This is a genomic window from Tissierella carlieri, assembly GCF_018917285.1.
GTDB classification, from domain to species: domain Bacteria; phylum Bacillota; class Clostridia; order Tissierellales; family Tissierellaceae; genus Tissierella; species Tissierella carlieri.
Window position 1 is genome coordinate 115,344 of sequence record NZ_JAHLOH010000056.1, and the last position, 115,343, is coordinate 230,686.

Consider the following 115,343-nt stretch of genomic DNA (forward strand, 5'->3'; position numbering starts at 1 on the left):
TATTATCCATAAGCATTACCTTGTTCCATATAGGCAAAAGTTCTTCAGTTAATTTCCCACTACTTTCTGGAAGGGATTTCAGTAATATACCTTTATATCCTGAAACCAGCTGACAACTAACAGACAGAATTGTATGAGTTAGGATTAGAAAAGAGTAGGTATTAAATCTTTTAATTCTTACTTGCAATAATAATGCACCTCCTTGGATTTATTTAAATCTACTTTGTTATTTAACTTTAAAGTCAAACTACTATTTGAATACTAATCTACTCAATTAAATCATGTTCAACTATATACTGATTCTTAATTATCATATTTGGAGCAATAGTTAATACTAGAAAGGACTGAGAATTATCAATAGTTATTTTACATTTTGTCTTTCCATTAATTTGTTACTCTAAAATCATATAATTAATGCATAAAACACCCTTTTTATAGTTTGGGTAAAATCTATAACGATTCATATATAAATTTTTATTTTTTCATTTTACAATAATATCATCTAAGTCTAGTAACCTTGTGAACTACTTGTTAAGGTAGTACTCTCTGATTGCGTACCGCTATATGCTGTCACAATTGATTGTACCCTATATTCATAACCACTCGAAACATAATATGTGCTGCTGAAATTTAGTATCCTCGAATTGCTACTTTCATCCCATGTTTTAATTGTTGTCCAACTCCCGCCTCTATACTGTTGTAATTTAATTGTTGCCTTAGTACTTGTTACTTTGCTGTTTCCAGTTAAGTAAGTTTCTACTGTTGCTTTTCCACTGGAATTAATAAATATCTCTGCTTCTGCCATAGAAATATAGGTAAACATTGGAGATATTACAACTTCATCATTTAGTTCAGTTATATTTGCTAAAACAGACATAGAAAAGGAACTTACTAGTATCATTACTAACAAAAGGGTAATAAACTTTTTCTTCATGATTAAAAGCCTCCTAAATGTTATATTAGTATTTCTTCTCTTACTATATATAACGAAATTTAAGAGGCTTTTGTGGACACTATTTCTAAATTTAATTTTTACTTTTTATAATCCCTTCAATAATCTTTACAAATTCTTCAAAAGATGCTTCAGCATTGATGATATATTTAAATTCATTATCATTCCAATATGCATTATAAATATCTTTATTAAAAGAATATTTTATTATGTATTTATTTATTTCTATTTCTTTAGTTGATGTGTCTTCTGTATCAATTTTTGTTTCTCCACTTGTTATGATACTTTGTTTAAACACTATTATTTTATCATTATCCATATAATCAATTTTTCTTGTTATATCAGTTTGTATATCACTTATAATCTCAAAACCATCTGGAATATATGATGGTTGAGTAAAACTCAATCCTTCATTAGATGGTTTTTCTACTTCTATTACAATAGATGTAAACTTTTTATAAACAGTATTTATTATTTCAAAAAATCTTTCTCTGTATGCCTGTGCCGTGACAAGTAATATGCCATTTGTTAAAATAAATAAAACTAATATAGCTGCCGCAAATTTACGCAAACTAATAGGTTTTCTTTGTACTGGAGTTTTATTGTATTCTTTTATTATTTTTTTCATCTTTCTTTTATAGCTCTCTGAAAAAACATGTGGAATTATATCTTTCTCTCTCTCTTCCTCCAATTGATCTAACAATATATTAGCTTTTGGCATATACTCATTTAACAATCTATCTAAAGCCTCATCTGTTAATACTTTATTTTGCATTAAATTTTAACCTCCTGCTCAACTAATATTTCTCTTAATTTATTTCTGGCACGCATAAGTCTTTTCTTTACATTTTCTTCAGTTATGTCCAATATACTGGATATTTCCTTATATGTATACTCATCGTCATATTTTAGGGACAAGATGATATAGTAAGATTTGGGTAATTGAAGAAGATAGCTTTCAAACTCTTTTCCTTCTAATATGTCTTCTGTATTTGCAAATTCTTCAATCATCGTTCCTTCAAGTTCATCAAAGGAAAGGGTTTGCTGTTTTTTCCTTTTCCTATATACATCAATAGAAATGCTCCTAACTATATTAACGAAATATTTTCGGGTTTGTGGACACTTTTTCTTTATAACTTTTTCGAAATTTTTCAAAATGCGTATAAAGCTTTCCTGTACTACATCTTCTGCTAAGGAACAATCTTTTAATATGGCATATGCTTTTTTATACATTATTGTGCTATACTCATCATGAAGTTTCATGAATATATCTTTATTTTCTTCTGTATCAAGCATAGATAAATATATAATTAGCATAAAGAATACCACCTCTTTTCATATTGTTTTATCAATCTATCCATTGTAATAAAAATTCCTTGAAGAAAAATTTATAAAGGTTTAACATTGAATTATATCATTAGTAAAGATCATATGAGTGAAGTAAAACTTCTGTTATATAATTTGCCAGATAAAAGACTTGAATAAACTTAGACATAATTATTAAGATTTTATAGTTTCTATTTTATCACATAAATTGATACTGAATCTTTATAATATTTTAATGCTTTAAAATAAATCTATGATTTCGTATACCTTAGTTTTCACCATGTTACAATTTATGATTTTCAGGTTATTATGACTCAAAATACCATGTGTCATCTCTAAATCTCACCAAAAACAAGGGGCAAAAAACAGTATTTTTCCACTGCTTTTCCGCCCCAAAATTGCCCTTCATCTGCTACATATTGTATCAAACCCTCCTTTTTGGCCCATCAGTACAAGATGTCATCAGAATTATACTCTCAACGAGGGTTGTCTTCTTGATAGGTGCATTTTTGTAAAGCCGTATTTTCCTGGGGTTTATCAACTTGTTTATGTCCATCTATTTTACTGGTTAATCCTGTTTTAAATATGAAAGTTAACATATAAGGATCTATTGTTCCATCTTTTTTATACCCACCTATAATAACTTCCTCTACTACAGTTTTAAATACATCTCCATCAAATTCTGTTAGTGGTTCTTTGCTTTCAAATAATTTTCTAAAGGATGTGAGCCTATCTTTAATATTATTTTCTTCATCTTGAATTGCATCTAGCTCCAATCTTTCTCTTCTTAATATCTTTAGTTCTTCTCTTAACTTACTATATTTTTCTTCATAAGTAATTTTATCAACTTTATCTTCTAGGTGCAAATCTAGTAGTTTGTTAATTTTCATTTCTGTATTTCTAATTTCAGAGTCCTTTTTATTAATAAGTTTTCTATTATCTTTCGTCTTTAATCCCTGCTCTACATTTTCTAAAAATTCCTCTACTACAGTTTTATTATCAGTACAGAGGATATTAAAGGCTTTAACAAATGCATTTTCTATTATCTTTTCCTCTACTGCTTTACATTCAGGACAGCTTTTCTTTGATTTTCTAATGGCAGTAACACAGAACCAGACATCTTTTTGTTTATTTGATCCACTATGCCATCTTCTTCTAGTAATATTTCCTCCACAATAAGCACATTTCATCATACTACTAAAGGCATATTTTAGACTATATTTCTTCATTCGCCCTTGGTTAAAGTTCTTACTTCTGTTAGCTAGTATCTCCTGTGCTTTATCAAATTGTTCTCTTCATATAATGGGTTCATGGTGATTTTTAATATAATATTTTTCCTCTTCTCCGAAATTATCTAGCCTTCTTTTACTTATTGGATCTACTGTAAAGGTCTTTCCCATAAGAAGATCCCCTTTATATTTTTCGTTAGTAATAATCCCCCTAACGGAAGTGTCTACCCTCTGAGTATTACCTTTCTTTGTCATTGCACCCATTGCAGTAAGTTCCTGAGCAATTACAAAGCATCCTGTACCACTAGTATAGCGGTCAAATATATAACGAACCGTTTTGGCTTCTTCTTCATTAATATAAATCATTTTAGTTTCTTTATCATAATCATAACCCAAACATCTCTGATTTCCTACTATTTCCCCTCGTTTCATCTTCATTCTTAGACCCATCTTTGTATTGGCAGAAAGAGATTCACTTTCTTGTTGTGCTAGAGAACTTAAGATTGTAAGAAGCACTTCCCCATTCATGGTTAAGGTATTGATATTCTCTTTCTCAAAGATAATTGCCACATTATCTTCTTTTAGCATTCTTACATATTTCAAAGTGTCCATGGTATTGCGAGCAAATCTGGATATACTTTTTGTAATGATAATATCTATTAGCCCACTTCTTGCATCTGATATCATCCTTTGAAATTCATCACGATTATCAGACTGTGTACCTGAGATCCCTGAATCAGCATAAATATCTACAAATGTCCACTCTTTATTCTACTTGATAAGGTTTTTATAATTTGTAACCTGTGCATTATAGCTATTAATCTGCTCATCAGAATCAGTACTTACCCTACAGTAGGCTGCTACACGCATTTTATTAATAATATTACCTGTTGATCTATCAATTTTTTCTTTCTGTGCTTCAATTATTTGTACTTTACTCATTTTCTCACCAGCCTTTCTTTTATACAATTTTCTATTTCTTTGATATTCCTATTGAGGATTACAAGGATTATAGATAGAAGCCTTTCTATAGTCAAGCTAATTATCAATGTTTGTAAAGATTTATAACCTATGCTTGTCCTATAGAATTTATAGAACAAGCACAGAAAAATAAAATATCTTTATTCCTTTATTTCATATTTCCTTTTCAAATTATTCTTTATAGATAAATGTTCTCTTTCTGAAATTAGTTCTTCTTTAAATAGCTGATTTAACATTCCTATTTGTAGGCTATATTTTTCTATATTATTTTTTAAGAATTTATATCCAACTGGAGTAAATAGGATATTTGCTACTGTTTCAATATCACCTTCCCCTTTTATATCTCTTATAATTAACTTAAATTTATGCCAAAATTGTTTTAGTTTTTCTTTCATTGAAAACCTCCAGTCTTGTCTTTATTCTATATGTGATTTTCTTGAAATTTCTTTTGACCTCCTATATGTGACACCTAGAAATGCCTATTTAGAGGGCTTTATATTATTTACGACCACCTAAGCTGACACAAAAGTGTAAATCTGACCACCTGTTTTTAATCTTTAAACCCACGGCACTGCCGGGGGATGTGGCTGGAAGGTGGAATCTTTTGACCACCTTCCTTTATCCTGCACCAAAATCAATAGGGGGGTTCACCTAGATATTGACCTTTTAAAATTAATATTCTTATTATTAATGTCTCTAACATCAGTTACTATCAAGGTTTCAACATTCCCCTACATTGCCCCAAATTTTCCTTTACTTCTTTTCTTCGATCAATTACCTTATTATCCCTATTCAAATGCAACACAAGGGAAACTGTGGCTACACTTTCAGGGTCAACAGGGACATTAGTTTGGAGACTTAAGGGGTACTCATTTTATCGTCCCTATTTTCAGATAATTTTTCTGCTAATTCTGTAGGTGTAGATTTATGATATTCTTTATCTTCCATAAAATCAGAAAGAAGGATAACAATATCATCTAGTAGTACATCTTTATTTACAAAACTATCTGTTACTACTTGCCAAATATTATCTTCATCTCTTTCTAATTTAAATTCTCTATAATCAATATCTCTACCTACACAAGATAAAGTTGCCACTTTAATTCCTCTTGTTTCCTCTACTAATATAAAACTACTATCCACAGCACCTTGTATTCCTGTAGTACCAGAAATTCGATTGAAGGGATCTTTATCATATTCCTTTCTTAAGTGATGAATTAGTAAAATAGCTATTCCATATTCATCTGCTAACTTTTTTTAGAATAGTTAAGTCACTATAATCATTGGCATAATTATTATCTTTAGTTGTATTTCTTATCATCTGTAGAGTATCAATAATAATTAAAACTGTGTCTGGATGTTCTTTTATAAAATTTACTATCCTTTCTTCTAACTCTCCACCTAGCATTGCATTTTCAGTACAGAAGTTTACCTTATCTGTTGCTTCATCTGTAATATCAAATAGTCTATTTTGAATTCTTATTTGACTATCCTCAAAACAGAGATATAAAGTATCTCCTCGTTTTACTTTGTTTCCCCAAACCTCCTCTCCTTTAGCTACTGCTACTGATAACCATAGAGCAAGCCATGACTTTCCTACCTTTGGTGTTCCTGCCAGAATATGAAGTCCTTCTGATAATAGATTTTGAATTATAAAATTTATTGGTTTAAATGGCATGGTCATTAATGTTTCACCATCAATGGTATTAAATCTTTTTGTCATTTAAAATTCACCTCCTCACTTGTTTCCACATTTGAACTCGTTTTTTTAAGTCTGATTGGAAAAATATCTTAAAATAAAAATTATCCTTCTATCTGTTTCCACATTAAAACCGTGATTTTCAAGTCTAATTTAAAAATTATTTTAAATAAAAATATCCCTCTATATGTTTCCACATTTAGAGGGTAATTTACGAAGTCTAGTTTTAAAAATAGACACAAAAAATAACCCTGATTTTTTTATCAAGGTCATCTTAAAATTTATTCTTCAATTGTTGGTAGTTCAGCTACTATTTCATCTTCTGGTTGAGTCTTTAGTCTCCGAGTGTTATAAATTGCATATTCCTTTAATACCTTTCGTTCTATTTCCTCACGGGAAACCTTTCCTTTTCCTTCTAAGATTTCTCTTCGTCTAAACTTTAGAAACTCATTAAGGGAATTCTCCCAATCATTCATCGTCATAGGAGTTTTATCTCTAGCCATATCTTCTGCATGATCAAGAAACATAGTAACGATACGGTTAAGATCAGTTATCTCATCCTCATATAAATAGTTTTTAGATATATTTATATCCCCTTTACGGACTACAGCACCTTTAAAAGAAGTAAGTCCCATATTGTCTTTAGAACTGTCTACTCTTTCAGAAATAAGCTCTGCTGCCGTTTGCCCTGTGACGGCATAAAGTAATTTATTTTGAACAGTTGCAAAGAAATCTTTTGTACTTTCAAGAGCAGGATTATAATCAACAGACAAGCTATAAATATCCTTAATCTTTTGATAGAACCTTTTTTCTGAAGCTCTAATATCACGAATACGTTCTAAAAGTTCATCAAAATAATCGTCACCAAATTTTTTAGGGTTTTTTAATCGCTCATCATTCATTACAAATCCTTTTTGCATATATTCTTTAAGGACTTTACTTGTCCAGTTTCGAAACTGTACCCCAACATTAGAGCGAACACGATAGCCTATGGCAAGGATCATATCAAGATTGTAGAATTTTATCTTTCTTGCAACCTCGCGTCCACCTTCATTTTGAACTTGTAAGTAATAGTTACAAGTTCGATTTTCATCTAATTCTCCTTCTTTGTAAATATTCCTTATGTGCTTCGTTATATTTTGCGTTGTTGTTTGATAAAGCAAAGCTATGTTAGCCTGATTAAGCCATATGGTGTCATCTTCCAAATAAACATCTATTTTAGTTTCACCTTTTTCAGTTTGATAGATAAGGATTTCACCTTTTTGATTTATATCCAAAAATACACCTCCTATAACTTTCTCATAACTCCCATGAATTCATCTAAGGTATAAGCACCATCCAGTTTTAAATCTTTGTTATTAAATACCATAAGGTATCTATAATTATTCCCTGCTTTAGCTTCCCATAACCTCCCTATAGAAAGCTTTTGTTTGCTCTCATCATTTGCTAGATGATCACCTTTAGTTTCTACCAATACTAGATTACCATTTTTAGTCATAACCATAAAATCTGCATAATGATTTATAAAACCATTGAGACAAAATCCTTTTCTATCAATAATCCTATGCCACCATAAGGTGTTATCAAGACTTGCAATCTCTGTTATTACCTTATGTTCAAAATCATTCATATTGGTTTCAGCCTCATATAAAGACTTTGGTATAGAATCAACACTGTCAATAGGTGAAATAAACATAGGTAAGTTATAGTAGGGCTCACAAGTAATTTCACCAGTAACAAGCATGGTCTTGAATACCTTTTCCCTATACTCAAGTTGTAATTGTTCGATTTTTTCTCTTATCTTTCTTGCATATGAGGGAATAGAAGTCTCAAGAGTGGATAATTCATCTCTTGTCATATTGTCTACTATCCTATCAACATATTCCATTAAATCTATTGAAACCATACTATCGGATTTGTTAAGCTGATTATACAGCATTTCTTTACACACCTTAACTTTCTTTTCGCTTGGTAAGGCATCAAAATACTCTTTGAAATATTTACTCTCTTTTTCAGCTACTTTTTGATATTTAGGAACAGCTTCACCATCTACAGCTATATCTACTTTATACACATCATTTGATGATAGTATAAAATTAATTTGTGTATCCTTATCAGCAAGGGTAAAGCCATCATTTAAAAACTCTTTAGTAAGTAAGACTTGTTCATCAATCCCTAAAAGTGGAACTATTTCTTTATGAACAAATTGAGGAATAGGATTTATTGATTTTTCATAGCTACTAATTATCTTATATTGATTCATCATATCACCAATCTCGCCTCCAAGAAGGCCAATCTCTTCTGTTTCTCTTATTTCAGTTTCATATTCTTCATTTTGCTTCATGGCTACTTCTAACATATCGGAAATAGTATCAGATTTATCCATTTCCTTATTTTCATTGATATTTTCAAGACTTTGTCTTATTTCATCAAAGTCAATATCTAAAAATTCTTCTTTTTCTTTATTATCCTCTTCTATCTCTAGCTGTACCTTTTCTTCTATATGAAATGGTTTGTTATCCATAGGCTCAGATGTCTCACCTATTCGATAGTCTTTCTTGCTAAATCCTGCTTTATTAAGACCCTTTACAATATTTTCAAGAGTATCTCTGAAATCATTAGAACAAGTTAATGTATAGGACAAATTAAGACCAGCATTTTTATGTTTTTTGGCATAAGGTAGACGGAGTACTCTTCCAAGTATTTGTTCTACATCTACCTTTGAGGTTTTATTAGCAAGTGTTGCAAGAATATATGCAAAAGGACAGTCCCAACCTTCTTTCAGAGCATTCACCGTAATAATATACCGTATTTCACAGTCTTTGCTCATTAGATTAATACCTTTAATCTCGTTAACATTGGAAGTTTTAATTGCAATTTGTTCCCTTGGTATACCTAGACCAATTAATTCTTCCTTTAGTTTTTCAAAAGTTGCATTATCTTCCCTGCCTTTTGGCTGGGCCTGAAATAGTACAATAGGTCGAATATATTTCCCTGTTGTCTTTTCTTCTTCTATAGCTTGTTTTTCAAGATTACCACGAAGCTGAATTGCGTCTATAACGACTTCTTGTTTACTATTACGGTTATATACTACAACAGGCAATTTAACCATATTTTCTTTTTTAAGTTCTCTAGTATCTACATATGAAATAATATTGCTATTTTCCTTTGGAGTTGCAGTCAAATCAAAAACAAATGATGGATTAAGATTATTAAGCATTTCTACACTTAAATCTGACTGGGCATTATGACTTTCATCAACAACCACAACAGGTGAAAGCTGATTTAACACTTGAATAAGTGCAGTATTATCTACATCTTCAATCAAAGTTTCAGGATTTTCATAGAATGGCTCAAACTGTGCCAGTTGACTGTTTTGCTGATAAACCTTTCTTCCGTCCTTTTTATTGGATCGAATGGAGTCAAAACTTAAAACACAAATTGTAAGTTGTTCTTTAACAGAAGTAGGATTAAATCCTTGCCCATTGAGTAACTGTTCTTTTGTAAGCACTTCTACTCTACCACCAAAATCCATATCTATTCTCTGTCTATAGGGATGATCTACATCGCTTAAAGTTCGGATTGTCTGCTCTAAAATTGCATTTGATGGTACAAGCCATGCAACTACTTTTGTTTTAGATAAAGGCATCTGTTCAAAAAACGACTTCAGTGATGCACATGCTATAAAAGTTTTTCCACCTCCTGTTGGTACTTTAAAACAAACATGAGGTGTACCCGTTATGGTATCTCTATATTCAGGCATACCACCATAGCCTACTCTAACATCTTTATCATTCCAATGCTTTGTATAGGCTGTTTTTATATTATTAGTTTCATTCAATATCTTTAAATAGTTTGAAAGATCTTTTAATACTTGTTTTTGGTATTTTTTTAGTTCCATCTTATCACCTACAATCTTTTAATATCACGGGGAATTTTCTTAAACGTGATATGGTATTTTAGTAGTTCTTCTTCACTTAAAGTACAATTATCTGCATAGATAATATAGTTTTCTGCTTTTTCTTTCATTGTTTTTAAAAAATTATAGTTTAGCGTGGTTATCTTTTCTTTTTCATAGTAAAATAATAAGCAGTGTTATTATGAGTATCCAGATAATAACTGTCACGGTTTTTAGATAAAACCTCTTTAGTCTCCATAAAATAAACATATTCTCTAATTTTATCAATTGAAATATTTTCATTTAGATATTGATTTTCAAGAATCAAAGGCTCTCCTAAATCGTAAAAGCTAAAACTGCCTCCTGTACCACCTATATCGTCATATCCATTGATAACTCTTTTTACTCTTTCTGAAGTAATGCTTTCTGCATAGTCTTCCATTTCTACAAGTATAAACTTCCTATTTCCTCCATCTTCTTTGTTCATATTTAAAACAGCATGGGCAGTTGTACCTGAACCTGCGAAGGAATCTAGTATAATTGAGTTTTTATCTGTTGCTATTTGTAATATTCGTTCAATTAATCTAGGTGGCTTTGGTGTATCAAAAGGGAATGCTGAATCAAAAAATATCTTTTTTAATTCTTGACGTGCTTCTTGATTATCACCCACATCTGCCCTAAGCCATAATGTAACTGGAACTTGTCCATCTTGAACTTCACTTAAAAATCTTTTTATTGATGGAACATTATTTCCATTAACTCCAAACCAAATTCTATTGTCTTCAACTAACTTTTCAAAGTTTTCCTTTGAAGTACGCCAACACCTGCCTTGAGGTGGATTAACTATTCTGCCACTAGGTGTTTCTATTGGATAATCATAATCAGGTGAATAAGTCTTAACTGATAAATCACTTGATTTCCATGGCCCCCTTGGGTCATTATCCATATTTTTATATCGCTTATTCTGTTCATCACTTCTTGGTAATAAATTTCTATCCCAATTGATTTTATTTTTTGAATATACCATTACAAAATCATGCATATCTGAAAAATATTTCGCATCATTTTGAGGACTATATTTCTTCTGCCAAATAACATTATTAATAAAATTGTTGTATCCAAATATTTCATCACAGATTAACCTCAGATGAGCTTGTTCATTATCATCAATACTAATAAAAATAGCTCCATCATCAGCAAGAAGTCTTTGCAATAACTTTAATCTTGGATACATCATGCATAGCCATTTATCATGCCTAGATAAATCTTCACCCTCTTTTCCTACTACTTCACCCAGCCATTTTTTCATCTTTGGATCATTTACATTATCATTGTATACCCATTTTTCATTACCGGTATTATATGGTGGATCTATGTAAATACATTTTATTTTCCCTTCATATTGTGGTAAGAGTGCCTTTAATGCCTCCAAATTATCTCCACGAATAATTTTATTATCACTCTCATTATCACCATCATGTTGTCCATTTTCATCAAAGCTATATTTATGATCTAAGACTCTATATGGTACATCTAGATGATGGTTGATTACCTTTTCTTTTCCTATCCAATTTAAAGTCGGCATTGATTGTCCTCCATTATATTACAATTTCTTTTGGCCGTATTGCAGTATTATCTTTTTGTTCAGTAGTTATTTCATTTGCTGTTTTATTGCTACTTCTTTTTATAAATATCTCTTGTTGCAACATTAATTTTTCTTGCAAAAAATTATAATTAATCTCCTGTTCAGTAAAAATTTCACTCCATGTTTTTACATAAATCTTTTTTCTATTAACATTATAGGCTAAAGATCGCTCTCCATGTGATTTGGCATTTTCAATTTCTCCACTTATCTCACTATTAAACTTGTTTCCTACAAGATAAAATATCCATTCAATATTATCTCCTTTGAATCTATCTTCCTTATCAATAACATTAAAATAATCCTTAACTTGTTGTAGCTCTTTTGAACCTAAAGTTATAGCAGGGTGCTTTAACTCTACTATAATTGATTTCTTTATTTTCCCATCCAATTTTCTTTGAACAGCAAAAATATCCATTTCTCTTTGCTTGTTTTTGTCATCAATTTTTATGCTTCCTTTAGAATGTTTTTCTCCCCTTAGCACATATATAAATCTTCTCAATGCTTCTTCAAAATCAGGTTCTTCTGCAGTAACAAGATGATATTCCTCACCAAAAATCCAATAGTGTTGTTCAATTAATTTCTGTAAGTGATCACGTTCATTTGCTTTTAAGTCTTTATTTAAAACTAATTGCTTGAGGTCAGCTATAGCTTGTAGTCTATCTTTTATAAGCGTAATGGCCTTGGTAATGTGTGACATCTTAGTATACTCTAGAAGATTAGCTAGCTCATCACGTTCTTGTACTTGCATGTCTAAAACCCCTTCAATAATTTTATAAAGGCTATCAATTTCTCCTGATTGAAGAGTCATATCAAATAATCTTACCAATGTCTTCTGTTGTGGAATATTTAAGCCCGTAAAAATTTTAGGCTGTGCTGAATATATCGTTTCTATCATTTTATCAAGGCTTTCTTCCCTAAATCTATCCAATGCATTTTTGTTATCTAGCTTTGGATATGCTCCGTTCTTTTTTAAACTAGATATATATGTTTTTGTATATTCTTTTATATATGGATTCCTCATGTTTTTCAAATGTGAATCAACTTTTCTTATAATAAACTTGTATTCCTCGGAATCCTTTCCATTTATAAATGATATTTGTTCAGCGTCATCTTCAAATCTAAAATCATCAAATATTTTAGATTTGATATAGACGCTGTGAAAGAACTTATCTCCTTTATTATTTAAAGTTGTATTTTCCTTAAATTGTTCTATGTTTTTCGAATTAATGTAATAATACTTCGAATATTCTTCATGCAACTTTTTATTCCAAATACAAAAAACAACATCAAAACAGGATTGTGTTTCTTCAAAGTAATATGTTTTTTTCTGCTTATTTTCGAGAATCGAAGAATAGTTTATAGCTGTGCCATCTAAAATCAATTGATAGTTATTTTCACTATTTAACTCTAAATACCATGCGAATTCTAACATCATATACTCATAATATTCATCAAAGTCAAACTTTGGATCTTGAAAATTCATAAACTCTACAGTTGTTCCTACTGTTTCTGTTGTTACTTCTGGTTCTGTATCAATATATTCATCCAAATTTGAAGCATCCATTATAATTTTATATTTATAATTTACTCCATCATCTTCATAAATGGTAGTCCATTCTGCTCTACTTGAGAATGTGAAAAATGTGAAACGGCCAATACCATTTTCCCCACGAATGTGAGAACTGTTTTTATTAGCTCTTTTTTTAACAGTTTTATTAGATTCAAATATGTTTTTAAATTTATATTGTAGTTTTTTGCTATTAATACCATATCCATTATCTTTTACTACCAACCCACTGATTCCGTTAAATTGATTTTTAATGAAATCTACTTTAACAGTAGTAGCATTCGCATCAAAACCATTCCAAATATATTGTGATATTGCACTAAATGTATTAAATTTTTTTAGTGCTCTCTTTATACCAGTTGTTTCAACTTCTATTTTATTAACGGCCATATATTCACCCCTGACTTTTATTTCTTCGAAGTAAGTTATATACCTTTATTTGCTCTTCTGCCATCAATAGGTCTCTTAGCTTTTTTTGGTATTGCCCATACCTTTCCAAACTTTATCACGCCTTCAATACGATTGGTCTCGCAAAAAGTCTGTACTCTCCGTAAAGATATTCCCCATTCCTTAGCTTTGTCTTTTGCTGTAACATAATCCATAAGCAATCCCTTTCTTCTTTATTAAATAATCTTACTCCCATATTACATCATTATAACGAATAATACAATGTAGATTTGATAGCGAGTCAATTCACAAATAATTCTATATTTATGTAATCTTATAAATAGCTTTTTTATCAATCCTCAATTAATCTTGCTACCGCCTTATTGCACTTTTTACATTTTCCTTTAAATAAAATCCCTGCCTTATCATTATGCATAGAATAATCAACAATAGTAGTTGTCCCACATGTAGAACAAAATACATTCTCTAATAGTTTCTCCTGTATATTTTTAGGAATTTTACTCCATTTTTGTATTGCATTAATATCTATAGTCATTTGACTTACCTCCATGTATAATTATAATCTCAATCTATATCCTCTCCTATATAAGCCTTCTTAGTTTTTATAAATTTACTCCAATAAGGAGGATATTCATTACTGCCATGCTTTTTTATTTTATTGCGTTTAGGAAATCTAATTAAAATCTCCCATTGTGTACCATCACAAACATCCTTATCAATGTATTTATCTTTCCAATTAACTATCTCCAAAAAAATTAGTTCTTTTATAAATGCAAACCATTGTTCCGATGTTAGGGGTATTTCTTTAATCAAAATATCTGGTTGAAAGTTTATTTCATTTTAGGGATTCCTTAAGTCAATATACATACCCCAGGGGGTTTTTACATATCTCATCAATTGATTTTCTCGTTTTCCATCAATATAAACAAAATAGGATGTGCCAAAATACCCTCCAGCTAAGAATTCAAAAGATGTCATTTATAAGTAAAGGAAATAAATTCTTGCTACTAAAGTCTTGTCCACAAGATTTACAGTGCTTGGTTGGGCTACTATCCGAAAAACAGATCCACCTAATATGAGTTCTCCTTGTTCCGATGCTAGGTAAGCTTCATAGGTTGGCTCACCATATAAGATTCTTACTGTATCCCTGGACCCACAAGCAGGGCATTTATATCTTGACATTATCCTCACCTCTTTTGGTTTACATAAATATCTAAATCTTTATTCATATCATTATATGAGACAATTGTATATACCATTTCATCTCGACCTGTATAATAACATGCTGAAAGTTCTGTTAATCTCCCTTGTGCTAATCTCTCTTGTTTCTTGTTTTGAAGCCACGATATTTCTTTTATATCAAATTCTCCCTCATGAATGAATCCTAAATAAAACTGGCATTCCTCAAGTTCTTTATCTTTTATGTATTTTATTGACTTTTCAACATCAGAAATAAAAGGATCTATATGTACTTGTGCACCCTTATGCTTTAGCTCTATGATAGCATATATCTTTTCAATATTATCTTTAATATGTCCTTCTTCATTGTCTCCAATTTTTACAATTGCAATGTCCGCTATTACACCTTTGCTAGATAATTCTCCATCATGGAATTCGGTAAATATCCTAATATTATTATTTTCGAGCAATTCCTTTAACTTATTTCTTAGATGAAAATAGAAAGCATTTTTTAATGTGTCTTCATATAAAATATAACTCTTATCCAAATCCGCTCTTATTTCATTAACCCATGCTTCTTTTATTGCTCTATCAATAGTATATATTATTTCATTAGTATCATTTGTTCTCATTAAAACCTATCCCCTGATTCTATATTCCATCAAAAATTATCCTATTATTTACATTATACAGTTATTAAGCTTTACTTGCCATACTATTGATTTTGTTCTTATAAAAATACAAAAGCCAATCAAGATTAACCTTGCTAATCCTAATTGACTTTAACATTAATATTATTATTCAAGATATCATTACACCATCAACGGCATTAGATTTTTATTTTCTGTAAATTGCTCTTATCTCATGATTCCTATTATGACTTTGATTTCTTCATTGATGAATTTTTTATTAAAATCATTCTCATTTCTATTGAAAGTAGTATGTTTTTGATAGTGGGTAAATTCATGAATAGTTCTGTGTTTATGCTGAATCAAGCCGTTCAGCATATTATATTCTGTTTCTATATTTTCTGTATTCCTACCACGCACTCTATGTGCCTTGAGAGTACAATAATGATGTCGTAAGTATCTAGTACCTCCTTGGTGGAAGAGTATATTTCTAAAACAATTGGTTTTTTAGCCTTAATTTATTCGGGCTTTTTGTTACACCATCAGGGTTATATTACACCCCCGATATCATCTTTTCAGTAATTAAAAACGTATACGGTTAAACATTCGTACCTTATAAATTTATGACCACTTTTTAGCGGTCTATTTTAAAACTGTTTTTATATGACATTCTTCTGGCAACTGTTCAGACCCTGGAAATAGAACATCCAGAAAATCCAGTTTGGTATCCATGTTCTTTTACTCCATCTTTCAATGGATCTTGATTTTCAAAACATATTACTAATGTCTTATTTTTCTAATATAATGAATTTCCCATTAAATCATTACAAAAATTATAACTTCTAGGTAAATATATTGCATTATAATTTAAGGGAATCTAGAAATCCATGGTCCTCCCCATAACACAACTATTATCGTATTTCATTTTTATACCTGTACACATATTATCCCTCTCATTATTAATTCTTTTTATTCTTCTCTGATATTTTAATCTTTCATTATATCTTCTGCATTTCTTTAACATATTTCACCCTCAAATGATATTAGTTCATTAATGGTATTTTGATATATTAACACATGTAGTTTTTATAGCTCTTAAATTATTCCTATTATACCATAACTTCCTTTATTATTTCTCCCCTTACAAGCATTCCTTTAAGGAGTCTAATATATTGAAATTTAGAATAGATAACATTACTAATAATTTGCAGTCATTATCTTATGTATTAAAGTTAATAATACCCATAATTTGTTCAGTATCGAATAATGTATTTAAAGGTAATATATACTATTAATTGTCTAAAATTTTAATGATTCCTGAAGGTGATTTAATGAAAAAAACCAATAATTACCAAATACTATATAGGAGAAACTTTGATACAGGTCGTGTCATTATAGATATTGCTCTTGAAGATTATATTGATTTTTTTCATGAATGGGATAATTCTGCTTTTAAGAAGCGTGACATACATGCTGAGCTAGCACAATTTCTTGACTTATGTTCAGAAGATATTCCTTTGAGAAAAAAGTTGGAAATCGTCTTTTCTTTGAATACAGTTGAAATCAGTAAAGAAAAAGAAGAGCTAATCCGCACGAGTTATCGATATTACTATAATTCTTTAAAACGGTTAGAGAATAGAAAAACAAAAAGACTCGTTAGAAATTCAATCCATTTGCTTTTTATATCACTCATACTATTATCTGTATATGGGGCGTTAATCAATATTAAGGAAAACGGTATTATTTCAAGGGTTTTCCTTGAAAGTTTATTGATTGGCGGATGGGTTTTTACTTGGGAGGCCGTACACCTACTGTTCATTGATATCACTGAGCCCTTTCGAAGATCTAGTGAATTAAAGCGATTCCTCGAAGCAGATCTCAGTTTTAAATACTTAAATAAATAAATTTTTAATGGTGTATGAGTAGATAAATTAATTATGTACTCATACACCATTGTGTATAGGTCAGGACTATGACATCCAATCTGATCACTTACTATCAAATCTGTTGCTTTGCCCATGCTCACACAGAATAATAGAGTTACGATTTTAATATCAAAAAAGCCTTGTTTTATCAAGACTCTTTGTATCCTTCCTACCCCATAAGTCTTTCATTAACTTTTCAGTATCATTAAATTTGTAATAAGTTTTACTATTATCATCATTAGATACAATAATTTTTTCTGGAATCTATTAAATACTTCTCGATTGATGTTGTCAAATATTAACTTCTCATCAGGATTATACTCTCAGTCGTAGCTTGCTCCCAATCAGCCTTCACCATGCTCGACTTCTTGGACAATCATGGCATGAGACGTACCTCTACTTACAACTCGTCACTCCTTGTAAGCAGAGGTACTGTATGCTTATCTCACCTTCTATCTATCAACTTTATATAGTAGTATAAATGGTGAAAAAAGTCATTAAAAATTTGCACCTGTTGCAAAGGCCTCTGAACCCATTGGTGAAATTGTGACGTAAAGGCGTGAGACATCTTCGCCTATGTTTATAAACCTGCATACTTTCCTTCCGATCAACCTGCATTAACTCACCCACCTGCAACGAGGTTTCATTGCCATCCGTGATAACCTTGGCATTACCCTCCATGACCTGCAGGAAAATGGTTGATTCCAGGTGCGTCCCGGTAGTATTTCCCTCTTTGCAATGTTTAGAACAAAGGCAATTACATTATCACTTTTGAAAAGCATCCGCTTGGCGATTTTTCCCTGAGGCTCATGAAAATAAACTTGTTCATAGATAAATCCTCCTTTAATTTAAGCTTAAATTTTAATATGCCCCAATTGGGGCATATAATAACTAATTTCTTTTCTATAAAATGTTCAGATATCCTATAAGGAACACTTTGAATAGTGAACCTCACATGACTAAAGTCACGTGCTTCTAGCATCGCTACTAGACCTTCCTGATTCTTCGACCTGGCAACCTACTATCTCCACAGGCGTTAATTCGCATAGTTCCTACCCTACATTTTTTTACACCGCTAATTCTAAATCCTTAATTCCTTGATTTAGGATATTTATACTGGCATTTATGTCTCTATTATGCTTAGTAGAACAATTAGGGCATGTCCATGTCCTGATTGATAAGTCTTTTATATTTTTATTTATATATCCACAATTAGAACATATTTGGCTACTAGCAAAAAACCTATCTACTTTATGATATATCCTGCCGTTCCACTCAGCTTTATATTGTAATTGTCTTGTTAGTTCGTACCACGACGCATCATGTATTGATTTTGCTAGTTTATGATTTTTAACCATACCTTTTACATTTAAATCTTCACTAAAGATAAATTGGTTTTCTTTAACTATTTGTGAAGAAATCTTATGTAGTTTGTCTTTTCTGATATTGGTTATTTTTTCATGCAATTTAGCTACTTTGATTCTTTGTTTATGAAAGTTCTTACTATCTTTTTGTTTCTTGACTAATTTCCTTTGTAGTTTTGCTAATTTCTTTTCATATTTATATGTTAGTTTGTTATTTTCAAAAGTTTCTCCATTACTTGTAATAAGCAAATTTGATACACCTAAATCTAGTCCTATTGTATTACTATTCTTAGGTAATTCTTTATGTTCACGCTCTACGTTGAAGCTAACAAAATATTTACCACTTGGTACGTAACTAATTGTTGCTGACAATATTTTTCCAGTGAACTTTCTATGAAGTTTGCATTTAACCCATCTTAATTTAGGTAATTTAATTTCGTTGTTGGCAAAGTCTAATTCTATATTGTTGTTTGTAAAGTTTGTCTTGTATGATTTATAGTTGTTTCTTTTAGATTTAAACTTAGGAAATCCTTGATTGCTATTGCCTTTTTTAATTTCCTTAAAGAAATTCTTATAGGCTGAGTCTAAATCTTTTAAACTATTCTGTAAAGCAAACTTATCTGACTCTTTTAACCATTCTTTTTCTTTCTTTAATTGGGTTAATATGTCTGAACATTTATTATAGAACAACGACTTTTGTTCTGTTTTATATAATTCAATCCTTATAGCTAAAAAATAATTATAAACAAATCTACAACATCCAAAAGTCTTATTTATTTGCAATTTTTGTTCCTCTGTTGGATATATCGTATATTTATAACCTTTAATTATTTTCTTTATAGATAAATTCACCTCTTTTCTATTTTGATTTTTGACTTTTTATATATTCTTTTATTTGTTCTTCTGTATTTTCAGATACAGTAGCAACAAAGTAACTAGGATTCCATAAGTGCCCACCCCATAATTTCTTTTTTAACTCTGGAAATTCCTTAAATAACAATCTAGCACTTACACCTTTTAGAGCTTTTATAATGTTTGGGATATAGTGTTGTGGACTACAATTTATTAATAAGTGTATATGGTCTAAATCCGACTCTATTTCCTCTATGGTAAAACTATCCTACTACATAGGGCTTGCTATCTCGTTTATTATCTCTTTTAATTTATCGTCTATCTTACCTTGTAAAGTTTTATGTCTATACTTCGTACACAATACTATATGATACTTAATTGAATATACATAGCCTCTTCCATGTGTTACTTTTGACATATGATAACCTTCTTAATCCAGATTAGCATATGTAATTGAAGAAATCTAGTATATTACAGAATTAATTATGATATTCATGGTAACATATGCAGTTCGCCACTAACCCACGACTGAAGTCACGAGTGTGCGTGGCGAGTCATCAATTTTCATTTATACACATTACGCTTTATTATTTTATATTATCTCAAAAATAAACTCACAAGGTTTTTGCCCCTTGCTGTTAATCGGAGATGAAACAACTTCTTTTGTTTTCAGCTCAACACTCAGTTGTAGTTGTAAGTGACGCCTAAATGAGCCGGCACAACAAAAGCAATAAGAAAGCGGCATAGCGCGATCATCAGCATCGCCTGTGAGATCAGAAACCGTCATGCCCTTTTTTACGGCGGCGGAACAGACGCATTTGTATTTTTCATTTCCTTTGTATGAAAGAGTTCCTGTCAATAAATTGTTCCCGTTGAGAATAATTTTTTCTGAATCAAAAATGTTGTTATTCAGATGATTTACCTTTTCATCTAATGATTTACCAGTCAGGTCTTTTCCAATCTTTTTACATTGTTTTAAAAATTCCTGTCCGCCTCCACAAGCGCATGAATCTAAAATCTCATGCATCATATCGGGATCAAGCAATTTCTCCATTCGCACAATAACATCTACCAAATCTTCGTTGCCGATGATTTCTTTTATTATTTTTTCATCAACATTATTTAGCAACAACTTCTTTTTAATTCCATAAACTCTTGCCATTTTACTTTTCCCCCTTCAATTTAATTGGCACATAAATTTCAAGTTGATTTTCAATTTCTCTTGCCTTTTCATAAAGAAGTTTCACATCGGAATCTTTGCCGAAATCAGCATTTTCTACTTGCTTGATAAACTCAAGCACAATTTCTTTTAGTTCGTGTAAAAGAGAGACTTCGCCGTCTATATCGTCAACCTTTTTGCCAAGCACCTCTAATACCACATCAGAGCCATGAGTACAAAAAATACGTTGTATATCCTTAATGCTGATATTCAATTTACGCAAAATCAGTATTTGTTCCAACCGTTTTATCACTTCTTCATCATACATTCTATAAGCATAATCATCGCTACGAGTGCTGTTAATCAAGCCCATATCCTCATAGTAGCGAAGTACACGGGCTGATTTGGGTTAATACATATCTAATTTTAATTAGTTTCATTCATATATAAATCCTCCTTATCGTTGGTCTAATTATAGTATAAACTGTTACCCAACGGCAGAGTCAAAGGGTAAATAAATGTTTTTAGATAAAAATCCTGAACTGGCCCAATACTTCCGCCACATCCAACTTGCCCACACAACCCTGACAGAATCGGAAAAATATCTAAATCGTTTTGTCACAAGGAAAAGCGCTTGTCTGGACTTATTCCCGCAGAGCGATATATTTTAATTTTCAAGCAGCTTTTTTCTATCCGTTAAGACTGAAAAGCCTTTATTTCAACGTGTTTTCTTTTGCCCTTGACACCAAACACCACACACTCCACATGCCTTGAGAATACAATAAAGATGTCGTAGGGAGATAGTATCCCCTTGGTGGAATTATATATTTCTGATTACTTGCATTATTTGCTTTTATTTTTTATTGTCTTCCCTATCAATAATAATATCTGCAATAACTCTAGTAAAATCAACAGCACTTTTTTCTGTGAGAACAGGTTTACCAGTAGTGTTTTTAATTTCCTTCCGAGCATTTCCTGCAATACTTCCACCTTTTATTGCCACTCCTCTATTTTCATCAAAGTTTTTAGGTTCAGTGGTCTTTGATAATTCTGTAGTAGTTGCTTCAGCTAGCATATTTAGTACAAGCTCCAATGTAGACATATTATCTCTTAAGTTCTCCCTTTTTAATCCTTTAAGCTTCTTATATTGTCCTGTACTTAATCCTGCCCATGCTTTTGTAATTTCATCAGTATGTATTGCATATTCAATTCCTTGTTTTACACCTCAATTATTCCATTCATCAGTTAATTCTTTACGTACTTGAATGGCTTGTAATCTTTGATTTATCTATTCTTTTTTAAGATATGTTTCCAGTGCTCTGTTAATGGTAAGTTCAGGATCAATAGTCTCATCAATTCTTTCACTGCCCACCCTAGCAAGCCACATTTTAAAAGACTCTGCTTTCGGGGATGGAATTGATTGTATGATTCGCAAAAGTTCTTCTGTATCAGCAACATCCGTCATTCTTTTTTTACCATCTGATGCTGTCATTTTCAACTGTACGATTTTATCGTACAGTTCATTTCCTTCATTTTTTAACTTAATTTTCAAATCACTCCAATATCTTCTAGGCTCATTGCTATCTGTTAATATTGATATAACATCCACTATAGAAAAGTACCAAGTTTCATTTTCTAGGCGAGATTTATTCAAATCTACTTTTCGAAGTTTTAGCTCATAATTTTTGATTCCCCTATCAATTGTTGCGGATTGACCCATTAATATTGGACAAAAACTGACGAATACTTTCTTTTTCTTAGATTATCTATATTTTAATGTTTCTCGCTTCTTTTATTATACATAAATATTTATCCTCTAGCAATCTATGGAAAGATTCTATACGGGCATTTTTATTTGGGGTTTTAAATGGTATTCTACTATGTTTCTATCATATACATCTAGAAAAGAGGCTATATAAAAAAATCTATCTTCACCATGGATGTAACCATATTTAATATCTACTTCCCAAAGGGAATTAGAGTTTGTAATGTCTCTATTTTGAACTATTTTCCTTGGATACTTAGGTTTAACAATCCTTTGGAGTCTTAGCACATTTAATTCTTTACATAATCTATGTACCTTCTTTTTATTGAAGCTGCACCAAACCATGTATCATATCTCTCATAAGTATAATATACTCGCGTATGATGACCCGCGCGGATATATGATACTTATGATAAATAAACCTGATCGGCTCTGCAAATAAAAAGACATAGCAATTCGCATCGGGCTTTGCTATACTGTTTGTGAGCTATATTGTACCATTCTTTTATACGAACACGAAGGAAATAGGCGTAGTGCGGTATTATTTATATTAAACAACCTTGGCTATATTTAAGAAAGGAGGATTCTTTTGGTAGAATTAAGAACGATTAACGAAGATAATTATGAAGAGTGTTTGAATCTGAGTGCATCTGTTGCCAATGCAGACTTTGTAGACCCTGTCGCATGGTCTTTGGCTGAGGCGTGGGTGTTTTATGATGATTCGCGCCCCTTTGCAATTTATGCCGATGATCTGATGGTGGGTTATGTTTTAATGTATATTGGCGAAGAGAACCATCAAATCATAAATTTCATGATAGATAGCCGTTTTCAGAAAAGAGGCTATGGAGTGGCAGCAGCTAGGCTTTGTGTTGAATATTTGTGTAAAGAGTACAACGCAAGTAAAATTTCTTTACCAGTTGAGCCGGAAAATATAGCAGCACAAAGGTTATGGAGTAGCGTAGGATTTGAAATGACAGACGATATGGAGGACGGTTATCTTTTTATGCGGTTATACATACCAAAATATTAAGTTTGCAGTTAGGTGTCGTTCCTAATAAGCATAACACAACTCCCCCCCAAACTGCCATACCCCTTCATTATCGCCACTATCCACCCCCCTTCACAAGCAGCGAAGAAAAATGCGGAGTCGCACCAAACCATGTATCATATCTCTCATATGTATCATATACCCGCGCAGGATGACCTATATATTTTGCCACGAACATGACACATATGATACTTATGATAGATAAATTCGATCGGCTCCACAAATCTTAATCCAGCGGAAATTTCTCGCCGGTATCGTCCCCATGCGGATTTGCCTCACGCGACAGCGCATCCATCCTCGTTTCCAGCATCAGCCGATAACCCTCCATCAGCCAATTCAATATACCGCTCTTGTTCTTCCTTTGGAGCTTTATAGAAAATATATCCTATTAGGGCTGTGTAATATAGTTTTTCTGCCTTTACCCAAAAGTCTTCTCCTGCTTTTTCACCTTCTCCCTTGGTATTGGCAATTATAGTATTTACTAGCTTCAATATGTCTCTTTCGGAGTTAATATACCCAAAAGGGTTATAATGCATAGACTTTTTAAAGTTAATAGTATTTAATACTTTGATTCTATATGGCTCGTATATTCTCTTTCCTTTTTTATCTCTTTAATAAATAATTTTCCCTTTCCCATCTCGTATTTCCCTTCCATTCATCATTAATCTTTCAGTTTTCGTTAAGATAATGTTTTCTTCATAAATTGTATCTATATATGGTTTAATATCTTTTGAATTTCCCCATCTAGCTGAACCATAATCTTCTCCCTTTCTATATTTTTTTGCATTCTTTCCTTTGGAATAAACTACTAAGTATATTCCAAATACCTCTGTTATTCCAAAATCTATATCTTTATAATAAAAACTTGGAAATGGCGGTTTGAATAATTGTCCTATGTAAAGCAACATCTGATAAATAGTAATAAAGAAATTATCTGATTACAACCACCTATACATTTCTCTCAATTTGTTAAAAGTATAGTAAATAAAAATATATGGCACAAATTTTAAGAATAATTTCTTTTTATTGATTAGAGAAAATTCATATCTTATATCTTCTATTATTTTATTCATAGGCTTTTCTCCTGTTGTTTATTTTTAACCTTTTCTCCAAATTCATAGCTTGTATATTGACTTCCTAAATCACTATGAAGAATCAAACCTTCATTAGGTTTTTGAAGTTTATAGACATTATTTAAGGCCTTTATAGCTAATGTAGTATCTATATTTTTAGACATAGAGCATCCGACCATCTTCCTATAGCTGAATAAGATTAAATCAAATTAAATCTTTTCTTTAATCTTTTCGATTAACGTCTTATAAAATTTAATCTGGTAAGGTACAAACTTATTCTTTCCTACATTCTCATCAATTAAAACCTTTTCTCCATCTTTCTTTATTAGAAATCCTTTTATCTTAATTGTCTCTCTTTCATCCAGCCAAAGTTCAGCAAAATGTTTAAATTTTGTTTTGACAATTCCCGAAACTTCTTCTTCCTGAAGCGTAAAGTTATCAAAGGACTTTTCACTTTTATACAAAAATATGTTTGCTATTTCCTTATCTATAAGATCTTCGCTTACTATACAGTGGGCTATTATTCCCAAGGGTATTAATTCCTGAAAGGATATATCAATTCCAATCTCTTCCGTAATCTCTCTTACACCATCTTGAACTGTTTCATTCGCCAGTAAATGCCCAGCAACAGTAGTATCCAAAAGATTAGGATAATCCTTTTTTATATTACTACGGAGTTGCAAATAGAGATAATCCGTTTCATTTTCTTTACTAATAAACCAACAGTTAAATGTCTCGTGCCAATATCCAAATCTATGTATATCTTTACGGGTAGCAACACCTATTTGATTTCTATACTCATCAAAAATTTTTGATTGTTCATTTTCCATACTTCCTTCCCCCTAATGTAATTTCACTTTAATCGTAACATTATACCTCATCATTTTTTATGTTGTCAATCAACCTATCAAAATCTTATTGAAAAAGCTTATCCTAAATAATACTGAGGTAACTTATATACATTCAATAAAAGACACCTAACCATATTGTCAGATGTCCTTTATTAAAATTATTTAAACCTATTATCTATCTTCTACAAAATTATATTCATACTGCTTAAAATACGTTTATTCAGAAATACTTTTTCTAACATTATCAATTAGATTTTTACTTTGCGCTCTAAAAAATCCAAGATCATTCATAATAGTTACAAATTTAAATCCTTGTTTAATTCTCATTGTTGCTTCTTCTTGTGAACCTGTAACGATACCAAGGACAATATTGTGTTTTTCGCAACTTTCCAATACCCTATCTATAGCTTCTGTAAATTCAGGATTTTTCATATCTCCAAAACATCCCATATCCTGGGATAAGTCAGCTGTTCCTATAAATATACAGTCGAGACCCGGTGTTGCACATATTTCATCAATATTTTCAACACCTTTTCTTGTTTCACATTGCATTATAACATAAGTATTCTCATTACATTCTCCCTTGTTATAATCTTGGTACCATCCCCAACGAGGACCACGACCTACCCCTATGCCTCTTTTTCCAAGGGGTGCAATCTTAACATTATCTATAATATATTTTGCATGTTCTGGAGTTTCAACCATGGGAATCATTAAACCATGTACACCTACATCTAACATCCGTGCCATCATTGGTCCATCGGCTGGATCATAAACACGAACTAAAGGTGCCATTTCGTATAGTTCAGATGCTCTAATCATATCCACCATAGTTTCCATATTTGTTTGTGCGTGTTCCATATCAATTAAAATGAAATCAAAATTATTAATTCCTAGGATTTCTGCATTGGTAGGTGAACCAGATGCAACAAAGGCTCCTAGAACATATCCTTTATCTTCTAGTTTTTCCTTAACTAAGTTACGCATTTTCATAAAATAGCTCCTATCTCTTTATATAGTATATTATCTAAAGTCTGCTTATTATTAATATTGCTGAGCTAATTATAAAACCAGCTCAGCAACATTGAATTATTATTTATTTTCTTCTAAATATTTGCTATAAGATTCAATGTACTCTGGTCTTATTGGATAGAAAATATCCATTTGCATACATGGAACGGGGCTATCATACACATGAATGTAGTGTTCTACTCCCTTTGGAACAGTTACCCATGAACCAGGTGTTAATCTATATGCTACTCCATCAACATAGTAGTCACATTCTCCTTCTAAAAGTAATGCAACTTGTTCATTGTCTGGATGTGAATGTGGATTTACTTCATTTCCATTTTCAACTCTGTTAAGTGTGCAGTTAATATTGTCTGCACCCATACCAAAAACTACTCTTGTTATTCCTTCTCTTACCTCTTGCCAAGGTAAATTGTTCCAATTTCCTGATTCTACTCTTGCCATTTTCATTACCTCCATTAATTAAATGTATTTTATATTAAAAATAATGAATCTACATATCTAAAGCTTGTCGCCTGTACTACTAACTAATATCTATTTAAAAATAAAAGTCTCTATATTAATATTAAAGATTAAATAGTTTAACTGGATTAACCTTTGTCATTGTATTAATTTCTTCTTCTGTAACACCAAATTCTCTTTCTAATAGATTAATATAATTAAACATACCTTCTACTGGAGAACCATTGTTAACTTGTCCTAAATCTGTATCCATAATAATACGGTCAACGCCTACAGTATCCATAATTTTTTTAAAAACAGCATCCTCAACATTTCCAATCTTTGAACCACCAACAAAAACACATACGTTTAATTCAATATAAGCACCTAAATCTGTCCATCTCTTCATATCCTCATAGGATGCACCAACATTATAATGTGGATGATTTACTAAGATTCTCTTAACTCCTAATTCCACTGCTTTTTTAACTAAGTGGTCAACTTCCCAAAGTGTACCATGACCTGTTCCTAAAACCATATCATGTTCTGCCATATATTTTAAACATTCAATAGCAGCTGGATCCATATTTCCATTTTCATCAACGTAAGAAACTGGTTCTTCATCAATCTTTGATTTTCCACCACCTACAAATCCCTTACTTTGGTGGTCATCTATGTGTTTCTTTGTTGAAACCGTTGGGAAGTATACTATTTTTGCATCCATTTGTCTTGCAGTATCTAATGCCTTTAGGTTGAAAAGTCCTATGGAGTTATTTAAGCACATACTTCCATATACCTTACATGTTCCATTTCCTAAATGCTTTTCTACCATTTTAGTTCCAAGCATACTTGGAAAGTAATGATCCTTTACTAAAAATCCTGCATATCCTGCTGCTTCAGCTTCTTTTAGCATATCTGCTGCATCTAGCTCTCTATTAGCTATAGATGGTCCGCAGTGAACGTGCATATCAATGATTCCTTCTAAAATTTTTCTATCCATAATAAATTCCTCCTTTGATTCTAGTACTATTCGTTTATTAGAATTCTATATATACCTGTATTCGCTAATATTGCAGCGATAATTGAAATAGTAATAGCAGATAAAAGTAATGTTTTAAAGACTTTGTTTTTCTCTGAAACATCAGGCTTAAAAAGTTGGTCGTAAGCTGCTAAAATCATAGCTCCACCCATGGATAAAGGACTTATAGTAGCAGTATATCCACCATTTATAATTGCACTAATTAATTCTAATGGATGGAATACATTTCCGATACTTGCATTTACCTGAGCAACTGTAGGAATTAGTGTAGGTATAGGTCCCGCAATAGCTAAAGAGAAAAATGACATTACTGAAGACGTAAATCCTAAAATAGGTGCCGCAGTCCATCTTGTAGCGATCGATGCAAATAAGTCTGCCATTAATGTTAAGCCACCTAAAATATCAACTACATTCAGTAAACATCCGATACCAACACATAGGAATATCGCCTCCCAAGGTGTACCTGCAAAGGCTGCTTTTTCATCGGCACAGTTTGCTATAAGTAATGCTAAACTAAATACGAAGGCAGTAAGTCCTGCATGGGTTTTTAATAACATGATGCTTAATATCATACAAACAAGAACTACTAAGGTAATTTTTTGCTTAGTATTAAATGGCTTTATATCTTCAAAAACATTGTTAGTTGAAGTATTATTAAGTCCATTATCCTTGATTTTCCACCCTTTATATAATACATAAATCACTATAGATACAATGGTATGCATAATCATTCCATTAAATAATATAGGGAATGTATAATCTGGATATCCAGCATTTGAAACAATAATATTGGCAGTATTACCAAATACACCTACAGGTGTCATCATACCTGCATTTGCTCCAACGATTGCAAGGATACCAATCATAACAGGGTTATATCCCATATAAGATCCAATACTCATTGTGATTAAAGGCATAACTGTATAAACCGTCAGTCCACCTGGGTCAACTATGGTTATACACAAACACACTAAGAATACCATAAGAGGATAAAACTTTGCTAAAGATGAAATCTTTTGAAACATCTTTTTAGAAAATAATTCTAATGAACCATTACTTTGGGCAATTGAGAAAAAGAAAAACATTCCTGTTAAATTTAAAAATAGTCCTGTTGGAAAACCAGCAACAATTGCACTACCTGTAACTCCTCCAAAAAATCCTAATACCATGGCTGCTGCTAGAGAGATAATACCTATATTCTTTCCAAAAGCAACACCTAATGCTATAGCTCCCACTAATACTAATAACGAGATACCTGCCATTAAGAAAATCACTCCTTATAATTTGTTCCTCAGTTTAAACTCCTCTAAAATTAAAACTAAGTCCTTAATTTTTGCTTGCACCTGGTGCTAAAAGTTTCTTAAGCCTAAAAGAAATATCATAATTTTTCTCCTCAGCCTTACTGAGACTCTTATTTGTTGGATATAATAAAGTAACTTTATAGCTAAATTATATTGAATATTAAAAATGCTATCTATATCAAATGATACACAGTATATAAAAATCTTATTTGACGAAAAAATCTTCTGATGATATTATAGGTCTCATAAATATAAGTATTGAAATCACCTAATTATTGGTATGTTTCATAAATATACATTGCTTTAAAACTTGCATTATTCCAATTATATAATCTAATCGGGAGGTTCCAAAGATGAGATTTCCACAATATTATTTTGAAAATCATTTCAGTAAATTTGAATCACTATTACGCAGCTTGGGCGAAAAATGTAATTTAAAAAAAGGATATGAGATCACATCAATTAATCCAAACTTATATCTTTATTTTACGCTTAATGGTATTTTTAAGCTATCACTTACTCATGAGGAAGGGGCTATAAAAACCATTTGTTTTCATGGTAAGAATTCTATTCTTCCATATTCCTTATGTAGGCCCACTGATAATGAGTATAAAATCGAATCTGATGCTTTGGTTCTAACTGCCATAACAGATGTACTAGCTATTAGAATAATTCCGAGAGTATTCCATAAAGCAATGTTAGAAAATCCTGATTTTCATATGGCTATGACTGACTACTGCATTCGTCACTCTAATCTTTTTATGTTTGAATCAATTAATCTATCCTACAATACGGCCTTTATTAAAACCTGTAATTTTCTTTATATTTATACTAGCTATTTGCAGGGAAAAGGAATCAGACTTACTCAATCTGAAATAGGTGAAATTATCGGAGAAACACGATTAGAAGTAGCTCGTGTATTGAAAAAATTACGCACTATGGGTATTGTAAGTACATCTAGGAATGGTATTGAAGTTTTAGATATGGATAATTTAATTAATCTATGTTCTTACGGATGCAATTGATCTGCCTAGAAACTGGAAATAATGGTTTTATAATATTTGATGTTGATGATAAAAAAATCAGCACCTTTTTTGCATGAAAACCTGCTAATAAAAATCAAGTATTTTTTAGCAGGTTTTCAAATTTTTTATCTATTTAATTTTTGAACATACAAAATAGACTAAACCGATCTCTCTGTTTAACCCGTTTCATACTTATATCTGTTAAAGATTTAAACAGTATAGACTTCTTTTATTCTTGCATAGTAAATTCGTAAAAGTTTATTAAGGGCTGCTATTTTTGCCACCTTTAATGGCTTGCCTTCCGCTTCTTTTTTCATCATAAATTGATACACCAAATCTTCACTTGCTTTGTTACTCTTGATGCATTTCATAACTTCATAGCCTATTTTTCTAAGAATAGCTGGTCCTCGTTTTGATATTTTTCTTTGTGTTCCTTTAAAGTTTCCTGATTCATACAGTGGAGCATCAATTCCTGCATAAGCTACTAATGATTTCCGGTTTTTAAATCGTCTTACATCTCCAATTTCTGCTAAAATAATATTTAGAGTTCTATCTATTTCTCTGAGAACTCGCACAGATTCTAGTACTAACATTTTTGATCGATGCAGTGATTGTATCTTCTTTAATACTTCTATGTTGTAACTTGCTAAATTCTATATATTTAGTCATTCAAAAATGCACCATAGTGGCTACTAAGGTACATACAATATAATATTTTTCCTATATCTATTTTTATCTTTTCTTAAATTATTTATTTTCTTGGTGTAGAAACTATGTGATATTTGCAGTTCCATTTTATATTTATTAAAATTTTACTAATGTATACCATAGATATTAGCTCCTTCGATACTATTTTAAAGTTTCCAGACCGTAAACTTATTATATCAAAGGAGGATTTTTTGTTAGATCACTAAAGCTTTTTTGAACCATCTGCATAGCAAGTGGTTTTATTTTGACAAAAAATATTGAAGGGAATTTATTCCTTCAACATTAATTATAGAACTTTGATTTTTATTCTTTTCTTTTAAATTAAATTCATTGAATATAGATATTTCCTATGCTTCTAAGTAGCTATCTGAGATGTCTTCAATAAAATTTTATTATAAATTTTTCTAGTTGCCATGTCAAAAACATGAGAAATTACTATAGTAACCAATAAACATAATACTAAATATAGATAAGTATTATTAGAGATTATATTGCTTTTTTTAAATATCATCATAGGAATTCTTTGCAGGATATATATACTAAATACATGCTTACCAGTCCAATTTAATATAAAATTATTAAACGAAACTTTCATAGTAACTAAAATAATTAAACAAACAAATAGTAATGACTTTATTTGATAAATTATTACTTTATTATTAAATAAGTATGTAAATCCAAATAAAGTTAATGATATTGTTAACGATAGTAAATAACTAGTATTATTTGCTAATACTATATTTTCTATCTTCTCTCTATAAAGAGAAAACCACATCCCTGCTGCATAGCAGAAAATTGTATTATATGAGTAAGATGGCTTAAAATTACTCACAGCCAAAACATAAATACCAGAAAGAACAGTAACACAACTTATCGCCATAAAATATTTATTCCTAAATATTTTAAAAGAAATAAATGTAAATAAATAAGTTATTAATATTACAAGTATATACCAATTACTGTTGCCGACAGATGTCCAACCTATAAATGACAAAACAATAGTTTTAATATCATATTTATATCCAAGTATAAAACGTACAATTAAAAATAATAATATAGCTATATCAAAATCAAATAATACTCTTAAAATACGTTTCTTAGGAATCTCATTGACATATTTCATTTTTTTCTTTTTTATAGACTCTAATATTCCATAACCAGAATAAAAAAGAAACATAGTTACTACTAGTTGTCCTAAAAAACTACGTATTGCTAAATATGGCATATCAAAAGGACTATTCAATTCTACATACTGAACAAAATGACTTAAAAATACAAGTAAAACAAATATTCCTTTTATTGATGTAGTTTTTTCAACTGACATATAATCTAAATGATAATTATCTTTTGTTGAATATTTCATTTTATAAGCACAAATACCTAGTATAATAAATAATAAAAATATCATAAAAAAATCCTCTCATATTATTGGAACATAAGAATAAGTATTTTATCTCGTTTTCCTTTTTGCTAAATTAATTTCTTATAATTGTTTTCTATATGTAAAAATTATTTTTAATAGTTATATCACTTCTGAAGTATATAGTAATCATAGAACATTTATTACATATATTTTAAAATTTAAAAACCAAAAACTTTTTTATTTTCTTGCATATTTCTAATTCCAGTTACAACTTTAAATTTTAATTATATAACCAATCTAAAATTAATATGCTTGTTTAGTGTGAATCAGTGTAATTATAGTACCAACTAAAAAACTAGAGAACATACTATATGAATAATAAGGCATAATGGTGCCTATGTCAAGGCAGTTTTAAAAAATAGCACCAACATCTATAAAAATTAAACATATACTTTCTTCTTGAAATTATTCTCATCTTCTGCGAATGCAAAATGGTCATAAAACTGCTTAAATCTTAGGATTTCTATATAGTTTTCTTTTTTATAAATGCAATACTCTCAGTAGTCGCTTTCTTCCAATCAGCCTTCGCTATGCTTGACTTCTGCCGTAGAATGTTCCCAATCGAATTTCGTTACACTTATTCTCTTGGACATTCATGACATGAGACGTACATCTACTTACTTTGTAAGTAGTGTTACGGCTTCAATGTGCCTTGAGTAGACAAAAATGATGCCATTTGAAGCTGGTACCCCCTTGGTGTCATATTATTTTGCTAAAAAGCATTGATCTCTGGACATTCCAGTAATTCCTTTAAAATAGTTTTTCGTTTCCCAAGCTCCCGTTCCATTGTATCTGAAATAATGCAATTTTTATCTTTAAGATATATTTCTTGTAAGTTTTGATATTGAGTGCCACAATAGTAGAATTTTACTGCATCGTTTTGAGTTTGAATTAAAAAAATTTCAGCACATTTAGGACATGGAATACTTATGTTTTTGTTTGCTGAATATGAAAAGGACACTTTAGATAGATTTTGGCTGCAAATATCATCCGAAATATCTTTTTTTCTTTTTATGTAAGCCTCTTTGTCCTCGTGAAGTGTTGTAATTTGTTCAGGAGCTATTATGGATTCGAAGTTTTCAAAGCGTTCATTTAGTGCATGATAAACCAAATGTTCAATAGCAGAAAAAGCAGATATTATCGTCGCAATAAGAACCTCAGCTTCTTCATTTACTTCGTAATGTTGAATTTTATTTCTTGTATCAGCAAGATTTACTAAAGCACCATGGTATTTCAATAAGTCAATGTCGCAAATATTACGAACACGCATTAAAGCCACCCTAAGTCCTATTGTTTTAGTACCTTTTCCATTTTTATAATCGTCTATTTGCTCATATATTAAAGTTTTGTGTTCTCGTACTAAAATTTCTTTTAAAATTAATTCGCACTATGATATAACATGATAACGCAAAATTTATAGCACCTTTCATCTACATAGGTTTTTCCATTCACATAGTAATCAATAGCTTCGGACAGTGAGTCCATTGCATTTTCCAATAAATTCAATCGCATTGTATCCTTCTCTATCTAAGTCAAAAAGTTAATTTTTTAATTTAAGTATACTCCCCAAAACCATTTATTTCAATTGAGAGTTTAATGACAGGAGGTGTTATTATCGCTACCACAAGGCTCATTTCCATGCACCAAAACAAAGGAAAAACCATTGCAGCTTGCCTTGCTGACCGCACCGATTATGTGAAAAATCCCCACAAAACAAATGACGACGAACTGTTATCCTCTTATCAGTGTGACCCTCGAACAGTACAAGGCGAGTTTATGCTCTCTAAGCGGCAATATGATGATATTACAGGCAGAAAACAAGCAAGCAATGTCATTGCTTATCAGATAAGGCAAGCCTTTAAGCCGGGGGGAATAACACCCGAGCTTGCAAATAAAATCGGCTATGAATTGGGCATGAGCTTCACCAAAGGCAACCACGCTTTTATCGTTGCCACCCATATAGACAAAGCCCATATCCATAATCACATTATCTTTAATTCCACCTCTCTTGACTGTACAAAAAAGTTTCGAGATTTTCTTGGCAGTGGTCGGGCGATTGCCAAAATATCTGACCGCATTTGTCTTGAAAATGGACTGTCCATTATTGAAAATCCCAAACGCTCTAAGGAGCATTACGGCAAATGGCTTGGTGATAATAAGCCCCTTTCTCACTCCGATAAATTAAGGCAGACCATAGATGAAGCGCTTGTCCAAAAGCCGAAAACCTTTGATGAGTTTTTACAGTTCATGCAAAGTGCAGGCTATGAAATAAAAAGCGGTAAGCATTACGCTTTTAAGAGTGCAGAGCAGAAGAAATTTATCCGCTTGCGTTCTCTGGGTGCGGGATATTCAGAAGATGAAATCAAGGAAATCATTAATGACAATGTTCCAAAAAGAGAGGTTAAAAAGTCCACTGCTAAACAACCGAAAAGGCAAGAAAAATCGGTCAATCTCCTTGTGGATATACAGGCAAAATTACAACAAGGCAAGGGCAAAGACTACGAGCAGTGGGCAAAGATTTTCAACCTAAAACAGATGGCTCAGACCGTCAATTTCTTGCAGAAACACAAGCTCCTTGCCTATGCTGATTTAGAGGAAAAAGCAAAGAAATGCACCGCTACTTTTGATGAACTGAACACGCAAATTAAGACCGCCGAAAAGCGTATGGCAGAGATACAAGTGCTGAAAAAACACATCATCAACTATGCCAAAACCAAAGCTATTTACACCAATTACCGCAAGGCAGGCTATTCCAAAAAGTTTTACGAGGAACACCGTGACGAGCTTACTTTGCATAAGGCTGCAAAGACAGCTTTTGAGGAACTTGGTGTAAAAAAGCTCCCCACAATTAAAGCACTGCAAGCCGAATGTGATGAGCTGTTTTCCGAGAAAAATAAGGCTTACAGCAAGTACCATATTGCACGAAAAGAAATGCAGGATATTCTGACTGCAAAGGCAAATATCGACCGAATTTTGGGACTGGAACAGGAACAAAAGGCAAAAGAAAAATCACAGGAACAGCGGTCAGCTGAACTGTGATTTTATCAGCTCCCAAAGGGAGCGTAGCACGATGATTTATCATCGTTTGAGTGGGGATTGGGGATACTCCCCAACAAGCAAAAGCATAAGGTGGTCACCCTTATGCCCTGCTTGCCACTTTTGTTCGTAAACAATATAAAAGAAAAAGGACACTGAATCTTTCATATTCTCTTCTGATTTAACATTCTATAACATCAACGACGTATCAATTGAAATAATTAAGCCTTTGCTATGCATTTTATCAAATTAAATGTCAGTATATTTACACTACTTGGACTTACTTATGCTGTTTTCTTAAACAGATAAAAAACCACTTGACTCTGACACCATGTCAAGGCTTAAGGTTGGTTTAAAAGGAGGAATATATATGGATTTTAAGATTTATTCCAGACAAACCATTATAACCAATCCTCGGCAGTTCATAGACCAATACGAGGATTTACCAGCATCTCCAAAAGAATTGCTGAAAATAGTGCAGGGATTAATCATTCATGGTGACCAAGGGAAGTTGTATAACACTACTTTTAGCAAAAGACAGATGGATGAAGAATTGTTACGCACTGTACCACAAATGTTAGAAAAATTATTACAAATCGACCAAAGCTCCCTGTCAAAAAAAAGACCGGCAAACTTGCGTCTAATTGGGATGTGTAGAGACTACTCTCTGCTCTTCCTATCTTTTCTACGGTATAAAGGTATTCCTGCCAGACTGCGTGTTGGCTTTGCTAATTACTTTGAAAGTGAACTAATGTATGAGGATCACTGGCTTATTGAATATTACGACAGAGAAAAACAACATTGGGTGCGTGTAGACGCACAGCTTGATGACATTCAGAAAGCTCATTTTGGAGTGACTTTTGACACGGAAAATATGCCGTCAAATGTAGGATATCTGCTTGGAGGGCAAGCGTGGACGCTATGCCGTTTGGGAGAGCGCCACCCTGAAGATTTTGGCTACAATAAAAACTGGAAGGGTTGGCATTCCATCAAAGGAAATCTATTGCATGATTTCAACAGTCTACTTGGTATGGAACTTTTACCTTGGGATTTGTGGACGGAGCTTAGTACGAAAAAATATAATAATCTCAGCCGACAGGAAAAGGACCTTTTGGATGAGATGGCTATGCTTACCACAAATCCTAACATTACAGAAGAAGAACTCTTAGCATTTCAAAAACGCTTACCTGCGGAGTACATGGAGGCTATCCATTCAAAACTTAAACTGTTGGGTATTGATGGACAATGCGAAACATTGAGTCCCGATATGCTGGAGAAAAAGTTTTCTATAATTCCATCAGCAAAAAAACGAACTGTGGTTACTCCCGTTAAAGATAATAACCATCAATTGGTTTTAAAAGGTTGTCGTCAAAACAACTTAAAAAATGTAAATGTGACCATTCCAAAAGAAAAGCTAACGGTTATTACAGGTGTAAGTGGAAGCGGAAAATCTTCTCTTGCTTTTGACACAATTTATGCAGAGGGAAAACGTCGATATCTTGATAATATGTCCAATGCTGCCAAAATGCAGGAACAGATAGAAAAACCAGATTTTGATACGATACAAGGGCTCACTCCTACCATTGCTATTGAGCAGAAAAAAGGAAGTCAAAACCCACGTTCTACCGTTGGAACGCTGACAGGTATTTTGGATCATCTGCGAATGCTATATGTTGCAATCGGAATACCCCACTGCCCTTATTGCGGAGTGCCTGTTCAAAAAGAAAGCAAAAATAAAAATCGTTGCCCTGTTTGCGGCAGCCTGTTTCAAGGTCTAACAACATCGACGTTTAATGCCAACGCTCATGTAGGGGCATGCCATACCTGCAATGGGCTTGGAATTTTATATGAGGTTAACCCGGATACTATTGTGGTGAACGGCAACCTATCTGTGTTGGATGGAGCTACTTCCTACTTTGGAAAGTTGCGTGGTAAAAAACCAACTGGGAACTGGATGATTGGAGAATTATATGCAATAGCAGCCGATATGAATGTGGATTTAGATTTACCTTGGGATAAATTACCGAATGAATTTAGACAAGCAGTTCTTTACGGCACAGGGGATAAAATTTACAGCTTTAAATATAATTCTGGAGGACGTGATACAGAAATCAATCGCCCCGCAGCTGGAGCAGTAAGCCATATACAGCGATTATTCCGAGAATCCAAGTCAAATGATAATCCACAAAAAGAATATATGCATGAGATTCCCTGCCCCACCTGTCACGGAGAATTGTTGTGTTATGAAGCCCGATATACAACAATTATGGGATACCGTTTGCCTGAGCTGACAAAGATGCCCATTGACAAGCTTTGGGATTGGGTATGTAGCTTGCAAGAATTGCTTTCAAAAAGTCAGAAAAGCAAAGCCGAAGAAGTCCTGCTCGAAATTCAAAATCGAATTGTAAATCTTTTGCAAGTTGGTTTGCCATATTTAACTTTGAGTCGAACCGCTCCAACCCTTTCAGGTGGTGAATTACAGCGTGTACGGTTGTCTAGCCAGCTTGGCAGTGAACTAATTGGTCTTACCTATATCCTTGACGAGCCCTCCATCGGGTTGCACCCACGAGATCATCATCTGATGATTGACACTATCAAGCATTTACGAGATAAGGGAAATACTGTTATCGTTGTAGAGCATGATAAAGAGACAATGCTAAATGCTGATTATATCGTTGATGTCGGCCCTGGTGCAGGAACTTTTGGCGGTGAAATTGTGGCGGCAGGAACTGTGGATGAAATTATGAAAAATACATTGTCTGCTACCGGACGTTTTCTTAGCAATAGCAAAATATGTGAGCCAGAAAATACAATAAATCCTCACAAGTGGATGACTCTAAACGGATGTACTGGCAACAATCTCAAAAATATCAACGTCCGTTTTCCACTTCATTCAATGTGCTGTATTACTGGAGTAAGCGGTTCCGGGAAAAGCTCACTCATTTTTGGTGCCTTGATACCAGCACTAAACAAGGCGATTAACCATCAAAGGTGTGTCGATTCCAGCTACCTCTCCTTTGAGGGATATGAGGATATTGATGGGTTTGTCCAGATGGATCAAAGTCCAGTTGGAAAGTCCTCACGCTCAACCCCTGCAACCTATATTGGCGTTTTTGACACTATCCGCAGCTTGTTTGCAAAACAACCCAGAGCTTATGAGCTTGGTCTTAATGAAAGCCATTTCAGCTTCAACTCAAAGGATGGTGGATGCCCTGTGTGTGAAGGTCAAGGGCAAATTAAAGTCGCTTTTCAGTATATGGCAGATACTTACGTTACTTGCCCAGAATGTAAGGGCAGTCGCTATCAGGAGGGTGTTCTGGAGGTTCTGTACAAAGGGAAAAGTATTGCCGATGTCTTGCATATGGATGTATCCGAAGCAATATTTCTTTTTGAAGATGTTACAGAGATTGTACAAAAGCTGTCCCTGATGGATGAAGTGGGACTGCCTTACCTAAAACTAGGGCAAAGCACTGCTACTCTCAGCGGAGGTGAAGCACAAAGACTGAAACTTGCCAAAGAACTAAGCGGAAAGCAGAAAAAGCATATGGTCTATATATTAGATGAACCAACAACTGGGCTGCACTTTCAGGATATTGAAAAGCTGCTGCTGATTTTCCGTAAATTGGTTGACACAGGTCATTCGCTATACATTATTGAACACAACACCGAAATTATCGGAGCCTCTGATTGGGTTATTGATATTGGACCGGAGGGCGGAATCGCCGGAGGGCAGATTGTAGCCGCGGGAAGTCCGGAGGAGATTAAAAGAAATTCTGCAAGCGTTACTGGCAGATATCTGTAAGGAGGAAACGAATGAGAATGTTGAAGAAAGAAACGTGGCAGTATAAACTTGCGGCATATATAGTGAGCCAAGGAATATCCCTGCTTGGTTCATCCGTCGTATCGTTAGCAATTATCTGGTATGTTACTTTAGGAACTGGTTCTGGCAGTTTGGTTGCAGGTGTTACCATTACAACTTTTCTGCCACAAGCTTTGGTAATGCTATACGGTGGTATACTCGCCGACCGTTATCCACCTAAGCGTATTGTGATTTTAAGCGACTCAATGATAGCACTTTCTACCTTAATACTGGCAATTTTCTTTTTTAGCGGTATAGATAATGTAGGCTGGGTGTTCTTCTTTAATGCTTTACGTTCTTTTGGAACAGGCATACAACTTCCTGCTTCAAAGAGTATATTGCCACAGATTGTTCCAAAGGAACAATTGATGAGAGCAAACAGTATCAATACCGGTGTGTGGAGTGTCATTCAATTGGTATCGCCGGGGCTTGGCGGTCTTGTTATGAGCCTTATGGATATGGAGTATGTATTTCTAATTGATGTTTTAACTGCCGTAATCAGTATTATTATTTTAGCAACCATTATCATGCCATCGTGTGAAATACTGCAAAGAAATGAAAATACGCGGGAGGAGCTAGTGCAAGGTTTTCGTTACATCATGAATTCTAGGGCATTACGCAGTGCAATTCTATTATATACCGTGTTTCAGTTTCTGGTCGTTCCGGCTTCACAGCTTACGCCACTGTTAGCATCTAAAAATGTGGGCGGTGAAGTTTGGATACTCAGCGTAATAGAAACAGCGTTTTCAATCGGCGCACTGTCAGTCAGTCTTTTTATGGCATATAGAGAGCTAAAAATTCCTCACTTCAAACTCATTGGGTTGTCATCTATCGTTTTTGGAATGACGCTGCTCCTGTTGCTGCCCGCACGTGGTATTCTACTGTTTGCCGCAATGATGTTCCTAATGGGAATTGGCAGTCCTCTATATTACACACCGCTAATCACTCACATACAAGAGAATACCGAGGAATCCTATATGGGGCGCACCTTTTCCTATGTAGATTTATTGTCCTCACTGTCAACACCACTTGGCATGATGGTATTCGGCCCTTTAGCAAATATCAGTATCCTTCTACCTTTTGTAATTCCCGGTATTGCACTAATCCTATTGGGCATTTGGGTTCAAAAGAAAATGCAAGAAAAATAGGGCTTGCCCTAAGGGGCAGCCCATCTTTTCAAATCATACTTCAATTAGCGGGATTTGTATCTCTGTTAGGTATTCTTCTGGGTTATCTGTATCCTCATGGTCAATAATTGTGACCTGACGAGACGGACTTCCCATAGTATATGGGTGGTTTTTGTCAAGCCAATTTGCAAAAGAATAGTAAGCACCTGCAATATTTTCATATGGACCATAAACCATCATGCAAGCCATTTTATCAATATTTTCAAGCATACGATAGGTAAAAGCCCCTTTGTTCTTGCCTAACCGCTTTACAATAAGACATATTTCAATATCAACACCAGAGTCCAGGTGTTCATCGCCGTGATAAATTGCAACATTGTTTTGACTGCTTCTATCAAACTCAATATGCTCATGATGAACAAAATCCATAAGTTCGCTCCAAAGTGTTCCCTCATCAAAGTGGTTACTCACCTTACGTCGAAGAGATATAACTGGGTACGAGGGTATAGATTTTATTGTTACATTATAATATTGGTCAAATTTATCTGCTGCAATATGTACGATAGCAGAACGAATCTGCTCAATACGCCTTTGCTCTATTTTAATAATTTCTTCAATATCCCTAATTTTGTCATGAAGGCTTTGTGTTAGATATGAATTATTCCAATTTTGCAACAACTGCGTAGTTTCAGCTACTCCAAAATTAAGGTCTCGCAACAGTACAATTTTTTGCAGTTCCGGCACCTGATCCGCAGAGTACATCCGATAGCCAGTAACCGGGTCTATATAAGATGGTTTAAGCAGTCCTTGATTATCATAATAGCGCAGCATTCTTACAGAAACGTGCGTCAGTTTTGAAAAATCACCTATTTTTAGCATTTGTTCACCCCTTTCGTTATTAGTATACGATTTGTTTTTTTATACTTCAAGTCACAAAATATAAAATATAAGTCTTGACATTGACACGGTGTCAGGGCTTAAAGATGAATTATAAGATAAAAGGAGAATCGCCATGATTAATACACAAGATATTAGATTTGTACAAATTCCTGCAATGTCTGTTGCTTCAATTCAATGTATTAGTACGTCACCAGAAAAAGACAGTTTGAAAGCAATAATAGATTTTATGGGAGATATAAAACTAGACAACGAGATTTCATTTATGCGACATTTTGGTTATGTTCCACAGTTTGATAAGTGCGGCAATGCGGATATAGATATTTTTGAGAGGCTAATAACAGTCCCAGAAAATATAGAAATTGCAGAACCATTTGTAAAAAAGATTTTTCCTGGTGGGTTATATGCTGCCTATACAGTTCCGATAGGATTTTTTGATAGAGTATCAAAACTAAAAGATATAGTTTGTGCAATGCCAAACTATGAACTCGCTGACAATGAGCAATTTGATGTTATTGAGGAATATTTAAACCCTTGGAAATTTCCATTAAATAATATAAATCAATTTTTCACGGATACCCAAATAGACATTCTTATTAAAGTGCAAAAACTTAATAGCATTAATTAACGAGAAAATATTTGAAGATAAAAAGATGCAAAGTCAATAATCTGTATTTAATAGATATTGTTCCTCTAGCTTTAACTGCCAAAAAATATTACATTTAACACTATATTTACCAATAACAAAAATAGAAATTAATAACAGATTTAAACCAATAATAAAAACCGCCGTTTCCTTTCCCAAAAGTAATATATGGTGGATGTATTAAAGTCGCCCTTTTTTAGGTATACAGCGGTATCTTAGGAGGCGTCGCTGTGTTTGATTTTATACAAACTTTATTATCATATTACCATCCGTTAAAAAAGGCCTATCTCCATTTATAGAATTTTCTGGCTATATAGCTGAACTTACACATCATCTAATTGAATGTGAATATTGCTATGCCCGATTGAGTTTTTCTCAGTCGGGCATTTTTTCGTTTATAGAGCCTCATTGCCGTTCTCCACCACCGTCCTTTCAATTTTAGCTACCCACAAAAATTGAAAGGATGGTAAACCATGAAAACAATAAATTTAAAAAACTATTACCCATATTACACCAGAGATACATTTTTAGAAGTACCTGATGAAGTAGCAATAATATTTGAGAACTTTGCTAAGGCAGAGGCTGCCTACGAAAGAAAGAAATACCGCTATAATGCCCATTACTCACTTGACCGTGGTGATGGGATTGAACATGAAATCTTGTTTGTTTCGCTCTCTCCTTATGAGATTTACGAGCGTAAGCTCACAAGTCAACAGCTTCACGCTGCTATTGCCTCTCTGCCGGACAAGCAGGCAAAGCGGATCTGCGCTCACTACTTTATTGGTATGAGCAAGACAGCCATTGCAAATGCTGAAGGAGTAAGTGAAAAAGCTATTAGGATTTCTATTGAACGAGGATTACATAGCATTGAAAAATATCTGAAAAAATATTTGTAATCACGTTCCGAATACCGCTTGTTTTTGTCACGGTATATAGAGGGGTGCTTATCTCCTACTGTACCTTGACAATTTCATATACGATATTTTGAGTACATTACTTATGTGAGCCGAAAGGCAAAGCGACTTAACAGACATCGCCAAGACAGCAGTATAGGGAGGTGAGTTTAATACTGCCCGAGCGACAAAATGGACTGTTAGACCGAGTTTAGCACACTCGTCCGCAATGACCCACATAAGGGATAATGATACTTCGTAACGTTTCGCCCTCAATACGATTAAAACGGAGGGAGTTCCTGCAGTATGCGTGGCTTTTGAAAGGACAAGCTATGGTACTGTGGGACTATGATGGCTGTGCCAACAGCAACTCAAAATATCCCCTTTGTCGGGGTGCGTGGCAAATACGGCAAACAGGTGAATTTTATCGCACCGCATTTTTATTCAATGTAAATTTGCGGTGCGTTTATTATGCTATTTCTAATATGATGACAAACTTTTCATAAATAACAAAATTGCTTATACTTTATGTAAGCAATTCACTTGGAGGTGATTGCAAATGGAAAATATCGAAAAAGTATCGCAAAACACAGAGAAAACTACTCAGCCTAATGAAATGTATGCTAAAACTAAAGCATATCAAGATTTCATAAATGTGCTTTCACAGATTATTGAAAAGCACGGTTCAGAAGTTTTAAATGAGTTAAATCATGCTAAATGATGATGTTTTCCAATAATATTGGAGGTATGACTATGAATAGGAGTGGAAAAAAATGTGTACTTTATCCTCGTGTAAGTACCGAAATGCAGGTTGACGGCTTCAGCTTAGATGGTCAAAAAAACAGCCTAACTCGTTTTGCAGATAGAGAAGAAATGGAAATTATTGATATTTATGAAGATGCAGGTAAATCTGGCAAATCCATTGAGGGCAGACCTGCCTTTAAGCAGATGCTCAATGATATTGAATATGGCTTAGGCATTGATTATGTTTTAGTTTACAAGCTCTCTCGCTTTGGACGAAATGCCGCCGACATTCTTAATTCTTTGGAGCATATTCAATCCTTTGGTGTGAATTTGATTTGCATTGATGAGGGAATTGACTCATCACAGACAAGCGGAAAGCTCTTAATCTCTGTACTGTCTGCTGTTGCTGAAATAGAGCGTGAAAACATCATTGAGCAGACTATGAACGGACGAAAGGAAAAAGCCCGTCAAGGCGGTTGGAATGGTGGCTTTGCTCCCTATGGCTACTATCTTAAAGATAAGCAGCTTTTTATCCAAGAAGATGAAGCTGAAGCGGTACGCATTATCTTTCATAAATATGTACATGGGAATATGGGATTTTATAAAATCGCCAACTATCTTAATTTACAAGGTATTCAAAAGGTTAAACGGGATAACGGTACACTAACCCAATGGAGTACCCATTTTATCAGAATGATAATCGACAATCCTGTATACTATGGAAAAATTGCTTTCGGTAGACGCACAAGAAAAAAGGTCAAAGGCACTAAGAATGAATATCGCCAAGTCCACCAAGATGACTACATTCTCGCAGACGGTCAGCACGATGCTATCATCAGTGAGGAACTATGGACACAGGCACATGAAAAACGAGAAATAACAGGTGTAAAATCTCCCTCTAAAATTGGTCGAGATAGGGCACATTTGCTAAGTGGCATCTTAAAATGCCCTAAATGCGGCGGACCGATGTACACCAATAAACACGCATGGACAAACAAGGACGGTACATATAAAGAGATTTACTATTATGTGTGCAGCAAGGCTGTGGAGCAAGATTCTATTACCTTGGAGAACATCTACACTCTGTTGGCAAACTTCGATAAGGTATATGACAAAATTAACGATGAAGAGAAAAAATCTCTAATTTCTTCGCTAATTAAAGAAATAGAGATTTTCCCATGTGATGAATCAGAGCTACCTCTGAAGTCAATTTTATTCAATTTTCCGGTGTATAAGGATGGTGGAGATGTTTACGAATTTTTGTGGGACAAAAGTACGCACGTCTCAACGTGCCTTGAAGAGACGATTCTGATGATAAAAGAATCTAGTACCCCCTTAGTGGTAAGGTATATTTCTTAAATTCTATCAATTTAACTACATATTTTTTGACCTTTTCATTCTTCCCAACTATATTACCATTATATTTAGCTAAGAATTATCTCAATATTTGCTAATACATTCTAATATTTTTTGTATCAAAATTGTAAGCAACATAACCCTCAAATACTAATTTGAAGGCTTTGTTCATTACAATTTATATCTTCTTAAAACTTTCCCATGGGAAGTGATAGATCCTTATTTTTAACAACAATTAACTTCTTATACTGCCCTAATACGCTTGTCATATTTCGGATCTGGAGGAATTACTTTAATTTCTTTTTTCTTTGTCATTTATTAACTCTCCTTGAAAATATCTCATTAATGATTGAAATTCTTTTAAAGGAGAGTTATCTCATTAATAAGGGCAATACAAGGACTATGCCTAATTAAGAAAAGCCAAAGCTGCTAAGAATAAAACTCTCAGCATGCTGAGGACTTTAATCTTAGCAAAAAAACTATAAATGAGAATGAACCACCTTATAATATTGGTTTCCGTATCAATCTGACTTTCTAAATGATAATGAACATCTTATTAATTAATTCCGTCATTGCCACACCAATTTCTTCTGCAATAATATCTGTGAAAGCCTGCGTCGCAAAGATTTTTTTGAATGTATCTTGCATTTCTCTAATTGTTGCATCATAACTAATCGGCTTGGTATATATCTTGTCAATAGTGTTCTGAATGCGCTTGTTTCCATAGGAAAGATTGAAGGCAACCTTATCCATAACCATATAGTACTTCTCAGAGGAATTGAAATAATGCTTAAAAATCCAATGAAGTTTTTGACTCTTCTTAACCTTTGGAGATAATCCTGCAAAAATGGCAGGATTGATATCTGCAAAAGCAAACTCTGTGATTTCACGGTTTGCATCGAAAGCTTCTATCATACGGTCGATTTCGGACTCCTCAAGATTATCAACCAACGTACCTACAACCTCAGATTCATACAAAGTCGCAAAGTCAGGAATGGAATTGCACAGAACCTTATTCAGCATAGCTTTCATATTTATACTGAAATTACCGTATACATAAGCACGGGTGGTATGCCCTTGACCTCTCTGTAACTTGTTGTAGTATGTTACAACACTCCTTCCGTTAATAGTATGATTCGTTGTTATGGTATATCCATTAACAACAGCCTTATCTTCTGTTAATGTAAACTGCATTTGATTAAACACATCCGAAATTAGTGTACCATCTATTTTAAGGCTAACAGCTGGCTTCTCAGCATCAATTGCTGTTACAAAAAGTGGTGCTTTCATACCCTTTGGAAGAATACGAATCTGTGTATCACGAATAATTTCATCTATTTTTTGATATAACCCTTCTGGTTTAAACTTCACAAGTTTATTTGATTTCAGTTCTTTAAGTGCAATCTGTATTGGGTCAATGCGTTCTTCCAAATATCTAATTGACAACCATGTTGCACTGTTCTGCGGTAGCTTTTGGAGATAGCAGTCTATTGAGCTTTCCATAGAATTGATAGCTCTCTCAATATGTCTATTGTAATCATCCTGTGTTAACTCTACAGTAGTTTTCTCAGCCTTATTGATTATGTTCCCAATAATTCTGTCTGCCTTTGTGAAGATCACATTAACAGGCACATCAAGCTTTTTAGCCTTACCAATTTTCTCTCCAATCACATCACAGCATTCAGCAATCACATCATCTCTCTCCTCAAGATTCATTAGAAGAAGAATGCTGTCAGGACTACAATTCAATGCTATATCCAGTGCGTCCTTTATGGAGTTTTCGTCCATGTCCACCTGATTCAATCCCATGGTATCTCTAAGACAGAAACGAAGAGGAATATCCTCATCCGCTTTTTCTATCAATTCCGTACGTGGTCTGCATGCCAGAACTATATCTTCTACTACCAAACTATAAGGTTGGTATGGATCAAACAAATTCTGAAGAATTAAACCTCCATATGGAAGATCATCATCCTGCTCTACACTATACTCATTAATCTCCCCAAGCCCATTACCATTTCCAAACAATTGATTCAGCATATTCATAATTTCTTTACCAATTGAATTTAGCCAATCATAGTAATCATCTAGAAGTTTTGGCTCCAACTCATTCCACATATCCTCGAATACCATTCTTCTAATTGTTGACATTACAACCTTTTGTTTTTCAAATTCCTTTTTCTTAGCCTTAACTCTTTCATTGAATGATGGTGATACCTCTTCAATTTCATTTAATGCGTCGGAAACTACATTTTTGAATACTTCTAACGATAGTTTGTCAGCTATTTTTCCTAAATGATATGAAGCATCCTCTGGTTCAAGAACTTTCTGGAATACAACCTCATCCATTGAATCCAATGTATCCTCGGCACACATACCATTTGTTGTGAATTCCTTAGCAAGCATTTCTAAAATCTCTAAATGAATTGCCTTTGCCGAGAATTCTTTAGTTCTAATTCTCATTGAAAAGTATTCATCCTTTTCTATTCGTTCGTCAAAAAGGAAATTACATGGAATAATTGTTGTCTGACTCTTGTCTCCAATACCAACTACTATAAACCCTATAATGCGATGATTAACAAGTGCATAGATAAAGGTACTCTTTCCAGATGATGTTGGTCCAATGACAACAATCGTTTGAGCAGACTTGATGCGCTTTAATGCTTCTCCGGGCATTAATCTTGAAATTTCACGTTTTTTCATATGAAAAAACCTCCTTGTTGGAATATTGAGAAATGGCTTCCAACAAGGAGGTCCTGATAAAAAGCTGGCAGATATGCACAGCATTAATTCAAAATCTCATGCCGCATACAGGGAATCCTCGTGTTAAGGAATTTGTACTGGTAATGACTAAACTCAGCGTTTCCGTATTTCGCATCTTGTTAAAGCCACATCTCTAAATATATTTTAGAGAAAAAGTTACCTTTTGTCAAGAATAAGTTGCAAAATATACCAGATTACACAATAGTTATTGTTCATACTGCATCATCTAAGAATTCGTTTTATGATGTGCTGATTATAAATTCTCAAATCTTTCAATAATTAAAACTAAAACCTTCAGCCTGCAGAAGCCTTTCGTTTTAAAAGTTTCATAGATATCACAAATCAATAACTTAAACTATGAGTCGCATAATTTATTTCATGTATTTCTTTCTTGTCCACTGTTGCAGATCTATAAAATTCATATTCATTGAAGATATTCCCAATTGTAACAATTGTTGCTGGTGGTGATCCCGCTCCGCCTCTCCATAGTAAGATACGGTCCATTGACAATTAAGCGGAACCATATTTTTAATCGTATAAAAATATGCCATATCAACATCTGAAAGTGAATGGCCTAAAACAAATACTTCTTGTATACATCCTAAACTACTGAAAAAACCTTCATTTAATGATATTAACCTTTCAACATCTTTATAAGTTGTCCTGAAATATCCTTTTATAATATCCTCAGCCTCATTTTCTCTTACATCACCAACGTCCATGTTTTCCATATATTCGTCATATTCTTCTTCAGATAAATTGTCTGGTATATCATTTTTTTGAAAAAGTAATTTGTTTCCATGTCCAGCAATTAAATTTGAATTTTCTCCAGCCTTACCATGAATGTATAAAATTTGACTTCTTGAAATTCCATACACATGCTCCAAAGTATCTGTATAATTAAAACTTAAATATAATGAATTAGGTGAGAGATAAAACTTTTTTAATCTCCTATCCACATCTGTATCTATGCTATTAATCCATTTACTTAAATACCGAGGGATATCTTTTGCAAATGCCAAATCTGCATCAACAAAATATTGATATTCGTGATGATATGCATCGCTCCAATTATCCGCACCATAACTCACTAATGAATCACTATGGTTATCACGAAGTTCTTCGTAATCCAAATGACCTAATGCTTCCTCAAACTGATACCATAAATCTTCTGGTGCTATGTATTTTTCAATAGAATCAATAAAATCTTTTGAAGCATTCTCGTAAATAAAATTTTGAAAATCATAATACTGGGAATTAATATCATGAAATAAATCAAAACCATTCCCCACTATAATTAGCCGCTTATATATATCTACCCCTCCCAACATCTTCAACATAATAACTAATGATATTTTCATTTTTCTAAGCATTATACTTATATACAGAATTCTTGTTTTCTTGTTTTCCCTATACCCTATGACTTCTTGAGTCATATTTCATAACTTAGCATCTTACAGATGCAACATGATTCAATCATGTCTAAAAAGATGCATCATATTATTTCATTTTACAATATTTTTAATAAACATATCATAACCTACTTTATCATATTATGATATTAATAGATTTCAAACTTTATTTTATTCATAAAATGAGAAATAAAGTTATTTACTTTTTCTCCTGGCATCTGCCTTGTCATATCTACCCAACAACTAAACAAAAACATATTTATTGCTTGTCTCTCGCTTTTACTTTTACAGCATTGCCCCAATTTTATTATTATATCTTGAGATAATTCTCCAAATGTACTAAATTCAAACAATGATATAATCCATAATGGTAATATTTTTATCCAATTTGAATTTATATCTGTTGCATAGTTATCAAACAATTCATAAAAGTCCCTTGAAATAGTTTTTATCTTTTCTGTTTTATTGTATTTGTCATAATACACAGCTGCTCTGCATAGAGCTGCTATATCTAGTACAGAATGTACATATTTGTGGTATTTCGAATTTTCAATTAATTGTACATCTCCAACAAATTTACAATCGTCCTGATAATACAAACAATATCCCCATTTACTATAGAAATATGTAATACCAATTTTATATAAATACTCCTTATCTATATTTTTTAGAATAATCACATTCACATAAAAAAGTAACATCACTGCTACATTTATTATACTTGTTATTTTAAACCCAATTAAGAGCCTTATAAACAATATCAAGGCGCTTAGTACAAAGACATTTTTCATAATAATTTCAGCACGTTTATACCATAACCCTCTGTATCTTCCCAATAAACTTACATATTCAATTCTCTCTATGTGTATTATCTTCTTATAACATCCTAAATATCTATCAAAATATTGCTCACACATTTTTGATAATTCTATATTATCTATATTCCGTATATCAAGATTTGTTGTCCTATAAAATAAATCTTTTCTAATACTATTGAACGGTCTATTCAATGGTTTTATTTGATTATTACTGATTACTTTAAATAGAGATAATACTAAGACTGCAAAAAATACCGACAATAATATCGCTAAACACATTTTATAATGTTCAATATCTTCAATAGACTCAATATCAATAAAATAGCTGACAATACTAACAACTAATCCAATTAATAGAAGAAGTGTATGCCATTTTGTTTTTATTTTGCTGTTTTTATCTTGAATCCATGTCATTATTATAGGTAAAAAGGCTACTACAAAAACAACTTGCCAAAATTGCATAAGAGCTTGAATCACAGCATCTGACAAGATGTTGAGGAAAGAATAAGCAAATATCCCAATAACTATACAAATAATAATTTCTTTGAACTTCGACAAAAACACTTCTACTCTGCTTTTATTTGTTGCAATAGTTCTCTTCCAGACTTCATGCGATTGTTTGTTTATTTTGTTTCTAAAAGTAGGGAATGAAAGTAAAAGCAGTACACCTTCCAACCCAACCCATATCATTAGTAAATACTCTATAAAAACCCCTCCTAATATAAATTTAATAATTTTGTATTAACTTATTAGCACCATCTCATAAAGATAGAATCTTCAAACTCATAATTTATATCGACGGAAAGATGTCGTAGGGAGATTGTATCCCCTTGGTGGAAGGTGATTTTTACAATTGCAAACAACAAAATCCCCAAACATATATTAATCTTTTTAAAGTATCTTTATTCTGTAACTAGATTATATAATCTAGATTTTTTTTGTTAAATTCTCAATTGCTTTAACTAACCTTTCATTTATGTCTTCACCTATAGCCATTGGTTGAAGATTCTTATTAGGGTTTATCATTTGTTCTACTCTATATTCATTTCCCAAGACATCCTTAAATTCCAATATTAATTTGACAGAATCCTTTCCAAATGCCTGTTCCCTAAAACCGAATCCAGATATATCCATTCTAAATGGATTGTTTTTATCTATGGCTGGAATTTCTAAAGGGAAATCATCAATAAAATGATTTTTCAATGCTAATGGAAATGGATCAAATGTCAGCTTAACATCTAATGCAACTGTGTCGTTTAATGAGATAATTACTAATTCTTCTATTCTAGGTTTATTTGGATGACTTCTCATAACTCCACGTATGTTAGGTTTAGTAAATTGTCTTAAGGATCTTAATGTTTCAACTTGAAAATGAGTTGCACCATCAGAATGAGCTCCTGCACGAATATAATATTTTCTATCATATGCCATATGCGGAACTATATTGCTCTTTAAAAATCTGATGACTAAAATCACCCTATCCTCATCAATATTAGGAGTAGCGGCTTCATGTTCAATCACATATATCTCATATTCACCTAACGGCTCTGTGAGTTTAATAGCATTATCTGCCCAGTCCCTAATACTTTGTTTCCCTTTATTCATTGGAATACCACCATCGATAGTTCCATTATCACTGATACCTGTAATAAAAACTCCACCGCCAGAATTCCAAAATGAAGATGCAGCAATTGATATTTTGTTTCTTAATATGTCAAGTGGAATCTTACTCGACTTATATTCAAGTTCACTTGATTCCTCTTTTGGTAGATCTAACAGAACTTCATAATCCCATTCTATTATATTTTTATAACTGCTCATAGCATCAACTCCTTTGTTTATTCTCTATTTGAGAGTATTATTTAGCCACTTTCGTATTTCTTGTATTTTTAATGTTTTCGTATTGAAATTGTAAGCAATAAAACATCTGGATTGCTAATATTAACAAAATAGCAGAAGTAAATAATCACCCCTGCTATTAAGAAATAAAATTCACTTAATATTTATATTTTATATTGTCTTTCATCATAATAAATTTTCATTCCATCTAATAATCCTTTTAAGAATGTAACCGTCTGATCTTTAATTTCTTCTAGATCATTGAGGGTATAATCTCTTCCACACTCTGCGAATGACAAGGTTCCATGTGCTAAATCATTTCTTCTATCTTTTACAGCTTCCAATACTGCTCCACCATTGCAACTTTCTTCTGTAGTAAACCGGATGCCATGATCCTTGCATACATTGCGAATTTGCTGTGCATCTAAATTTCCACTAATATCTGCTGCTTTTCGATCTAGTTCAATAGTTTCACCTAAAATAACTGCATTGACAATTTCTAAAGCCTTATCTTTATATGAATAATAATGTGCTGATTCCTTGTATACCTGTTTAAATTTATAAGAAAACCAAATATCTTTTATTTCTTTTCTTACTGTATTATATGTAAGTCCTTCTTGTTTAAACTTATCATATATTTCAAGAATTCCTCCCATTACAGTTGATTCTACGAGATTGTAAATCATTAATAACGCATTAGCTTTAAGTATTTTTAAAAATTCATCACTAGTATATTCATGATGAATCTCAATAGAAAGCTGTAATTCCTGCAATTTTTCAAGTGCGATATAATATGTATTAATCTCTTCTATCCTTTCATCAAACATATCAAATATTGCTTGCATCTTCTCTATCCTTCAATAATTCATCACGAACAAATTCAATTCTTCCAGTAACTCTTGCAGGTGAGTTACTTGCATGTGTAGTAGTATGTTTTTTAAACTCATCTGAATCAAGCCAATCCATAGATTTAGGAACTAGATTTGGGTTTTCTCTTAACGCTAAAGCAACTCCTACTGAGATTGCCTCAAATCTTACTCTTGGTGTAGACTTCGCTTTTGCAGACTTAGCAAAACCATTAGGAAAATATTTTTTTACAAACATTAGCATATTTTCAAACTCATTCTTCATACCATCACTATCAAATTGATCTTTATTATTTTCTACATATTCATCTAAAAAGTTGTCCACTCTATGATCAAAATTTTTATAATTATTTAGAAATGCAAAAAATCTTAAAACAAGCTCTAATTCTTCATATCTTTTTCTCATAGTTTCACTTATTGGACAAAGTTCAATAAATAACGGATTTTTTGTGCATTCCATTAGATAATCTATAAATGCTCCACTGTAACTACCCCTTCTTATTTCACTTGGAGTGGCTGCTCTGCCTGTAGTATTAATTCTATTAAATATTTCTTGTCTAATATCCAAAGAGGTTTCATCTGATAAAACTATTATTCTCATACTTGTTTTATCAAATTTTTTTCTATAATATTGAGGAATATTGCTGTAGCTAAAACCTTCAAGAGTTGTTAATTTTTTCAATCCACTTAATATAAGATCATCTGACATAAATTCTTCCATCGCTTGAGTACGCTGAGCACCATCTATAATTTCACATCTACCATCTTCAGTATCCGAAAAAAACATAAATGGAATAGGTAAGCCTAATATAATTGATTCAATAAATCTATTTTTATCATCTAGTTTCCAAATATATTGCCTTTGATATTCGTCTGGAATATAGAATTCTTCTTCTCTAAATTTTTGAATCAAAAAATCAATAGTATAATCTCTTGTATTATATTCAATTTCTTTTCTCAATTCACGTATTTGATTTTCTGCCTCTTGTTTTTGTTTTTCAGTAATATTGTTCAATTTCACTACTCCCATCATTCCACCTCCATTTCTTCAATGTGCTGAAGAATACTTATTCCAACAGCCCTTCCAAGCTCAACTGGAACTGCATTTCCAATATGAATTCCAATTTGTCTATTAGTTTGTTGGTTATCAGGATCAATAAATTGGTAATATGAAGGAAATGATTGTAAAATAGCACCTTCTCTCATTGATATAGCCCTATCTTGCTCTGGATGTCCAAATCGCCCATTCCCATATCCATAAAACTGAGTCGTTATTGTTGGTGAAGGTTTATCCCATGACATTCTTCCATATACTGACTTGTATCCATTTCCAGACTTTTTTTTATGACATGGAAGTATTAACTCTTCATCCCAATCCTGCCATGTTCCCCCTGGAACAGATTGTCTTATCCGCTCTTTATTCTTTTTTGATAACCTGCTTGATCTATGTAGCAAGTCACTTCTACAAGTTTCTCCATCATTAATATGTGGTAATTTTTTAATTGCGTCCTCTACAGTTATATAACTTTTTTCATTATATAATGGAGGAATAATATTGATTTTTCCATAGATAGATGCTAACAAAACCAATCGTCTTCTCAACTGTGGTACTCCATAATCTGCACAATTAACAACACTCCACGAAACATTGTAGCCTAATTCCTCTAGCGATTTTACAAAGTCCAAAAATACCTTTTCAGTTTCTAACTGTGGCACATTTTCCATTGAAATAATTTCTGGTTGCATCTCTCTCACAATATTTGAAAAGTAATATAATAACTTCCACTTTTCGTCTTTTTTCCCATCCTTATTATATCTAAGTGAATAATTAGAAAAGGGTTGACAAGGAGCACACCCCATCAAAATTTTAATGCTGTTATTGGGATAAAGTGACTGAATAAATTGTGCTGTAACATTTTCTACCCCTTCGTTAATAAATTTTGCATTATTATTAGTTTCATAAGCAAAACGACAAGTTTCATCTATATCTATCCCAGCAGCAACATTTATACCTGCCAACTCGACTCCATGAGTTAAACCACCAATTCCACAAAATAAATCTACAGCAACACATGGCATTATTTATCACCTCTACTTTCCCAAAAATTTTCAATCTATATTTGGATTTTCTATAAACAATAAATATGTTTCTACATCTAGTGCTTCAGCAATTTTCTGAATATTATCTAATGAAATACTTCTTTTTTCACGTTCCACAGCACTAATATATGTTCTATGTAAACCGGCTTTTTCCGCAAAGGCTTCTTGTGATAAACCTCTTAGCAAACGATATTCTTTTACGTTATTTGCAAAAACTTTAATTATATCCATAATCACACACCACCTCAAACTAATTTTATATAAACGCATACAATAAGTCAACATACAATAAGTAACAAATATATTTTTTTAGATTTTTATTCCAACAATACAACCTTAGCCAATCTTAAGGTTTTGTCTTAATAGATTCCCCTTATTTTAGTAAATATAAAGGTTTCTTAAATAGATGTCCTCGTGCGCTTATTACTTATATTTAAGTGTAATATTTAATTTTTCTTCATTATTGTAACAAATGTCCACGTAATCATTAAAAATCAAAATCTTTTCAACTCTATTCCTAACAATTTCCTTAATCCATTCTTCATTCAATGTAGTAGAATCTTCACACATACTCCTCCCTTCCTCCATCCTCGTTGCACATCTCCAAACAACCTTGCCTCTTTCAGTTCTTCTCCTATAAGATGCTCCACAATATCCACATTCCAGTATGTTTCCTAATAAATATTTACTATTATACCTTCTCCCCTTAGACTCTACTGTACCGTCTTCTTTACAAACTACTCTTGATCTTTTAATCATTTCCTCCTGTACCTTATCAAAAACTTCAACAGATACAATAGCTGTATGACTATTACTTATATAGTAACTATCCATTTGTCCGGTATTCTTCACTTTCTTACCTGTCATGAAATCTTCTGTATATGTCTTTTGTAGCATAGTATCACCCTTGTATTTTTCATTCTTCAGCATTTTTTGAATGGTAGTTGTATCCCAATGTTCATTTCCTGTAACCGTCTTAATATCCATTGATTCCAAATACCCCTTTATCTGCCCAAATGATAAACCCTTTAAGTATAATTCAAATATCTTTCTAACCACTTCAGCTTGCTCAGGTACAATTACTAATTCTCCATCTACACATGTATATCCCATAAAGTTCTTATATTTAGTAAAGATTTCTCCTCTTTCAAACTTACGTTGAAATCCCCATTGGATATTTTCACTAGTATTTTTACTCTCATCTTGAGCAATCATGCTTCTTAAGGTTATTTCAAATTCCTTGTCCACTCTAATAGAGTCCAAATTTTCATTTTCAAAATGCATATTAATGCTCCTTTCTCTCAGATATCTGATGATTTTTAGAACTTCCACAGTATCTCTAGATAGTCTACTAATGGATTTTACTAAAATATAGTCAATTTTGCCTTTAGTTGCTTTCTTTAACATCTTATCAAGGCCTATTCTTCCTTTTCTTCTTAATCCACTTTTACCAACGTCATAAAATACACCCGCAAAAATCCAATCCGGATTATCTTGTATCATATTTGTGTAATATCCTATCTGCCATTGCAAGCTGTTTCTTTGAATTTTGTTTAAGATACTCACTCGGCAATATGCTGCAACTCTTAGCTTTTTATATTCCAAAGATTTAGGTGGTATAAATATTATCTTTTTCATAATTAATTCACCGACTCCTATATGAAATGTTCGTCTTATATTTTTATATTAAAAAAGGACATGAAAGCTCTCACTCTCACATCCTTAATTCTACCTCATTTACTTTGACATCTCTTATAATTTAGCCATTTTTATGTTGCAACAGGATTATGGATTCCACATGCCTTGAAGGGATAATTCTGATGCAGGAAATATATAGTCCCCCCTTGGTGTTAGATTATATTTTCAATAATTCCAACACTCAACCTTTGTTTTATATAATAGTTACATAGATTATAGCATGACAACTGTAATTTCTCGATATTTAATTTAGTAAATTAAAAGCTGCCAACAATAAAACCCTCAGTGTACTGAGGATTTTAGTCTTAGCAGATTTTCAGCTGAAACCGATGCCACTTTCTATCACAGCTTTATACTTTAAAATCTTTTTTCTTTATCCTATTAACTAGTTTTACTTTCCAAAATAAAAAAAGAAACAATCAGAATGATAAAAATGCATTTCAATTCTCTTGCTCTAATATTTCTTTTACTACAAACTATATTTTTATATTTTAAATTAATAAAGGGACAAAACATATAGTTTTGCCCCTCCCATTTTGGAATATTTGGTTACAGGCATTACCCATGCCTTCCAATGGTACTATTATTATATTCAACTATAATATATTTATTCTGTCATATCGTTCTTTCCAATCGGTTGGAAGAATCTCAAACAGATATATATCAAACTTAGATTTTTTAATAAGTCTATCAAGTTCTATACCTAACTGTTTCGAGTCCTTATCACTAAGTATTTTTTTCAAAGCATATATCCGAGAGAATAAATCAGTATTAGTAACTAGAATATCCTTTTCATCAGCTACAGGAAGAACAACCGAAGATGTTTTCCCTATAAGCTTATTATGATGGGCACAAACATTTCTTAAATTTCTAACTGCATCTAGCCATGTATCCATTTGTTTTGTTACTTCTTTACCATAATTCTTTTTAGAATATCCATATATAAGAACTGATTTTCTTAAGTCACCTCTAAGAAAAGCATATATATTTGTTATGATCCCAAGTTCAAAATATGAGAATGCTGCCCAACAGGGAATCTTTCTTTTTGAACGACTACCTCCACTTCTATAGTCTTTTAATTCTGGATATCTGTTTACTTTTTGACGCAATTCTTTTTCCTGAATCTGCAAATTCTTAAAAAAAGTAGTATCAAAAAATTTTTGATTAGACTTTCTCCTGTTTTTATCTCTATCTCCTTTTGTAGCAGTATAATTATCCTTGTCCAAATAAAAAAGCTGCATTTTCTGTCTTTAATGAAACTGCATTTGCAAGATGACTCTTAAACTGTATCTCTGCTTTCTTTGTATAATCAAAAAATATTTTACGTAATTTAACATCAAAATCATATGATTCAAACAATAAGTCCTGATTTGGCTTTGCTTTGATAACATTAGACTGTGACAATAAGTATTTTCCATACCTGCTTAATCTAAAATAACCCGTGTAAATCATTAATTTCTTCACACGAGTTTTTCTTTTAAAAGTTATATATTTTTTCATCAGTTCCGCTTGGTGATCTAAGTCAATTGGCTTATCAGTATTCATAGTAATCCCCTTAAAATAAAAAAAAGAATGGTAGACCATTCTTAATCCCGCTAATGGAATATTTGGTTACAGGCACGACCCATGCCTTCCTACGGTTAATTATATATTAACATAAAATATCTTATTCGTCAACTTTTTTAATTATTCAACAGAGATTTCGCATCAAATTTCCAGTAAAAAATTTAATTTTACTGGAATTGTATTTCTTTACACTTGTTTGAAAAATTGGTAGAGATACAGACCGATAGGTCCTAAAAATAGGTACACTTTCCCCTACCCCAAGAAATCTTAATAATCAATTTCCAGTTTTGTTTTTAAATTAGGTTTTTTCGAATATTGGATTATTCCAATTATCCTCTATAATAAATCGTTCATCTCTTATATCTTCAATAATATTTATCTGAAGCATTTTCTTCTTTCTAAAACCTCTTATACACCTAAAAAAGTATAATTGCATCAGATTAAATGCTATTACTATAAACATTAACACAGTTTCTACACCCGTAGGGCTATGAAGGAAGCAATGGTCTAAATGCCATTCTGTTTTTAGTTGATGAAATGCGTTATTTTCAATATCCCATCTTTTATGCATTATCTTATATAAAGTCTCTACTGGAGTAACTTTGTCTGTAGTTATAATCCATCCTTCTTTAAACTCTACTTTATCTTTACTATGAACTTCTTCTACAAATTTTATGAACCTTACTTTAATAGATGAATCAGACATTTCAAAACCATCTTCATCCCAAACTTTAATTATTCTATAATTATTGTTTGTTTTCTTAATGATCCACTCTCTATCTGCCTGACGGCATTTAAATAATGCTAATGCATCTTTTACAATATTAAGTCTTTCATCTTTAACCCTAACTACTGCATCCATTCCTATGGAAATGACTTCTTTGATCCAAATAGAATTACAATACAGGGCATCAGCTACTATAATGTCTGCAAAGTGATGAAACTCTTTATACAATTTTTTAATTAGCCTTTTACCACCTGTAATTTCACCTTCATCCTTATTTGATCCATCTTTTTTAGGTTCAAGCATTTCCTGTCCTAAGATAAGATGTGGGTCAGAACCTACAGTTGAACACACTACTGATCTATGAAAGTAATGAGTAACTCCATCTTTATGAACCCTGGAAAGACATTTATCACAGCACTTTTTAGTACTTTCAAAGAGCTCTACACCATCTATAGCAGCTACTTTTAATCCATCTATAGTACCATTTCTAAATACTTTATTTTTTATAGCAGTCTTTACTATATGATTATGCATATTTTTTAAACCATCTAAGTCAAAATCACTTAAGCATCGTCTAACGGTATCAATCCGTGGTATTTTAGTTTTTTTAGGCACTACTTTTTTAAATTTGCCTCTTTCAAACCAATGGTCTAACCTATTGAAACTTCTTATTTGAAGCATAAATCCAAACAACACCACAAAGCTAACTGTTGAAATTTTCACTTGAGATTTTACTCTTTTATCTTTTAAGGTATTGATTTTTTCTCCTATATCATATACCTTATTAATATAGGTGAATAATTGTTTTAAATAACTTTTGTTCATCTTATCAGCATCCTTTTTCGGTTAGTTTCTAGGCAAAACTATTATAAAAAGGATGCTTTTATTTTGCAAACTTTTTCTCTATAATTTCCAATAAAAATCGGAATTTATAATATTTGTGATTCTTATCTTCAAATTCGTATAAATCAACGGGCTATCGCCCAGAAAAATTTTCAAGTGCTAAACTTCTGATTATTCAATAAAATTATATATTAAAATTCAAACCTCTGTAATTTAATTATATCATACCTTAGAAATTCTAAGAAGTAGTTTATACCATCTAATATATAAAGACTACATTACTTGATCATTTTTTCAAATTATCCTTACTCTAACCTCATCATTGCATCATTATATTGCTCTTTATTCAAAGTCTCATCTTTATATTTTTCTATTTTCTCAACTGCCTTTTCGTAAAGTTCCATTGGAATAAGAGGTTCAACGCCATATGTTTTAAAATCTTGCTCCGATAATACTTTCTCTATTTTACCAAAATATTTATTTACTCTCTTTGGATTAAATAGTTCTACATCATATCCAACTCCATGGCTGAACTTATATTCCTCTTCTACTATGGTAAGGAGTTCCTTATCCATCGGTTTCTTTAGAAACTCTTCTAACTCACTTGATACATCCCCTTGGATATTCTCTTCATATTGCTCCAATCTTTGATTCAATTCTGCAACTAAATATCTCTTAACCATAGTAAATGTGACATGTTCTTTTGCTTCTTCATAAGAAAGTTTTCCATCTTCGTACTTATCTATGGCATCTTTTATTAAAATGTCTGGTGGATTATCATAATATTCTATAACCATTTTATATATCCATTTTACAATTGTTGCTTCAGCATCATTTACCTGAAGTTCTCCATCTCTCCAATCATATCCTCTTGGTATATTTTTCCCCATAAAATATACCCTTTACGGTTAATTTAAAATACAGATTCTCTCAATATCTCTCTAATTCAATTATATCCATACCAACACTTAGTATCAACTTTCTTTTTAAAATATTAATTTCTATCTTTAATTTAGAACCACGATTTAAAAGTAATATTACTTAATATATAATGTTATCTATTCCATTTTCATTCCTAACTGATTTGAACGGCATACATTAAGCATATCCTCTACTTTATCTGGTACATTATCAAAATCCACATGATAGTCACGTTCTAAAACTACTGTATACCAATAATCATAAGGTATATAAGTCTGATCCAAATATTTTTTATTACTAGCAGATAGATTCTCATCTCCTTGCATAATAACTCCCCTTGGAGTTAAAAAGTAAGTCCCCCAATGCTAACCAGAAGATTCTAAATCAAGTGAAAGAATTCCAAGTCCTATATGTCCAGTATCCCTTCCCCTTATTATTGCAGGAACTTCAACAAAGTCATAAGTATAACTATCAAGATAATCTGATTGATAAACATCTACAAAAATATCATGCATCTTCTTCTTTAATATATCTTTTGCATAGGTATCATCTGTCGAATTACAAGACATATCAAGTTTTTTGAAATCTACTGTTAGAAATCTACTGTTATAAGTAATTCATTTAAGTGTTCAATATACTCTTTTTGTAAATCTTTATTTTCCATAGTCTTTCCACCTTTATTTTATATTTTACTAAAGGAATTCAGAGATGCGATAACAATAAATACATTCAATAAGTTTTTATCCCTACTATACCTCATATAAGCTTTATCCCTGATTTTAGTTCCTCTATCTCTTTCTGATCCCACAACTTTTCAAATTCATCTCTTGTAAAAGCTAGAAAGTCCTTTGCCTCTACTTCACCTTGCTGAATTGGAGCAAGATATGTAATAACCCGTTTGCATAGTTCTTGATCTGGACGATTCATTATAAAACCACCGTAGATTGATTCCAATATTAATTTGATCATATATATCTGTCAAGATTACTTTATCTGCAGTATGAGCATTCTTACCATTAAAATTTGCTATATTCTCAGGTGACATATCAAATACAAATTCTTTATATCTATTATTACTTTCTGTTCTATAAACATAAGCATATCCAGGGTTTCCTTCTATCATTTCATATAGTTTATCTCGCCCCATATTTTCTGCCTTCATTACCAATATTATAAATTTGTCCCATATATCATATAGTAATAATCTAAAAAAATAAAATCCGCAGCATTTTTACTGGGATTTTATTTTTAGCAGACTATTATTATCATCAAGCTAGTAACTATTTTCTATTACCCTAGTTACTGCTCCTATATTTCTAGTCATAATAATCTACTATCTGTTCCATAACTATTCCTGATTCAAACTGTATCTTAAGTCTTTCACCTTTACTCACTTTAATGGTTTCAATTAACTTTCGTACCAAGTCCTCATCAAACTCTCTTACTTTTGGATTTACAGTCTTTAAGGTGCTATCTGCTTCTATCATTCGCTGTTCATACATCTCATCCTGTTCCTTCCCTTGTACAAGCCTTATTTTTGCCTTTTTAAGCTCATTTATCTCTTGGGATATCCTTTTGTATTCATCATCAAAATCTCTTGCCACAGCTCCTTGTTTTGCGTTTTCTTCGATTAATGACAGCATTTCTTTTTGCAGATACTCTATCTTTTCATCATATTCTGTTGCAATATTCTTTGTAGAATAGTTCCCTATGACTCTGATAATATTTTCTCTGAATGCTCCTATAAACTCTCCATTATTTTCTACTACATTATTAATAGCTGTCATTATTGTATGATGTAGTGGTTCTTCTTTAAGGGTAGGTGAGTTTTTACAAGTTGCTTTTACACCATTTTTCAGTCTGTTTTCACATCTCCATACTGCACTTTTTTGCCCATATTTTGACCAGGTTTGTCTTCGATAGGGATGTCCACATTCGGCACATACTAATATTTCTGTTAATGCATATTTAGAGCTGAATTTACTTTTCTCTTTTTTTAGTTTGTTTGCTTTCCTTGTGACTGCTGCTTTATTCAGGCTGGCACGTCTTGTTTTTTCTTCCTGTACTTTATAAAATATTTCCTTTGGTATAATGGCCTCATGGTTATCTTCAATATAGTACTGAGGTACGATCCCATTATTTTTTACTCGCTTCTTTGTCAGAAAGTCTACAGTATAGGTCTTCTGCATTAGGGCATCTCCCATATACTTTTCATTGATTAACATTCTTTCAATTACACTGGCATGCCACGTATCCTTTCCCGTTACCGTTTTAACTTTATCTGCTTCTAAGGCTCTCGTAATCTGTAGTATACTACTTCCTTCTAAATACATTCTAAAAATACGCCTTACTGTCTCTGCTTGCCCAGGCACTATGACCAGCTCACCTGTTTTTTTATCCTTGGTATATCCCATAAATTTCTTATGATTAACTGTGATGATTCCATTTTCATATCTTCTTACGATTCCCCATCTTGTGTTTTCACTTATATTTCTACTTTCTTCTTGTGCCTGACTGCTTAAAATGGTGATTAGCAACTCTCCTGAACCTTCTAAGGTATTTACACCTTCTTTTTCAAATAATATGGCAATGTTTTTTTCTTTTAGTTTTCTTATTGTTTGTAAAGCATCTACGGTATTCCTTGCAAATCTGCTGACGGACTTAGTGATTATCATATCTATTTTTCCTGCCATGCAGTCTTCTATCATGGCATTAAAATCGTCTCTTTTTTTCGTATTAGTTGCAGATATACCGTCATCTGCATAGATACCTGCCAGTTTCCAATTAGGATTACTATTTATCTTCTCTGTATAATAATCAATTTGGGCTTCATAACTGCCCTCTTGTTGTTCTAACTTTGTACTGACCCTACAGTAAGCTGCTACTCTTAGGATTTTTAATTCTGGCCGGATACCTTTATTATAAATATTCTGTGCAGGAATAATTGACACTTTCTTCTTTACTGGTACTGCCATTCTTATTCATCCTTTCTTACGTCTTCATAATCTTCCTCCATAGTAATTTCATTTATAAATTCCACTACGACTTTTCCATCCTTATGGACGATTATTTGTTTTATTATGGTCTTAAATAACTCCTCATCAAATTCCATCAGTTGTTCTTTCTCAGCAAGTGCTTGTCTCATTTTTTCTGTGCTATAGGCATAATCATCTATTTTAGTGATACTATAATAGGCTTTTGCTCTTTTAAAGATTAGTCCCGATAGCTCCTTTGAAGAAAATTGTTCTTCTTCCTCCAGCTCTTTGATTCTTTCTTCTATCTTTCTGATTTCCATAGTTATTTTTGGAGGTTCTTTTTTCTTTTCTTCATCCAAGAGCCACATTTTTGATAGGACTTTATTTGTTGCTGATATAAATATGTTTTCTATCTCTTCACCCGTTAAAAATGGATTTCTGCAACATATTTTTCTCTGATAAATATATCTTTTGCATTTCCAATTTCTACTTTCTGATGCTTTACCGACATTTTCAATATACTCCCGGTAAATTTCCCCACATTCTCCACATATTATTTTCCCGCTATATACGGCTTGATTTTTTATTTTATTTACCTGGGTAGTTTTCCCAAACCTAGTTGCAATTTCTTTTCTGCGATTCTGCACAGATTCAAAGGTTTTTTCATTTATAATCTGAGGATGTATTGTATCTCCTAAGTATTTAATATTCACCAATATTGTTCTTACAGATCCATAACTCCAGCTAATCTTGTTATTTGCATTAGGTATTCCCTTGGCTATAAGATATTCTGCTATTTTATCGGTGGATACTCCGTTCAAATAGTCCTTAAAAATCTTTTTAACTAATTCTGCTTTTTTCTTATCCAAGACTATTTTTCCATCTACCATCTTATAGCCTATTGGTACATTTCTTCGCATACACCTTCACCTCACTTTTCTACATACACTATTAACTCTAAAGTATTAATCAGTCTGAAAGCAATTTCAGGATCTTTCCCTATGAAAATTTTATCTACTGTCTCTATAAATAAGTTTTTATCGTAGTCTTCCAATATCTCTGGATTGCATCTAATAATGTCAAGTAATCGCAAAGTTCCTTCTATCTCCTTTTCAAAACCGTTATTAACTAGTAATTGGTTTCTTCTCTTCTTAGTTTCTTCAATCTCTATAGTCAGTGCATTTTGCCTTTCTATAAAAATAGCAGGGTCAATATATCCTTTCGATACTACTCGATTTAGGATTTGACCCTGCTCTGTTAATTCCATTATTTTATTATTTAATTCTGTTATTTCTTTCTCCTGCTCTTCATTAGTTCTTAGGTTCTTTAAGGACTCAAGTAGTGGATACAGGATATCTGTGTAATTAGTCACTAGTTTATTCCACATGGTTAAGAAGGCTTCCTTTATAATTTCATCTCTCGTGGCCTTTATGCTACATTTTTCTTTATCTCTTATATGCTGAGCACAGGACCACTGGACTCTTTCATTTGGCTTTCCTATACTGACTTTTTGTCTGTGGTATGTACTTCCACATTCACTGCATATAATCTTACTGCTAAAATCATATCTGTTTTGATATTTGCCACCCTCTCCTACTCCTATCTGTTTTCTTCTATATTCAAGGATTTCACCTACCATTTGTCCTTCTTCTCTTGTAATAATAGCTTCATGATTATTTTCAATAAAATACTGAGGTAGTTCCCCTTTATTTATTTTTTGTCTAAAAGGAAGTACCTCAGTGCTATATGTTTTTTGTAATAATAAATCCCCTTGATAGACGGGATTTTGTAATATATCATTTATCACACTATGTTTCCATTTTTCTGCTGTTCTAATGGTTGGTATATTATCTTGATTTAGCCCACTAGTAATTACATAAGTCCCTTTGCCATTTAAATACTCTGTGAAAATTCTTCTAATAATTTTAGCTTCATCTTCTTTAATTATCAGCTGTCCATTCTCATCATTCATATATCCATAGGCTGGGGTATTTATTTTATATGTTCCATCTTCAAACTGTTTTCTAATTCCCCACTTGGTGTTAGCTGAAGTATTTTCTGACTCAGTTTGTGCAATGGAACTTAGTATTGTAGGCATTTGTTCACTTTTTTCTGATAAGGTATTGATATGTTCCTTTTCAAAGTATACTCCTATTCCTAAAAGTCTTAATTTCCTGATTGCCTTAATACTGTCTACTGTATTTCTGGCAAATCTTGTGAATGATTTAGTAACAATCATATCAATCTTACCATCTTCACAATCTTGCATCATTCGTGAAAAGTCATCTCTTTTTTCTACTTGAGTACCACTTCTACCCTCATCAGAATAGATTCCTGCATATTCCCAGTCATCCCTTTTTCCTATATAATTTTTATAATATTCCACTTGATAATAAAAGGAATCCTGTTGCTCTATAGAATCTGTACTGACTCTTGCATAAGCACATACCCTTTTTTTAGGCTTCAATTCTAACATAACTTTCTGATGTATAGGCTCTATTTTCTTGACTTTCTTCACTTTATTTATCATGGTTTTTCCTCCTTTCTTTGATATTTACTTCTTCTTAGCAACATACACTACCACAAGATTTCCTCAATATCTAGTGTTATTACGCATATACTTCAGAGAGTTCTGGAGAAAATGTCTGACGGTTCAGTTCATCAATTTTTACATATTCATCCTCTGTTATAATCCCTCTGGAAAGCAGTATATTTAAAAGTTTCAAAGCCATCTTATATTCTACTTCCTTAATAGACTGCTCCTTTGTCATATGAATTCCCCCATTCTATGTAATTTGTATTTTAATCCTAATATCTCTTTTTAATATCACAAAAATAGGGACCACTATATTTGTAAAACAAAATATATTATCTCTTGCCTTAAATAAGTGATCCCCATTGCTTCTAATATTAAAATTATTAGATAACTAAAAGTATGTGTTGTATTTAGACACTACTATCCCCAACACAGAAAGCCTTATATAAGGCTTAAAGGGCGATTTCATAAACTGAAGTTGGTTATTCTTCATCATAGGAGTTTCACCTCCACCGGGATCTCCGCTGGCTGCCCCCATTGGGATATCTGTGGCTGGGCAGAAGTATCATTATAGGCTGATAAGATTACGGCGAACAACCTACCATGGATTGTTTTTAGGAACAGATGGGTACCGCTCTACACCTTAGAAGGCCGACTTTTATATAAAATAAATCTTTTATACAGGTGGTCTTGGCGCATCTTCCTTTGTCGCTTTTCCATCTCTGGCTTATCAGCTAATGTATTTATGAAATCGGATATTTAGTTTTCAAAGTGCAACCTGTAAAATAAAAAACAGGGAAGAGAAAAATATCCCTTCACCTGTTTCCACATTTGAAGCCTGTTTTTGAAGTCTAAATTTAAAACTTTTTTATTTTTTCTTCTAATTTCTTTTTGGCAATGTCTATACTATACTTAACTGCACGTATAGAGCAGTTTTCCATTTTTGCAATTTCTTTTAGTGAAAACCCATAATCATAATATAAAAGTAATCTTTTTCTTTGAACATCAGGTAATTCTCCTATTGCTTTCCAAAATTCAGTTTTCATTTCTTTTTCTAGTATAATTTCTTCTATACCTTTTGACTTTTCAAAGATTCTTCTGCTAAGAGTTTCATCGGTAAGCTCTGAATGTTCTAGATTTCTTTCATCAGAGCGAGTAAGATTTCTATCAATTTTATTTAATTCAAATAAAGCAGAGTAAATATCAAAGTTAATCTCTATCCTATGAAGTACATAATTTCCGTCAAAAAATGAAACATAATATTGTTCTTTATCTATACCTTCAGTCTTTTCAAGAATGTAAGCATTCATAAAGTTTACCATTCGTATTCCTCCAATTTTTTCATTTTTGTTTAATTAGAAAAAATCAGAAGATCACGGATATCTAGCAATATAAGTTTCCCAACGCTTCATACTTCCCCCTTATCTTTTGATAAATAAAAAGCCGAGAATAACAAAATCGTTATTCTCGGCTTTTTAGCTGCCATATTATTGGAAAATAGTATAAGTCGTCCCAACCACAAATCCATTTGTCTTTTTAATTCATATGAATTTGGGTTTCAAACATTTGACCCACATCAGCTCACTATTCCTCGCTGTGTTAGGGTATAAAAATAGCCCCGGCACTTTGATTAAAAATGTCGAGGTCCATGGATTATCTATTTATTTAATTATGCTATACTCTTCCATAATACATAGTATATGGTACTACTTATCTAAAGTCAGTATCAACAGATATGTATTAAGTATGCAATTAGTCTGCTAATAACTATAGACATATATTTTTTGTTTTAAGTAAAAAGCCTCTACTGGGATAATCCTTTTCATATAACAATTTTATAGTAGAGCCATAACTTTACATTGTTATTTAAATTAATAATATCCTTTGCCATTATCTTTTAGAAATATCTTTTACTTCTAAATTTCCAGATCTATTAGAAAAGTAAATAACTAAATTATCACTGTTGTAAGAAACCTCAAAAAAATATACTTTTTCTTTTATTTTTTCAACATTTTCTCCATTCAAATCCATACATCTGCAGATAAACAAAATTTAACTCCTAATTTTTGAACGTTCAAGGTGCTAATTTTATATTAATTAGAAATCGTCATTGTAATGCTAGCCATATTTTACATCAATTTAAAATTATTTTATAATACTTAACTTCTTTAATAGCATGTACACTTTCTTCACATAAATCAACGTTCTTGTATTAATTATATCAATTTTATTTCACTGTGCTGCACTTTGTAATGAACTATATATTTTAATGTCATGAACTAAGATTTTAATGCTGTAGTTACTTCTATTTATATTAATGAAGATTCTAAATATCAAAATTTTATAAAATTTAAATGGTATATAGAACAATAAAGTGCAAGTTTCCTCCCGATTCATCCTATTACATCACGGAAAAAAGCTGAGAACAAGACAATTATTCTCAGCTTTTCGAAATAATCATGTATAAAACCTTGTATACGGTCCCATTTCTAAATCTTTTTCCTAATTATTTAATCAGTTAATCTAATACCTTGCCCTTGTGGATTTCATTTCCAGATACTATACCTATCAAAAATTTATTTCTAATTAATAAGAATATCAGAAATACAGGTATTAAATATAAACATGAAGTAGCAAAAAAAGCACCTAAATTCTCATTTACTATTTGGGATAAATATATTGACAATGGATTTAAATCTGGGTTTTTAAATAGGACTAACCCTTGCTCTATTATATTCCAATATTCTGTAAATATTAACACTATCAATATAACTATAGTTGGCTTTACATTTGGTAAGACTATATATTTAAATACTTGAAAACGGGATGCTCCATTATTTTGTGCTGCTTCAATACACTCCTTTGGAAAGCCCTTTAACTGTAACCGTATGATGAATACACCTATTGGGTTAAAAATAGCAGGAAGGATTATTGCCCAATGAGTATCAACAAGCCCTAGCCAATCTGCAACAAGATAATTAGGTACTAAAAGAACTTGAAGAGGCATTAGCATTATCAGTATATACATAAAGAATAATGCTTCTTTATACTTCCATTTGCTATATTCAAAGCCATATGCTGCCAATGGTGAAATAATACACTGCCCTATTAAAATAGGCACAACGATTCGTATGGAATTTAGGTATGCTTTCAAGTAATGAGGGTTGTTAAATACATCTAGGTAGCCACTGATAGTAGCGCTGTTTGGAAAAAATCCTATATTAACAAAGTGCATATTCCCTACTGTTAAATCCATTGTATTGTACTCTATAATCTCCTTAGTATATCTACTAACAATCTCTATTTCTCCCATAAATGAATTGGAGATTGTAAAGATTAAAGGAAGTAAAAAAAGCAATACCATTATGCTTGTAAAGCTATTAGTAAAATAACTAGATGTTTTGCTATATGTATTTTTATGATTTCCTTCAAAATTTAACATATTAAAAGTATCGGAATATCGTTTTTGCAATAGAAACATTAAGGATATAAACAATCCAATGATAATAAACAGCAGATAGGATGCTGTCGTTAATTTTTGTAGGTTTAATCTAAAAAAGTGATTGTTCATATAATGCTGTAATAGATATATATTTTCATCTGGATAATTGCCAAAGAGTAAGTAAATCTCTTTGAAAATCTTAAAGGAATTAACAACCAATAATAGTATTGAGATAAATATAATTGGTGTGAGATACACTAAGGTGATTCTATAAAATCTCTGAAATCTATTTATTCCTTCTATATCTGCTATTTCATAATATTCTTTAGGAATTTGGTTAAGTCCTACATACAATATTAAACTTGTAACTCCAACATTCTTCCAGATAAATATAATAACAGCAATAGCCATAACCCAGTTGCTATTGTACCAGTTAACCATAGGGATATTTAAGGAATAAAGAATTTTATTGGCAAATCCATTTACATCAAAAATACATTTCCAAAAATATATACTAGTGCCTGATGGAATAACAAAGGGTATTATTGATATTAAAAATATAAGTTTTTTACCTTTTTTTAATTTCCTTACTTGTAATGCAAAAAATAAAGCTAAAATAAAGCACAATGGAACAGCAATAGCTATAAAAATGCTTTGATTTGTTAAACCTCTTTGAAACATGGGATTTTTTAATGTGTCTGAGAAATTTTTTAAACCTATAAACTTTTTCTCTCCCATATTATTTAATAGGGCATAATAAAAAGACAATATAAAAGGGATACCATAAAAAAATAATATCCCACATAAACTAGGTAATATATATGGTAATAGACTATCTTTTTTCATATGTTTTATTTTCATATACTTTCCCTTTCATCTATATAATTCTATTCATTCAGATAAGTAAAGACCTTGTTTTGAATAATCTTTGCTGTCTCTTCAGCTGTTGCTAAATCATAATAGTAATAGTTATCTAGTTCTTCTCTCAACAAATGTGTTAATTCAAGATTTCCAACTAATACATTTCTCTCTTGATTCCATTCATGTATTTGATTTAAAGTATCTTCAAACATTTTTTCCTTCTCTTCCTCATTTTTAAATTTCCAATTGCCTTCAAGACCTCTTTCTTCATACCACTTAACCTCGGATTCAAAACTATGTCTGAAATATGTATAAAAGTTCTCAATATTTATTGGAATATTCCCTAGAAACATGAAGGAATATTTTTCTTCATCTTCTTCACTTTCAAATGCAGGTAATTCTTTAGCAGATGCACAATATTTTAAAAACTCCCATGCAAGTTCTTTATTTTTACTATTATTAGAAATAGCATATGTTGAGAGTAAATTGCTAAATGGTGCCTTTCCCTTGCTGCTTAAAAATGGTATAGGATTTATTGTGTTTTCAAATTCAACCATCATGTTTTTCATATCTATATTACTTGTTGTAAATTTAGAAAATATGAAATCCTCTATTAAAAAATCTTCATTCCTCACTCCTACACGAGTAAAATCCCACTCCATAGTTTCTGGATGATAAACTGTATTCAGCTTTTTTGTAAACTTTAAATGCTGTAAGAATTCATCACTATCAAAACTGGCATCTCCAGTTTCAATATCAAAAAAATCAACAGATTCATAGTCGAAAAATGAACTTTTTGTAACACCAGGCATAAGATAAAATTTATCTGGTGAAGGGTGAGTTTTTTTCACTTTTTCATATATATCAAGCATTTCAGTATAGTTTATATTTTTATAGTTTTCATAGTCTAGCCCTATGTTTTCTGCTAAAGGCTTACTAATATATACCATATCATAATTAAATGATAATGGCATGGCATATAATCCGTCCTCAAATTCCATAGCTTCAAAAATATTAGTGTAATAGTCAGATTTATCAAAGTCAGGATCATTGTTCATATAGTCATATATATTGACTAGTAGCCCACTTTGAGCTTTATGGTTGATATCTAAACCACTTAAATCTATTAAATCACTGGCTGTACCACTTAATAAGTCTATAGCAATTCGATACATATATGAAACCTTATTGTCGTCTGGTCTTTCTACTATAATCTCCACGTTAGGATGCATGTCCATAAATTCCTCTGCAAATATATCGATATATCCATCAAAAACAGTAGATACAGTTAGTTTCCCACTTAATTCTTTGTTATCTTCTGTTGTTGGTAGATTATTACCTTCTAATGCTGGAAGGATATTGTCTAAATTTTCATTATTTGAACATCCCGATAACATAATTGCCACCATAAAGATTACAATGATCTTCTCAATTATTTTATATTTCAATTTAGCCATGGCTCCCTTCTTTTTATATTTATTTAAATGCTAATTTCCCTTCATCCTTTTCTAAAAGCTAGATAATTCTTAATTCTGTTTCATAATCAAATAAGTATGTCTTTTGTTTATCTATATAAAAAGAGATATAATCACCAATCTTAATATCATTATTTATATTGGTGGTTTTAACACAGCAGTTATCGCCATGTATATCAAAGTATATATAGGTATCTAAGCCCACTCTCTCTACCATTGTAACATATGCTTTAAATGTATTAAAATCCCAATCAGCACTAACTTCTATGCTCTCTGGTCTAAGACCAATCTTTATTCTTTTGTTTATATAATTATTAATTTTTAGTACATCTTGTTGAGTTTTAGGTATCTTTATGTATTTTGCACTGTCTTCATTATCTTCCCCAATAGATACTTTCAGCTGTATCTCCTCTTCATTCACCACAACGATACCATCCAATATATTCATTGACGGACTTCCTATGAATCTTGCTACAAATATATTATTGGGGTTTTCATAAACCTCTTGAGGTGTTCCAATCTGCTGTATCTTACCATCTTCCATTATTACAATTCTTGTCCCCATAGTCATAGCTTCTATTTGATCATGGGTAACATAGATAAAAGTTGCATCTAATTTACTATGAAGTTTAGATATCTCTATTCGCATTTGAGTTCTTAAGTTGGAATCTAAATTAGAAAGAGGCTCGTCCATTAGAAAGATTTTAGGTTTTCTAACTATAGCTCTACCTAATGCCACTCTTTGTTTTTGACCTCCTGATAAAGTACTCGGTTTTTTATTAAGCAGTGACTCTATTTCCAGTATCTCAGAAACTTCTTTAACCTTATTGTGAATCTCTTCCCTTGATAATTTGTTTATTTTTAATGGAAAAGATATATTTTCATATACTGTCAAATGAGGAAAAAGGGCATAGCTTTGGAACACCATTGCTATATCCCGATCCTTTGCAGCCATATGATTCATAAAAGAATCATTTATATATAGTTCCCCATCTGTAATAGTCTCAAGTCCTGCTATCATTCTTAATACTGTCGTTTTACCGCAACCAGATGGTCCAACAAGGACAATAAATTCTCCCTCTTCTATTTTAAGGTTAAAATCTTTAACAGCATGAAAACCATTGTCATAAATTTTATTAATTTGTTTTAGTTTTAAGTTTGCCATATTAAACAACACCTGTAATTATTTTTAAAATTCTAATTTTAATTGATAATTCGAGTTTTGCCTTGTATCTAGATTTAAAATTATTAAAGTTTAATACATTTACCAATCAAACATTTTTATAATTTTACTAAATATTACTTTCACATCATAAGTCGCAGTATAATCTATAATCTTGGAATCATTTGACATAGACAATTGATGCGGTACTAAATACATATCAAACAACTTTTTTTCAATATACTTTTCAAATTCTTCTACAGTAATAACCACTAATAAGACATCTATTATATTGCTGTTAATAATCAACGATATCATTTCATCAGTTGAAATATTGTACTGATTTTCCCATTCTCTTGAAAATTCTATTTTACTAATGTCATTCTTATCATCTAACAATGCACATAAATATCCTTCTTCTCTGAATAATTCCTTTAAATCATGCTGTATAGAATCCTTTAACTTACGATTAACTACTATTCCTATTATAGGTATGTCATTCATCAATGTCTCACAGGACTTTGGAATTATTTCTTTCAGAAATTCATAGTACCCCCTGCAATCAATGTGTTTTGATCTTTTTATTAATTCTTTTCTTATTTCTATCATATCCATCCCTTGCATCAAATAATGACATACCCTTGAAGCTATATACGGTACAGCAAAGCTATTTGTCATTTTTATGTTTTGATTTTCTAAGTATTGCAAGGGATGGTCAACAGGCAAAGAGGTAGTAATGTCAATTCCATCAAATGCACTATTGAAAAAATAATATTCTCCATTTTTCAATGAATATTGACTATCATATCTAACACCTAAAACATTATCTAAGGAAGCAGGATAAGTTACTTTATTAGTGTTGCTACATGACGCAACTAATATAATCCCCTTCAGATTAATAGTATCAATGATATTTCTCAGTTCAGATATATCAATCATTGACAAAATGCCCAAACTCATTGAAATTAGATGTATATCATTTCCAACACACCATTGCAAGGCAATATTAACATTTCTAACATTAATACTATCTTTTTCATTTGGTGAAATATTAATATCATAAATATTGCAGTCTGGTGCATATTTCACGAAAACACTAGCACATAATGTTCCATGCGATTCAGAATTTACAATTTTATCATTTGATTCTATAACACTATCTTCTTTGACAATATAATGAAAAAACTTATGACCTCTTTTGTAAGATATGTCATTTTCATTTATACCATCATCTATGAATGCTACCTTTAACATTCTCATATTCATCACCATTATATAATATATCCTGTTTTTATGCTACACTACTTCTGCTAAGGATGTTACCTTTACTACAGCATCTATCAGATTTGCTACCGTATGATTTTTGTACTCTTCAACTAATTCATTCAAATCAATATTGTATTCCTTCTCTAGCTCAATAAAAATATAGGCCAATTCACGACTAGACATATAAAATGGATTCATAAATATATTTGTATTTATTTGTTCTACTTCTCTACTACAAATTTTCTCTACTATTTCAATTACCTTTTTTTCTATATTTTTCTTACTATGCATATTATCTCTCCTTAAATTATATTTGAACTTTATTTTGAGACAATTGCTCCAATATATGCTCATACGTTTTTTCAACATTATAATTTCCCAATACATTGAACAAATTATAATGTATATCCTTCTGATTTTGTTCTTCTATATAATTTTCAGATGCCTTATTATTAACTGTTAAATATGTCAAATCTCCATACTTCTCTTGTGGATAAATAAGCCTTGTATTTGAAATATTATAATACTCAACGATACTATCCAATTTATACTTACACATTTGTATATCATTTTCAAAAAATCCATCAGTATAGTTATTGTTGTACAAACTTCTAATTGCTATATCTGGTTTAACAGCATTTGTTATCATATATGCAAACTTTCCAAAATCCTCAGGATGTTCTTCACTTACGGGTAAAACACCTCCAGGAACACCTATAATCATTAAGTCTGGTTTTTCATTTATTATTTTACTATATACCATATGGTTCAAAGTGATAATTATATCATCTATCCTCCCCTCTTCAAAAATGAAAGATGGTAATGGATCAAATCCAAATAAATCTGAATATTCTTTTGTCCCTAATTGTGACACAGAATATCCTTTACTTTTAAAAAAGCTTCTTAAGGATAATTGTATATCAAATTTATTACAATTTAGACCATCCCCTAGTACCATAATAACCGGTACATTAATTTGAAAGATTTCCCTAGTTTTTACTTTTAAGTTTATATTTCTATGATTATAAGGAGTAACTTGATCTGCAAATTTATATTCAATATTAGCTAATTCCTTATATAAATCTCGTGATAATAATACTCTTTTTTCTGATTTAGTAATCTCCTCAATTATTTCAATGTACCTCTCTATAGAAAAGTAATCTTTCTCAAAAGGAACATACACAATCTCACTTTCATTTAGAGACTTCTCAAAATCATCTGATAAATTATAGATAATCTTATTATCATCTAATTCAAGATGCTCTTTGATATAAATATTAGGATTAGTGTCAGTCACTAGTTGGACTTCCTCATTTTTTATTAGATTAATATTCCTCATTATTGGAGCAGTTTCTTTTCCAAACGGATATATCATGATTCTTCCCATCTTAAAACTCCTTCCTCAAAATTGTATCCATTCTCCCTTAAAAAACAAATATCTAAGAAATTTTCAATTACAGAATCTTTCAATTGATCACATCTAGATAATCTCATTTCAGGAGAAGGCCTGTCCTCTAACTTATCTGCATGTGCAGCACACTGCCCACAGAAAATAAAGCACCAACATTTCATACATTCTTCTTTTGTACAACTCCCAACATTGATTATCTCTTTAACTTTTTTGATGTTTATACCAGTATTTAAATTCCCCATATTCATTATTTTTGACTTTTCACTTATTCTTTCACATGGAAACATATTTCCCTCTACATCGACAAATAATCTATGTTTCCCTGGAACACAAGGACCTCCTGGATGATTAATCTCTGATACTTTTCCTACTTTCTTCATCATCCTATATTTTTCAGTAGCTGGACCACTCCACCTTGTGAAAAGATCTGAAGTTTTATCAAAGTTAAGCTTACCTATTAACCAAAGTATACATTTAAATGTTTCAAACCTTTCAACAGCACGATACTCATCAGGATAATAAATCTCTTCGTTACTATAAGCTGAAGAAACTGCTGTACTCATTACTCTAATATCTCTTATTAAATCATTAGTAGAAAAAAAATCTTTTATACTTTTTATATCAGCATCTGGAGAAAGAACAGAATTAATTAAGATTTTTGGAAAGTAATCTGGATGCTGGCGCTTTATGTTTTCTAAGTTTTTCATTATCACATCAAATGTACCTTTTCCATTAATAAATCTACGATTAGTATCCTGACATTCCTTATGCCCATCCAAACTAATAACTAAGCTAAAATTATTCTCTACTAAATAATTTGCTATTTCAGATGAAAGTAATGTTCCGTTCGTTGTTATAGTATAACTAAATTTCTTATCGGGATAATTTGATTTTATATATGAGATGACCTTCTTTATTAGCTCAAATTCTAATAATGGTTCCCCGCCATAAAAACCTACAGTACATTCAAAAGAATCATATGAATGTTTTACCAAATAATCAATTGCTTTTTTAGCCATTTCAAAGTCCATAATTTTATTGGAATGAGTTCTATTTTGGTAATTCCCAGAATAGACACAATAATTGCAACGCAAATTACAATTTTGTGTTATCTGCAAATATATTCGTGATAACATACTTTCTAAGTAGTATTCAACATTATCTGTATCAGGATGTTTTATTTCTTTAATATTAGATTCATTGCAAAAACCAGATTTTTGAAATGATTGTAAAATTATCTCATCCTCATTCTGTCCTTTTCCTTCTTCAATTCTACTTAATGACTCAAATTCTGATTTTTCAATTTCTAAAATAGAATTCATATTTCCATCATATACATAGTACTTATATGGAGATTTTATTGTTTTGTACATATACATATTCTCTTCCTCCCTTTAAGTTTTATATGATATTTATGAAGTAGCCTCACAAAACTCTTCATATGTAACGATACCGTCAACTGTGCCATTAGATATCTTTATAATCTTGTTCATTTCTCTTAATGTTTCTCTATTATGAGTAACTATGATTAAAATATTATGATTTGTTTTCATTTTAATTATCTTGTCAAATGTTTTTTTTGATTCTTCATCATAATTAGAAGTTGGCTCATCTAATATTAGAATATTTCCTTTCTTTAAATATGCCCTCAAAAGAGAAAGCTTTTGTTTTTCGCCTCCTGATAACTTATTACCATTAGTTCCTATCTTGACATTGCTTTCACGTCTTAAGCTCTGCAAAAAGCTTTCTATATTAAATTCTTTTAGCAAATCAATTATTTCTTGTTCACTGTAGTTGTTTTGAGGGTCTATATTTTCATATATACTTCGATTAAATAGTTTTGTATGTTGTGCAACAACTCTTACATTATCACGATAAGAGTCTATATCTATGTCTTTAAGATTAATTTCATCAATTAAAATACTGCCACTGCTGGGAGATGTGAAGCCTAATAATAAGTTGATAATTGATGTTTTCCCACTCCCATTTTCTCCCCATATTGCTACTTTCTCCCCTTTATTAATTGTAAATGAAATATTTTTCAAAATTGTCTTATTATCAACAACAAGACTAACATTTTCTACTGATATCTTCGAAGGTCTGTTAGGACAAGAAACCTTTTTGGTATCTGCTAATGTTTCTTCATCTAAGTTCAAAAATTCCATATACCGTAAATACGCTGGTATTATTTCTGCCGTTCTATATTTAACAAGAGTAATTAAACTTATTGTACTAATTAATGTTGTTGAATAAGATAAAAACGCAAAGAGTCCACCTAATGTAATCTCTCCCTTAATAACAAGTAAGGCTCCATACAGATATATCATTATGTTTACAATCAAGCCTATCGCATTGCTAATCATATTATTTATTTTATCATTATATATCGTAGTTCTTCTTGAACTTATTTCCTCATTTTGAACATCAATAAATGCATTTTTTGAATGAGTATATAAATTCCATAGCTTTATTATTTCTATATTAGCAAGCGCATCTCCAAGCCACTCATTTGACTTTTCGATTTTTATCATTAATTCTTTAAACAAAGTAGTCTTGCGTTTGGTGAAATAATTAGTAATATATATCTTTATTGGAACAGCAATTAGAAGAATAATACTTAACTTCCAACTTATAATAGATAATCCAACTAATCCGCCAACAAAGTTAAACATCCTTCCAAGTATTAAAAAAGTACTTTGGTCGACTATAGTTGTAATGGTCGATATATCAAACTTAATATTTTCAATTACCTTATAATAATTCGTATTATCATAATATGCCATCTTAAGTCTTAGCATTTTATCGAAGCATTCTTTTAAAAGATTAAATGGCACCATCTGAGTAATATAAGTTGAGTTTACCATCTCTATATATTCAAAAAGTAAATTTACAATAACAAAAAGTAGCATTACCAGAGTAATAAACCCTACTGTTTTTATGTCATTTTTTATAATTCCATCATCTATTAAAATTTGTCTTATTAACGGGGTGAATATACTTATTAGGGAAGTAAAGATAATGGAAATAATTATTATGACAATTCTCTTTCTATAAGGAGAAAATAACCTTAAAATATCTATAATTATTTTTTTATTTGGTTGTCTATTATTTGTCATCTTTTTTTACCTCTTCATATTGCATGTTTTAGTGTCCAACATCTGCAAATGCAGATGTTGGACAACCTTCTTATTACCATCTTGGAAAGTCTGTTCTTTGATAATATCTTTCAATAAACTCAACTTCTGCCATACCCTGCGGAGTATCATTTGGAGGTGTACACCCAGCTATACACTGAGTTTTACATTCCTCACAAGCAGCTTTGTAATAAGATGTAAATCTTTTATCGTCATTTCTCTTGCCTAACTTTTTCATACTTGTCCCTCCTTCCTTTTTATGACTTCATTAATATGTAGACTTTATCTACATATTAGCAAAACCCATTTGCTAATTTTTGAACGTTCAAAGTGCTAGCTTTATATTAATTAGAAATCGTCATTTCTAATACTAGCCTATCTTATTTCAATTTCAAAATTAACACTTTACAACACTAAATTTATTTAATAAGCTTGTACACGTTATATATACAAGGGCAACTATCTTGTATTAATTATAACAATTTTATTTTTCTGTGCGAGAGATTGTCATGAACTATATATTTTAATGTCACAAACTAAGATTTTCACAATAACTTTATACCTGTTCTCTCTTCTCTACTATTTCTAAGTAATCCTATATCCATATTAAATCCTTCTTTTCTTTAAAAATAGACCTCTAGATATCTTCACTTCATGATAACTAAAGGTCTATTTTGCGTATTATACAATTGTTGTAGGTTTAATTAACTTGTTTAATTATAATATCTGTAATATAAAACTATTATCTTGATTGTTAGCTTATTCTAATATTCATTTATGTCATAATTTAAACAGCTAAAGCAATTGTTGAGTGTTTTGAATTTATTATCCTCCTGAACGACTATGAATATATCTAGTAGCATATTATAAAATAATGAGTTTATTCTTGAAGACAAACATCCCTAATTATATATAAAGCATTATTACTATACAATATAGCTATTATTAACTCAAAAACTAACTTAATGTTTGTTCTCATTCAACAAACATTAATAGTGCTGTATGGAATTTGTTGCTATCATATTTAAATTCTATAACTCCATTGTATTTTTCTAAAACTGTTTTTACACTTTCTAATCCTAAACCATGATTGTTCTTATCTCTATGTGAAGTAATTATTTTACCTTTTTCTTTTATGATTGTTCCATCAAATGAATTATCTATCTTTAAAATTAATCGACCTTTTGTATATTTAATTTTGATATCTATATATCTATTTTTTTCTAACTTTTTTACTGCATTTAAGGCATTATCTAATAAGTTTCCTAGAATGATAGTTATATCAAATGAAGGAATTTTCAGTTCTTTAGGAATATTTAAATCTATATTTACAGCAATTTTCTCCTTTTCTGCTTCTTGTAATTTAAAGTTAATTATGCTGTCTATAACGGTATTTCCTGTAGATGCCAAACCTTCTTTATTATTAAACACTTCTATCACCCCCGATAAATACTCCAATAACTCTTCTTTTTTATCCTCTTCTACCAATACATATAAGGAGGTCATATGATTTTTCAAATCATGCTTTATTGTTTTTATAGATTTCAAAGATTCTCTCATTAGTTCAAGCTGCTTTTCATAATACTTATTTTGCTGCTGCATAAGTATCTTATCTTTCTCCTCTGATAATATCCTTGAAATTTCGTCATACAAGTAAAATGTTGCAAAATTAATCAATAATACAAATGCTATAGACATAAATATCGTTACAGATGCAAGTCCACGTACCATAAATGTTGTAATCAGTAAATATAATGTTCCTATTGGTATAATAAGTATGCATAACCAGTAGGTATTAGGGACAATATCTCCTTGACGAATATTTTTGTAGCTTCCTATAATCAGTACAATAAAATATGATACTATTCTTATAATAATAATTCCTAAAATTGATTCATAATCATTTCTTATTAGTAGATCTAATTTGAAATATCCTGTATATAAAACAATTATCATCTCAATGCACATTAAAGTGAGGTATATTAAAAGAGCTGTCAAAATCCTCTTTTTAAAACTACTCTTATAATTCAATGTTAGCATTAAGAAAAGTCCCAGATTTGAAATCAAGAGTATAATAGGGATCTTAACAAAAATATGTAACATAGTAATAGCTATAAAATATGTGATATAAGACCCTATTTCTATTACCTTTTTATTTGCATTTTCCTTTGCATAAAATATCCTCATAAACTTATATATTGTATAAGTCATAAAGATATTGCTAAAAATATAAATGGAATTATATATATCAATGCTCACCACTTATTCCTCCTGCTCTATACTCAACTGTATATCTTTAATTTCTTTTCTTTTCGCTTGACTTATGGGTAATATAATCTGATTTGACATAATAACTTCCTCATATCTAAAAATAGATATATGATTATAATTAACTATGTAGGATCTATGAATTTTAATAAATTGATATTTTCTAACTATCTCAAATATATTCTGCATTACCCCATAAAAAATATCTTCACCTTTTACAGTAACAATTCTTGTTTCTCTGCCAAGGCTCTCAAAATATATGATATCCTTTATTGGTACTTTATGTGATTCATTTCCTTTTTTATATGCAAATATCCCCCCTAGTTTGTCTGCTCTAGTCATAGCTAGCCTTAGATCTTCTATCACTTTATTTGGATCAATAGGTTTTGGAATAAAGTGCAAGGGCTGTACATCAAACAGCTGACGATCATAACCATCTTTACCTGAGATATAAACAATGTCCGTTTTATGATTCTGCATCGTATTTCTTATCTTCTTTCCAACTTCAAGTCCATTCATACATTCCATTTCGATATCTAAATATATTAGGTCAAAGGTATGACTCGATTCCATATATTTGTACAATTCTTCCCCTGAAGAAAATACTATAATATCTATCTCTAAACTGGTTCTTTCCGAATAATCCAATAATATATTCTCAATTTGTGAACCTATTATCTGTTCATCATCACAAATCGCTATTCTAAACATAATTCATACCCCCTTAGCAACATGATAACTTACAGTAACTATATCACATTTATGCATTCTTTGGATAAATTATAAAGAATTAAATATATAAATATTAGGCAAAAAGACCACTATCCTAACAGGTAGAGGTCTTTCATTATCTGTAATCCTACATAAAGTAAACTAGAGAACTATTAAATACTTATAATCCTTTCAATTTGGAATTACTAACACTTTACTAATCCATAATATGCAGATCAAGAATATATATTGGATAGTTTCAAAATTAACTATTGATATTTATTCCTTGATATCTTTAATTTTTCCAAGTACAAGCATAACAGAAATCAGACATATACCCATAATTATACATATCGAAATTTGTTTCTCACCTGTAAACCAAAAGAGTAAAGCAAATCCAATTAAAACGCCTAAAATAATATTTGTCCGTTTTTTAAAAATCCTCTTTTCCTCTTGATCTAAGGGCTTGTTTGCATCCTCTACTGGTGCTATTAGCAATATGATTATACATGATACTGTTGTAATAATAAAGCAGATAAAACCATTCCAAGGAATCAGCTTTATCAACCAAAGTACTGCTGTTATCATCACAACAGAAAATAAGTAACAACTGAACGGAGTACTTGCATGATATCCTCCTGCATAAACCCTAAGAATACTGTAAGCAACCATAAAGATTACACTTTGCCAAATCATATTAAAGAAAAAACCAATTATTATTATGGTTATCATATTTAAAAGCAACAATAAGCCTTGTTTAAAACCATAGGAATAAATATCTTTTTCCTCTACACTAATGATTTGCATACTTATTAATTTGTCCGTAAGTATTTCTGATAAATCCATTAAAACTTACGAAGCTTCTTAGCTCCTTCTGGCAATTCAGGTTGGTGAGCAATAAGCATACAAGTTGTATTAACGTTTAGTGATGTTACCATTAAAGCTAAGCTCGCCAATGTCATACTGAATTTTAATCCCAAACTCCTTAAGTTTCTCAAAGCTAGTCCCCCTTTCTTTTACTAATAAATTATCTGTTTACTCTTATTAAACAGTTTAATATTATCTTATAATTTGTAATGAACCAATAGTAATTTAAGTCATTTATAACTATACATGCTAACATATAACCTATTCAATTGTTCTAGATGTCTAATGATCTATTTTTATATAATTTTGGAAAGTTATCAATTATAGATTTAATGACTTCATCGTTTCCGCGGTATACAACAATACTGTTTTGGATCAATATACTATGGTTAGAATCATCTATATCATTTATCTTAGATTTTGCTTTTTTTGATGTTTTATAGTGTAACAAAAAAATTTCATCACTATCTGATAAATTTGCAACATATATATCATCAGCAGACGGTAAATCTTCACTCCTTGATTTAGGAAAATTTTTTATAGTAACATCATAACCATAGGAGATGAATATAGCTTCTAATTGATTTCTATCATTCTCCCAATTTTCATTATTTTTATTATTGATATAATGAAATGATATTATTATGCTTAATAGTACTATTAAGCATAATAATATGGATAAAATAATTTTAAGCTGTTTCTTCATCTTACAAGTATCATCATTTCTCTGTTATCAATCTTTTCCATGACTTTATCACTTAAAGTATCTGTTGATACCCAAAACTCATACCATCTGGCACATTCTCTTCCTTTTGCGTTGTTATGCAAATCCATTTCAGTATGTTCAAAAGCTGTAAAGCCATTCCATGAACCCGCAGCTCTTAATTCCGCATCTGTAAAGTCCTCATGCGCATCAGCCCACATTTTTGCCTTACTTGCACTCGCAAAGTTTCTTGTCATAATAGCATTCCACATTGCATGTCGATAAGCATTTCCTTCATCGCCATCTCTCCATCTTGGGTAATAGTCGTTTGTATATTCGTCAGCTTCTTTTGCACATGATCTAACAGTAAGAGCTTGTCCAGGGTACATACCAATTAAAAATAGTTCAGTATCTGTTAATGTATCAAGTTCATCTAATATATTCCCAATAGATTCACTTATACCATATGTTGAAATTGAATCCCTAGAATCATATATTTCTTGGAATTTCAAGATTTCATCGTAAGATACATATTTTAAAACTGAGTCAGCAACATTATCTCCATACTCTTCTCTAATTGAGTCAATAATACTCAAATTTGATGTTTGACCAGATGCAAAAGCAGTATTTGGGATTATTGTGGAAATAAACATCATAAAAGCTAATGCAAGTAATCCCATTCTCTTTTTAGTTAATTTCATGAAATCTCCCACCTTTCATTTTTTTAATTTTAAATACATTGGAAGAAACTATTCATTTCTTAAATAGCTCAGTCATCTGATAACTATTTAAGTTTGTCTAATATATGCATTAGAACTTACGAAGCTTCTTAGCTCCTTCTGGTAATTTAGGTTGGTGAGCAATAAGCATACAGGTTGTATTAACATTTAATGATGTTACCATTAAAGCTAAGCTCGCCAATGTCATACCGAATTTTAACCCCAAACTCCTTAAGTTTCTCAAAGCTAGCCCCCCTTTCTTTGTTAAATAATTGTTTACCTTTATTATAACAATTTAATATTTCTATGCCATAATTTGTCATGAACTATATATTTTAATGTCATGAACTAAGATTTTTGTTAAGAAATAGATCATTAAATCCTCTTATATTATTTCTTATGATGGAAACTCATAGATTTTTTATATGATAGACTAGACTGTTTATAATGTTCTTTTTCTGATGTTAAATATATTCTTAAAGTGAGTCCTTCTTGTAGGTTCAACATGAACTCCACCTCGGTCCATAAAAAAGACAAACTACTCCCTTGGTGGGTAGCTTATCTTCTTTATTATGTTTCATTATTTTTCCAAAAAATATCTATTAAATAAATTACCTCCATTTTTCCCATACCTTTCGTCTTTGGAATGTACTTCCATATTCACTACAGATAATCTTACTGTACCTAGACACTACTATCCCCAACACACAAAGACTTACAAACAAGACTTATAGGGCGATTACATAAACTGCAACTGGTTATATTGCATCATAGAAATTTCACCTCCACCGGGATCTCCGCTGGCTGCCCCATTGGGATATCTATGGCTAGGCAGAAGTATCATTATAGGCTGATTGGGTTATGGCAAGCAATCTACCATGGATTGTTTTATGGATCAGATGGGTACCGCTCTGCACCTTAGAAGGCCGACTTTTATATTAGCAGAAATCATATCTGCGTATACAGGTGGTCTTGACGCATCTTCCATTGTCGCTTATCCATTTTTGGCTTATCAGCTAATATATTTATGTAATCGGATATTAATTTTTCAAAGTACAATCTATAAAATAAAAACAGGGAAGAGAAAAATAATATCCCTTCACCTATTTCCACACTTAAACCCTATTTTTGAAGTCAGTTTTTATAAATTTTTTATTCTTTCTCCTAATTTCTTTTTTGCATTATCAATACTATACTTGACAGCACGAATGGAATATCCCTCTAACAGCGCTATTTCTTTTAATGTAAAACCATAGTTATAATATAAAAATAATGTATATTTGAGGATTGGGATTTCTATATCCTCTTTCACCTTAGCCTTATTTATATAAAACAATTGGAGTAAAAAATTATGTACTAAAAGAAGTTAGTAAAAAGAAAAAAGACGATTAATTAATCGTCTTTTTCATGTATCTATATTCAAGTATCAAATATGTTGTAATCATTGAAAGAATAAATAATAAAGTAAATGAGCCTCTTATTACAAATGTGTAATTGAGATAAAACTCCTTATAATCCATTAATGGGTATAACCTTATTGGATTTATGGAATGATATATAAATACCAATGATAGAAAGATAGTGGATATAATTTTTAATATTAAATCTTTTTTATAGTTTTTATAATTTTGTTTCTTCGGTTCTCTATTATATTTTAAATTAAATATAATAAATGCTATTAAAATACTTAGGATTATTTTAAAAAAATATACTATAAAAATATTAAAATATTCATATAGATTTATTAAATTAGCAATTATTAAAAGTATTATAACTCCAATTATAAAAAATGATAATATTGAGATAAATACTTTTAATTTATCTTTAATTTTAATAAAATTCACCTCTTCTAATAATTATACTTTAAATTTAATTCCATAATTTTGTTTCCGCAAGAACAGTTATAGATCCTTTATTTCTACCATCAGTAACATCTGCAGTTGTAGTTGCACTAAATCTAAATCCTTTTCTATAATAACTAAAATGAGTAAAGTCATTACTTCTTGGATAACGTATACCGTCTCTATTTGTGTTATCAACATAAATTCTAAGTTCTCTATTTGATACTTCTGAATCACCAGTTGGTTTCCATCCGTAGAATACACTTTCCAGTTCATTGTCCATTCCGAAATTATCTATCCAAACTAATCCAACAAGTGCAGTAACTCCAAGTTTTGTTGCTTTATCTTCTATTTCTTTAGGTCTAGCATATGCTGTCATTGAATATACCGATTCACCATCAATTTCTCCAAGTTTTTTTACTGTATAACCTGTTTCTATTTCTGGCGTTTCTGAAGGTAATGTAGAAAAACTTCCTATTAAAGATTCTTCAGAAATAAAGTCTCCTTCGATTTTTATTTGATCTATTATTTCTTTAGGAACTTCATTATCGATAACTCCATTAATTGCATTATCTAATTCTCTGTCAATGTCTATTGATGATATTAATTCTTCTAGTTTTAAATCTTTTTCAGTCATGTTATGTTCTTGTGCTAATACATTAACACTTGGGATTAACATTAGAATTGCTAAAAAAACTGGCAATACTTTTTTGATTTTAAACATAATACCACTCCTTTTTTTAATTTTTCACTTTTATATATTGTTCTATTTTCTTTAGTCTAATTTCTTTTACAGATACTATTTGTTTTAGCTGACTTAAATCTCTAATCTCAGTCAAATTTTTTAGTATTTCACATTCGTCAATATCACAAGAAAACACTTTGTATGAAAAAGAGTATAACTATCAATGCACATTAAAATAAAGATGCATCAGATATAATAATTGGCTTCACTTTTTTTAGGAACATTCTTTGCCATTAAAGCATATTCTATTTTAGCTAATCCTCATCTTCAAAATTTGCATGCTTTAGCTGTTTGGAAGTACAATCATTATAGCTAATAATACGGATAAAACTTTAACTTATCTCATTTCTCAACACCTCCCTTTTTTTATTTAGATTTACTTCTGAAAAAACAATAATCAATAAACCAATACTATATATATACATCTTTTCCATACAACTTACCTTCCTTATTTGAAACTACTGACATAATTTTAAATTGCTTATGCTTTTTAGCATCGATAATGCTGAAAATATTAATAACTCTTATACATAAGAAGATAAAGATTCAATTGTAATGAAGAATTAAGGCATGTCCAAAAATTAAATTATTTATTTTCTTATCTTTTTATATTCAATTATATATTCTTCAAATTCTAAAATCAGCTGACTCTTGTCCTTTTTTTGAAATTTTCACTATATATCAATTCATGGTAATAGTAAAGCCTACTTATTTGATTTGACAAATAATAACCGATATTTATAACTTATAAATATCTATTAAATAATCCCCTTAACCTTGTGTTTATTATAATAATTTTATATTTCTATGCCATGATTTGTCATGAACTATATATTTTAATGTCATGAACTAAGATTTTTATTAAGAAATAGATCATTAAATCCTCTTATATTATTTCTTATGATAGAAACTCATAGATTTTTTATATGATAGACTAGACTGTTTATAATGTTCTTTTTCTGATGTTAAATATATTCTTAAAGTGAGTCCTTCTTGTAGGTTCACCATGAACCCCACCTTAGTCCATAAAAAAGATAAACTACTCCCTTGGTGGGTAGCTTATCTTTTTTATTATGTTTCATTATTTCAAAAAATATCTATTGGATGAGTTGCTTCCATTTTCCCTATACCGTGGTTCTTTAGTAAGTAGACCACACCGTATAAGATCCGCTATACCTCTCTTTACTGTACTCCTTGACATAGAGGTTTCCCTTGCAATGGTATTTATGGCTGGCCAGCATTCACCCTTTGCATCACTTCTATCTTTAAGGTACATGTATACTGTTTTTGCACGAGTTGGAAGTTCATCACCAGAGTAGGAATAAATTGTTCCAAAATAACTCAAATCTTATCCCTCCTACGTTCTTAATGTCGGCCTTCTTTTTTTATTAACTGAATCTATTTTTGATGATGGATTATGTGACATTACACCACTTTTATTTTTTTCATCTCCTGATTCTATTTCTTCAATATTATCCTCAAACTCTTGATTCTCTATATTTTCTTCTAAGGTTTCCTTGTCTGCATAGAAAACCCTTCGATATGATTTTTCCTCCATAATATATAGTTTACCAAATGTAATACCCCAATCTAAAAACAAACGGAGTACAGTCCTCATTGGATGCACTCCTGTTTTCATAATAATAAAGTTTCCCTTTGGTAAAGACTTTAACTCATCTGCTGTTAATAGTGGACGCTCCATCATCTGCAGACTCTGTGAAGGATCATTTTTACCTCTGCTGATACTTCCACTCATAACAGTCCTACTTCCAAGTGCTTTAGATAGAACTTGAGCTGTTTCAGAATTCGGTGCAAATCCTCCAAAGATAGTTACTTGACAGTTATCAGTTATAATCTCGCTACCCTCCTTTCCATAGTTTTTATCAAGCTGTGCAAAGGATTGAATAATAGGAACCAATGATATTTTTCTGGAACGACCTGCACTAAGCATCATTTCAAAGGATTCTATCTTTGGAATTGTCCCTATTTCATCTGCATAAATCATTACTCGATTTGGAAGCTTGCCTCCATTTTCATCAGCTACTGTTAACATTTCACGGTAGAATTGTTGTAAAAATAAACTTACCATAAAATACTTCGTATTGTCTTCCTCTGGAAGTATTAAAAATATAGCAGATTTTTTATTACAGAAAGTTTCCGCATCAATTGCTGTATCAAAACATAAAATCTGCTCCATCTCTGTATCTAAAAAAGCATTAAGTCTTGATAGTACTGTAGATAGAACCGACGCCATTGCTTGTTCAGCTGAGTTTAAAGCTGCACCTGCAAACCATCTTGCCTTATGCTCTGGAGGAAGTTTATCCATTAGTAACTGAAATTGACTCTTTCCTTTAACTTTACTTGGTTCCATTAAATCCTGCACCATTTTGAATACACTGATGATATGCCTAGTATCAACTAATTCACCATCTTCTTTTGTAGGGGGAAGATACTCTGCTATAAGCAAAATAACAGCAGTTAAGAGTCCTTCAGCTGCATCATAAAAGAAAGCATTTTGTCCATAGGCAGAACTATCACCTGTGGAATTTATAATAGTCTTTGAAATAATCTTTGCATATTTTTCAGCCTTTGCCTTAGCAGAAATATTATTGTGATCTTCCCTATATCTATCCATATACTTATTAACTAAATGCAATAAATTATTACCATCACTTCGTGTAGGATTTCTTAAATCTATAACTGCAATATTATATCCATAACACTCTTTAGCAATCCTTCCATAGTTTCTGGCAAGATCTCCTTTTGTATCCGTAGTTATAAAACTCATGCCAGTTGCACAGGCATATTCCAAATTAGGATAAAGAAAAAATGCAGTTTTTCCTACACCTGCTGCACCGATCATAAGACAATGAACATCTGCAGTGTCTACCAGTGCTGTTACATTATTTTTAACTCCCTTACACCCAACTATGATCCCTTGCTCCGTAGGTAATTTTTTTCCTTGCCTCCAATCTGAAACATTAAATGACACATGCTTATAGGTTTTTAGAATTTCATTCTTAGTAGCAAATCTAGCTGTACCATGCTGACCATCACCAACTGTTTTCGACTTGATTCCATTTAAGGTATAATAATGTGAGAGTAGCGAGATACCACCTATTACCATAAACATCAAGGCTGCCATTCCTATAAGCCAATATACTTGTGAGTCCATAAATCAACCCCCTTTCATCTTCTGCACTTTAAAATCACATTATAAAATTGATCTTTCCTTCAACTACATAATCATCTCCTTGATTTGTTTTTGATTTTGTCTTTGTTCCTGATTTTGTTCTTGTAGTTCAATCAAAATAATTGCCTTTAAACTATGCTGGGCAATTGATTCATAAGCTTTTGCAATATTTAATTTTTCATCTTTAGAAATGATTTCCTCATATCTATTCATTTTTAACATTTCCTGTCCAATCATATCTAGCCGATTATTGAGACTACTGCGATTCTCATATGCTTTAAATCCATGGTAAAATCTATTCTTAACTAGAGCTATATCTTGGCTAGTTCCTAGTTGCTTATATTCCTTCTCAGCTAAAAGCAAAGAAAAAGCAGATAGTTGTTTTAATGTTTCAACTATCTGCTCCATATTACTTGTTTTAGTTTTTTGGAATAATTTATTTAATTTTTCTAATGAATCATCTTTCCCTTTTAATTCAGATGTTAGATTATAAATCTCTAAACAAATTTTATCTCGTAGAGGATAATGTGGATGTTCCTCTGCTGGTATTGCAGGAAGATTAAGCCTTGCTTTAAGATCTTCGTTCCAGTCTTTGTACTCAGGCATAAGCTTACCACATTTGATTTTTTTATAGGTCAATATATCGTAGAACTTTTCGCTTGCTTCAATACCTGCCTTGTCATGATCTAAACATAGTACTACATGATCAATATGAGGATTTACCTCAAGTATCTTTAGCATTGCCTGTTCTGATAATCCACATAATGATATATAACTATGGGACTGCCAATCTTTCTGATATATTGTAATAAAGGATAACATGTCAATAGGTGCCTCAAATACATAAAGCCTATTACTCTTTCCAATATAGTTAAAGCTATAGCATGGATCACTGCTATCAATATTTCCCTTAAAAGGTTTACCGATATTATATAATCCTTGCTTATGCCCATGTCTTGGAACTTTATTTTCATCGAAACCAACAAATACTGCATTATGATATTCCTTTGTTTTATCCTTTGATAATTCACAGCTTTCATATATTAATTTTTCCTTTGCAAAAAAACTAATTATATCCCTATCAATACATCTTTGTTTAATTAAATAAGCAAAGACTCTACGCATATTAATATTTTTATTTGGCAAAGCGAAAGGTTTTTTATCTTCTTTTTTATTCTCTTCTGCTCTTTTATGTGTTTCCCCATAACCATCTCCTAGTAAGAATGTAACTGCATCTGGGAAACTCATTTGGTAAAAATATTGAATAAAATCAATTGCTAAACCACCTTCTCCATTACTATGATCATACCATCTATTTCCCCTGATAGTTATGCTGCGATCACTGTCTAGTCTTTTTTCCCTTCCTGATTTAAGTAGTTTTTCTCCATGTGCTTCAAGAAAATTTACAAGATCAATTTCATTTGCCTGTTGCTTTTGTTCTTCTGTAAAATGAATATAAGTAGACATAAATTCCTCCTTACTGGTCTCTATCTTATAAATAATATTCTGTTTTTCTTTATTAAATTTATCTTGAATTACTAAACCCAAACACATCTTTTGTGACCAAGTCATATATAGATTGCATCACAATCCGATTAATAGTACAATGATACTAACTTGAATGAAAGGATGTCGAAATAATGCCATTTGATTTTGTTAAATATAAACACTATTCTATTAATTATACAGATTTATTCAATAGAATTAATTCTAACAGAATTTTAAACGATGCGTATGTCCAAACCCACTACTTAAAACGGTGGAGAGAAGTATTAGAGTACCATGATGCTGCACTTACAAACCAGTTGAGCACTGAAAAATCAATTTTTGAATTGAAATTACGTTTACAATCTGAACCAGAAATATTTCAAATCCCAATGCATCATGCAAATACTGAAATTCTTCTTCATTTTAGAGCATCTATCGCAAATGCACTTATTGCTAATGAGAAATCAGAGGCACAACATATCCCACTTAGCGAATTTATAAGAAAAGATGGGACAATACAATGGAATCCTATTGATACAAATGTTGATGCATATGCAAATGCTAAAGAACCAATAATTGCTATACCCTTTCTAAGTAATCAATATAATTTATTAGTAATAGATGGGAATCACAGGCTTACTTATAAAACCCGAAGCAATATAGATGACATTCATGCATTGATTATCTCCGAGCTAACTGTAATAGAACACTCTCTTTTTTCAAGTGGTTTTGATAAGATGTATTACATTATGCATAATGAAATTAATCATATGGCTAATGCTACAAACCATCAAAATATTGCCGCTATGCAGATAGTTCAACGGTCATATCTCACTGACGGAAAGTTTAAATTCCATCAATGGTAAACTTTTTATATCTAATATTTCATAATAAGGCTCATACCCCATCATTGATATTTTTCAAAATAATGTAGAAATATAAGACTCAACAAAAATAGCGAAATATATAATGAGTAATAAATTAATTTATAAAAAGAAGGGGGTAACCCTTCTTTATGTTGTTATTAGCCATTGTAATAGTAGCTTATCAGATTTTTAAACTACAAATTTATGAAATTTAGGATTTTATAATTCAATATTCTGCTGTTCATGGTCATCTTTCTTATGTCCCTGTGCCATCTTCTTTTCTCTTAGCTTTCTTAATAGCTTGCTATCAATCTTAACTCCAACTCCAGATGACTTTAATGGAACATTATCTTCAAATGTCTTACTCATATGATGAAACATCTTTGATACTATTAAAGAAACTGATTGGTTATAAAACTTATCCATATTATCTAGAAAAAACTGAGCATATTCATTTCCTTGTACAGCAGACAATGTAAACCATTTTATTGCCTCTTCCTTATTTCTTGGCACACCTTCACCCATTAAATATATTTTTCCGAGTAAATACTGTCCATATTGATTTCCTTTTTCTGAAGATAAATGAAGCCATTTTATCGCTGATGAAATATCTTTTGTTATGTCTTCTCCCTTAAGATATAGCTTACCAAGCTGATATGCTGCATACTCATTTCTTTCCTCTACTGATAGTTTAAATAATTCTACTGCCTTATAAATATCCTTCTCAATAAAATTACCGTTAAGATAAACCTTACCAAGAGCGTATTGTGCAAATTGATTGCCCCCTTCTGATGCTTCTCTTAAATATTCAATTGCTTTATTTATTTCTTCCCTTGTTGGATCTTCTTCTGCAAGAATTAATTTTGCAAGAGAATAACAGGCAAATGTATTTCCAAGCTTTGCTGACTTTTCATAATACCGTTTTGCTTCCCCTATATCTTTTTCAGTACCGATTCCATTCTGAAGCATCCAACCAAGTCTATATTGAATTTTATCATCATGACTTTTCTTTTCTAGTTTTTTAAAGCCTATAAAGGCAGATGAGAAATATTTATTTGCTTCTTCCTCATTTATATCAGTTCCAATCCCATCTCGATACATCTTTGCAACTTCAAAATCAGCATATGGAAACCCCTGCATTGCAGACCTTAAATATAAGTCAAAGGCTGTTTCATAGCTCTGCTCAACTCCTTGGTCTCTATAATAAAGACCACCCAGGGAATACTCTGCAAACTTATATCCTTCCTCTGCTGATAAGGTAAGCCAGTATGCTGCTCTTTCATAATCTACTTCTGTTCCAAGGCCTTGTGAGTAAATTTTACCTATACGGTACTCTGTATATTTCCAAGACTTTTTATCTTCTACTTTATGAAAGGCATTAAGAGCTTTTTCATACCATGCATATGATTCTTCCATATCAATTTCTACACCAAGACCATCTGCAAAGATTCTTCCCATATTAAACATGGCAAGGGCATTTCCTTTTTCAGCTTCAGATTGAAATAAATAAAGGGCATCCTCAAAATCTTGTACTATATCATCTATACCATATAAGAATTTGCAAGCCCTTTTATAATCATCACTCCACTTCACATAAACATCTTCAGCTATATCCTCACTAACTTCTATTTCATTAGTTAAATCTAAGTTGCTACCTTCTACCTCAATAAACTCTGTATTTTCTTCAGCTCTATTATCTATTTCTTTATCTATTTCTTTACCATCAATATCATTATTGGTTATTTCCTCAAAGGAAAAGATGACCTTGTTATAATTATCCGCCTCTTTAATAATCATATTTTTAATTGATTTAAATTCTTTTTGCTTTGATAATGGCAAAGACTCTGGCAGATTATCCATGTAGCTATTAAGTACTTCATTACGCATTTCATACCATAGGCCATATGCCTTGCTTATCCTTTCATCCTTGGCTAGTTCATCTACAATCTCATCTACCATAGCCTTAAGCTTTGGTTGTAAATATCCATACTGTTTCTTTCCTTTGCTGAATTTCAATCTTTCTGCAAACCCTATAAACAATTCCTCTACCTTACTATTTTGGATAGTGTTATTTTTAATTTCAGCTATTAAATTTAATAAGACTTCTCTTGATTCTTCTTTTAATTCATCTCTTCTTTTACTTTGTTCTATCTAGATTTTTTTTAGCTCTTGACCAAAGATATTTTTTACAAATCCTGATTTCATTTTCTCTATGCCTTTTTTAGTTAGATATCCTTCCTTGGGATCTGTTGAATAACAAATCATGTGAATATGGGGATGATGGCCCTGATTATGAAAGGCTGCATACCACTGAAAGTTCTCAGGCTTTATCTTTAAAGATTCAGCAATATCTATGGCATAGTAAGAAAGCATGTTGTGCCAGCTTTCTGCATTGTCAAAACCAAGCCTTGCAGCATCCTCTCGCCTTAAAGAAATAATTGGAGTCCAAACATCTCCCTCATGATTTGCAACTTCATCTGCAATCCTACTAAGGACTAGGTTATCATCCCTACCAGTAAATAAACCATGCTTTCCGATCTTTTCTACTCTTGGTCTATTAGCTATATAATCTACATAGTTTTTCCGTTTTCCAATCTTATCGAAATTTTCTTCTATTGCTATGGAAATAAATTCAGAGGCATTTTCTATTGTTGGATTTTTAATATAATCCTCATATTCAAATAATTTTTTTGTATTTGGAAATTCTTTAACCAGTTGTAATATTAATTCCTCCTGTTTTGTTGTAGAAGAAAGATTTCTATTTTCTATATTAACTTTTTCTACTCCATCACGAGTTGCAATATAATTTACTAAGTTTCCAAGATGAGCCGATATTTTATCACTCCCACCTTTTAGATAAGGACACTTTAAAATAAGTCTTGGCATAAATTATCACTCTCCAACTCCCTGCTGAAACTTTATCGCCTCTTCCATAGATATCTTGCCTCTTGTCTTTCTTACCTGCTGAACACATCTTCCCCTAAGACTACGAAGTTCTTCCTCACTAATTTCTAATCCAGCTGCGAGTATATTCATCATCATACTCATTTCTACGGATAGACGAAATAAATTATTAGCATTCCTATTTTCTGTTTCCTTAAGTATTCCCTGTATTGCTGAGATTAGTATTTTAGATAGATATCCTGTAGTATCTTTGCTAACTAAATATCCCATATAAAAGTTTAAAGCCTTGTCTATAAATTCACTGCGACTTTTACAATTATCCTTTTCCAGTAAGCTATCCATCTTTTCTATTGTTTCAGGATATAGCCATACTGCTGTCCGTTTCTTTACTGTACTCTTTATTTCTGCCAATTTTATTTCACCTCAATATCTAATATTTTGTCTTGACCACCTCTAGGTGACATCTATAAATCCCCATTTTATTGGCTTTCTATTATTTACGACCACCTATGATAGCACAAAACCTTATTTCCGACCACCCAGCTTAATTCCTTCAACCCACGGCACTGCCGGGGGATGTGACTGGAAGGTGGAATCTTTTGACCACCTTCCTTTATCCTGCACCAAAATCAATTGGGGAGTTCGCCCTAGTTATTGTGATATTATATAGCTGAAAATCAAGTTATTTACCTATTTCTTCTCTCCCATGGTTAGTCGGCACATTTGCCCCAAAACTCGATTAGCTATAGATTAGGTATAACTATGCCACTACCCTCTTTATAATGGCACACAGGGGCAAATACGCCTTCAAAAATTGTCTTATTCTTGCATAATAGAGCTACTATCATCTACTTCCTTAGCTTTGGCTGATTTTTTAGGTCTTTTAGCCTTAATTTCCTCTTCTTGTTTTTCATCGATATATTCCCTTACATTAATAGGTACATGCTTTTCATATAATTTTTGCAGCTGATCTGCTAATTCACCTTCTAAGTCCACTTCCTTTTTCTCCATATATCTTTTGACAGCTCTCAGCTTTTCAGCATCAACACTAATCCTAATGACATCCTTTTTCATCTAAACTTTCCCTCCTTCTATATTCCTTAGAATTCATTTAAAACCTATTACATACTCATTGTCATCCCTTGATTTTGTTCCTCAGTTTGGTCTGATGTCTCTTCAATTTCTGCTTCATTTATTGTTTCAGCGGTTTCTTGTTCCCCAGTACTTTGACTTCTCCCAGCCCTTCTTCTTCCTCTAGTTGTTGTATTTCTAGAGGCAGTTTCTGATGTGTTTTCATTTGCGCCAGATACTATTTCTCTTTCCATTTCATCACTACTATCATTTCTGTCTAAGTACCTTCTGGTGGCAGATGGAACATATTTGTCATAGGTGTTTTTAATATGCTTTTGTAGTTCCTCTTCAACAGTCAACTGCTTTTCATTCATGTAAAATCTTAAGGCATCTAACTTTTCTTTTGGAAAAGTCACTTGCAGTGTTACTTTTTCCATGATCTATTTCTCTCCTTTAAAAATCAAAGCTTATAAATTCCATCCTCGGCTGTGCCTCAGGTTCTTCACCAGTAAACTCTTGAATCTTACTAAATTCATTTGTATATTGTTCTACTTGTTCCTCAGTGAGGGAGATAAATTCTCCATCACAACTATCTCCTGCAATAAAAAAAGGACCAGCAATAATGTCATTACCAATCCTTCGATTTAATTCCATCCCATTTAATTTTCCTTCTTCATTACACACTAATATGCAATTATCATCTAGATATATGCATTCAAATAATCCTTCAACTTCTCCTTGGATACCTTCTAAATCATTATTTATTTCCTTTTCATAAGGTAATTTCTGCGGTTCAATTTTTAAAATACGAATTGTCTTTTCTATATTATCCATTATATCATCCTCCTACATTTTCATATTTTGCTCTTGCTTTTCTTCATCTAAATTAATACAGTAATCAAGATATAGGGTAATATCAAAGCATTCATCTTCAATTTCAATCTCTGCAATTTCTTCTCTTCTGTGAAGTATATCTAAGAGCATTGTGCCGATTCCGTTATTTTCTTTTACTATTAACCCATGGTTTTCTTCTATTTCATCAAAGTAAATAGCCCAGCTTCCATTGGATGAGTTTTCTGCAGCTTCCTTTATTATTTGTCCTGCTACTATTGAAATTTGCTCTTCAATATATGGCTTTATATTTGGCATAAATGAGGTATACCTTGGATAATCGTGTCCTTGACTATCAATTAGAATCCCATCCCCACCTTCCCTATCAAGTGCCAATAATCCATGGATCTGTCCCATAGAGTCTCTATACATTTCTTCTTTTCTTTCTATAATGAAGTCCCTATCTTCTAATAAATTGTTACTAAATTCTTCAAACTCATCTCCGCTCATTAATTCAATACCTTCAATTACACAATTTTGTGTATTAAATTCAGATATTTTTCTTTGTAATATTGCCTTTGTAATTAGCATAAAATCCTCCTTTTATTTCAGAATATGTGGTCTCCCATACAGCACCTGTTTATTTGAATCAAATAAATTTCGATATACTACCTTGCCCTTTGAATAAGAAGCATCGATAACCTTACCACCTCCTGCATAGACTCCCACATGAGTAATATTCATAAATCTCCCATTTGGCTGATGACTCCAAAATACTAAATCTCCAGGTACTAAATCATTTTTTGAAATAGTAAGATTATTATTTACACAAAATCTCGCCTGCTCAGCTGCAGTTCCCGGTATGATGATTCCAATCTTACGATAGCTCCACATGGTCAAATAACTGCAGTCAGTGTATCTTCCTTGTCCCCTTCTTTCTTGTGAATAAGGATCTCCAAGTCTTGACATGGCAAGTCTCACTATTTCAGAACCTTTTTCTCCTTCTGGCAAATCATTATATAAATTCTCCAGTTCTTCTGGAGTAAGGCTTTGTATCCAGTCCTCCCATTCAGCAAAACTATCGCCTTCACTTGGTGCAGGAGTTCCATATTTTATCCTATAATAGATTTCATTGGCATTTGCCATATCTTCATAGGTCACTATCTTCCCCATCTCCGATTCTATATTCCTATATATTTCTGATAGATTTGTTATGGGGATAGCCGTCATATAAATTTCTTCATACTCATTACCCTCTGAATCAGTTAAGGTTCTTGTTCGGTCCTCATAGATAACAAAGCAATCAATATACTTTCCTTGATTCACCCTAGATGGATGATTTTCGCCGAAATACAGAGAATAAAAAATAGCCTTAACTCTGATTGAGTCTAGACTATCTACATCTTCTATTTGGCTGTTTACCCCCTCCATCTTCCCATCAAGTATTAAAAAGCTCCTACGCATATCTTCTATATGTCCCTTGTATTCTTCAGGAATATTCCCTGATATAATGGATTCATTAAAAGATAAGTATAAGGCATTATTGTTATGACTTGCTGTTCCTGAAAGTAACCCGCATAGGATAACAATGATTAATATAAAAGGAGACAGGATTGCTGCAATAGTCCATCCTATTCCTTTTCTCAGTCTTTCATCTGACAAAGCCGATATCGCCGCCTTTGCAATAACTCCCATTGAAGCTGGATCTGCCATCTTTTTATCACCACCATTTCATTCCAAATACGTCTCCTTGCTTAGGTTCGTATTCATCTATCTCTTTAAACTCTTCTAGCCTATTCAGGTTTTTCTCTACTGCATTGTGAAGAATATTTGTATCAAATTCTGCATCAATATAACCTTCCTCTATGGTTTTCAGATAATTTTCTGAAGGATTCCCCAGCCTATGCCCTGCTGTCATTATATAAATCATTGCTATAGTTTTGTGATCACCTATAGTGATTTCAACTCCAACCTTATCATAAAAACTTGGATATCCTTCATATCTGTCAAGTGCTTTCTCATCATCAGGCTTGATACTCCATAGTAAAACTGGTACTGTACTTCCTTTACATGGTTCTACAGTTACCACTGCATTATGTCTTGACCCACGGAATACAAGCTCATAATCTTTCAGCTCCGATGTTCCAATGACTCTTGCAGTAGGACATCGGTGTTTCATCTGACTTAAATTTAGGTTGCTTCCATAGGCAATATATAGTTTATGGGTTGAGTCTTTATCTATCTTTCTTTCTTCCATCTTGACCTCCTACTGATTCATAGACATAGTAAAAGCAGGAGATTCATCTTCCTCCTGCTCAGTTATTTCCATATTATTATTTTCAGTTTCCATAGTTTCTTCCTCTACTAAAAGTTCTTCCTCTCTCTTTTTTCTTAGCCTTTCTTTTTGTGCCTCTGCCTGCTCTGGTGATTTCCAAGCAATATTTCCTTCTAAATTATCTAAGAGATGCTTTCTTGCTGTCTTGAATTCATCTCCTATCATCCCTAAACGAAGAAGCCATACACGGAATGTATATTTCTCATTTTCAGATACGGTTTTTATTGGGCTTGCAGATCTCTGATTGTGAGCTTGGGCTGTTATTGCCATACAAAACTGTATATATGCCTTTAATTTTCCAGCATGTAAAGACCCATTAAAGGCTCGAAACTCTATTGTTCCTTTTTGGAAAACTGAATGTAGATTCAAACACCTATACCTGCTGTCATGGTAATGCTGATGGCTTCCATCCCTTCCCTTGTACCAAAGGCTTTGAATTCCACTTATTGTTTTTGGTTTCTGCTTATTCAGCTTTTCCAAGAAATCCTTATCAATTTTTTTGCAATATCGGTTCTCCCTCTCTGAATCTACCTTTAATGCTTTATATATCATATCTTCTTTTGCTGCTACAATATTCACAAGATTTCTAAGCTGATAAGCTTCAAATGGTGCCGCATTGATATGAATATGGATTCCACAGGACTTATTACTGAAGGCTCCAGCCTCTCTTAGCTTTCGTATCATCTCCTGCACCTTTTCTATATCTTCATACCTGCAGATGGGACTGACAAGCTCCACACTATATTCTCTGTCAGCTAATTGCTTTCTATTTCCCACCTTTTTCTGACACTTAATACTGCCATCACTTACAAGTTTCCACTTCCTATTCTCATTATCTATTACACTATAAGTGCCATAACCCCCTCCTTCATGATTAGCAGTAGAGCCAAGATATTCAGCAATTACTTCAGCAGCTCTCCTCCTTGTTATGCCTGTCATTTCAACTTCAATTCCAATCTTCTGCTCTCTTAAATCCACATATCCACCACCTTACCATTGTTTCTTCCCTTCGATGATGTCCTTAGCATTTTGAAATCCTGTATATTTAGAAACAGTTATAATATATTCTGTCAGTCTTTCATTCCTCCAAGCATCTATCAGCTGACCATGACATAGATCATGGAGTTCATTTATCTTTAATACAGTGCCTTCAATAATTCTAGATACTTGCGTGAAATCTCCATCAGAGAGCTTTAGTTGGTCAATATATTCATTAAGAATACTGTTGAACTCATCAATATGTCCTTCACCATATTGGTTATATGCAAGAAATGGATTTTTATATTCTTCACCATTGATACAGCACTTTATCTGATCCAATAATCTTGGTCGATTCTTCTTTTCTGCCTTTAGATATTGCTCCATAAAACAAAGCAAGTCATTATCTCTATCTGGAGTGTAGCTTATACACACCCTCAAATCATCCATAATGCCTTGCTTTCCTTTTCTATAAGATTCAATTTTCTCCTGCCTTTTTAACCACTTATCTTTTTCAATAATCATTATCTGCCGCCTGCCTTTCCAAATAATTTTTCTTTATATGCTGGAGCATGGACAGCCAAGTTATATCTTTCATTGCCGCATTTATATAGACAGACCCCTCTTTGAGGAAATTTAATCAGGTTATATTCTGACTCTTCAAGTTGTAGAGTATCCATATAGAAATGCTTATCAATGTTTCCTGCATTAAATAAAAAAGCATGTGCTGGGATAGAAAACAGCGGCTTTGTCAGCTCCCTAATCCCTTCAATATTGAAGTCCTCAAGGTTTTGACTGCTAAGTATTACCGCTGATTCTTTCTTTCGCACTCGCTTCATAAAATTACGTATATATTCTATTGCAGTAAGATTGGTAAGGAACAAATATAGCTCATCAATCCCTGCTGCAGTATTTCCTTCTGTAAGTAGTTTATCTGACATAAAGGATAATACATTAAATAATAATGCATTCTTTACATTTTTGCTGGCTTGTAATAACCCCTTTACACCAAACACAATAAATCTATTTGAAGTTATATTGGTGTGTCCATTGAAAAATTTGCTTTCCGCTCCTTGGCACATAGAGTGAAGTCCAAGTAGAATTTCCTGTAATAATTCCTCTGTATAAAGTTGATAGTTTCCCTTGTCATATCCCTTGTATTCTTCCTCTATCAAGGTATATAAATCTGATAAAATAGGATAATCAAATGATTCTAATTGACTGAAATTGGTACTGTCACTGATGTTCCATTTCTTATAAAGTTTGCCAAGCATAATTTCTATTACATCTATATGCCTATCATCAAAATCTTTATAGCATCGAAAGAAATCCTTTAAAAAGCTTATATGCTGGCTTAGTTTGGTGGCTTGTCTAAATGCTATAGGAGCATCTTTATCCTGTGGACTTCCTCCTTCATCCCAAGTCTTTGGTTCTAATGGATTTATCATATACTCTCCACTCATTAAATCCACAAAGCACCCACCTATATTTTCTGCTAGTTCTACATACTCATGCTCTGGATCAAGACATATGACATTCTTTCCTGATTCTAAGATATTGCATAATATTAGCTTTAATAAATAACTTTTCCCTTGTCCTGAATTTCCAAGGATTAGAATACAAGGATTAGTTTTATCATCATCTCGTTTGTCAAAATCCACAATAATATTTGAGCCAAATTTATCCCTGCCTAAATAAAATCCATTGCTATCGGTCTTTCCTGAATAGTTAAAGGGATAAAGATTGGCAACGGAAGATGCAGGAAGTACCCTTTCAAATTGGCTTCCAAATATATTCCTGCCCGTTGGACCAACACATAAAAAACCTTGCTGTTGCCTGAGCATAAGCCTATCTACATTTAATTTACTTCTTACTAGCTCAGTAAGCACATCTGTCTGTAGCAGTTTTAAACTATCATAATCACTTGCAATAAGTTCAATATATACTGCACAGTGAAGGAGCGGTTCTCTATTTCTATGCATTTCTGATACAAGGGTTACAACATCTTGAAGGTTACTCTCTGCTGTTACCGTCTGCTGTAAATCATTTGTATTTGCAGTATTCATCCTATTTTTATTAGCTGCATTATGAATGATTTTCTTCTCCTCATTTGGAGTTACCTGTCTTGTATAGATTCTAAGAGTTACTCCATCTTTTTCTCCAAGATGACGAAGAATTGCTTGTTCACTAGTACTTGTTGGATATTCTCTAAGTGCCCATACACATCTGTAGGTATTGCCACAGATAAAATGGTCTGTGTTAAATTTGATGATGGACGGTGCTATCATGTCTATAAAGGTTTTGATTTTTTCATTTTCTATGATTGGCGATTTCTTTTTTACCATACTATCTTCTTACCTCTCTTTCTTTTCCGCATTAAAAAAGCCCCACATATTAGCGCAAGGCTTCATCAAGATATAATTAATGTGCGTTATATAATATTTTTCTTAACTCAAAACAAGATTACAATTATTATCTCATCATAAATCATTTCGCCCTTGCACACTTCCTAACGAGATGAATGTTTCATACACAACTTTAAACAGTCTGTGAATAAAAAGCTCTTGGCTGAAAAGAAACTGCCACTTTCTTATTTTCTATTTCTATATCTGCTCCATATCCATTTGTGATCAAATCATGAACAACGAACGCTGTACCAATCGTGACTATCAAAGCAATCACCACCACATTATCTTTTGTAATATTGCTTTGTACTATGTTCTTCATGCCACCAGAGAAAACTTCATCTCCTGCTTTCATTATTTCATCTGTTTTTAGTATCATTTTCTTCATATCTTGTCTCCTTTTCTTTTTTTTTCTTTCTCTTGCAATTACTTTGAATCTCTAATATCATTATATTAGAATATGATGACCGCGAAAAGTTGACAATTTTATAAATTTGACCGCACTTTAGAAAGAGGTGAATCTAATGGCTCCAAATTATGTGCCCATTGATAAAAAATTCTTTATGCAAACTTTAAAGGAAAAAAAGAGTAGTATCCGAAAACTTGGAAGTAATGACAAAATTATAAACACTGAAAGAACCATCCGCAGGGCTTTAAATGCTGGGGAAATGAGTAGAGAACTGCTAAACAGTATTGCAAAAGAGCTTGATATATACCCAGCATTTCTTTCTGGTGAAATATATCTTTCCATATGTTCAATAAAAAATGATGTTATAAGAAATATTGCATTATCCTCACTGAGAATAAATAATTACCCTTATTTTATGAAAGAAAAAGATAAATATCAGATTAATGATTTTCTTAAAAATGTACTAATGCTCTATGATATTTCATTAATGCAATATGAGTATTTTCCATTTGAACGAAAGATTGAATTTCTACGTGCTCTAGATACTGCAATTATGCCTGTAATAAATCATTTCTTTATACAAGATGCCTACGGGAATGCTGGTCTACCCAACTTGCAACTCAATAGTATGCGTATTGATCAGTATGAAGAAGAACATTATATGAATATCTGGCTCCAGCAACGAAAGGAAAAGTTTATATCCCAACCTCCAAAATGGCATACCTCTAAGCAGATAGAGAAAATGTCCTTGTCGGAAATTCAGGCTCTTGATATGGAACTTCAAAGCGAAGATTTCATTCACGATGATAATGATCCATTTGCAGAGAAATATTTACATCGCTAGAAATAAATAGGCCTAAGCATCACTTTATGGTGCTTAGGCTGATACCTCTTTACAGAATTCCCTTATTACTTTCATTTAGGTAAAATATCAAACTAAAATTTTCAATCATTTCTGTTTCGCACATTAAATATTTTCTCTCTTATATACCTAATTTTTTAAAAAACTTTCTTGGTATTATCACTCTCCAAGCACAATCCATCTCTCCCCATCATAATCTTCATATTTCTCTGTTGTTATATTCTGCTCATAATATACTCCAAGGAGTCTCTTAATATCAGCATTATCTGCTCTTCTAGCTGCAAAGCCTTGATCTTTCAAACTCTTTTCTATTCTTGCAAGATAGGGAAAAACATTTGATTCCTTTTCATCTTTAAGCCTTAAAATAATTAAAAACTCACGGGCAGTTGCCATCTGTACCTGCATTCTATCAAGGTTAGTACTATCCTGCTGTAACAGTTTTCTTATAATAGGATTTTGCTCCATCTCGATTCTTTTTTTCAAATATTGCTTATTATCATCAAAGTTTTCCTTTGAATTAAGACATAACATCTCTATTTCAGCTATTCCTTTCAATACAGTCATAAGTGCATATATTCTAGCACTTACACTTTCATCCGATAATACTGAGATATTGGTTGGATGAATTATAAAATATACTAACTCTCCATATGGAGTTTTAAGGCTATAATCTGTAATTTCATCAATCCCAATAAGTTCTTTAGTAGACTGCTTTTGTCTTTCTTTTTGTTTCTGTTTTCTTCTCAATTTCATAACCTCCATTCATAGATTTGCTGCTTTATAAGAAAAAAGGCACAGGCATATCGAATAAAATTCAATATACTTGTGTCTTCAAATTTTATAGTTAAGAAAGCATATACTGCTGTTATTACAATTGGGGCCATAAACCCCAGCTGTGATAGTGCAAATACAGAAATAAGAAGACCGATTCCAATGATGCCAATGTCTCTTAGTTCCCATAGCCATAGAGTTGCCTTGGCTTTTAGATTATCTGGATACATATACACTGTTTAATCCTCCGTTTCCTCCTTAAATTCTCTAATAAAATAAGCAATCCCTTGTATAATATAATCTACACAAGAGATTGCTCTATAGTCTATACTCATATATTAAACTACCTACTCAGACTATTTTCATAACTTGATAGCCTTGGAAATTCCTTTCCATTCTTAAAAAGATAATACTTCCTCAAAGCATTAGAATAGTTACCACTTTTGTTATTCATGTTAGTATTAATTAGCAAAAGTGCATTATACATTTTTTCGTCATTATTTACTACTGAGTCCAAATTCTCACCAAGCATTTTTTCTACAGCTCTAGCTTTACTCATTCTAGATCTTACTGCCTTATCTTTGCTTGTTATAGTTATTTCTTTAGATAAAAATTCTTCAAATGCAGATTCTATCATTAGATTTCCCACCTCATTTACAAATTTTTATTTATATTTTATATTGTTTTGCTCAAATCAATAATTTTATAATATATAATCAGAACCTGTAACACCATATTTCCGTTTATTTTCCTCAACTAATATCTTACCATATTCTTGTATTAATCTACCTATAAATACTTCTAACTCAATTTTTTCTTCTGGCATATCCTCACATTCATACCAGTCCGCAAAAAGCTTTAATAATTCAATACCCGCGCTTGTAACTCCTCTTACAAGAGCTTTTTCAAATAGTTCATAGGCCTTATCTGTTTCAATCATTTCCACTGCTTTTATCCCATCTAAAAGCAATCTCTGCCCTTGTTCATGAACATCAATTTCCCTTAATTGAAGATATTCTTCAAATAAACAACTTGATGTTTTGCCTTCATTTACTTCTTTTATAAGTTTGTAAATGTTTTTTATATCGCTTTTAAGTTCGTCTCCTTCCTCCTGATAATTGGCTTTTTTATAAATTAGATCTTGTATTTTTACACCTAATACATCACTTATCTCATCTAATTTATACAGATCCGGCAAGCTCTCACCACTCTCCCACTTTGTAACTGCCTGCCTTGAAACACCACATAATTCCCCTAGTTTTTCTTGAGTAATGTTTTTTCTCTTTCTTATTTCCATCAGATTTTCTTTAAAATATATAGTCATAGATAATCCCTCCTTATCTTATGACTATATTCTATCCTGCAATTTATCAATATTCAACCAACTAAAAAGTTCATTTCGCTACTTTTAGTTGCATTTTAATCTTTTCTTTCTTCCCCATTAAACTTCTTCATAAAATAAACAATCCCTCGCATAATATAATCTACACAAGGAATTGCTACACTATTGCCTAATGCTTTATATCTTGCACTATCAGATGACTTTTTTATTTTAGTCCATCCATCAGGAAATCCTTGGAGTCTTTCACATTCCAATGGTGTTAATCTCCGTACAAGATTCTTTGTGGTTACAAGGTTTTCACTACCTCCTCCATTGTCTCCGCCTTCTTCCCGAAGTGTTGTACAGCCTTCCTTGTAATTAGCAAATTCAGATTGTCCAAACATCATCTTTTCATTATCCACAATACATTTATCTTGGCTCACATATTGGTTACCAATGCCTTTTTCATCGCTTCCACACAATGCTCCTACTGTATATTGATAAGTTTTAGATTCAGGATGGCAGATAGCATGTATATCACTTGTAGTAAGAGTATAGCTGATATTTTCTTGAAACCCACATCCATTTCCACCATTATGATCCTGTCTGTCTATGGTATTTCCTGCAATACAATAACTGTCTGAATTAATCGGTTTTGATACCAGTGGTACATTATTGCCGCCTGTTCCATAGGTTGCAGCTATTGTTGGTGCTACTTTAAGAGGACCATTGTATCTGCAGTCTTTACCGTGATTATCGAATAGAATAGGTTGATTGTTGCCACTTGTTCCTGCTGCTGATGTAATGGTTGGACAAAGATCAAGGCATATTTCTGCACCACTTTGCTGGGTTGCCATAACTATAGGCTGATTCCCTCCCATGCTGGCTCGTAGTGTAGAGGTGATATTCTCTGTTATATCCATTCGGTTACCACCCTGATCATTTAAACATAGCATAGATTCTGCAACAAAAGTCTGCATCTGCATATTTTGAGTTGCCATCAAGGCTCCTGAAATTCCATTTAAATCAATCCCTTCATTGCGTTGATTAATATGGTATGCCTTATATTCAGTAGTTATATTATCATTAGATTCTCGTTCTGCACCTTCCACTTCACCTTGAATTTCTAAAGCTATTCTTAGTTGTTTAGGAAGTTCCTTGCCTCTTACTTTAGCTCTCCTGAGTATCCCCAAACATGCTGTCTTGCTCAAATAGTATTTTGGGTGCGGTGTGTCCTCCAAAATCTGCGACAAGAAAGATTCTCTTACGTCTTTGGGGGACACCCCAGTATTGAGCATCGAGAACTCTCCAAGCAATAGTGAATTCATATCCCAATATGCACCCAGCAGATTTCCATATCCCTCCCGGAGGTCTAGGTATAGATATGGTGCTGTCTGCAATTCTTGCGGTTTCTTCAAGTACCGCTTTGAAGTCTTCTCCTCCTGCACTTGAGAATGCTCCAGGGACATTTTCCCAAACGAAGTATCGAGGTCTGATAAGGTGATTTGCCTTTCCTCTTCTTGCATCTGCATACCTCATTTCTTTTGTTATTCTTATTTGCTCCATAAATAAACCTGAACGTTCACCAGCTAGTCCTGCTCTTGTGCCTGCAACAGATAAGTCTTGACATGGTGAACCTCCTGTTATGATATCAACAGGAGGCAATTCTTCCCCTTTTAGTTTTGTAATATCTCCCACATGGAGCATTTCAGGAAATCTTATTTTAGTCACTTCAATGGGAAAGGACTCTATTTCACTTGCCCATACAGGAATAATTCCATTCTGGACAGCAGCAAGGGGAAATCCTCCTATCCCATCGAAAAGACTTCCCAATGTAATCATTAATACATCCCTAACTTTAAGAGTTCCTGTTCTTCTATTTCAAAATCAAGCTGTATAATTCTTTTTACAGGAATTCCTATCTTTCTAGCAAACTCAATCTCTTCAAACATTCCATGAGAAATATGTCCTCCAAATGCCCATAGTTCATCACATTTAGCTAAAAATTCTTTTCCGATATTAATTCCTAATCTTCTTTCTTCTGGATGATTATCATCTAAAACCTGAGGATAGAGAAGATGGGGACAAAAAAAGGCATTACCTTGGTTTAATACATATCGGCATGCCTCTTTAGCATATTCTATATTCTTTTTTATATCTCCCTTATATGGAGATGCAACATATATCAGTTTCATTAAATCCTCCTATTTCATCTTTATTTTGGTACTGCTTGTACTATAGTCTTTGTTGTATTAACAGCTGCCTGTGCTGTATAAACTGCGCTCATCATATTAGCACGAGTAGATGTATCTAGTCCAAATGCTCCAGCAATCCTTGGTACTTCCCCTGCTGATAACATTAATCCAAGTCCTAATAATGCATGATCTTTTACCACCATAAGCCCTGCAGTTAATATTGTCGCCTGAAGAAATGTAGTAAGGCACAATCCTATTATCTGCTTGCACCATTGGATAAAACCATCAATATAGCCACGGGGAACAGAAAACATATACAGACTTCCAACCGCTATCTGTATAAGTAAAATTCCACCTCTTTTTAGATTTGCAAAGAACACTTTAATAACTGCATATCCCATAAGAATAATAATGAAGAGTGCCATAAATGGACTTGTTATCATAGAAATCCCACCGAATATTCCTGAACCTCCAACATTTGTAATATCTCCTACATTATTTAACTGCCCAATAATAGATGTTGCCAGTTCACCGATTCCACTTCCATAACCAGTAATACCTGCTGTTAAACTTGCTTGTAAATTAACGGATAACTTATACAGTTCTATGGGTACTATATTAAAAAGACTTACTGCCATAAATCCTTTAATTGCATTTAAGGCTGCATCCTTAATACTCCCTCTCCCGTATTGGTATTCAATCCCCGTTTCAAAGCAGGACACCACAAGTCCTGTTCCATAGAGTGACCACGCAAGATAAGAAAAGAACAGAACTATTGACTGAACCCAGCTCATATCGAAGAGTTCTACACCCATATTTCCCATCTGAGCAAAGAAGTCAGCTAGAAAACCTACAAGCTGACCATAAAACCAATCTATAATTTGATCCATTACATCCCCTAAGAGAAAATCCCAAATAAACATGTCACTTCACCCACTTTCAAAAAACAAAAAGACACATAGTATTTATCTATGTGCCAGTATAATTATCTTAACAAAATTCGCTATTTTTTAATACTTTATCAAATTTACTGCATTTTTTTCCAATCATGCCCTTCTACTATTTCTTCATCCATTTCTTCATGAACCCTTAAGTATTCTTGCAAGCTATCTCTAATTAGGAACAAATCACTTAATTTTGATGAATATAAATTTATTTCAAATCTCCCATTTAACCAGCGATATAATTTTGATTCACTTCTATCATCCCAAGATCTCATATTCCTACATCTTAATAATATATTTTCTATTTCTTTCAACACTCTTTTTCGTATATCTATTATCTCTTTAGGCAAATCTTGTAATTTGCTTTCAAATAACTTATTAATCATTAGATTAATATCTTCCTCAATATAAGCATATTCTTCTATAGCTTCATCATTATCAAAATCCCAATCTGGATATTTCTTCTCAAATTCACTCCATTTGGTTTCTATCTCTCCATTTGAAAGTTCAACTTCAAAATTAGCATTTATATGTTTATAGAGTTGCTTCAAATTATATAATCCATATACTTTACAGCTATGGATTTGAAATTTTTCTTTTAAAATGCTAAAACCTGCTATATCTCCTTTAATAAAGAAGTCTTTTTTGTCTCCAGTAATAAAAAACAGTAAGTCATCACTATTCATTTCTTGCTGTTTAAAGTAACAATTAATACTTTCTATTATTAATGCATCGTTCAATTGACTATCAGTAATTAATCCAGCGATTTTCTTTTTATATGTTTTACAAATCATATCAGGAGTTAATTCTACATGTTGAATATATTCATTATCAAAAAAACTCATTAATTTATCATATTCTTCCTTCCAATAACAAACCTTATCATCTTGTTCGCTTTCAATTAAATTTATAACCTTCTTTTTTACTTCCCTTATTTCACTCCATGAACTTTCAGAATATTTATCAATATAACCAATTAATTTAGAATACTCCCTTTTGTAGTCCTCCTCAACTTTACTATTAGATTTTTGGAGTTCTAGTTTTACAACCTCTGGAATTAATAATGTTACAACGCCTTCTTTACATAGAAGATTTAGCTCCTCTAGTTCACTAGGTATATCCTTTTCTTCTGCATTATCGTTAGCTAACACTTCTGTAAGTAAATTAACATATACATTGGTATCTATAGATACATATATCATTAAATCACCTCTTTCCTATTTTTTCGATCTCAATTTAAATGAAATATCTGTTCATTAAAACAATATAATACTTGTTTATTTTAATTATAGTCTAAAACTGGAATCTAAGTTTAAATAATTATACCAAGTCGGCAATATTAAGACAACTTGGTATAATTATTATATTTCCTTACATCCCAAGTATCCTCCAAATATATGCTGGTGCAGTTAGGGTAAATACTAAACACGCAAATAAAATAGCTGGTGCCGCCCATTCAAATTGTCCATGCTTTCTATAATCAAAATAAGCAGTACCAAGCTTTGCAAAGAAAAATACTGCTAAAATGAGGTCTATTGCAGGAAATACAACTTTATTTACAACTGTTTTTATCTGTCCTGATGCATCGCTCCATGTTCCCTCAATTGCTCCCGCTACATCACCTGTCCCTGAAGCTAATGCTGTAGTGCTTAATGTCAATATTGATATAAGTAGTAAGCACATAATCAATACTATCTTCCTATTTATATTCATAAAAACCACCTTTCTTTTTCTGTTTGATTTAGGGTTTTAAGGGTGCTATATGCCAGTCCTGCCATAGGTTCCCCCTTATTTTAAGTGAATCTGTAAGATTCATAGAAAGCATTCCAACAGGTGTCCATGCATCTATAAGCCAAGTATTCACTATATATGCTCCATCTGGCATCCATATAGGAGTAAAATGTGTACGATTCTTATAAGTGGAATAATTATTTTTCTTAAACTCAAACCTAGCATTTGAACCACCTGAAACACGTTCTAATAATCTCCAATAGGTTTCATATTGGAATTCTGGAAAATAGGAAACAGCATTCTGTGGGTAGGTTACTGCTGAACTTTGATTAGTGCTCACATTTCCAGTAACAATTTGATTGATTCCATATCCACTTTTAAATGTACTTCCATTTGCAGTAGGGTTTTTACTATCGTTTATAATTACCATATCAGCGGAAAGTCTGGCTGTGTATTGTTCAAGGTCAAATTCCCACCATCCATGATCGCACCAATAACCTGAGTCTTCACCCGTACTATGCCATACCCAATATTCCTGCCACCAAGGCCTCCATATACTCCAATTAGCTGCTGTTTTCTCTTCTCTATTCGGAACAGAATAGTAAGAAAAAGAGTCATTTCTATCATCAGCTACTGGATTTGGCGGGGGATTTTTATCTAAGTCAACTATCTTAATATTGATGGTAGAATTTACTGTACTGCCCGGTCCACTCACTACTACATCAATTACCATATCTTGCTCTGTATCAGGTGTTGTCCACTTGATCCATGCAAGCTGTGAGTCTCCATCTGGATAATATATATTTCCAACATTATAGGTTCTTCCATCAATAATAAAACTTACACGAGTCGGTCTATCAGGATCTGACTGTCCTCCGCTAACCATAACTGAAGTGATTACTTCTGTATTTACTCTATATTCATAATCATATGCACTTACAATTGGTGGCTCAGGTTGTTCTGTAAACCTTACAATACCAAGTCCAAGAGAAGATTTTATATCTGCATTGGATGCTGCTTTTGTAGTGCTTCCCTTCCATGCAGGATATCCCAAATCACCCACTTCAAGAAACATGGCAAGTGGTAAGTTTTTATGGGACAAAGATGTCATCTTAGTTCTAAGCAGTCCGTTTACTTGTTCATCATACATAGCTGCTTCCGTTGCAGTTGTAGCAATCATAACACCTTGAAATGTGTAATATGCCATTGGCTCTAAGAGCATTTTATAATCTCCGCCAATTAGAATATCGAAATCCATACCCGTGATTGATGCTATTGACCTTATTACTTGTTCATCTGTAAAATAACTTTTTATAGCTGCAATATTGTTACTACCATTGGTACTTACAATTCTTGGCATGCTTTGAGATGGATTAACATAAGAATATGCACCTTGTATAGGGGTCAAACCTCTCCCACTGTTATATTGAAGTTTAGACACTTTACCAAAATGAAACATAGTAGATGGTGGTTGCTTATTAGTTAGATCGATAGGGGTAGTTACTACCGAGTAATCACTTGCACGAACTACAGTTACACGAACACTGTCATATCCAGGAGACCATTTATCGGTACTAGTTCCATCTCCCATTCCACCACCGCCTGAGTCTATATTCCCATCTCCAACTGCAAATACAACAACGGGAAATATTATGCTAATTATCATTATCAGCGTTATTAATATCTTAATTTTTCTTTTCATTTTCTCTCCTTTCTGCAAAGAAAAAACACTACATCTCTGTAGTGTTTAACATGCTATTCTTATTTAATTCATATCGCCTATCTTATTTCCATTCTCATACATATCTTCAGCTGTAGCACCTTGGTTTTCCCCACTATTTTCTATCCACCCAAATCCAGGCAAGTAGGTCTGCCCTTTATTATTGGTGTCTCCACCTTGTGGCTCATCATCCTTTTTTGGTGCTTCTGCTGGTTTCTCTACTTTATTATGATCCACAGGTTCTGGTGGTGTTTCCACTTTCTCACCATTAGGTTTCTGAGTGGGATCTTCAAGCTGTTCCTTTGTAGGTTCTTTTGGTTTTTCTGGATCTCCTTGAATGGTTTGCTCAGTTCCAGTATCTATTGCTCCATTATCTTTTGTTTCTGTATCAGTAATCTCAATTTCTGGTACTATAATTTCATCTTCTTTTTCTGTAATTTCAGGTGTATCTAATATAATATCTATAGAATCTTCACTTTGAATTGGTAATTCTGCTTCTGCTATAGGTTCTTTTCTAAACTGGCCACTTATTAAAACTATAAGTATTATACTGATTATTAATCCAACAGAGACTATTAGTCTCCTTTTAACTTTATCATTTATATTTTTCATAGGATTTTGCCTCCTTTTTAAATCTAAATATATATTCCTTATAAGCCACACCCTACCACAAGATTTTCTAAAAGTCTATTTATTTTTTAAACTTCTTAAAATTTAGGAGTATAGCCTGCACTTGTCTTTATTTTCATCCTCATACTTGGCAGAAGTCTTCCCCCAAAGGATACGGGTACTTCAAGCATTATACTGCTGTCTGCCTCAAATCTTGAATCTGCTCTATCCCCTGAAGCTAATGGAGCATTCCTTATATCTACATCTAAATTCCATAATTGAAACTCCATCTTTCCATCTGATGTAGTTTTTCTATGATATCCGCCGCTTTGTCTTAAGCCAAGAATTGCATCCAGTCTATTATAGATATCCCCATAATCTAGAGATTCTTCAAAGTCATCTGCCATAGGCTGATATCCTCCTGAATAGCCTTCACGAACTCCATGATAAACATCATCATAGTTATCATTTACAGTAGAAATTACTGCATCTTGAACAGCATCACGTACACCTTGGGCAATGATCATCAGCCTAAAATATTCAGATATTCCTGTGAAAATCATTACGAGACACAAAGTCACTGCAACAATTAACGGGAAAGAACTACCTTTTTTATCGGTTAATATTCTTTTAAGTTTATACAAGATTTCACCTACTTCCAATATACTTCTGATTTCCCAGCAGCATCAGCTCTTAGGGTAACAGGAAAGGAGCCAAATCCACCGAATAAACCGATATTAGTTTCAAAAGTGACGGTGACAGTTATCTCTTCATTTAATTGAATTCTTCCTGACTTCGACCATGTAACCGTTGGTGTAATACCTGTTTTTTCTCGAAGCAAAAGTTCCCTATTTGTAGTTTCCGTTCCAACCCTACCTGCAATTTCTGCTTCTCTCATAAGTTCAGTAGCAAAGGTATCTACCTGTTGTTTTATAATATAAGCTGGGAATACTCTAACTGCAAGAGCAATAACAAGCATGGCACAAAGAACCAGTACTGCCACATCTATATATCCCTCTCCTTGCTTGGATCTTAAAATCTTTAACACATAGACACCCCCTAAAACATTCCACTAAGGGAACGTATAATTTCATAGATAATAATAGCCATATAGGTCATTAAGAAACACATCAGCATTACAAAAGAAAACACTCGAATATTAGGAGGTATTTTCATAGCTTGTGCCTTTAATCTTTGAAGTTCAAGCTGTTTCATATCATGGGAGAGCATTTGAAAATACATAGTTCCATCATCTCCACGTAAAACCCCGATTAATCCCCTTGTAATATCCGACAGCATAGGTGAGTTGATTCTTGCCTCAAATCTTGTAAGTGCTGCCTCATAGGACGAAGAGCGCATATCTGCAGTTAAGATATCCAGTTCATCTGTGAAATCTTCACCAGCATTTTTCTTGAAGTTTTCTAAAATGGACAATACATCTCTGCTTGCCTTTAACTCCTGAGTAATGGTTGCTACAAATCTTGGCAGCTCTCTTTCTATTTTATCTCTTTTTTCTTTTAGTTCTTCATCTGCTTTCCCTATCTCTTTAAAATATACAAGGATACTTAAGAATACAATAACTGGTGCTAAAAGCGGTAATATTATTAAGGAGGGAACTACCCCCAATGCAATTAAGCCTGATTTGATTATGGCAGATGCCATATATTCTTCTGGTGTCATATTTATACCAGATGCATTCAGTGTATTTTTCATCCTATTTCTTTTATACTCATCAATAGGGATGTATTTAGAAAGCTTTACTGCCCATCCTTGAATCATTATATCTATATTTTTTATCTTTTCGCTTCCCTGCTTTCCTGCAGATTGCATTGCCCTTTGTGCAGCCAGACTTGGGAGCTTTAAAACATCAGCTATTATAAAGAACAATCCCAGAGCTAGGAGTATCCCAAAGATAATAATTAAAAATGTCATCTTTTCTACCTCCTATACTCTATTGGCTGAGTTAA

Annotated in this window: 117 protein-coding genes and 4 pseudogenes (2 of these 121 cut by a window edge); 12 read left to right on the forward strand and 109 right to left on the reverse strand. The window is 32.1% G+C overall.

Going from position 1 to position 115,343, the window contains the following annotated elements:
* The 19 genes from KQI38_RS20815 to KQI38_RS20900 form a co-directional block, all read right to left on the reverse strand.
* Nucleotides 1-187: the beginning of a hypothetical protein gene (locus KQI38_RS20815; protein WP_216562926.1), read on the reverse strand. 299 nt of this gene lie to the left of the window's left edge; only the first 187 of its 486 coding nucleotides appear in the window; the start codon lies at nt 185-187; its stop codon lies beyond the left edge, outside the window.
* A gap of 321 nt (nt 188-508) precedes the next feature.
* A complete protein-coding gene (locus KQI38_RS20820) occupies nt 509-934 on the reverse strand; it encodes a hypothetical protein (protein WP_216562928.1) in 426 nt (141 codons plus the stop codon).
* A gap of 91 nt (nt 935-1,025) precedes the next feature.
* On the reverse strand, nt 1,026-1,727 hold the full coding sequence (locus KQI38_RS20825; protein WP_216562930.1) for a DUF4367 domain-containing protein: 702 nt from the start codon (nt 1,725-1,727) through the stop codon (nt 1,026-1,028).
* A complete protein-coding gene (locus KQI38_RS20830; protein WP_216562932.1) occupies nt 1,727-2,269 on the reverse strand; it encodes an RNA polymerase sigma factor in 543 nt (180 codons plus the stop codon). Before KQI38_RS20830 ends, KQI38_RS20825 begins: the two co-directional genes overlap by 1 nt.
* A gap of 485 nt (nt 2,270-2,754) precedes the next feature.
* Nucleotides 2,755-3,507, reverse strand: coding sequence for a recombinase zinc ribbon domain-containing protein (locus tag KQI38_RS20835; RefSeq protein ID WP_216562934.1), 753 nt, complete (start codon nt 3,505-3,507; stop codon nt 2,755-2,757).
* 66 nt (nt 3,508-3,573) lie between these two features.
* Nucleotides 3,574-4,254, reverse strand: a complete 681-nt coding sequence (locus KQI38_RS22695) for a recombinase family protein (protein ID WP_338114500.1) — start codon at nt 4,252-4,254, stop codon at nt 3,574-3,576.
* Nucleotides 4,255-4,278: 24 nt separating this feature from the next.
* The gene (locus KQI38_RS22105; RefSeq protein WP_246565957.1) at nt 4,279-4,476 is read right to left on the reverse strand and encodes a hypothetical protein; all 198 of its coding nucleotides are present in this window, start codon (nt 4,474-4,476) and stop codon (nt 4,279-4,281) included.
* A 152-nt stretch (nt 4,477-4,628) separates the two neighbouring features.
* Complete coding sequence (locus tag KQI38_RS20845) at nt 4,629-4,883, reverse strand: hypothetical protein (RefSeq protein ID WP_216562936.1); 255 nt, start codon at nt 4,881-4,883, stop codon at nt 4,629-4,631.
* A 463-nt stretch (nt 4,884-5,346) separates the two neighbouring features.
* Entirely contained in the window at nt 5,347-5,631 is a 285-nt protein-coding gene (locus tag KQI38_RS20850; RefSeq protein WP_216562938.1) for a hypothetical protein, read from the reverse strand.
* A 97-nt stretch (nt 5,632-5,728) separates the two neighbouring features.
* Nucleotides 5,729-6,211, reverse strand: a complete 483-nt coding sequence (locus KQI38_RS20855) for an AAA family ATPase (protein WP_216562939.1) — start codon at nt 6,209-6,211, stop codon at nt 5,729-5,731.
* A gap of 257 nt (nt 6,212-6,468) precedes the next feature.
* The gene (locus KQI38_RS20860) at nt 6,469-7,464 is read right to left on the reverse strand and encodes a virulence RhuM family protein (protein WP_216562940.1); all 996 of its coding nucleotides are present in this window, start codon (nt 7,462-7,464) and stop codon (nt 6,469-6,471) included.
* An 11-nt stretch (nt 7,465-7,475) separates the two neighbouring features.
* Nucleotides 7,476-10,088: a DEAD/DEAH box helicase gene (locus KQI38_RS20865; RefSeq protein WP_216562942.1), complete on the reverse strand. Its 2,613-nt coding sequence runs from the start codon at nt 10,086-10,088 to the stop codon at nt 7,476-7,478.
* Between the two features lie 157 nt (nt 10,089-10,245).
* The gene (locus KQI38_RS20870; protein WP_216562944.1) at nt 10,246-11,670 is read right to left on the reverse strand and encodes a site-specific DNA-methyltransferase; all 1,425 of its coding nucleotides are present in this window, start codon (nt 11,668-11,670) and stop codon (nt 10,246-10,248) included.
* Nucleotides 11,671-11,683: 13 nt separating this feature from the next.
* Nucleotides 11,684-13,687, reverse strand: coding sequence for an ATP-binding protein (locus KQI38_RS20875; protein ID WP_216562946.1), 2,004 nt, complete (start codon nt 13,685-13,687; stop codon nt 11,684-11,686).
* A gap of 35 nt (nt 13,688-13,722) precedes the next feature.
* Complete coding sequence (locus KQI38_RS20880) at nt 13,723-13,899, reverse strand: DNA-binding protein (protein WP_216562947.1); 177 nt, start codon at nt 13,897-13,899, stop codon at nt 13,723-13,725.
* Nucleotides 13,900-14,036: 137 nt separating this feature from the next.
* A complete protein-coding gene (locus KQI38_RS20885; RefSeq protein ID WP_216562948.1) occupies nt 14,037-14,240 on the reverse strand; it encodes a hypothetical protein in 204 nt (67 codons plus the stop codon).
* A 29-nt stretch (nt 14,241-14,269) separates the two neighbouring features.
* Nucleotides 14,270-14,518 (reverse strand): hypothetical protein, encoded by a 249-nt coding sequence (locus KQI38_RS20890; protein WP_216562949.1) that lies wholly within the window; start codon nt 14,516-14,518, stop codon nt 14,270-14,272.
* A gap of 374 nt (nt 14,519-14,892) precedes the next feature.
* Nucleotides 14,893-15,516: a hypothetical protein gene (locus KQI38_RS20895; protein WP_216562950.1), complete on the reverse strand. Its 624-nt coding sequence runs from the start codon at nt 15,514-15,516 to the stop codon at nt 14,893-14,895.
* 874 nt (nt 15,517-16,390) lie between these two features.
* A complete protein-coding gene (locus KQI38_RS20900; protein WP_216562951.1) occupies nt 16,391-16,537 on the reverse strand; it encodes a hypothetical protein in 147 nt (48 codons plus the stop codon).
* A gap of 307 nt (nt 16,538-16,844) precedes the next feature.
* Here KQI38_RS20900 and KQI38_RS20905 point away from each other — a divergent pair, with 307 nt between their 5' ends.
* Complete coding sequence (locus tag KQI38_RS20905) at nt 16,845-17,417, forward strand: hypothetical protein (protein WP_216562953.1); 573 nt, start codon at nt 16,845-16,847, stop codon at nt 17,415-17,417.
* A gap of 1,088 nt (nt 17,418-18,505) precedes the next feature.
* Here the strand turns inward: KQI38_RS20905 and tnpB are convergent.
* The 7 genes and pseudogenes from tnpB to KQI38_RS20935 form a co-directional block, all read right to left on the reverse strand.
* The gene (gene tnpB, locus KQI38_RS20910) at nt 18,506-19,654 is read right to left on the reverse strand and encodes an IS200/IS605 family element RNA-guided endonuclease TnpB (protein WP_216562954.1); all 1,149 of its coding nucleotides are present in this window, start codon (nt 19,652-19,654) and stop codon (nt 18,506-18,508) included.
* A 7-nt stretch (nt 19,655-19,661) separates the two neighbouring features.
* Nucleotides 19,662-20,072 (reverse strand): annotated as a pseudogene (gene tnpA / locus KQI38_RS20915) (IS200/IS605 family transposase).
* 174 nt (nt 20,073-20,246) lie between these two features.
* Complete coding sequence (locus KQI38_RS20920; RefSeq protein WP_216562955.1) at nt 20,247-20,816, reverse strand: hypothetical protein; 570 nt, start codon at nt 20,814-20,816, stop codon at nt 20,247-20,249.
* A 1-nt stretch (nt 20,817) separates the two neighbouring features.
* A pseudogene (locus tag KQI38_RS20925) lies at nt 20,818-21,204 on the reverse strand (helix-turn-helix domain-containing protein); the annotation flags it as partial.
* Between the two features lie 462 nt (nt 21,205-21,666).
* The gene (locus tag KQI38_RS22110; RefSeq protein ID WP_246565959.1) at nt 21,667-21,915 is read right to left on the reverse strand and encodes a hypothetical protein; all 249 of its coding nucleotides are present in this window, start codon (nt 21,913-21,915) and stop codon (nt 21,667-21,669) included.
* 186 nt (nt 21,916-22,101) lie between these two features.
* Nucleotides 22,102-22,533, reverse strand: coding sequence for a BRO-N domain-containing protein (locus KQI38_RS22115; RefSeq protein ID WP_246565960.1), 432 nt, complete (start codon nt 22,531-22,533; stop codon nt 22,102-22,104).
* Between the two features lie 117 nt (nt 22,534-22,650).
* On the reverse strand, nt 22,651-22,923 hold the full coding sequence (locus KQI38_RS20935) for a hypothetical protein (RefSeq protein ID WP_216562958.1): 273 nt from the start codon (nt 22,921-22,923) through the stop codon (nt 22,651-22,653).
* Between the two features lie 244 nt (nt 22,924-23,167).
* On the opposite strand from KQI38_RS20935, the gene KQI38_RS20940 reads away from it, so the two are divergent.
* Nucleotides 23,168-23,608, forward strand: coding sequence for a GNAT family N-acetyltransferase (locus tag KQI38_RS20940; protein WP_216562960.1), 441 nt, complete (start codon nt 23,168-23,170; stop codon nt 23,606-23,608).
* Nucleotides 23,609-23,901: 293 nt separating this feature from the next.
* Here the strand turns inward: KQI38_RS20940 and KQI38_RS20945 are convergent.
* From KQI38_RS20945 to KQI38_RS20975, 8 genes and pseudogenes are all read right to left on the reverse strand, one after another.
* Nucleotides 23,902-24,444 (reverse strand): annotated as a pseudogene (locus KQI38_RS20945) (type IV secretory system conjugative DNA transfer family protein); the annotation flags it as partial.
* A 120-nt stretch (nt 24,445-24,564) separates the two neighbouring features.
* Nucleotides 24,565-24,699 (reverse strand): hypothetical protein, encoded by a 135-nt coding sequence (locus KQI38_RS22520; RefSeq protein ID WP_276515615.1) that lies wholly within the window; start codon nt 24,697-24,699, stop codon nt 24,565-24,567.
* A complete protein-coding gene (locus KQI38_RS20950) occupies nt 24,696-24,863 on the reverse strand; it encodes a hypothetical protein (protein ID WP_216562961.1) in 168 nt (55 codons plus the stop codon). The genes KQI38_RS22520 and KQI38_RS20950 overlap by 4 nt, the downstream gene beginning before the upstream one ends.
* 45 nt (nt 24,864-24,908) lie before the next feature.
* Entirely contained in the window at nt 24,909-25,529 is a 621-nt protein-coding gene (locus KQI38_RS20955) for an NUDIX hydrolase (RefSeq protein WP_216562962.1), read from the reverse strand.
* Nucleotides 25,530-25,766: 237 nt separating this feature from the next.
* Nucleotides 25,767-26,543, reverse strand: a complete 777-nt coding sequence (locus tag KQI38_RS20960) for an HpcH/HpaI aldolase family protein (RefSeq protein WP_216562964.1) — start codon at nt 26,541-26,543, stop codon at nt 25,767-25,769.
* A 99-nt stretch (nt 26,544-26,642) separates the two neighbouring features.
* Nucleotides 26,643-27,023, reverse strand: coding sequence for a cupin domain-containing protein (locus KQI38_RS20965; protein WP_216562966.1), 381 nt, complete (start codon nt 27,021-27,023; stop codon nt 26,643-26,645).
* Between the two features lie 121 nt (nt 27,024-27,144).
* On the reverse strand, nt 27,145-28,020 hold the full coding sequence (locus KQI38_RS20970) for a DUF6282 family protein (protein ID WP_216562968.1): 876 nt from the start codon (nt 28,018-28,020) through the stop codon (nt 27,145-27,147).
* A 26-nt stretch (nt 28,021-28,046) separates the two neighbouring features.
* Nucleotides 28,047-29,321, reverse strand: coding sequence for an SLC13 family permease (locus KQI38_RS20975; protein ID WP_216562970.1), 1,275 nt, complete (start codon nt 29,319-29,321; stop codon nt 28,047-28,049).
* Between the two features lie 392 nt (nt 29,322-29,713).
* Between KQI38_RS20975 and KQI38_RS20980 the strand changes: the two genes are divergently transcribed.
* Complete coding sequence (locus KQI38_RS20980) at nt 29,714-30,385, forward strand: Crp/Fnr family transcriptional regulator (protein ID WP_216562972.1); 672 nt, start codon at nt 29,714-29,716, stop codon at nt 30,383-30,385.
* Nucleotides 30,386-30,594: 209 nt separating this feature from the next.
* Here the strand turns inward: KQI38_RS20980 and KQI38_RS20985 are convergent, their stop codons facing one another.
* From KQI38_RS20985 to KQI38_RS20995, 3 genes are all read right to left on the reverse strand, one after another.
* On the reverse strand, nt 30,595-30,978 hold the full coding sequence (locus KQI38_RS20985; RefSeq protein ID WP_216562974.1) for a transposase: 384 nt from the start codon (nt 30,976-30,978) through the stop codon (nt 30,595-30,597).
* 470 nt (nt 30,979-31,448) lie between these two features.
* A complete protein-coding gene (locus KQI38_RS20990; protein WP_216562976.1) occupies nt 31,449-32,501 on the reverse strand; it encodes an acyltransferase family protein in 1,053 nt (350 codons plus the stop codon).
* Nucleotides 32,502-33,228: 727 nt separating this feature from the next.
* The gene (locus KQI38_RS20995) at nt 33,229-33,786 is read right to left on the reverse strand and encodes a hypothetical protein (protein ID WP_216562978.1); all 558 of its coding nucleotides are present in this window, start codon (nt 33,784-33,786) and stop codon (nt 33,229-33,231) included.
* A gap of 326 nt (nt 33,787-34,112) precedes the next feature.
* Here KQI38_RS20995 and KQI38_RS21000 point away from each other — a divergent pair, with 326 nt between their 5' ends.
* The 3 genes from KQI38_RS21000 (at nt 34,113) to KQI38_RS21010 (ending at nt 40,559) form a co-directional block, all read left to right on the forward strand.
* Nucleotides 34,113-35,555: a relaxase/mobilization nuclease domain-containing protein gene (locus KQI38_RS21000; RefSeq protein WP_246565961.1), complete on the forward strand. Its 1,443-nt coding sequence runs from the start codon at nt 34,113-34,115 to the stop codon at nt 35,553-35,555.
* Nucleotides 35,556-35,922: 367 nt separating this feature from the next.
* Nucleotides 35,923-39,354 (forward strand): excinuclease ABC subunit UvrA, encoded by a 3,432-nt coding sequence (gene uvrA / locus KQI38_RS21005; protein ID WP_216562980.1) that lies wholly within the window; start codon nt 35,923-35,925, stop codon nt 39,352-39,354.
* Nucleotides 39,355-39,365: 11 nt separating this feature from the next.
* The gene (locus KQI38_RS21010; protein ID WP_216562981.1) at nt 39,366-40,559 is read left to right on the forward strand and encodes an MFS transporter; all 1,194 of its coding nucleotides are present in this window, start codon (nt 39,366-39,368) and stop codon (nt 40,557-40,559) included.
* A 33-nt stretch (nt 40,560-40,592) separates the two neighbouring features.
* Here KQI38_RS21010 and KQI38_RS21015 read toward each other — a convergent pair whose 3' ends face one another.
* Nucleotides 40,593-41,417, reverse strand: coding sequence for a MerR family transcriptional regulator (locus KQI38_RS21015; RefSeq protein WP_216562983.1), 825 nt, complete (start codon nt 41,415-41,417; stop codon nt 40,593-40,595).
* A 133-nt stretch (nt 41,418-41,550) separates the two neighbouring features.
* Here KQI38_RS21015 and KQI38_RS21020 point away from each other — a divergent pair, with 133 nt between their 5' ends.
* The 4 genes from KQI38_RS21020 (at nt 41,551) to KQI38_RS21035 (ending at nt 45,077) form a co-directional block, all read left to right on the forward strand.
* Nucleotides 41,551-42,063, forward strand: a complete 513-nt coding sequence (locus tag KQI38_RS21020; RefSeq protein ID WP_216562985.1) for an effector binding domain-containing protein — start codon at nt 41,551-41,553, stop codon at nt 42,061-42,063.
* 491 nt (nt 42,064-42,554) lie between these two features.
* Complete coding sequence (locus KQI38_RS21025; protein WP_216562987.1) at nt 42,555-42,977, forward strand: RNA polymerase sigma factor; 423 nt, start codon at nt 42,555-42,557, stop codon at nt 42,975-42,977.
* A gap of 556 nt (nt 42,978-43,533) precedes the next feature.
* Nucleotides 43,534-43,695: a hypothetical protein gene (locus KQI38_RS21030; RefSeq protein WP_216562989.1), complete on the forward strand. Its 162-nt coding sequence runs from the start codon at nt 43,534-43,536 to the stop codon at nt 43,693-43,695.
* A 32-nt stretch (nt 43,696-43,727) separates the two neighbouring features.
* Nucleotides 43,728-45,077, forward strand: coding sequence for a recombinase family protein (locus KQI38_RS21035; RefSeq protein ID WP_216562991.1), 1,350 nt, complete (start codon nt 43,728-43,730; stop codon nt 45,075-45,077).
* Between the two features lie 531 nt (nt 45,078-45,608).
* Here KQI38_RS21035 and KQI38_RS21040 read toward each other — a convergent pair.
* The 42 genes from KQI38_RS21040 to KQI38_RS21245 form a co-directional block, all read right to left on the reverse strand.
* Nucleotides 45,609-47,750 (reverse strand): P-loop NTPase family protein, encoded by a 2,142-nt coding sequence (locus tag KQI38_RS21040; protein WP_216562993.1) that lies wholly within the window; start codon nt 47,748-47,750, stop codon nt 45,609-45,611.
* A gap of 458 nt (nt 47,751-48,208) precedes the next feature.
* Nucleotides 48,209-49,210 (reverse strand): bacteriophage abortive infection AbiH family protein, encoded by a 1,002-nt coding sequence (locus tag KQI38_RS21045; protein WP_216562995.1) that lies wholly within the window; start codon nt 49,208-49,210, stop codon nt 48,209-48,211.
* Between the two features lie 188 nt (nt 49,211-49,398).
* Nucleotides 49,399-50,757: a hypothetical protein gene (locus tag KQI38_RS21050; protein ID WP_216562996.1), complete on the reverse strand. Its 1,359-nt coding sequence runs from the start codon at nt 50,755-50,757 to the stop codon at nt 49,399-49,401.
* A 237-nt stretch (nt 50,758-50,994) separates the two neighbouring features.
* Entirely contained in the window at nt 50,995-51,888 is an 894-nt protein-coding gene (locus KQI38_RS21055; RefSeq protein ID WP_216562997.1) for an AlbA family DNA-binding domain-containing protein, read from the reverse strand.
* A gap of 182 nt (nt 51,889-52,070) precedes the next feature.
* Nucleotides 52,071-52,751 (reverse strand): MAE_28990/MAE_18760 family HEPN-like nuclease, encoded by a 681-nt coding sequence (locus KQI38_RS21060; protein WP_216562998.1) that lies wholly within the window; start codon nt 52,749-52,751, stop codon nt 52,071-52,073.
* Nucleotides 52,735-53,802 carry a DUF262 domain-containing protein gene (locus KQI38_RS21065; protein ID WP_216562999.1) on the reverse strand — a complete coding sequence of 356 codons (1,068 nt, stop codon included), beginning with the start codon at nt 53,800-53,802 and terminating at the stop codon, nt 52,735-52,737. Before KQI38_RS21065 ends, KQI38_RS21060 begins: the two co-directional genes overlap by 17 nt.
* A complete protein-coding gene (locus KQI38_RS21070) occupies nt 53,802-54,851 on the reverse strand; it encodes a DNA cytosine methyltransferase (protein WP_216563000.1) in 1,050 nt (349 codons plus the stop codon). The genes KQI38_RS21065 and KQI38_RS21070 overlap by 1 nt, the downstream gene beginning before the upstream one ends.
* 30 nt (nt 54,852-54,881) lie before the next feature.
* Entirely contained in the window at nt 54,882-55,103 is a 222-nt protein-coding gene (locus KQI38_RS21075; protein WP_216563001.1) for a helix-turn-helix domain-containing protein, read from the reverse strand.
* Nucleotides 55,104-55,295: 192 nt separating this feature from the next.
* Nucleotides 55,296-56,510 carry a recombinase family protein gene (locus KQI38_RS21080; protein WP_216563002.1) on the reverse strand — a complete coding sequence of 405 codons (1,215 nt, stop codon included), beginning with the start codon at nt 56,508-56,510 and terminating at the stop codon, nt 55,296-55,298.
* Between the two features lie 656 nt (nt 56,511-57,166).
* On the reverse strand, nt 57,167-57,796 hold the full coding sequence (locus KQI38_RS21085) for an Abi family protein (protein WP_216563004.1): 630 nt from the start codon (nt 57,794-57,796) through the stop codon (nt 57,167-57,169).
* Nucleotides 57,783-58,115: an Abi family protein gene (locus KQI38_RS21090; protein ID WP_216563006.1), complete on the reverse strand. Its 333-nt coding sequence runs from the start codon at nt 58,113-58,115 to the stop codon at nt 57,783-57,785. Before KQI38_RS21090 ends, KQI38_RS21085 begins: the two co-directional genes overlap by 14 nt.
* A gap of 319 nt (nt 58,116-58,434) precedes the next feature.
* Nucleotides 58,435-59,688: a transposase gene (locus KQI38_RS21095; RefSeq protein ID WP_216563008.1), complete on the reverse strand. Its 1,254-nt coding sequence runs from the start codon at nt 59,686-59,688 to the stop codon at nt 58,435-58,437.
* A 323-nt stretch (nt 59,689-60,011) separates the two neighbouring features.
* The gene (locus KQI38_RS21100; protein ID WP_216563010.1) at nt 60,012-60,596 is read right to left on the reverse strand and encodes a hypothetical protein; all 585 of its coding nucleotides are present in this window, start codon (nt 60,594-60,596) and stop codon (nt 60,012-60,014) included.
* 168 nt (nt 60,597-60,764) lie between these two features.
* Nucleotides 60,765-60,953, reverse strand: coding sequence for a hypothetical protein (locus KQI38_RS21105; RefSeq protein ID WP_216563012.1), 189 nt, complete (start codon nt 60,951-60,953; stop codon nt 60,765-60,767).
* A gap of 39 nt (nt 60,954-60,992) precedes the next feature.
* Nucleotides 60,993-61,196 (reverse strand): hypothetical protein, encoded by a 204-nt coding sequence (locus KQI38_RS21110; RefSeq protein ID WP_216563014.1) that lies wholly within the window; start codon nt 61,194-61,196, stop codon nt 60,993-60,995.
* 290 nt (nt 61,197-61,486) lie between these two features.
* A complete protein-coding gene (locus KQI38_RS21115; protein ID WP_216563016.1) occupies nt 61,487-61,789 on the reverse strand; it encodes a hypothetical protein in 303 nt (100 codons plus the stop codon).
* A gap of 154 nt (nt 61,790-61,943) precedes the next feature.
* On the reverse strand, nt 61,944-63,602 hold the full coding sequence (locus KQI38_RS21120) for a recombinase family protein (RefSeq protein ID WP_216563018.1): 1,659 nt from the start codon (nt 63,600-63,602) through the stop codon (nt 61,944-61,946).
* A 2-nt stretch (nt 63,603-63,604) separates the two neighbouring features.
* A complete protein-coding gene (locus KQI38_RS21125; protein WP_216563020.1) occupies nt 63,605-64,522 on the reverse strand; it encodes a recombinase family protein in 918 nt (305 codons plus the stop codon).
* Nucleotides 64,523-64,533: 11 nt separating this feature from the next.
* Nucleotides 64,534-66,132 (reverse strand): recombinase family protein, encoded by a 1,599-nt coding sequence (locus tag KQI38_RS21130; protein WP_216563022.1) that lies wholly within the window; start codon nt 66,130-66,132, stop codon nt 64,534-64,536.
* A gap of 79 nt (nt 66,133-66,211) precedes the next feature.
* The gene (locus KQI38_RS21135; RefSeq protein ID WP_216563024.1) at nt 66,212-66,373 is read right to left on the reverse strand and encodes an SHOCT domain-containing protein; all 162 of its coding nucleotides are present in this window, start codon (nt 66,371-66,373) and stop codon (nt 66,212-66,214) included.
* 622 nt (nt 66,374-66,995) lie between these two features.
* Nucleotides 66,996-67,460 carry an RNA polymerase sigma factor gene (locus tag KQI38_RS21140; protein ID WP_216563026.1) on the reverse strand — a complete coding sequence of 155 codons (465 nt, stop codon included), beginning with the start codon at nt 67,458-67,460 and terminating at the stop codon, nt 66,996-66,998.
* A gap of 568 nt (nt 67,461-68,028) precedes the next feature.
* A complete protein-coding gene (locus KQI38_RS21145) occupies nt 68,029-68,187 on the reverse strand; it encodes a hypothetical protein (protein ID WP_216563028.1) in 159 nt (52 codons plus the stop codon).
* Between the two features lie 469 nt (nt 68,188-68,656).
* Complete coding sequence (locus tag KQI38_RS21150) at nt 68,657-70,441, reverse strand: ABC transporter permease (protein WP_216563030.1); 1,785 nt, start codon at nt 70,439-70,441, stop codon at nt 68,657-68,659.
* Between the two features lie 26 nt (nt 70,442-70,467).
* Nucleotides 70,468-71,898, reverse strand: coding sequence for an ABC transporter substrate-binding protein (locus KQI38_RS21155; protein WP_216563039.1), 1,431 nt, complete (start codon nt 71,896-71,898; stop codon nt 70,468-70,470).
* A gap of 58 nt (nt 71,899-71,956) precedes the next feature.
* Nucleotides 71,957-73,081: an ABC transporter ATP-binding protein gene (locus KQI38_RS21160; protein WP_154442986.1), complete on the reverse strand. Its 1,125-nt coding sequence runs from the start codon at nt 73,079-73,081 to the stop codon at nt 71,957-71,959.
* A gap of 99 nt (nt 73,082-73,180) precedes the next feature.
* A complete protein-coding gene (locus KQI38_RS21165) occupies nt 73,181-74,350 on the reverse strand; it encodes a S8 family serine peptidase (protein WP_154442985.1) in 1,170 nt (389 codons plus the stop codon).
* 24 nt (nt 74,351-74,374) lie between these two features.
* Entirely contained in the window at nt 74,375-74,635 is a 261-nt protein-coding gene (locus tag KQI38_RS21170; protein WP_154442984.1) for a hypothetical protein, read from the reverse strand.
* Between the two features lie 16 nt (nt 74,636-74,651).
* Entirely contained in the window at nt 74,652-75,731 is a 1,080-nt protein-coding gene (locus tag KQI38_RS21175; protein ID WP_216563041.1) for a TIGR04066 family peptide maturation system protein, read from the reverse strand.
* The gene (gene ccpM / locus KQI38_RS21180; RefSeq protein WP_216563042.1) at nt 75,716-77,134 is read right to left on the reverse strand and encodes a Cys-rich peptide radical SAM maturase CcpM; all 1,419 of its coding nucleotides are present in this window, start codon (nt 77,132-77,134) and stop codon (nt 75,716-75,718) included. The genes KQI38_RS21175 and ccpM overlap by 16 nt, the downstream gene beginning before the upstream one ends.
* Nucleotides 77,135-77,167: 33 nt before the next feature.
* Entirely contained in the window at nt 77,168-78,871 is a 1,704-nt protein-coding gene (locus tag KQI38_RS21185) for an ABC transporter ATP-binding protein (protein ID WP_216563043.1), read from the reverse strand.
* A gap of 73 nt (nt 78,872-78,944) precedes the next feature.
* Nucleotides 78,945-79,127: a hypothetical protein gene (locus KQI38_RS21190; RefSeq protein WP_154442658.1), complete on the reverse strand. Its 183-nt coding sequence runs from the start codon at nt 79,125-79,127 to the stop codon at nt 78,945-78,947.
* A gap of 737 nt (nt 79,128-79,864) precedes the next feature.
* Nucleotides 79,865-81,148: a sensor histidine kinase gene (locus KQI38_RS22700; protein WP_216563044.1), complete on the reverse strand. Its 1,284-nt coding sequence runs from the start codon at nt 81,146-81,148 to the stop codon at nt 79,865-79,867.
* Nucleotides 81,149-81,151: 3 nt separating this feature from the next.
* A complete protein-coding gene (locus tag KQI38_RS21200; protein WP_216563045.1) occupies nt 81,152-81,868 on the reverse strand; it encodes a LytR/AlgR family response regulator transcription factor in 717 nt (238 codons plus the stop codon).
* A gap of 279 nt (nt 81,869-82,147) precedes the next feature.
* Nucleotides 82,148-82,714, reverse strand: a complete 567-nt coding sequence (locus KQI38_RS21205; RefSeq protein WP_216563046.1) for an accessory gene regulator ArgB-like protein — start codon at nt 82,712-82,714, stop codon at nt 82,148-82,150.
* Nucleotides 82,714-82,866: a cyclic lactone autoinducer peptide gene (locus KQI38_RS21210; protein ID WP_216563047.1), complete on the reverse strand. Its 153-nt coding sequence runs from the start codon at nt 82,864-82,866 to the stop codon at nt 82,714-82,716. Before KQI38_RS21210 ends, KQI38_RS21205 begins: the two co-directional genes overlap by 1 nt.
* 143 nt (nt 82,867-83,009) lie before the next feature.
* Nucleotides 83,010-83,441, reverse strand: a complete 432-nt coding sequence (locus KQI38_RS21215; protein ID WP_216563048.1) for a hypothetical protein — start codon at nt 83,439-83,441, stop codon at nt 83,010-83,012.
* Nucleotides 83,438-84,118: a DUF6973 domain-containing protein gene (locus KQI38_RS21220; protein WP_216563049.1), complete on the reverse strand. Its 681-nt coding sequence runs from the start codon at nt 84,116-84,118 to the stop codon at nt 83,438-83,440. Before KQI38_RS21220 ends, KQI38_RS21215 begins: the two co-directional genes overlap by 4 nt.
* 130 nt (nt 84,119-84,248) lie before the next feature.
* The gene (locus KQI38_RS21225; RefSeq protein WP_216563050.1) at nt 84,249-84,401 is read right to left on the reverse strand and encodes a cyclic lactone autoinducer peptide; all 153 of its coding nucleotides are present in this window, start codon (nt 84,399-84,401) and stop codon (nt 84,249-84,251) included.
* 1,625 nt (nt 84,402-86,026) lie between these two features.
* Entirely contained in the window at nt 86,027-86,722 is a 696-nt protein-coding gene (locus tag KQI38_RS21230) for a hypothetical protein (RefSeq protein ID WP_154442670.1), read from the reverse strand.
* 1,102 nt (nt 86,723-87,824) lie between these two features.
* Nucleotides 87,825-88,088, reverse strand: a complete 264-nt coding sequence (locus KQI38_RS21235) for a helix-turn-helix domain-containing protein (RefSeq protein ID WP_216563051.1) — start codon at nt 88,086-88,088, stop codon at nt 87,825-87,827.
* 12 nt (nt 88,089-88,100) lie between these two features.
* Nucleotides 88,101-89,918: a VirD4-like conjugal transfer protein, CD1115 family gene (locus KQI38_RS21240; protein ID WP_216563052.1), complete on the reverse strand. Its 1,818-nt coding sequence runs from the start codon at nt 89,916-89,918 to the stop codon at nt 88,101-88,103.
* Between the two features lie 63 nt (nt 89,919-89,981).
* A complete protein-coding gene (locus tag KQI38_RS21245; RefSeq protein ID WP_216563053.1) occupies nt 89,982-91,403 on the reverse strand; it encodes a DUF3991 and toprim domain-containing protein in 1,422 nt (473 codons plus the stop codon).
* Nucleotides 91,404-91,741: 338 nt separating this feature from the next.
* On the opposite strand from KQI38_RS21245, the gene KQI38_RS21250 reads away from it, so the two are divergent.
* Nucleotides 91,742-92,290, forward strand: coding sequence for a hypothetical protein (locus KQI38_RS21250; protein ID WP_216563054.1), 549 nt, complete (start codon nt 91,742-91,744; stop codon nt 92,288-92,290).
* A gap of 219 nt (nt 92,291-92,509) precedes the next feature.
* Here the strand turns inward: KQI38_RS21250 and KQI38_RS21255 are convergent, their stop codons facing one another.
* From KQI38_RS21255 to KQI38_RS21315, 13 genes and pseudogenes are all read right to left on the reverse strand, one after another.
* Nucleotides 92,510-93,757, reverse strand: coding sequence for a tetratricopeptide repeat protein (locus KQI38_RS21255; protein WP_276515621.1), 1,248 nt, complete (start codon nt 93,755-93,757; stop codon nt 92,510-92,512).
* A gap of 258 nt (nt 93,758-94,015) precedes the next feature.
* Nucleotides 94,016-95,176: pseudogene (mobP3, locus tag KQI38_RS22915) on the reverse strand (MobP3 family relaxase); the annotation flags it as partial.
* 6 nt (nt 95,177-95,182) lie between these two features.
* Nucleotides 95,183-95,605: a hypothetical protein gene (locus KQI38_RS21265; protein WP_216563057.1), complete on the reverse strand. Its 423-nt coding sequence runs from the start codon at nt 95,603-95,605 to the stop codon at nt 95,183-95,185.
* A gap of 408 nt (nt 95,606-96,013) precedes the next feature.
* A complete protein-coding gene (locus KQI38_RS21270) occupies nt 96,014-96,268 on the reverse strand; it encodes a DUF6103 family protein (protein WP_216563058.1) in 255 nt (84 codons plus the stop codon).
* Between the two features lie 47 nt (nt 96,269-96,315).
* The gene (locus KQI38_RS21275) at nt 96,316-96,702 is read right to left on the reverse strand and encodes a DUF6103 family protein (protein WP_216563059.1); all 387 of its coding nucleotides are present in this window, start codon (nt 96,700-96,702) and stop codon (nt 96,316-96,318) included.
* Nucleotides 96,703-96,718: 16 nt separating this feature from the next.
* Nucleotides 96,719-97,099: a DUF3846 domain-containing protein gene (locus tag KQI38_RS21280; protein ID WP_216563060.1), complete on the reverse strand. Its 381-nt coding sequence runs from the start codon at nt 97,097-97,099 to the stop codon at nt 96,719-96,721.
* Nucleotides 97,100-97,111: 12 nt separating this feature from the next.
* Complete coding sequence (locus KQI38_RS21285; protein ID WP_216563061.1) at nt 97,112-97,687, reverse strand: DUF6329 domain-containing protein; 576 nt, start codon at nt 97,685-97,687, stop codon at nt 97,112-97,114.
* Nucleotides 97,688-97,699: 12 nt separating this feature from the next.
* On the reverse strand, nt 97,700-98,809 hold the full coding sequence (locus KQI38_RS21290; RefSeq protein ID WP_216563062.1) for a C40 family peptidase: 1,110 nt from the start codon (nt 98,807-98,809) through the stop codon (nt 97,700-97,702).
* Nucleotides 98,810-98,816: 7 nt separating this feature from the next.
* Entirely contained in the window at nt 98,817-99,353 is a 537-nt protein-coding gene (locus tag KQI38_RS21295) for a gamma-glutamylcyclotransferase family protein (protein WP_216563063.1), read from the reverse strand.
* Nucleotides 99,354-99,362: 9 nt separating this feature from the next.
* Entirely contained in the window at nt 99,363-100,409 is a 1,047-nt protein-coding gene (locus KQI38_RS21300) for an amidoligase family protein (RefSeq protein WP_338114499.1), read from the reverse strand.
* Between the two features lie 12 nt (nt 100,410-100,421).
* Nucleotides 100,422-100,934 (reverse strand): hypothetical protein, encoded by a 513-nt coding sequence (locus KQI38_RS21305; protein WP_216563064.1) that lies wholly within the window; start codon nt 100,932-100,934, stop codon nt 100,422-100,424.
* On the reverse strand, nt 100,934-102,754 hold the full coding sequence (locus tag KQI38_RS21310; protein ID WP_216563065.1) for a VirB4 family type IV secretion system protein: 1,821 nt from the start codon (nt 102,752-102,754) through the stop codon (nt 100,934-100,936). The genes KQI38_RS21305 and KQI38_RS21310 overlap by 1 nt, the downstream gene beginning before the upstream one ends.
* Nucleotides 102,755-102,947: 193 nt before the next feature.
* Nucleotides 102,948-103,202, reverse strand: a complete 255-nt coding sequence (locus KQI38_RS21315; RefSeq protein ID WP_216563066.1) for a hypothetical protein — start codon at nt 103,200-103,202, stop codon at nt 102,948-102,950.
* Between the two features lie 136 nt (nt 103,203-103,338).
* Here KQI38_RS21315 and KQI38_RS21320 point away from each other — a divergent pair, with 136 nt between their 5' ends.
* Nucleotides 103,339-104,067 carry a hypothetical protein gene (locus tag KQI38_RS21320; RefSeq protein WP_216563067.1) on the forward strand — a complete coding sequence of 243 codons (729 nt, stop codon included), beginning with the start codon at nt 103,339-103,341 and terminating at the stop codon, nt 104,065-104,067.
* A gap of 177 nt (nt 104,068-104,244) precedes the next feature.
* Here KQI38_RS21320 and KQI38_RS21325 read toward each other — a convergent pair whose 3' ends face one another.
* The 16 genes from KQI38_RS21325 to KQI38_RS21400 all read right to left on the reverse strand — a co-directional run.
* Complete coding sequence (locus KQI38_RS21325) at nt 104,245-104,832, reverse strand: hypothetical protein (RefSeq protein ID WP_216563068.1); 588 nt, start codon at nt 104,830-104,832, stop codon at nt 104,245-104,247.
* A gap of 2 nt (nt 104,833-104,834) precedes the next feature.
* Nucleotides 104,835-105,092, reverse strand: coding sequence for a hypothetical protein (locus KQI38_RS21330; RefSeq protein WP_216563069.1), 258 nt, complete (start codon nt 105,090-105,092; stop codon nt 104,835-104,837).
* A 107-nt stretch (nt 105,093-105,199) separates the two neighbouring features.
* Complete coding sequence (locus tag KQI38_RS21335) at nt 105,200-105,493, reverse strand: hypothetical protein (RefSeq protein ID WP_216563070.1); 294 nt, start codon at nt 105,491-105,493, stop codon at nt 105,200-105,202.
* 66 nt (nt 105,494-105,559) lie between these two features.
* Nucleotides 105,560-106,180: a helix-turn-helix transcriptional regulator gene (locus KQI38_RS21340; protein ID WP_216563071.1), complete on the reverse strand. Its 621-nt coding sequence runs from the start codon at nt 106,178-106,180 to the stop codon at nt 105,560-105,562.
* Nucleotides 106,181-106,275: 95 nt separating this feature from the next.
* A complete protein-coding gene (locus KQI38_RS21345; RefSeq protein ID WP_216563072.1) occupies nt 106,276-107,388 on the reverse strand; it encodes a DNA cytosine methyltransferase in 1,113 nt (370 codons plus the stop codon).
* Nucleotides 107,348-108,019: a DNA cytosine methyltransferase gene (locus KQI38_RS21350; protein WP_216563073.1), complete on the reverse strand. Its 672-nt coding sequence runs from the start codon at nt 108,017-108,019 to the stop codon at nt 107,348-107,350. The genes KQI38_RS21345 and KQI38_RS21350 overlap by 41 nt, the downstream gene beginning before the upstream one ends.
* Nucleotides 108,019-108,372 (reverse strand): DUF7768 domain-containing protein, encoded by a 354-nt coding sequence (locus KQI38_RS21355; RefSeq protein WP_216563074.1) that lies wholly within the window; start codon nt 108,370-108,372, stop codon nt 108,019-108,021. Before KQI38_RS21355 ends, KQI38_RS21350 begins: the two co-directional genes overlap by 1 nt.
* Before the next feature lie 20 nt (nt 108,373-108,392).
* The gene (locus KQI38_RS21360) at nt 108,393-109,295 is read right to left on the reverse strand and encodes a conjugal transfer protein TrbL family protein (protein WP_216563075.1); all 903 of its coding nucleotides are present in this window, start codon (nt 109,293-109,295) and stop codon (nt 108,393-108,395) included.
* A gap of 104 nt (nt 109,296-109,399) precedes the next feature.
* The gene (locus KQI38_RS21365) at nt 109,400-110,518 is read right to left on the reverse strand and encodes a PIN domain-containing protein (protein WP_216563076.1); all 1,119 of its coding nucleotides are present in this window, start codon (nt 110,516-110,518) and stop codon (nt 109,400-109,402) included.
* A 169-nt stretch (nt 110,519-110,687) separates the two neighbouring features.
* Nucleotides 110,688-111,029, reverse strand: coding sequence for a DUF3852 domain-containing protein (locus KQI38_RS21370; RefSeq protein WP_216563077.1), 342 nt, complete (start codon nt 111,027-111,029; stop codon nt 110,688-110,690).
* 28 nt (nt 111,030-111,057) lie between these two features.
* Nucleotides 111,058-112,749, reverse strand: coding sequence for a DUF8193 domain-containing protein (locus KQI38_RS21375; protein ID WP_216563078.1), 1,692 nt, complete (start codon nt 112,747-112,749; stop codon nt 111,058-111,060).
* A 63-nt stretch (nt 112,750-112,812) separates the two neighbouring features.
* On the reverse strand, nt 112,813-113,379 hold the full coding sequence (locus tag KQI38_RS21380; RefSeq protein ID WP_216563079.1) for a DUF6550 family protein: 567 nt from the start codon (nt 113,377-113,379) through the stop codon (nt 112,813-112,815).
* Nucleotides 113,380-113,474: 95 nt separating this feature from the next.
* Nucleotides 113,475-114,020: a hypothetical protein gene (locus tag KQI38_RS21385; protein ID WP_216563080.1), complete on the reverse strand. Its 546-nt coding sequence runs from the start codon at nt 114,018-114,020 to the stop codon at nt 113,475-113,477.
* Between the two features lie 8 nt (nt 114,021-114,028).
* Nucleotides 114,029-114,424 (reverse strand): DUF4320 family protein, encoded by a 396-nt coding sequence (locus tag KQI38_RS21390; protein WP_216563081.1) that lies wholly within the window; start codon nt 114,422-114,424, stop codon nt 114,029-114,031.
* 11 nt (nt 114,425-114,435) lie between these two features.
* The gene (locus KQI38_RS21395) at nt 114,436-115,308 is read right to left on the reverse strand and encodes a hypothetical protein (RefSeq protein WP_216563082.1); all 873 of its coding nucleotides are present in this window, start codon (nt 115,306-115,308) and stop codon (nt 114,436-114,438) included.
* 5 nt (nt 115,309-115,313) lie between these two features.
* Nucleotides 115,314-115,343, reverse strand: partial view of a type II secretion system F family protein gene (locus KQI38_RS21400; RefSeq protein WP_216563083.1) — the 3' end only. Its footprint extends 900 nt past the window's final position; 30 of the gene's 930 nt are visible here — the last part of the coding sequence; its start codon lies off the right edge, out of view; it ends in the stop codon at nt 115,314-115,316.

Excerpts from the sequence above, each read along its gene's own strand:
- KQI38_RS20995 (WP_216562978.1), bottom strand. The coding sequence starts at position 33,786 with ATGCGTGTTCGTAATATTTGCGACATTGACTTATTGAAATACCATGGT.
- KQI38_RS20880 (WP_216562947.1), bottom strand. The coding sequence starts at position 13,899 with ATGGATTATGTTACAGCAAAAGACAAAGCTAAGGAATGGGGAATATCT.
- KQI38_RS20885 (WP_216562948.1), bottom strand. The coding sequence starts at position 14,240 with ATGACTATAGATATTAATGCAATACAAAAATGGAGTAAAATTCCTAAA.
- KQI38_RS21155 (WP_216563039.1), bottom strand. The coding sequence starts at position 71,898 with ATGGCTAAATTGAAATATAAAATAATTGAGAAGATCATTGTAATCTTT.
- KQI38_RS20855 (WP_216562939.1), bottom strand. The coding sequence starts at position 6,211 with ATGACAAAAAGATTTAATACCATTGATGGTGAAACATTAATGACCATG.
- KQI38_RS21270 (WP_216563058.1), bottom strand. The coding sequence starts at position 96,268 with ATGAAAAAGGATGTCATTAGGATTAGTGTTGATGCTGAAAAGCTGAGA.
- KQI38_RS21185 (WP_216563043.1), bottom strand. The coding sequence starts at position 78,871 with ATGACAAATAATAGACAACCAAATAAAAAAATAATTATAGATATTTTA.
- KQI38_RS21045 (WP_216562995.1), bottom strand. The coding sequence starts at position 49,210 with ATGCTTAGAAAAATGAAAATATCATTAGTTATTATGTTGAAGATGTTG.
- KQI38_RS20870 (WP_216562944.1), bottom strand. The coding sequence starts at position 11,670 with ATGCCGACTTTAAATTGGATAGGAAAAGAAAAGGTAATCAACCATCAT.
- KQI38_RS21070 (WP_216563000.1), bottom strand. The coding sequence starts at position 54,851 with ATGCCATGTGTTGCTGTAGATTTATTTTGTGGAATTGGTGGTTTAACT.
- KQI38_RS21355 (WP_216563074.1), bottom strand. The coding sequence starts at position 108,372 with ATGAAACTGATATATGTTGCATCTCCATATAAGGGAGATATAAAAAAG.
- KQI38_RS21030 (WP_216562989.1), top strand. The coding sequence starts at position 43,534 with ATGGAAAATATCGAAAAAGTATCGCAAAACACAGAGAAAACTACTCAG.
- KQI38_RS21280 (WP_216563060.1), bottom strand. The coding sequence starts at position 97,099 with ATGGATAATATAGAAAAGACAATTCGTATTTTAAAAATTGAACCGCAG.
- ccpM (WP_216563042.1), bottom strand. The coding sequence starts at position 77,134 with ATGTATATGTACAAAACAATAAAATCTCCATATAAGTACTATGTATAT.
- KQI38_RS21170 (WP_154442984.1), bottom strand. The coding sequence starts at position 74,635 with ATGCATAGTAAGAAAAATATAGAAAAAAAGGTAATTGAAATAGTAGAG.
- KQI38_RS20820 (WP_216562928.1), bottom strand. The coding sequence starts at position 934 with ATGAAGAAAAAGTTTATTACCCTTTTGTTAGTAATGATACTAGTAAGT.
- KQI38_RS21160 (WP_154442986.1), bottom strand. The coding sequence starts at position 73,081 with ATGGCAAACTTAAAACTAAAACAAATTAATAAAATTTATGACAATGGT.
- KQI38_RS21295 (WP_216563063.1), bottom strand. The coding sequence starts at position 99,353 with ATGGAAGAAAGAAAGATAGATAAAGACTCAACCCATAAACTATATATT.
- KQI38_RS21125 (WP_216563020.1), bottom strand. The coding sequence starts at position 64,522 with ATGCGAAGAAATGTACCAATAGGCTATAAGATGGTAGATGGAAAAATA.
- KQI38_RS21150 (WP_216563030.1), bottom strand. The coding sequence starts at position 70,441 with ATGAAAATAAAACATATGAAAAAAGATAGTCTATTACCATATATATTA.
- KQI38_RS20920 (WP_216562955.1), bottom strand. The coding sequence starts at position 20,816 with ATGGCAAGAGTTTATGGAATTAAAAAGAAGTTGTTGCTAAATAATGTT.
- KQI38_RS21285 (WP_216563061.1), bottom strand. The coding sequence starts at position 97,687 with ATGCTAATTACAAAGGCAATATTACAAAGAAAAATATCTGAATTTAAT.
- KQI38_RS22110 (WP_246565959.1), bottom strand. The coding sequence starts at position 21,915 with ATGTCTACATTGGAGCTTGTACTAAATATGCTAGCTGAAGCAACTACT.
- KQI38_RS21200 (WP_216563045.1), bottom strand. The coding sequence starts at position 81,868 with ATGTTTAGAATAGCGATTTGTGATGATGAACAGATAATAGGTTCACAA.
- KQI38_RS21220 (WP_216563049.1), bottom strand. The coding sequence starts at position 84,118 with ATGGGATTACTTGCATTAGCTTTTATGATGTTTATTTCCACAATAATC.
- KQI38_RS21110 (WP_216563014.1), bottom strand. The coding sequence starts at position 61,196 with ATGTCTTGTAATTCGACAGATGATACCTATGCAAAAGATATATTAAAG.
- KQI38_RS21350 (WP_216563073.1), bottom strand. The coding sequence starts at position 108,019 with ATGATTACATTGGGAAGTCTTTTCGATGGGATAGGAGGATTTCCCCTT.
- KQI38_RS20985 (WP_216562974.1), bottom strand. The coding sequence starts at position 30,978 with ATGTTAGTACTAGAATCTGTGCGAGTTCTCAGAGAAATAGATAGAACT.
- KQI38_RS21140 (WP_216563026.1), bottom strand. The coding sequence starts at position 67,460 with ATGGTAAACTTTATGAATGCTTACATTCTTGAAAAGACTGAAGGTATA.
- KQI38_RS21245 (WP_216563053.1), bottom strand. The coding sequence starts at position 91,403 with ATGTCTACTTATATTCATTTTACAGAAGAACAAAAGCAACAGGCAAAT.
- KQI38_RS21230 (WP_154442670.1), bottom strand. The coding sequence starts at position 86,722 with ATGTTTAAAATCAAAAAAGTATTGCCAGTTTTTTTAGCAATTCTAATG.
- KQI38_RS21315 (WP_216563066.1), bottom strand. The coding sequence starts at position 103,202 with ATGAAGAAAATGATACTAAAAACAGATGAAATAATGAAAGCAGGAGAT.
- KQI38_RS21305 (WP_216563064.1), bottom strand. The coding sequence starts at position 100,934 with ATGATTATTGAAAAAGATAAGTGGTTAAAAAGGCAGGAGAAAATTGAA.
- KQI38_RS21205 (WP_216563046.1), bottom strand. The coding sequence starts at position 82,714 with ATGGATTTATCAGAAATACTTACGGACAAATTAATAAGTATGCAAATC.
- KQI38_RS21055 (WP_216562997.1), bottom strand. The coding sequence starts at position 51,888 with ATGAGCAGTTATAAAAATATAATAGAATGGGATTATGAAGTTCTGTTA.
- KQI38_RS21175 (WP_216563041.1), bottom strand. The coding sequence starts at position 75,731 with ATGGGAAGAATCATGATATATCCGTTTGGAAAAGAAACTGCTCCAATA.
- KQI38_RS21365 (WP_216563076.1), bottom strand. The coding sequence starts at position 110,518 with ATGATATATGTATCTATAGATACCAATGTATATGTTAATTTACTTACA.
- KQI38_RS20905 (WP_216562953.1), top strand. The coding sequence starts at position 16,845 with ATGAAAAAAACCAATAATTACCAAATACTATATAGGAGAAACTTTGAT.
- KQI38_RS21340 (WP_216563071.1), bottom strand. The coding sequence starts at position 106,180 with ATGACTATATATTTTAAAGAAAATCTGATGGAAATAAGAAAGAGAAAA.
- KQI38_RS21060 (WP_216562998.1), bottom strand. The coding sequence starts at position 52,751 with ATGCAAGCAATATTTGATATGTTTGATGAAAGGATAGAAGAGATTAAT.
- KQI38_RS20895 (WP_216562950.1), bottom strand. The coding sequence starts at position 15,516 with ATGAGAACAAATGATACTAATGAAATAATATATACTATTGATAGAGCA.
- KQI38_RS20875 (WP_216562946.1), bottom strand. The coding sequence starts at position 13,687 with ATGGCCGTTAATAAAATAGAAGTTGAAACAACTGGTATAAAGAGAGCA.
- KQI38_RS20975 (WP_216562970.1), bottom strand. The coding sequence starts at position 29,321 with ATGGCAGGTATCTCGTTATTAGTATTAGTGGGAGCTATAGCATTAGGT.
- KQI38_RS20845 (WP_216562936.1), bottom strand. The coding sequence starts at position 4,883 with ATGAAAGAAAAACTAAAACAATTTTGGCATAAATTTAAGTTAATTATA.
- KQI38_RS21255 (WP_276515621.1), bottom strand. The coding sequence starts at position 93,757 with ATGTTTAATATGGGAAGAATCTTTGCAGATGGTCTTGGTGTAGAAATT.
- KQI38_RS20825 (WP_216562930.1), bottom strand. The coding sequence starts at position 1,727 with ATGCAAAATAAAGTATTAACAGATGAGGCTTTAGATAGATTGTTAAAT.
- KQI38_RS21335 (WP_216563070.1), bottom strand. The coding sequence starts at position 105,493 with ATGATAGAATCTGCATTTGAAGAATTTTTATCTAAAGAAATAACTATA.
- KQI38_RS21320 (WP_216563067.1), top strand. The coding sequence starts at position 103,339 with ATGGCTCCAAATTATGTGCCCATTGATAAAAAATTCTTTATGCAAACT.
- KQI38_RS21370 (WP_216563077.1), bottom strand. The coding sequence starts at position 111,029 with ATGAATATAAATAGGAAGATAGTATTGATTATGTGCTTACTACTTATA.
- KQI38_RS20990 (WP_216562976.1), bottom strand. The coding sequence starts at position 32,501 with ATGATATTTTTATTATTTATTATACTAGGTATTTGTGCTTATAAAATG.
- KQI38_RS21025 (WP_216562987.1), top strand. The coding sequence starts at position 42,555 with ATGAAAACAATAAATTTAAAAAACTATTACCCATATTACACCAGAGAT.
- KQI38_RS21380 (WP_216563079.1), bottom strand. The coding sequence starts at position 113,379 with ATGAAAAATATAAATGATAAAGTTAAAAGGAGACTAATAGTCTCTGTT.
- KQI38_RS21130 (WP_216563022.1), bottom strand. The coding sequence starts at position 66,132 with ATGATAAATAAAGTGAAGAAAGTCAAGAAAATAGAGCCTATACATCAG.
- KQI38_RS20900 (WP_216562951.1), bottom strand. The coding sequence starts at position 16,537 with ATGTTAAAGAAATGCAGAAGATATAATGAAAGATTAAAATATCAGAGA.
- KQI38_RS21000 (WP_246565961.1), top strand. The coding sequence starts at position 34,113 with ATGACAGGAGGTGTTATTATCGCTACCACAAGGCTCATTTCCATGCAC.
- KQI38_RS20935 (WP_216562958.1), bottom strand. The coding sequence starts at position 22,923 with ATGGTTTGGTGCAGCTTCAATAAAAAGAAGGTACATAGATTATGTAAA.
- KQI38_RS21040 (WP_216562993.1), bottom strand. The coding sequence starts at position 47,750 with ATGCCCGGAGAAGCATTAAAGCGCATCAAGTCTGCTCAAACGATTGTT.
- uvrA (WP_216562980.1), top strand. The coding sequence starts at position 35,923 with ATGGATTTTAAGATTTATTCCAGACAAACCATTATAACCAATCCTCGG.
- KQI38_RS21120 (WP_216563018.1), bottom strand. The coding sequence starts at position 63,602 with ATGGCAGTACCAGTAAAGAAGAAAGTGTCAATTATTCCTGCACAGAAT.
- KQI38_RS20835 (WP_216562934.1), bottom strand. The coding sequence starts at position 3,507 with ATGAAGAAATATAGTCTAAAATATGCCTTTAGTAGTATGATGAAATGT.
- KQI38_RS21100 (WP_216563010.1), bottom strand. The coding sequence starts at position 60,596 with ATGGGGAAAAATATACCAAGAGGATATGATTGGAGAGATGGAGAACTT.
- KQI38_RS20970 (WP_216562968.1), bottom strand. The coding sequence starts at position 28,020 with ATGGATAGAAAAATTTTAGAAGGAATCATTGATATGCACGTTCACTGC.
- KQI38_RS20955 (WP_216562962.1), bottom strand. The coding sequence starts at position 25,529 with ATGGAAAATGAACAATCAAAAATTTTTGATGAGTATAGAAATCAAATA.
- KQI38_RS21115 (WP_216563016.1), bottom strand. The coding sequence starts at position 61,789 with ATGAAGGCAGAAAATATGGGGCGAGATAAACTATATGAAATGATAGAA.
- KQI38_RS20950 (WP_216562961.1), bottom strand. The coding sequence starts at position 24,863 with ATGTCTAAAAATATAGATACTACATTAGCTATAAAGGCCTTAAATAAT.
- KQI38_RS21090 (WP_216563006.1), bottom strand. The coding sequence starts at position 58,115 with ATGAATACTGATAAGCCAATTGACTTAGATCACCAAGCGGAACTGATG.
- KQI38_RS21395 (WP_216563082.1), bottom strand. The coding sequence starts at position 115,308 with ATGACATTTTTAATTATTATCTTTGGGATACTCCTAGCTCTGGGATTG.
- KQI38_RS20960 (WP_216562964.1), bottom strand. The coding sequence starts at position 26,543 with ATGAAAATGCGTAACTTAGTTAAGGAAAAACTAGAAGATAAAGGATAT.
- KQI38_RS21010 (WP_216562981.1), top strand. The coding sequence starts at position 39,366 with ATGAGAATGTTGAAGAAAGAAACGTGGCAGTATAAACTTGCGGCATAT.
- KQI38_RS21165 (WP_154442985.1), bottom strand. The coding sequence starts at position 74,350 with ATGGTGATGAATATGAGAATGTTAAAGGTAGCATTCATAGATGATGGT.
- KQI38_RS20965 (WP_216562966.1), bottom strand. The coding sequence starts at position 27,023 with ATGGCAAGAGTAGAATCAGGAAATTGGAACAATTTACCTTGGCAAGAG.
- KQI38_RS21135 (WP_216563024.1), bottom strand. The coding sequence starts at position 66,373 with ATGACAAAGGAGCAGTCTATTAAGGAAGTAGAATATAAGATGGCTTTG.
- KQI38_RS21215 (WP_216563048.1), bottom strand. The coding sequence starts at position 83,441 with ATGAAGAAACAGCTTAAAATTATTTTATCCATATTATTATGCTTAATA.
- KQI38_RS21080 (WP_216563002.1), bottom strand. The coding sequence starts at position 56,510 with ATGAAAAAGATAATATTTATACCACCTAAATCTTTGGAATATAAAAAG.
- KQI38_RS21075 (WP_216563001.1), bottom strand. The coding sequence starts at position 55,103 with ATGGATATAATTAAAGTTTTTGCAAATAACGTAAAAGAATATCGTTTG.
- KQI38_RS21020 (WP_216562985.1), top strand. The coding sequence starts at position 41,551 with ATGATTAATACACAAGATATTAGATTTGTACAAATTCCTGCAATGTCT.
- KQI38_RS21360 (WP_216563075.1), bottom strand. The coding sequence starts at position 109,295 with ATGTTTATTTGGGATTTTCTCTTAGGGGATGTAATGGATCAAATTATA.
- KQI38_RS21190 (WP_154442658.1), bottom strand. The coding sequence starts at position 79,127 with ATGAAAAAGTTAGGCAAGAGAAATGACGATAAAAGATTTACATCTTAT.
- KQI38_RS21065 (WP_216562999.1), bottom strand. The coding sequence starts at position 53,802 with ATGGGAGTAGTGAAATTGAACAATATTACTGAAAAACAAAAACAAGAG.
- KQI38_RS21310 (WP_216563065.1), bottom strand. The coding sequence starts at position 102,754 with ATGGTAAAAAAGAAATCGCCAATCATAGAAAATGAAAAAATCAAAACC.
- KQI38_RS21275 (WP_216563059.1), bottom strand. The coding sequence starts at position 96,702 with ATGGAAAAAGTAACACTGCAAGTGACTTTTCCAAAAGAAAAGTTAGAT.
- KQI38_RS21105 (WP_216563012.1), bottom strand. The coding sequence starts at position 60,953 with ATGCAAGGAGATGAGAATCTATCTGCTAGTAATAAAAAATATTTGGAT.
- KQI38_RS21095 (WP_216563008.1), bottom strand. The coding sequence starts at position 59,688 with ATGAACAAAAGTTATTTAAAACAATTATTCACCTATATTAATAAGGTA.
- KQI38_RS21375 (WP_216563078.1), bottom strand. The coding sequence starts at position 112,749 with ATGAAAAGAAAAATTAAGATATTAATAACGCTGATAATGATAATTAGC.
- KQI38_RS21240 (WP_216563052.1), bottom strand. The coding sequence starts at position 89,918 with ATGGACTCACAAGTATATTGGCTTATAGGAATGGCAGCCTTGATGTTT.
- KQI38_RS20980 (WP_216562972.1), top strand. The coding sequence starts at position 29,714 with ATGAGATTTCCACAATATTATTTTGAAAATCATTTCAGTAAATTTGAA.
- KQI38_RS21035 (WP_216562991.1), top strand. The coding sequence starts at position 43,728 with ATGAATAGGAGTGGAAAAAAATGTGTACTTTATCCTCGTGTAAGTACC.
- KQI38_RS21050 (WP_216562996.1), bottom strand. The coding sequence starts at position 50,757 with ATGATATGGGTTGGGTTGGAAGGTGTACTGCTTTTACTTTCATTCCCT.
- KQI38_RS22520 (WP_276515615.1), bottom strand. The coding sequence starts at position 24,699 with ATGAATAAAATAATAGAAGATATAAGATATGAATTTTCTCTAATCAAT.
- KQI38_RS20830 (WP_216562932.1), bottom strand. The coding sequence starts at position 2,269 with ATGCTAATTATATATTTATCTATGCTTGATACAGAAGAAAATAAAGAT.
- KQI38_RS21290 (WP_216563062.1), bottom strand. The coding sequence starts at position 98,809 with ATGGCAGATCCAGCTTCAATGGGAGTTATTGCAAAGGCGGCGATATCG.
- KQI38_RS22115 (WP_246565960.1), bottom strand. The coding sequence starts at position 22,533 with ATGGGTCAATCCGCAACAATTGATAGGGGAATCAAAAATTATGAGCTA.
- KQI38_RS20865 (WP_216562942.1), bottom strand. The coding sequence starts at position 10,088 with ATGGAACTAAAAAAATACCAAAAACAAGTATTAAAAGATCTTTCAAAC.
- KQI38_RS21015 (WP_216562983.1), bottom strand. The coding sequence starts at position 41,417 with ATGCTAAAAATAGGTGATTTTTCAAAACTGACGCACGTTTCTGTAAGA.